The sequence below is a fragment of the Candidatus Bathyarchaeia archaeon genome (genome assembly GCA_038873195.1).
Lineage (GTDB): Archaea > Thermoproteota > Bathyarchaeia > Bathyarchaeales > Bathycorpusculaceae > DSLH01.
This window is the reverse complement of record JAVZEV010000001.1, coordinates 339,778-453,524: the sequence shown is the minus strand read 5'-3', so window position 1 is coordinate 453,524 and position 113,747 is coordinate 339,778. Positions and strand designations below refer to the sequence as shown.

At 40.6% G+C, this 113,747-nt stretch carries 138 protein-coding genes, 3 tRNA genes, 1 pseudogene and 2 riboswitches (2 of these 144 only partly in view); of the genes and pseudogenes, 74 read left to right on the top strand and 68 right to left on the bottom strand.

What is annotated here, in order from left to right; genetic code table 11:
* On the top strand, positions 1-99 hold the 3' end of the coding sequence (locus QXW63_02585; GenBank protein ID MEM3460786.1) for a metallophosphoesterase family protein. 831 nt of this gene lie to the left of the window's left edge; 99 of the gene's 930 nt are visible here — the last part of the coding sequence; its start codon lies off the left edge, out of view; its stop codon occupies positions 97-99.
* A 20-nt stretch (positions 100-119) separates the two neighbouring features.
* On the opposite strand, the gene QXW63_02580 is transcribed toward QXW63_02585, so the two are convergent.
* On the bottom strand, positions 120-926 hold the full coding sequence (locus QXW63_02580; protein ID MEM3460785.1) for a hypothetical protein: 807 nt from the start codon (positions 924-926) through the stop codon (positions 120-122).
* 173 nt (positions 927-1,099) lie between these two features.
* On the opposite strand from QXW63_02580, the gene QXW63_02575 reads away from it, so the two are divergent.
* Both QXW63_02575 and fdhD read left to right on the top strand, forming a co-directional pair.
* On the top strand, positions 1,100-1,978 hold the full coding sequence (locus tag QXW63_02575; protein MEM3460784.1) for a RimK family alpha-L-glutamate ligase: 879 nt from the start codon (positions 1,100-1,102) through the stop codon (positions 1,976-1,978).
* A 15-nt stretch (positions 1,979-1,993) separates the two neighbouring features.
* Positions 1,994-2,770: a formate dehydrogenase accessory sulfurtransferase FdhD gene (fdhD, locus tag QXW63_02570; GenBank protein ID MEM3460783.1), complete on the top strand. Its 777-nt coding sequence runs from the start codon at positions 1,994-1,996 to the stop codon at positions 2,768-2,770.
* On the opposite strand, the gene QXW63_02565 is transcribed toward fdhD, so the two are convergent.
* The 3 genes from QXW63_02565 to thiT form a co-directional block, all read right to left on the bottom strand.
* Entirely contained in the window at positions 2,740-3,741 is a 1,002-nt protein-coding gene (locus QXW63_02565; protein ID MEM3460782.1) for an AIR synthase-related protein, read from the bottom strand. The genes fdhD and QXW63_02565 overlap by 31 nt on opposite strands.
* 18 nt (positions 3,742-3,759) lie before the next feature.
* A complete protein-coding gene (locus QXW63_02560) occupies positions 3,760-4,470 on the bottom strand; it encodes an ATPase domain-containing protein (protein ID MEM3460781.1) in 711 nt (236 codons plus the stop codon).
* A 13-nt stretch (positions 4,471-4,483) separates the two neighbouring features.
* Positions 4,484-5,008, bottom strand: coding sequence for an energy-coupled thiamine transporter ThiT (thiT, locus tag QXW63_02555; GenBank protein ID MEM3460780.1), 525 nt, complete (start codon positions 5,006-5,008; stop codon positions 4,484-4,486).
* Positions 4,997-5,111: riboswitch (TPP riboswitch) on the bottom strand. (Overlaps the previous gene by 12 nt.)
* Before the next feature lie 66 nt (positions 5,112-5,177).
* On the opposite strand from thiT, the gene QXW63_02550 reads away from it, so the two are divergent.
* On the top strand, positions 5,178-7,634 hold the full coding sequence (locus QXW63_02550; GenBank protein MEM3460779.1) for a valine--tRNA ligase: 2,457 nt from the start codon (positions 5,178-5,180) through the stop codon (positions 7,632-7,634).
* Positions 7,635-7,677: 43 nt separating this feature from the next.
* Here QXW63_02550 and QXW63_02545 read toward each other — a convergent pair whose 3' ends face one another.
* Together QXW63_02545 and QXW63_02540 are read right to left on the bottom strand one after the other, a co-directional pair.
* Positions 7,678-8,370, bottom strand: a complete 693-nt coding sequence (locus tag QXW63_02545; GenBank protein MEM3460778.1) for an HAD family hydrolase — start codon at positions 8,368-8,370, stop codon at positions 7,678-7,680.
* A complete protein-coding gene (locus tag QXW63_02540) occupies positions 8,349-9,488 on the bottom strand; it encodes an aminotransferase class V-fold PLP-dependent enzyme (protein ID MEM3460777.1) in 1,140 nt (379 codons plus the stop codon). The genes QXW63_02545 and QXW63_02540 overlap by 22 nt, the downstream gene beginning before the upstream one ends.
* A gap of 75 nt (positions 9,489-9,563) precedes the next feature.
* Between QXW63_02540 and QXW63_02535 the strand changes: the two genes are divergently transcribed.
* Complete coding sequence (locus QXW63_02535) at positions 9,564-9,914, top strand: YbjQ family protein (protein MEM3460776.1); 351 nt, start codon at positions 9,564-9,566, stop codon at positions 9,912-9,914.
* A 41-nt stretch (positions 9,915-9,955) separates the two neighbouring features.
* On the opposite strand, the gene QXW63_02530 is transcribed toward QXW63_02535, so the two are convergent.
* The gene (locus QXW63_02530) at positions 9,956-10,441 is read right to left on the bottom strand and encodes a hypothetical protein (GenBank protein ID MEM3460775.1); all 486 of its coding nucleotides are present in this window, start codon (positions 10,439-10,441) and stop codon (positions 9,956-9,958) included.
* Positions 10,442-10,567: 126 nt separating this feature from the next.
* Between QXW63_02530 and QXW63_02525 the strand changes: the two genes are divergently transcribed.
* On the top strand, positions 10,568-10,969 hold the full coding sequence (locus QXW63_02525; protein MEM3460774.1) for a zinc ribbon domain-containing protein: 402 nt from the start codon (positions 10,568-10,570) through the stop codon (positions 10,967-10,969).
* On the opposite strand, the gene QXW63_02520 is transcribed toward QXW63_02525, so the two are convergent.
* On the bottom strand, positions 10,966-12,147 hold the full coding sequence (locus QXW63_02520; GenBank protein MEM3460773.1) for a GH3 auxin-responsive promoter family protein: 1,182 nt from the start codon (positions 12,145-12,147) through the stop codon (positions 10,966-10,968). The genes QXW63_02525 and QXW63_02520 overlap by 4 nt on opposite strands.
* Positions 12,148-12,250: 103 nt before the next feature.
* Here QXW63_02520 and rnhB point away from each other — a divergent pair, with 103 nt between their 5' ends.
* Positions 12,251-12,913 (top strand): ribonuclease HII, encoded by a 663-nt coding sequence (gene rnhB / locus QXW63_02515; protein MEM3460772.1) that lies wholly within the window; start codon positions 12,251-12,253, stop codon positions 12,911-12,913.
* Here the strand turns inward: rnhB and QXW63_02510 are convergent.
* The 8 genes from QXW63_02510 to QXW63_02475 form a co-directional block, all read right to left on the bottom strand.
* The gene (locus QXW63_02510) at positions 12,910-13,857 is read right to left on the bottom strand and encodes a helix-turn-helix domain-containing protein (GenBank protein MEM3460771.1); all 948 of its coding nucleotides are present in this window, start codon (positions 13,855-13,857) and stop codon (positions 12,910-12,912) included. The two genes, rnhB and QXW63_02510, sit on opposite strands and share 4 nt — an antisense overlap.
* A 63-nt stretch (positions 13,858-13,920) precedes the next feature.
* Positions 13,921-14,619 carry a fibrillarin-like rRNA/tRNA 2'-O-methyltransferase gene (locus QXW63_02505; GenBank protein ID MEM3460770.1) on the bottom strand — a complete coding sequence of 233 codons (699 nt, stop codon included), beginning with the start codon at positions 14,617-14,619 and terminating at the stop codon, positions 13,921-13,923.
* Positions 14,603-15,823, bottom strand: a complete 1,221-nt coding sequence (locus QXW63_02500) for a C/D box methylation guide ribonucleoprotein complex aNOP56 subunit (GenBank protein MEM3460769.1) — start codon at positions 15,821-15,823, stop codon at positions 14,603-14,605. The genes QXW63_02505 and QXW63_02500 overlap by 17 nt, the downstream gene beginning before the upstream one ends.
* A 113-nt stretch (positions 15,824-15,936) precedes the next feature.
* A complete protein-coding gene (locus tag QXW63_02495) occupies positions 15,937-16,344 on the bottom strand; it encodes a hypothetical protein (protein ID MEM3460768.1) in 408 nt (135 codons plus the stop codon).
* A 4-nt stretch (positions 16,345-16,348) separates the two neighbouring features.
* A complete protein-coding gene (locus QXW63_02490) occupies positions 16,349-16,636 on the bottom strand; it encodes a hypothetical protein (protein MEM3460767.1) in 288 nt (95 codons plus the stop codon).
* The gene (locus QXW63_02485) at positions 16,626-17,426 is read right to left on the bottom strand and encodes a DUF6062 family protein (protein MEM3460766.1); all 801 of its coding nucleotides are present in this window, start codon (positions 17,424-17,426) and stop codon (positions 16,626-16,628) included. Before QXW63_02485 ends, QXW63_02490 begins: the two co-directional genes overlap by 11 nt.
* Before the next feature lie 12 nt (positions 17,427-17,438).
* Entirely contained in the window at positions 17,439-18,311 is an 873-nt protein-coding gene (locus QXW63_02480) for a prenyltransferase/squalene oxidase repeat-containing protein (GenBank protein MEM3460765.1), read from the bottom strand.
* A gap of 35 nt (positions 18,312-18,346) precedes the next feature.
* Positions 18,347-18,423: riboswitch (Fluoride riboswitch) on the bottom strand.
* Positions 18,424-18,516: 93 nt separating this feature from the next.
* On the bottom strand, positions 18,517-18,777 hold the full coding sequence (locus QXW63_02475; GenBank protein ID MEM3460764.1) for a TIGR04076 family protein: 261 nt from the start codon (positions 18,775-18,777) through the stop codon (positions 18,517-18,519).
* A 153-nt stretch (positions 18,778-18,930) separates the two neighbouring features.
* Between QXW63_02475 and QXW63_02470 the strand changes: the two genes are divergently transcribed.
* On the top strand, positions 18,931-19,149 hold the full coding sequence (locus tag QXW63_02470; protein MEM3460763.1) for a hypothetical protein: 219 nt from the start codon (positions 18,931-18,933) through the stop codon (positions 19,147-19,149).
* 2 nt (positions 19,150-19,151) lie between these two features.
* On the opposite strand, the gene QXW63_02465 is transcribed toward QXW63_02470, so the two are convergent.
* On the bottom strand, positions 19,152-19,832 hold the full coding sequence (locus QXW63_02465) for an HAD family hydrolase (protein MEM3460762.1): 681 nt from the start codon (positions 19,830-19,832) through the stop codon (positions 19,152-19,154).
* Between the two features lie 77 nt (positions 19,833-19,909).
* Here QXW63_02465 and QXW63_02460 point away from each other — a divergent pair, with 77 nt between their 5' ends.
* Both QXW63_02460 and QXW63_02455 read left to right on the top strand, forming a co-directional pair.
* On the top strand, positions 19,910-20,830 hold the full coding sequence (locus tag QXW63_02460) for a dihydroorotate dehydrogenase (protein MEM3460761.1): 921 nt from the start codon (positions 19,910-19,912) through the stop codon (positions 20,828-20,830).
* Positions 20,808-21,626: a dihydroorotate dehydrogenase electron transfer subunit gene (locus QXW63_02455; protein ID MEM3460760.1), complete on the top strand. Its 819-nt coding sequence runs from the start codon at positions 20,808-20,810 to the stop codon at positions 21,624-21,626. Before QXW63_02460 ends, QXW63_02455 begins: the two co-directional genes overlap by 23 nt.
* A gap of 9 nt (positions 21,627-21,635) precedes the next feature.
* On the opposite strand, the gene QXW63_02450 is transcribed toward QXW63_02455, so the two are convergent.
* The 3 genes from QXW63_02450 to QXW63_02440 form a co-directional block, all read right to left on the bottom strand.
* Entirely contained in the window at positions 21,636-22,145 is a 510-nt protein-coding gene (locus QXW63_02450; GenBank protein MEM3460759.1) for a hypothetical protein, read from the bottom strand.
* Positions 22,146-22,429: 284 nt separating this feature from the next.
* The gene (locus QXW63_02445; GenBank protein MEM3460758.1) at positions 22,430-23,098 is read right to left on the bottom strand and encodes a hypothetical protein; all 669 of its coding nucleotides are present in this window, start codon (positions 23,096-23,098) and stop codon (positions 22,430-22,432) included.
* 14 nt (positions 23,099-23,112) lie between these two features.
* A complete protein-coding gene (locus tag QXW63_02440) occupies positions 23,113-24,933 on the bottom strand; it encodes a hypothetical protein (protein MEM3460757.1) in 1,821 nt (606 codons plus the stop codon).
* Positions 24,934-25,306: 373 nt separating this feature from the next.
* Between QXW63_02440 and ileS the strand changes: the two genes are divergently transcribed.
* The gene (gene ileS / locus QXW63_02435; protein ID MEM3460756.1) at positions 25,307-28,336 is read left to right on the top strand and encodes an isoleucine--tRNA ligase; all 3,030 of its coding nucleotides are present in this window, start codon (positions 25,307-25,309) and stop codon (positions 28,334-28,336) included.
* Positions 28,337-28,387: 51 nt separating this feature from the next.
* Here ileS and QXW63_02430 read toward each other — a convergent pair whose 3' ends face one another.
* From QXW63_02430 to QXW63_02410, 5 genes are all read right to left on the bottom strand, one after another.
* Complete coding sequence (locus QXW63_02430; protein MEM3460755.1) at positions 28,388-28,702, bottom strand: hypothetical protein; 315 nt, start codon at positions 28,700-28,702, stop codon at positions 28,388-28,390.
* A 148-nt stretch (positions 28,703-28,850) separates the two neighbouring features.
* Positions 28,851-29,390: a hypothetical protein gene (locus QXW63_02425; GenBank protein MEM3460754.1), complete on the bottom strand. Its 540-nt coding sequence runs from the start codon at positions 29,388-29,390 to the stop codon at positions 28,851-28,853.
* 419 nt (positions 29,391-29,809) lie between these two features.
* Positions 29,810-29,884 (bottom strand) — tRNA-Ala (locus QXW63_02420).
* A 194-nt stretch (positions 29,885-30,078) separates the two neighbouring features.
* Positions 30,079-30,486, bottom strand: coding sequence for a hypothetical protein (locus tag QXW63_02415; GenBank protein ID MEM3460753.1), 408 nt, complete (start codon positions 30,484-30,486; stop codon positions 30,079-30,081).
* Positions 30,487-30,583: 97 nt separating this feature from the next.
* Positions 30,584-31,198: a hypothetical protein gene (locus QXW63_02410; protein MEM3460752.1), complete on the bottom strand. Its 615-nt coding sequence runs from the start codon at positions 31,196-31,198 to the stop codon at positions 30,584-30,586.
* A gap of 215 nt (positions 31,199-31,413) precedes the next feature.
* Here QXW63_02410 and QXW63_02405 point away from each other — a divergent pair, with 215 nt between their 5' ends.
* The 5 genes from QXW63_02405 to QXW63_02385 all read left to right on the top strand — a co-directional run bounded on the left by QXW63_02405 (position 31,414) and on the right by QXW63_02385 (position 35,581).
* On the top strand, positions 31,414-33,564 hold the full coding sequence (locus QXW63_02405; protein MEM3460751.1) for an immune inhibitor A: 2,151 nt from the start codon (positions 31,414-31,416) through the stop codon (positions 33,562-33,564).
* 426 nt (positions 33,565-33,990) lie between these two features.
* Positions 33,991-34,260: a DUF4258 domain-containing protein gene (locus QXW63_02400; GenBank protein MEM3460750.1), complete on the top strand. Its 270-nt coding sequence runs from the start codon at positions 33,991-33,993 to the stop codon at positions 34,258-34,260.
* Complete coding sequence (locus QXW63_02395) at positions 34,257-34,478, top strand: DUF2283 domain-containing protein (protein MEM3460749.1); 222 nt, start codon at positions 34,257-34,259, stop codon at positions 34,476-34,478. Before QXW63_02400 ends, QXW63_02395 begins: the two co-directional genes overlap by 4 nt.
* A gap of 237 nt (positions 34,479-34,715) precedes the next feature.
* On the top strand, positions 34,716-35,018 hold the full coding sequence (locus QXW63_02390) for a UPF0175 family protein (GenBank protein ID MEM3460748.1): 303 nt from the start codon (positions 34,716-34,718) through the stop codon (positions 35,016-35,018).
* Between the two features lie 5 nt (positions 35,019-35,023).
* On the top strand, positions 35,024-35,581 hold the full coding sequence (locus QXW63_02385) for a hypothetical protein (GenBank protein ID MEM3460747.1): 558 nt from the start codon (positions 35,024-35,026) through the stop codon (positions 35,579-35,581).
* A 59-nt stretch (positions 35,582-35,640) separates the two neighbouring features.
* Here the strand turns inward: QXW63_02385 and QXW63_02380 are convergent, their stop codons facing one another.
* Complete coding sequence (locus tag QXW63_02380; protein MEM3460746.1) at positions 35,641-36,258, bottom strand: hypothetical protein; 618 nt, start codon at positions 36,256-36,258, stop codon at positions 35,641-35,643.
* 128 nt (positions 36,259-36,386) lie between these two features.
* Positions 36,387-37,055, bottom strand: a complete 669-nt coding sequence (locus QXW63_02375) for a hypothetical protein (protein MEM3460745.1) — start codon at positions 37,053-37,055, stop codon at positions 36,387-36,389.
* A 293-nt stretch (positions 37,056-37,348) separates the two neighbouring features.
* Between QXW63_02375 and QXW63_02370 the strand changes: the two genes are divergently transcribed.
* Positions 37,349-37,513 (top strand): hypothetical protein, encoded by a 165-nt coding sequence (locus tag QXW63_02370; protein ID MEM3460744.1) that lies wholly within the window; start codon positions 37,349-37,351, stop codon positions 37,511-37,513.
* A 220-nt stretch (positions 37,514-37,733) separates the two neighbouring features.
* Positions 37,734-38,246, top strand: a complete 513-nt coding sequence (locus QXW63_02365) for a hypothetical protein (GenBank protein MEM3460743.1) — start codon at positions 37,734-37,736, stop codon at positions 38,244-38,246.
* On the opposite strand, the gene QXW63_02360 is transcribed toward QXW63_02365, so the two are convergent.
* The 3 genes from QXW63_02360 to QXW63_02350 all read right to left on the bottom strand — a co-directional run bounded on the left by QXW63_02360 (position 38,206) and on the right by QXW63_02350 (position 41,506).
* Positions 38,206-40,230 carry a hypothetical protein gene (locus QXW63_02360; GenBank protein MEM3460742.1) on the bottom strand — a complete coding sequence of 675 codons (2,025 nt, stop codon included), beginning with the start codon at positions 40,228-40,230 and terminating at the stop codon, positions 38,206-38,208. The genes QXW63_02365 and QXW63_02360 overlap by 41 nt on opposite strands.
* A 140-nt stretch (positions 40,231-40,370) precedes the next feature.
* Entirely contained in the window at positions 40,371-41,027 is a 657-nt protein-coding gene (queC, locus tag QXW63_02355; protein ID MEM3460741.1) for a 7-cyano-7-deazaguanine synthase QueC, read from the bottom strand.
* 2 nt (positions 41,028-41,029) lie between these two features.
* Entirely contained in the window at positions 41,030-41,506 is a 477-nt protein-coding gene (locus QXW63_02350) for a QueT transporter family protein (GenBank protein MEM3460740.1), read from the bottom strand.
* Positions 41,507-41,732: 226 nt separating this feature from the next.
* Here QXW63_02350 and QXW63_02345 point away from each other — a divergent pair, with 226 nt between their 5' ends.
* The 14 genes and pseudogenes from QXW63_02345 to QXW63_02280 all read left to right on the top strand — a co-directional run bounded on the left by QXW63_02345 (position 41,733) and on the right by QXW63_02280 (position 54,885).
* Complete coding sequence (locus QXW63_02345) at positions 41,733-42,770, top strand: hypothetical protein (GenBank protein ID MEM3460739.1); 1,038 nt, start codon at positions 41,733-41,735, stop codon at positions 42,768-42,770.
* Between the two features lie 2 nt (positions 42,771-42,772).
* Entirely contained in the window at positions 42,773-44,017 is a 1,245-nt protein-coding gene (locus QXW63_02340; protein ID MEM3460738.1) for a hypothetical protein, read from the top strand.
* A gap of 66 nt (positions 44,018-44,083) precedes the next feature.
* Entirely contained in the window at positions 44,084-44,947 is an 864-nt protein-coding gene (locus QXW63_02335; GenBank protein ID MEM3460737.1) for a hypothetical protein, read from the top strand.
* Positions 44,947-48,537 carry a hypothetical protein gene (locus tag QXW63_02330; protein ID MEM3460736.1) on the top strand — a complete coding sequence of 1,197 codons (3,591 nt, stop codon included), beginning with the start codon at positions 44,947-44,949 and terminating at the stop codon, positions 48,535-48,537. The genes QXW63_02335 and QXW63_02330 overlap by 1 nt, the downstream gene beginning before the upstream one ends.
* A 1-nt stretch (position 48,538) precedes the next feature.
* Positions 48,539-49,732, top strand: coding sequence for a DNA double-strand break repair nuclease NurA (locus QXW63_02325; GenBank protein ID MEM3460735.1), 1,194 nt, complete (start codon positions 48,539-48,541; stop codon positions 49,730-49,732).
* Positions 49,732-51,408 (top strand): ATP-binding protein, encoded by a 1,677-nt coding sequence (locus QXW63_02320; protein MEM3460734.1) that lies wholly within the window; start codon positions 49,732-49,734, stop codon positions 51,406-51,408. Before QXW63_02325 ends, QXW63_02320 begins: the two co-directional genes overlap by 1 nt.
* Positions 51,409-51,444: 36 nt before the next feature.
* On the top strand, positions 51,445-51,684 hold the full coding sequence (locus QXW63_02315; GenBank protein MEM3460733.1) for a hypothetical protein: 240 nt from the start codon (positions 51,445-51,447) through the stop codon (positions 51,682-51,684).
* On the top strand, positions 51,618-52,013 hold the full coding sequence (locus tag QXW63_02310; GenBank protein ID MEM3460732.1) for a hypothetical protein: 396 nt from the start codon (positions 51,618-51,620) through the stop codon (positions 52,011-52,013). Before QXW63_02315 ends, QXW63_02310 begins: the two co-directional genes overlap by 67 nt.
* 186 nt (positions 52,014-52,199) lie before the next feature.
* On the top strand, positions 52,200-52,751 hold the full coding sequence (locus QXW63_02305) for a hypothetical protein (GenBank protein ID MEM3460731.1): 552 nt from the start codon (positions 52,200-52,202) through the stop codon (positions 52,749-52,751).
* 56 nt (positions 52,752-52,807) lie between these two features.
* Complete coding sequence (locus QXW63_02300) at positions 52,808-53,071, top strand: hypothetical protein (protein MEM3460730.1); 264 nt, start codon at positions 52,808-52,810, stop codon at positions 53,069-53,071.
* A 114-nt stretch (positions 53,072-53,185) separates the two neighbouring features.
* Positions 53,186-53,542 (top strand): hypothetical protein, encoded by a 357-nt coding sequence (locus QXW63_02295; GenBank protein MEM3460729.1) that lies wholly within the window; start codon positions 53,186-53,188, stop codon positions 53,540-53,542.
* Positions 53,543-53,778: 236 nt separating this feature from the next.
* A pseudogene (gene albA / locus QXW63_02290) lies at positions 53,779-53,982 on the top strand (DNA-binding protein Alba).
* A gap of 427 nt (positions 53,983-54,409) precedes the next feature.
* On the top strand, positions 54,410-54,655 hold the full coding sequence (locus QXW63_02285; protein ID MEM3460728.1) for a hypothetical protein: 246 nt from the start codon (positions 54,410-54,412) through the stop codon (positions 54,653-54,655).
* Positions 54,628-54,885 carry a hypothetical protein gene (locus QXW63_02280; protein ID MEM3460727.1) on the top strand — a complete coding sequence of 86 codons (258 nt, stop codon included), beginning with the start codon at positions 54,628-54,630 and terminating at the stop codon, positions 54,883-54,885. Before QXW63_02285 ends, QXW63_02280 begins: the two co-directional genes overlap by 28 nt.
* A gap of 223 nt (positions 54,886-55,108) precedes the next feature.
* On the opposite strand, the gene QXW63_02275 is transcribed toward QXW63_02280, so the two are convergent.
* The 3 genes from QXW63_02275 to QXW63_02265 form a co-directional block, all read right to left on the bottom strand.
* Positions 55,109-57,502 carry an AAA family ATPase gene (locus QXW63_02275; GenBank protein MEM3460726.1) on the bottom strand — a complete coding sequence of 798 codons (2,394 nt, stop codon included), beginning with the start codon at positions 57,500-57,502 and terminating at the stop codon, positions 55,109-55,111.
* The gene (locus QXW63_02270) at positions 57,480-57,659 is read right to left on the bottom strand and encodes a hypothetical protein (protein MEM3460725.1); all 180 of its coding nucleotides are present in this window, start codon (positions 57,657-57,659) and stop codon (positions 57,480-57,482) included. Before QXW63_02270 ends, QXW63_02275 begins: the two co-directional genes overlap by 23 nt.
* A gap of 92 nt (positions 57,660-57,751) precedes the next feature.
* Positions 57,752-57,922: an AbrB/MazE/SpoVT family DNA-binding domain-containing protein gene (locus QXW63_02265; GenBank protein ID MEM3460724.1), complete on the bottom strand. Its 171-nt coding sequence runs from the start codon at positions 57,920-57,922 to the stop codon at positions 57,752-57,754.
* A 124-nt stretch (positions 57,923-58,046) separates the two neighbouring features.
* On the opposite strand from QXW63_02265, the gene QXW63_02260 reads away from it, so the two are divergent.
* A complete protein-coding gene (locus tag QXW63_02260) occupies positions 58,047-58,937 on the top strand; it encodes a hypothetical protein (GenBank protein ID MEM3460723.1) in 891 nt (296 codons plus the stop codon).
* A complete protein-coding gene (locus QXW63_02255) occupies positions 58,930-60,045 on the top strand; it encodes an IS6 family transposase (protein ID MEM3460722.1) in 1,116 nt (371 codons plus the stop codon). Before QXW63_02260 ends, QXW63_02255 begins: the two co-directional genes overlap by 8 nt.
* A gap of 52 nt (positions 60,046-60,097) precedes the next feature.
* On the opposite strand, the gene QXW63_02250 is transcribed toward QXW63_02255, so the two are convergent.
* The 4 genes from QXW63_02250 to QXW63_02235 form a co-directional block, all read right to left on the bottom strand.
* Entirely contained in the window at positions 60,098-61,255 is a 1,158-nt protein-coding gene (locus QXW63_02250) for a hypothetical protein (GenBank protein ID MEM3460721.1), read from the bottom strand.
* Between the two features lie 315 nt (positions 61,256-61,570).
* Positions 61,571-62,059, bottom strand: a complete 489-nt coding sequence (locus QXW63_02245; GenBank protein MEM3460720.1) for a hypothetical protein — start codon at positions 62,057-62,059, stop codon at positions 61,571-61,573.
* Between the two features lie 2 nt (positions 62,060-62,061).
* Positions 62,062-62,262, bottom strand: coding sequence for a hypothetical protein (locus tag QXW63_02240; GenBank protein ID MEM3460719.1), 201 nt, complete (start codon positions 62,260-62,262; stop codon positions 62,062-62,064).
* 207 nt (positions 62,263-62,469) lie between these two features.
* Positions 62,470-62,775, bottom strand: a complete 306-nt coding sequence (locus QXW63_02235) for a winged helix-turn-helix transcriptional regulator (GenBank protein ID MEM3460718.1) — start codon at positions 62,773-62,775, stop codon at positions 62,470-62,472.
* A gap of 173 nt (positions 62,776-62,948) precedes the next feature.
* On the opposite strand from QXW63_02235, the gene QXW63_02230 reads away from it, so the two are divergent.
* The 3 genes from QXW63_02230 (at position 62,949) to QXW63_02220 (ending at position 64,500) form a co-directional block, all read left to right on the top strand.
* Positions 62,949-63,527, top strand: a complete 579-nt coding sequence (locus QXW63_02230; GenBank protein ID MEM3460717.1) for a hypothetical protein — start codon at positions 62,949-62,951, stop codon at positions 63,525-63,527.
* A gap of 252 nt (positions 63,528-63,779) precedes the next feature.
* The gene (locus QXW63_02225) at positions 63,780-64,022 is read left to right on the top strand and encodes a hypothetical protein (GenBank protein ID MEM3460716.1); all 243 of its coding nucleotides are present in this window, start codon (positions 63,780-63,782) and stop codon (positions 64,020-64,022) included.
* 178 nt (positions 64,023-64,200) lie between these two features.
* Positions 64,201-64,500, top strand: coding sequence for a hypothetical protein (locus QXW63_02220; GenBank protein MEM3460715.1), 300 nt, complete (start codon positions 64,201-64,203; stop codon positions 64,498-64,500).
* Between the two features lie 98 nt (positions 64,501-64,598).
* Here the strand turns inward: QXW63_02220 and QXW63_02215 are convergent, their stop codons facing one another.
* On the bottom strand, positions 64,599-65,138 hold the full coding sequence (locus QXW63_02215; GenBank protein ID MEM3460714.1) for a Mov34/MPN/PAD-1 family protein: 540 nt from the start codon (positions 65,136-65,138) through the stop codon (positions 64,599-64,601).
* Positions 65,139-65,217: 79 nt separating this feature from the next.
* Between QXW63_02215 and QXW63_02210 the strand changes: the two genes are divergently transcribed.
* On the top strand, positions 65,218-65,688 hold the full coding sequence (locus QXW63_02210) for a hypothetical protein (GenBank protein ID MEM3460713.1): 471 nt from the start codon (positions 65,218-65,220) through the stop codon (positions 65,686-65,688).
* Positions 65,689-65,701: 13 nt separating this feature from the next.
* On the opposite strand, the gene QXW63_02205 is transcribed toward QXW63_02210, so the two are convergent.
* Positions 65,702-66,010: a hypothetical protein gene (locus QXW63_02205; protein MEM3460712.1), complete on the bottom strand. Its 309-nt coding sequence runs from the start codon at positions 66,008-66,010 to the stop codon at positions 65,702-65,704.
* A 134-nt stretch (positions 66,011-66,144) separates the two neighbouring features.
* On the opposite strand from QXW63_02205, the gene QXW63_02200 reads away from it, so the two are divergent.
* From QXW63_02200 to QXW63_02190, 3 genes are all read left to right on the top strand, one after another.
* A complete protein-coding gene (locus QXW63_02200; GenBank protein ID MEM3460711.1) occupies positions 66,145-66,345 on the top strand; it encodes a hypothetical protein in 201 nt (66 codons plus the stop codon).
* Between the two features lie 100 nt (positions 66,346-66,445).
* The gene (locus QXW63_02195) at positions 66,446-66,670 is read left to right on the top strand and encodes a hypothetical protein (GenBank protein MEM3460710.1); all 225 of its coding nucleotides are present in this window, start codon (positions 66,446-66,448) and stop codon (positions 66,668-66,670) included.
* Between the two features lie 47 nt (positions 66,671-66,717).
* The gene (locus QXW63_02190; GenBank protein ID MEM3460709.1) at positions 66,718-67,101 is read left to right on the top strand and encodes a hypothetical protein; all 384 of its coding nucleotides are present in this window, start codon (positions 66,718-66,720) and stop codon (positions 67,099-67,101) included.
* Here QXW63_02190 and QXW63_02185 read toward each other — a convergent pair.
* Positions 67,098-67,889: a hypothetical protein gene (locus QXW63_02185; protein MEM3460708.1), complete on the bottom strand. Its 792-nt coding sequence runs from the start codon at positions 67,887-67,889 to the stop codon at positions 67,098-67,100. The genes QXW63_02190 and QXW63_02185 overlap by 4 nt on opposite strands.
* Positions 67,890-67,968: 79 nt before the next feature.
* On the opposite strand from QXW63_02185, the gene QXW63_02180 reads away from it, so the two are divergent.
* The 3 genes from QXW63_02180 to QXW63_02170 all read left to right on the top strand — a co-directional run bounded on the left by QXW63_02180 (position 67,969) and on the right by QXW63_02170 (position 69,465).
* Positions 67,969-68,268, top strand: coding sequence for a hypothetical protein (locus tag QXW63_02180; GenBank protein MEM3460707.1), 300 nt, complete (start codon positions 67,969-67,971; stop codon positions 68,266-68,268).
* A 295-nt stretch (positions 68,269-68,563) separates the two neighbouring features.
* Entirely contained in the window at positions 68,564-68,698 is a 135-nt protein-coding gene (locus QXW63_02175; GenBank protein ID MEM3460706.1) for a hypothetical protein, read from the top strand.
* Between the two features lie 113 nt (positions 68,699-68,811).
* Entirely contained in the window at positions 68,812-69,465 is a 654-nt protein-coding gene (locus QXW63_02170) for an AAA family ATPase (protein MEM3460705.1), read from the top strand.
* 45 nt (positions 69,466-69,510) lie between these two features.
* Here QXW63_02170 and QXW63_02165 read toward each other — a convergent pair whose 3' ends face one another.
* From QXW63_02165 to QXW63_02145, 5 genes are all read right to left on the bottom strand, one after another.
* A complete protein-coding gene (locus tag QXW63_02165; GenBank protein MEM3460704.1) occupies positions 69,511-71,091 on the bottom strand; it encodes a PEP-utilizing enzyme in 1,581 nt (526 codons plus the stop codon).
* 5 nt (positions 71,092-71,096) lie between these two features.
* Positions 71,097-71,708, bottom strand: a complete 612-nt coding sequence (locus QXW63_02160; protein MEM3460703.1) for a hypothetical protein — start codon at positions 71,706-71,708, stop codon at positions 71,097-71,099.
* 12 nt (positions 71,709-71,720) lie between these two features.
* Positions 71,721-72,386, bottom strand: a complete 666-nt coding sequence (locus QXW63_02155) for a hypothetical protein (protein MEM3460702.1) — start codon at positions 72,384-72,386, stop codon at positions 71,721-71,723.
* A gap of 313 nt (positions 72,387-72,699) precedes the next feature.
* Positions 72,700-74,001 carry a site-specific integrase gene (locus QXW63_02150; GenBank protein ID MEM3460701.1) on the bottom strand — a complete coding sequence of 434 codons (1,302 nt, stop codon included), beginning with the start codon at positions 73,999-74,001 and terminating at the stop codon, positions 72,700-72,702.
* 30 nt (positions 74,002-74,031) lie between these two features.
* A tRNA-Arg gene (locus QXW63_02145) sits at positions 74,032-74,110 on the bottom strand.
* Positions 74,111-74,201: 91 nt separating this feature from the next.
* Here QXW63_02145 and QXW63_02140 point away from each other — a divergent pair.
* Positions 74,202-74,287, top strand: a tRNA-Ile gene (locus tag QXW63_02140).
* A 49-nt stretch (positions 74,288-74,336) separates the two neighbouring features.
* A complete protein-coding gene (locus QXW63_02135) occupies positions 74,337-74,783 on the top strand; it encodes an MscL family protein (GenBank protein MEM3460700.1) in 447 nt (148 codons plus the stop codon).
* A gap of 4 nt (positions 74,784-74,787) precedes the next feature.
* Here QXW63_02135 and QXW63_02130 read toward each other — a convergent pair whose 3' ends face one another.
* Positions 74,788-74,976: a hypothetical protein gene (locus QXW63_02130; GenBank protein MEM3460699.1), complete on the bottom strand. Its 189-nt coding sequence runs from the start codon at positions 74,974-74,976 to the stop codon at positions 74,788-74,790.
* A 101-nt stretch (positions 74,977-75,077) separates the two neighbouring features.
* Between QXW63_02130 and QXW63_02125 the strand changes: the two genes are divergently transcribed.
* Both QXW63_02125 and QXW63_02120 read left to right on the top strand, forming a co-directional pair.
* Complete coding sequence (locus QXW63_02125; GenBank protein ID MEM3460698.1) at positions 75,078-75,521, top strand: ribbon-helix-helix domain-containing protein; 444 nt, start codon at positions 75,078-75,080, stop codon at positions 75,519-75,521.
* A gap of 64 nt (positions 75,522-75,585) precedes the next feature.
* Positions 75,586-75,876 carry a GYD domain-containing protein gene (locus QXW63_02120; protein ID MEM3460697.1) on the top strand — a complete coding sequence of 97 codons (291 nt, stop codon included), beginning with the start codon at positions 75,586-75,588 and terminating at the stop codon, positions 75,874-75,876.
* A 12-nt stretch (positions 75,877-75,888) separates the two neighbouring features.
* On the opposite strand, the gene QXW63_02115 is transcribed toward QXW63_02120, so the two are convergent.
* Entirely contained in the window at positions 75,889-76,167 is a 279-nt protein-coding gene (locus QXW63_02115; protein ID MEM3460696.1) for a hypothetical protein, read from the bottom strand.
* 159 nt (positions 76,168-76,326) lie between these two features.
* Here QXW63_02115 and QXW63_02110 point away from each other — a divergent pair, with 159 nt between their 5' ends.
* The gene (locus QXW63_02110; protein MEM3460695.1) at positions 76,327-77,166 is read left to right on the top strand and encodes a DUF4037 domain-containing protein; all 840 of its coding nucleotides are present in this window, start codon (positions 76,327-76,329) and stop codon (positions 77,164-77,166) included.
* Positions 77,167-77,255: 89 nt separating this feature from the next.
* On the opposite strand, the gene QXW63_02105 is transcribed toward QXW63_02110, so the two are convergent.
* The gene (locus tag QXW63_02105) at positions 77,256-77,489 is read right to left on the bottom strand and encodes a hypothetical protein (GenBank protein MEM3460694.1); all 234 of its coding nucleotides are present in this window, start codon (positions 77,487-77,489) and stop codon (positions 77,256-77,258) included.
* A gap of 140 nt (positions 77,490-77,629) precedes the next feature.
* Between QXW63_02105 and QXW63_02100 the strand changes: the two genes are divergently transcribed.
* The 5 genes from QXW63_02100 (at position 77,630) to QXW63_02080 (ending at position 81,056) form a co-directional block, all read left to right on the top strand.
* A complete protein-coding gene (locus QXW63_02100; protein ID MEM3460693.1) occupies positions 77,630-77,854 on the top strand; it encodes a hypothetical protein in 225 nt (74 codons plus the stop codon).
* Between the two features lie 27 nt (positions 77,855-77,881).
* Positions 77,882-78,199 (top strand): hypothetical protein, encoded by a 318-nt coding sequence (locus tag QXW63_02095; protein MEM3460692.1) that lies wholly within the window; start codon positions 77,882-77,884, stop codon positions 78,197-78,199.
* Positions 78,200-78,457: 258 nt separating this feature from the next.
* Complete coding sequence (locus QXW63_02090; GenBank protein MEM3460691.1) at positions 78,458-78,709, top strand: AN1-type zinc finger domain-containing protein; 252 nt, start codon at positions 78,458-78,460, stop codon at positions 78,707-78,709.
* Between the two features lie 98 nt (positions 78,710-78,807).
* Positions 78,808-79,236, top strand: coding sequence for a hypothetical protein (locus QXW63_02085; GenBank protein MEM3460690.1), 429 nt, complete (start codon positions 78,808-78,810; stop codon positions 79,234-79,236).
* 314 nt (positions 79,237-79,550) lie between these two features.
* The gene (locus QXW63_02080; GenBank protein MEM3460689.1) at positions 79,551-81,056 is read left to right on the top strand and encodes a hypothetical protein; all 1,506 of its coding nucleotides are present in this window, start codon (positions 79,551-79,553) and stop codon (positions 81,054-81,056) included.
* Positions 81,057-81,079: 23 nt separating this feature from the next.
* On the opposite strand, the gene QXW63_02075 is transcribed toward QXW63_02080, so the two are convergent.
* The 7 genes from QXW63_02075 to QXW63_02045 form a co-directional block, all read right to left on the bottom strand.
* On the bottom strand, positions 81,080-82,522 hold the full coding sequence (locus tag QXW63_02075; protein ID MEM3460688.1) for an ATP-binding cassette domain-containing protein: 1,443 nt from the start codon (positions 82,520-82,522) through the stop codon (positions 81,080-81,082).
* A complete protein-coding gene (locus QXW63_02070) occupies positions 82,519-83,892 on the bottom strand; it encodes a terminase family protein (GenBank protein ID MEM3460687.1) in 1,374 nt (457 codons plus the stop codon). Before QXW63_02070 ends, QXW63_02075 begins: the two co-directional genes overlap by 4 nt.
* Positions 83,889-84,191 (bottom strand): hypothetical protein, encoded by a 303-nt coding sequence (locus QXW63_02065; GenBank protein ID MEM3460686.1) that lies wholly within the window; start codon positions 84,189-84,191, stop codon positions 83,889-83,891. Before QXW63_02065 ends, QXW63_02070 begins: the two co-directional genes overlap by 4 nt.
* Positions 84,192-84,196: 5 nt before the next feature.
* A complete protein-coding gene (locus tag QXW63_02060; GenBank protein MEM3460685.1) occupies positions 84,197-84,427 on the bottom strand; it encodes a hypothetical protein in 231 nt (76 codons plus the stop codon).
* Complete coding sequence (locus tag QXW63_02055; protein MEM3460684.1) at positions 84,411-84,809, bottom strand: hypothetical protein; 399 nt, start codon at positions 84,807-84,809, stop codon at positions 84,411-84,413. The genes QXW63_02060 and QXW63_02055 overlap by 17 nt, the downstream gene beginning before the upstream one ends.
* Before the next feature lie 106 nt (positions 84,810-84,915).
* Positions 84,916-85,149 carry a hypothetical protein gene (locus tag QXW63_02050; protein MEM3460683.1) on the bottom strand — a complete coding sequence of 78 codons (234 nt, stop codon included), beginning with the start codon at positions 85,147-85,149 and terminating at the stop codon, positions 84,916-84,918.
* Positions 85,150-85,167: 18 nt separating this feature from the next.
* The gene (locus tag QXW63_02045; GenBank protein MEM3460682.1) at positions 85,168-86,091 is read right to left on the bottom strand and encodes a hypothetical protein; all 924 of its coding nucleotides are present in this window, start codon (positions 86,089-86,091) and stop codon (positions 85,168-85,170) included.
* Between the two features lie 430 nt (positions 86,092-86,521).
* Here QXW63_02045 and QXW63_02040 point away from each other — a divergent pair, with 430 nt between their 5' ends.
* The 7 genes from QXW63_02040 (at position 86,522) to QXW63_02010 (ending at position 91,798) form a co-directional block, all read left to right on the top strand.
* Positions 86,522-86,734, top strand: a complete 213-nt coding sequence (locus tag QXW63_02040) for a VapB-type antitoxin (protein MEM3460681.1) — start codon at positions 86,522-86,524, stop codon at positions 86,732-86,734.
* Positions 86,715-87,131, top strand: a complete 417-nt coding sequence (locus QXW63_02035) for a PIN domain-containing protein (protein MEM3460680.1) — start codon at positions 86,715-86,717, stop codon at positions 87,129-87,131. The genes QXW63_02040 and QXW63_02035 overlap by 20 nt, the downstream gene beginning before the upstream one ends.
* Positions 87,132-87,310: 179 nt before the next feature.
* Entirely contained in the window at positions 87,311-87,907 is a 597-nt protein-coding gene (locus QXW63_02030) for a hypothetical protein (GenBank protein ID MEM3460679.1), read from the top strand.
* A gap of 144 nt (positions 87,908-88,051) precedes the next feature.
* Positions 88,052-88,285: an AbrB/MazE/SpoVT family DNA-binding domain-containing protein gene (locus QXW63_02025; GenBank protein MEM3460678.1), complete on the top strand. Its 234-nt coding sequence runs from the start codon at positions 88,052-88,054 to the stop codon at positions 88,283-88,285.
* Positions 88,278-88,664: a PIN domain-containing protein gene (locus QXW63_02020; protein ID MEM3460677.1), complete on the top strand. Its 387-nt coding sequence runs from the start codon at positions 88,278-88,280 to the stop codon at positions 88,662-88,664. Before QXW63_02025 ends, QXW63_02020 begins: the two co-directional genes overlap by 8 nt.
* Before the next feature lie 109 nt (positions 88,665-88,773).
* The gene (locus QXW63_02015; GenBank protein MEM3460676.1) at positions 88,774-88,986 is read left to right on the top strand and encodes a hypothetical protein; all 213 of its coding nucleotides are present in this window, start codon (positions 88,774-88,776) and stop codon (positions 88,984-88,986) included.
* A 187-nt stretch (positions 88,987-89,173) separates the two neighbouring features.
* Entirely contained in the window at positions 89,174-91,798 is a 2,625-nt protein-coding gene (locus QXW63_02010) for a PKD domain-containing protein (GenBank protein MEM3460675.1), read from the top strand.
* Here the strand turns inward: QXW63_02010 and QXW63_02005 are convergent.
* The 4 genes from QXW63_02005 to QXW63_01990 form a co-directional block, all read right to left on the bottom strand.
* A complete protein-coding gene (locus QXW63_02005) occupies positions 91,795-92,568 on the bottom strand; it encodes an ATPase domain-containing protein (GenBank protein MEM3460674.1) in 774 nt (257 codons plus the stop codon). The genes QXW63_02010 and QXW63_02005 overlap by 4 nt on opposite strands.
* Positions 92,569-92,673: 105 nt before the next feature.
* Positions 92,674-92,853, bottom strand: a complete 180-nt coding sequence (locus tag QXW63_02000; GenBank protein MEM3460673.1) for a hypothetical protein — start codon at positions 92,851-92,853, stop codon at positions 92,674-92,676.
* Positions 92,854-92,855: 2 nt separating this feature from the next.
* Positions 92,856-93,896, bottom strand: a complete 1,041-nt coding sequence (locus tag QXW63_01995; GenBank protein MEM3460672.1) for a hypothetical protein — start codon at positions 93,894-93,896, stop codon at positions 92,856-92,858.
* Positions 93,896-94,249, bottom strand: coding sequence for a hypothetical protein (locus tag QXW63_01990; protein ID MEM3460671.1), 354 nt, complete (start codon positions 94,247-94,249; stop codon positions 93,896-93,898). The genes QXW63_01995 and QXW63_01990 overlap by 1 nt, the downstream gene beginning before the upstream one ends.
* 288 nt (positions 94,250-94,537) lie before the next feature.
* Here QXW63_01990 and QXW63_01985 point away from each other — a divergent pair, with 288 nt between their 5' ends.
* Complete coding sequence (locus QXW63_01985) at positions 94,538-94,807, top strand: winged helix-turn-helix domain-containing protein (GenBank protein MEM3460670.1); 270 nt, start codon at positions 94,538-94,540, stop codon at positions 94,805-94,807.
* Here the strand turns inward: QXW63_01985 and QXW63_01980 are convergent.
* The 3 genes from QXW63_01980 to QXW63_01970 all read right to left on the bottom strand — a co-directional run bounded on the left by QXW63_01980 (position 94,800) and on the right by QXW63_01970 (position 96,533).
* Positions 94,800-95,195 carry a hypothetical protein gene (locus tag QXW63_01980; protein ID MEM3460669.1) on the bottom strand — a complete coding sequence of 132 codons (396 nt, stop codon included), beginning with the start codon at positions 95,193-95,195 and terminating at the stop codon, positions 94,800-94,802. The two genes, QXW63_01985 and QXW63_01980, sit on opposite strands and share 8 nt — an antisense overlap.
* Positions 95,196-95,314: 119 nt before the next feature.
* Positions 95,315-96,073, bottom strand: a complete 759-nt coding sequence (locus tag QXW63_01975) for a hypothetical protein (protein ID MEM3460668.1) — start codon at positions 96,071-96,073, stop codon at positions 95,315-95,317.
* Between the two features lies 1 nt (position 96,074).
* Positions 96,075-96,533: a hypothetical protein gene (locus QXW63_01970; GenBank protein ID MEM3460667.1), complete on the bottom strand. Its 459-nt coding sequence runs from the start codon at positions 96,531-96,533 to the stop codon at positions 96,075-96,077.
* Positions 96,534-96,738: 205 nt separating this feature from the next.
* On the opposite strand from QXW63_01970, the gene QXW63_01965 reads away from it, so the two are divergent.
* The 10 genes from QXW63_01965 (at position 96,739) to QXW63_01920 (ending at position 107,492) form a co-directional block, all read left to right on the top strand.
* Entirely contained in the window at positions 96,739-98,376 is a 1,638-nt protein-coding gene (locus tag QXW63_01965) for a NosD domain-containing protein (protein MEM3460666.1), read from the top strand.
* Between the two features lie 300 nt (positions 98,377-98,676).
* Entirely contained in the window at positions 98,677-99,369 is a 693-nt protein-coding gene (locus QXW63_01960) for a hypothetical protein (GenBank protein MEM3460665.1), read from the top strand.
* Between the two features lie 113 nt (positions 99,370-99,482).
* Positions 99,483-100,112, top strand: coding sequence for a hypothetical protein (locus tag QXW63_01955; GenBank protein ID MEM3460664.1), 630 nt, complete (start codon positions 99,483-99,485; stop codon positions 100,110-100,112).
* A 2-nt stretch (positions 100,113-100,114) separates the two neighbouring features.
* On the top strand, positions 100,115-100,822 hold the full coding sequence (locus tag QXW63_01950; protein MEM3460663.1) for a hypothetical protein: 708 nt from the start codon (positions 100,115-100,117) through the stop codon (positions 100,820-100,822).
* A gap of 72 nt (positions 100,823-100,894) precedes the next feature.
* A complete protein-coding gene (locus QXW63_01945) occupies positions 100,895-101,572 on the top strand; it encodes a hypothetical protein (protein MEM3460662.1) in 678 nt (225 codons plus the stop codon).
* A 36-nt stretch (positions 101,573-101,608) separates the two neighbouring features.
* Positions 101,609-102,712, top strand: coding sequence for a DUF5305 family protein (locus tag QXW63_01940; protein MEM3460661.1), 1,104 nt, complete (start codon positions 101,609-101,611; stop codon positions 102,710-102,712).
* A complete protein-coding gene (locus QXW63_01935) occupies positions 102,712-103,587 on the top strand; it encodes a CPBP family glutamic-type intramembrane protease (protein MEM3460660.1) in 876 nt (291 codons plus the stop codon). Before QXW63_01940 ends, QXW63_01935 begins: the two co-directional genes overlap by 1 nt.
* A gap of 19 nt (positions 103,588-103,606) precedes the next feature.
* Positions 103,607-104,134, top strand: a complete 528-nt coding sequence (locus QXW63_01930) for a signal peptidase I (GenBank protein ID MEM3460659.1) — start codon at positions 103,607-103,609, stop codon at positions 104,132-104,134.
* 11 nt (positions 104,135-104,145) lie between these two features.
* On the top strand, positions 104,146-106,737 hold the full coding sequence (locus QXW63_01925; GenBank protein MEM3460658.1) for a hypothetical protein: 2,592 nt from the start codon (positions 104,146-104,148) through the stop codon (positions 106,735-106,737).
* Positions 106,738-106,808: 71 nt separating this feature from the next.
* On the top strand, positions 106,809-107,492 hold the full coding sequence (locus QXW63_01920) for a DUF4114 domain-containing protein (GenBank protein ID MEM3460657.1): 684 nt from the start codon (positions 106,809-106,811) through the stop codon (positions 107,490-107,492).
* Here QXW63_01920 and QXW63_01915 read toward each other — a convergent pair.
* Both QXW63_01915 and QXW63_01910 read right to left on the bottom strand, forming a co-directional pair.
* A complete protein-coding gene (locus tag QXW63_01915; protein ID MEM3460656.1) occupies positions 107,485-108,351 on the bottom strand; it encodes a hypothetical protein in 867 nt (288 codons plus the stop codon). The two genes, QXW63_01920 and QXW63_01915, sit on opposite strands and share 8 nt — an antisense overlap.
* A 92-nt stretch (positions 108,352-108,443) precedes the next feature.
* A complete protein-coding gene (locus tag QXW63_01910; GenBank protein ID MEM3460655.1) occupies positions 108,444-110,036 on the bottom strand; it encodes a hypothetical protein in 1,593 nt (530 codons plus the stop codon).
* A gap of 158 nt (positions 110,037-110,194) precedes the next feature.
* Here QXW63_01910 and QXW63_01905 point away from each other — a divergent pair, with 158 nt between their 5' ends.
* Positions 110,195-110,353, top strand: a complete 159-nt coding sequence (locus QXW63_01905) for a hypothetical protein (protein MEM3460654.1) — start codon at positions 110,195-110,197, stop codon at positions 110,351-110,353.
* Positions 110,354-110,367: 14 nt separating this feature from the next.
* Here the strand turns inward: QXW63_01905 and QXW63_01900 are convergent, their stop codons facing one another.
* Both QXW63_01900 and QXW63_01895 read right to left on the bottom strand, forming a co-directional pair.
* Positions 110,368-111,483 (bottom strand): AsnC family transcriptional regulator, encoded by a 1,116-nt coding sequence (locus tag QXW63_01900; GenBank protein ID MEM3460653.1) that lies wholly within the window; start codon positions 111,481-111,483, stop codon positions 110,368-110,370.
* Positions 111,484-111,545: 62 nt separating this feature from the next.
* Positions 111,546-111,746, bottom strand: coding sequence for a hypothetical protein (locus QXW63_01895; GenBank protein MEM3460652.1), 201 nt, complete (start codon positions 111,744-111,746; stop codon positions 111,546-111,548).
* Between the two features lie 116 nt (positions 111,747-111,862).
* Between QXW63_01895 and QXW63_01890 the strand changes: the two genes are divergently transcribed.
* Entirely contained in the window at positions 111,863-112,183 is a 321-nt protein-coding gene (locus tag QXW63_01890; protein MEM3460651.1) for a hypothetical protein, read from the top strand.
* 17 nt (positions 112,184-112,200) lie between these two features.
* Here the strand turns inward: QXW63_01890 and QXW63_01885 are convergent, their stop codons facing one another.
* Both QXW63_01885 and QXW63_01880 read right to left on the bottom strand, forming a co-directional pair.
* Positions 112,201-113,082 carry a zinc dependent phospholipase C family protein gene (locus QXW63_01885; GenBank protein MEM3460650.1) on the bottom strand — a complete coding sequence of 294 codons (882 nt, stop codon included), beginning with the start codon at positions 113,080-113,082 and terminating at the stop codon, positions 112,201-112,203.
* Between the two features lie 59 nt (positions 113,083-113,141).
* On the bottom strand, positions 113,142-113,747 hold the 3' portion of the coding sequence (locus QXW63_01880) for a hypothetical protein (protein MEM3460649.1). Its footprint extends 462 nt past the window's final position; the window shows 606 of its 1,068 coding nt (coding positions 463-1,068); its start codon lies off the right edge, out of view; its stop codon occupies positions 113,142-113,144.

Sequence of the window (113,747 nt, the reverse complement as noted above, 5' to 3'; positions counted from 1 at the left end):
CAACCATACTTCAATGTCTCCGGTGCCTATTTGAATGTGGAGCTTTCTCGAAAATTCCAAAATGCAAAACAACTAATCCCTTACATTCACAAATTCTAAACGGCCATTCGGCTCAGCAATTATTTGGCAACAAGGAAAACCAATTCTGATTTAAATTCTAGTCGCTGAATGTTCCAGTCTTTCTTTTCTGTTAACTTTTTAAATGTAGCCTCGTAGTGTTTTCTCATGTCTTTCTCTCGTCCTCCCAAAGTTTTAACGGGAAAAGAAATGACAAGAAATTTCGAGTTAAGCGCTTCTAAAGTTTTTAATCCAGCCGACTTCTGGATTTGTTCGAGGCACGGTAAAGTGTTGAGCACGAAAGCCAAATCCGTTTTAATTATTGGTGGATGTTGCACTACATCTCTGGCTTCTGCAAATCCTTGAACATTGTTTATTTGCATGAACTTGTTTAGAAAGTTAATCATGTCCTTGTAAATGTCATATGCATAGTATTTTGTCTTTTCAGATAGAGGCATCCAAGGAATCGACAGCGGATGAAACCCGCATGCCACATCCATTACTGAATTAATAGGCGGGAGAAGTGAAAAAATTCTTGAATAAAACTCGTCTAACAGCCCTAAACGTTCTCTTGTTGAATAATGGCAGCTCATTATTTCAGCACATGCTCGGCGGAACAAATTTTCCTTACCTGATTTTTTTGTTTTCTGTAGCTTTTCCTGCCACATCTCATATTGCGGTTTCTTTAGGAAGTATGCTCCGCCTATTTGGTGTAGCTTGTTCTTTGTGGTTTTTACTGCTGCTTTTAGGCTTTGCTGTTTCAGAAGCTCGTGCATTCCAATGCTTCGGATTAAGTCTTCGCAAACGTTTCGATATTTTGAGCTTTTTAAAACCGTTTCAACTAATCGGTCAATTTGTTCATTTTTCATTGGAAGTTTCTCTCTATGTCTCTCACGCCGCCAAATGTGACAGGTTTAACTATGCGCGAGTGCAAATTTAAGCAGATAGCCCTAATAATGTGCGCCAACATTTTTTACACGGAAACTTTAAGAATACAGTCCCGTAGCATCTTTTAAGAATTTAAACTTGAGAAGGTTCGTTTTTGAAGATTGGAGTTGTAACGCGAAATAGAAACTCGTGGAGTTCAACGCAGCTTAGAGAAGCACTAGCCAGACACAACATTCCTCACTTATGCTTTAGTTTTCCACGGTTAGCCGCTCGCGTCGGATACAAACCATACATAAACCTCGCTAACGTCAACCTTCTAGAAGAACTAAACGCACTAATAGTTCGTCCAATTGGAAGAGGCTCACTAGAAGAACTAGTTTTCAGAATGGACATGCTTTATAGGCTTCAACGCTTAGGCATGTACGTGGTAAATCCGCCCGAAGCAATCGAACACTGCGTCGACAAATACGACATTCTCGCAATTTTGGAAGAAAACGACATACCCGTTCCACGCACAACCGTTACCGAAAGCGTTGACGAAGCTTTGAAGGCTTTTAATGAGCTTGGCGGAGACGTGGTTGTCAAGCCACTTTTCGGTTCAAGAGGCATAGGCTCCACTCGAGTTACAGACGCGGAAATTGCGCACACAGTTTTCCGAAACATAACGTTTTATCACGGCGTGATATATCTTCAAGAGTTTGTGCACCATGGCTTTTCGGACATTCGCGTTTTTGTTGTTGGCAACCGCGTGGTTGCCGCTATGCGTCGTGTTGCGAACAGTTGGAAAACAAATTACAGTCAAGGCGCTCAGCCATTATCTGTCGAGCTTGAGAAGACGCTTGAGGATATGGCAGTTAAATCCGCACAACTCATTGAATGTAAGATTGCGGGCGTGGACATTCTAGAAAGTCCAAGAGGACCTTTAGTTGTGGAAGTTAACAGTCAACCAGGATGGAGAGGACTGCAATCAATTACAAAAGTTAACATTGCAGACGAAATTGTCAAGTTCGTCGTGTCAGAATTGAAAAAATAGGAGAGACTGGTTAAAGTGCGCGAGGTTGAAATCGTTAAAGTTGACGTTTCAACAAAAAAAGCTCAAAAACTGAAGGATTATGTTGCAGAAGAAAAACCTTTGCCCATATTCATAAACAAAACCCATTATGCGACTATTTACTGTTCTCCAACAAACCTCAAAGAATTAGCAGTTGGTCATCTATTAACCGAAGGCATCATAAAATCAATTGATGAAATCCAGAGCATAGATATCAAGGAAAAAAATGTCTGCCATGTTAAACTAAAACCAAACATAGACTTAGAAAAGAGACTGAAGCTTTCTCAACATTTTTCACGCATAATTCTCTCTGCATGTGTTGGTCCATACCAACCTTCCAAGAAACTTCCAAAAATAAAGTCAAATTTGAAGGTTAAAGCTGAAACAATCCTTGAGTGCGTAAGAAACCTAAACTTTACGGCTGAGACTTTTAGAAAAACTGGCGGAACACACGCTGCAGCGATTTACAAAAAAGACGGAGTTCTCGTGGCATTTGCTGAGGACGTTGGACGCCACAACGCAGTCGACAAAGTAATAGGCTCTGTCGCTCTAAACAAGATTGATTCTAGCGATTGTTTTCTCGCCCTGAGCGGACGATTAACAGGTGATATGGTTTTTAAAGCGGCAAAAGCGGGTTTACCAATAGTGGCTTCATTGGCTGCTGCTTTAGACTCTGGAATCGCTGTTGCCAAGAATGCAGACTTGACTTTGATAGGGTTTGTTCGCGGAAAACGCATGAATATCTACACTTTTCCAGAAAGAATTCTCTCATAAGGGTCGTCAGCCTTTCTCGGAAACGGCATTTCTTTTCCATCTTTAACAAGGATGCTGCGTGGTTTTTTAGTGAATATTCCCAGAAAATTTGCTTCAATACCCTTTGCAAGCAGTTCCTTCTGAACTTTGTCTTTTGCCTCGGGACTAACAGCCACTAGTATCGTGCCTGTTGAAGACATTGAAAGCATTTGTTCATCTGATAGCTTAAACCATTCGCATAACGTTTTGACTTCATTTTTTATTGGAATTTTTTCGAAATTTATTTTGAAACCGACTTTTGACGCTTCCGCCATCTCATTTAACGCTGCAGTTAACCCGCCTTCAGTAGCATCATGCATGGCGTGTACGCCGCCAATTTCGGAAAGTATTAACGCCTCTTTAACGCAACTCTGCGTTGTGACAAGTTCTGAGAGTTCTCTTGTTCTTGTCTCTCCAAAAAGTCTTTCAGCCAGCGCTTTGTGTGTCAATGCAAAGTTTACTGCTATTTCTAAACCGATTGGTTTGACGCATAAAATATGGTCTTCTGGTTTAGCGCCGCCGGGAGTGATTAGCTTTTCTTTTTCTATTGTTCCATATGCTGTGCAAACGCCAACAAGCGTTGACAGTCCTTGGTAGGTTCCTGTATGTCCTGTTACAACAGCTATTTTTAGCTCGTCAGCCGCTTTGCAGGCTTGGCTCATAATGTTGTAGAAAGTTTCGGGTTTTGTTGATGATGCACCTAGAAGGTTTATTGTGCAGAATTCTGGTTTCGCTCCGAAGAGCGCCACGTCAGAAGCCGCGTAATGCACCAGCAACCATCCGAACCATTTCTCTGGAACGCCAATGCACGGGTCAGTTGAGACAACTAAATACTTATCGTCTAGTAAGTGTACGCCTGAATCAAATCCTGGTAAAGGCGGAACAATAACTCGCAAGTCTTTTTTAATACAGCTTAGAAGTCTCTTCAACTCTTCGGTTGCTAGCTTGCCCATTTTTTCCAACAAATCCAGTTATTTTCTTAACAGTTCAATTCCTTTGCTTGTTATTTTGAAGGGAATCCATTCAAGAGGATGATGGCATCCTTCCATTTTGACTATGCGAAGTTCTCGCTGGCATTTTTCCTCGTTAAATCTGAAGTAGAAAATGTTGTGGGCTTTGTTCAAGTCTAAGTCTGTGGCGCGTTGAGTTGCAATGTCCTTTTGGGTGGCTGCTGTCATTATGTCGATGTTAACAATGTTGTCGTAGTGACACCAGTTAATCGTCCAATCTTCAACAGGCTCCATATATTTCAAGTCGTACAAGGCGAAGAGTTGTTCGCTGAAGTCTCCGGCAGCAAATCGTGCCACCCTTTTTTCGGAAATCAGCTTGTCTATGCGTTTCATCTCTTCGAAGTCGTCCAAGCTAAAATATATTACTCGAGGGTCTTTCGGGTAAGGCTCAAAATGTGGGAAGGCTTGTATTGCGATGAATTTGCCTTTGTCAATGTAGGGTTCAATGTTCCATCCGAAAGATTTGAAGTAAGCTATCAAACGTGGAAACGGTTTATCCATGACATCATAAGCAACAGTTTCGCCTTCCTTTAATCCTTGCCAAAGAAACTGCATTGCAAAAACAGTTTTTCCTGTTCCTGGTGGACCATAAAGAATGTTGCGCGAGCCAGACTCGATGCCGCCACCTATCAAATCATCAAAGCCCTTAATCCCAGTCTTCAGCTTCACCATTTGGAGCTCGCTCTCATAGAAATATTTTCAGCAACTTGCTTTCTTGCAAGAGATAAACTATGTAGATGCTTATTGCAAGCTCTGGTAATATGTACCCTCCATTGTAGACTGCTGAGTATACTATTGGAGACATTCCTTCTGGTGCGTAACTGCCGAAGAAAATCACGCCTGAAATGAAATGCGCTAGGAAACGTCCCCATATGCCCACGTTGACACCGACAAACGGGCGATTTTGGAAGAAACCAGCCAATCCAAGCATGCCAAAAGCTATGGGGTAATCCAGTAGCACTTGAGCTGGGTGGTATATGAATGGCTCAACCGCTAACTGCACAAGACCATAAACCACCGCTGCAAACAAGCCTACCTTCGCTCCTCTTCTCAATGCTAACCAAAGAATTGGCACCATTGAACCAGCAGTCACAGAGCCGCCTTGTGGAAGACTGAACACTTTAATGTAGCTCAACGCAGTTGCCAAAGCAACAAAACTTACAACTTCCGCAATTATTTTAGTTGAAGACGTAGCTTTACTTTCTTTCATGTTTTTTCCCTCCGCCAGTATTACCTGGATCAGGTTCTAAGGGTCGACAGCTTTCAGCCGTCCTCTCAGCCAGGTCATGTTCCCAGCTCCCCTAAACCTTGCGGGGGATAATGTTATTTAGTTGTATATTTATTTTTCCTAAAGTTAGCGCGTGTTGGGATGTTGCAACATGAAGCCTTTGCCTAAAGAATTTGACATCATCAAGATTGAGCGGAAGTGGCAAGAGAAATGGGAAGAAATGGGTGTTTATCGTTTTGACTGGAAAGACACGAAACGTCCAATTTTCAGCATTGACACTCCGCCGCCGTATCCTTCGGGCGAGTTTCACATGGGAAACGTGTTAAACTGGACATATTTCGACATAGTTGCCAGATACAAACGCATGAGAGGCTACAACGTTTATTTTCCGCAAGGATGGGACTGCCATGGCTTGGGCATAGAGGTTCAAGTGGAGAGAGAGCATAAAGTCAGAAAGAGGGACGTGCCTCCGGACAAGTTTCGGAAATGGTGTGAAGAGCTTGTTGAAAAATACATTGCGATGATGAAGGAAGGTGTGATACGCTTAGGATGCAGCGTGGATTGGACGACGGAATACCGCACGATGAACCCGGACTACTGGAGACGCACCCAATTGAGTTTCATAATTCTCCATAAAAAAGGCTTCATGTACCAAGGAACGCACCCGGTGAACTGGTGTCCTCGCTGCGAGACAGCAATAGCAGATGCAGAAGTGGATTATGAAGAACGAGAAGGCACACTTCACTACATTAAATTTCCATTAGAAAACAGCGGTGAACATCTGCTTATAGCCACGACACGCCCAGAATTCATACCCGCATGCGTAGCAGTAGCAATCAACCCGTCAGACGACAGATTCAACAAACACATAGGCAAAAAAATAACAGTGCCAATCGTGAACCGCACAGTCGAGATAATCCCAGACGAAAACGTTGACCCATCCTTTGGCACGGGCGTTGTGATGATTTGTACATACGGCGACAAAGAAGACGTGAAAACCGTAATCAAACACAAACTTCCAGTCATAGGACTCTTGAACGAGAATGGAACCATAAACGAGAACGGCGGCAAATACGCAGGCTTAACAATAAACAAAGCCAAAGAAGCCATAGTAAAAGACCTTCAAGCCGCTGGATTGCTGGAGAAAACTGAACGGATAAAGCAGGAAATAGGCGTATGCGACAGATGTGACGCTCCAGTGGAGATTCTTGAACGCAAACAATGGTTCATGAAAACACGCATCCTAACCGATAAAGTTGAAGAAAAAGCAAAACAAATCACGTGGTACCCGGACTACATGAAAATTCGCTTAATAGATTGGGCACGTTCGCTTGACTGGGACTGGGTAATAAGCCGCCAACGCGTTTTCGGAACACCAATACCCGTTTGGTACTGCAAAAACTGCAACGAGGTAATCTTAGCAGATGAAAAGTGGGTTCCGATAGACCCGAAACTCGAAAAACCACGAATAGACAAGTGCCCAAAATGCGGCGGCAAAGAATTCATTCCAGAACGCGATGTTTTCGACACATGGATGGACTCTTCAATTTCCTGCGCCGTGCATGCTGGTTGGCCAGACCGCGAAGACTGGAGAAGACTGTTTCCGGCGGACTTGCACCCGTCAGGAATAGACATTATTCGAACTTGGGCTTACTATTTGATGGTTAGACACTTGGCTTTGTTTGACGAGGAACCCTACAAAAGCTGTTTAATTAATGGTATGGTTTTGGGTTCTGACGGCAGAAAAATGAGCAAATCATTGAAAAACTATGTTGCAGCTCCAGACGTGCTGGACAAGTACGGTACAGACGCCGCTAGACAATGGGCTGCCGGCGGCGGAGCCACAGGCTCAGACATTCCATTCCGTTGGCCTGATGTTGAATATGGAAAACGCTTCTTGACTAAGCTCTGGAACGCCGCAAAATTTGTTAGCAGCCAACTTGAAGATTACAAAGAAAACGAAGAGTACGAGTTGCAACTTCTGGACAAATGGATTCTAAGCAAGGCTCAAAAACTCACGCAACGAGTAACAGAAGCGTTAGAAAAATGCCAATTCAACATAGCCCTTGAAGAAATTCGTAACTTCACATGGCACTTGTTCTGCGACCAATACATTGAAGCTGTGAAGGATAGGCTTTACAAGCCAGAAGTTTACGGAGAAAAAAAGAGGAAAGCAGTTCAATTAACGCTTTATAATGTTCTTTACCGCGTAATTCAGCTTCTTGCTCCAATTTCGCCTCACATTACTGAGGAAATCTATGACGCAATCTACAAGGACGAAGTAGGCGAAAAAAGCTTGCAATTAACAGCATGGCCAACACCAGATGTGAAACTTATAGATGAAGATTCTGAGAAGAAAGGAGACCTGGTGATGGCTGTTATAACTGAGATTAGACGTGAAAAGGCAGAGAAAAGAAAACCCTTAAACGCGCAAATAAAAAGGCTAAAACTTTATGCTGGAAAAAGCGAATTCGCGAGAATACTCAGCGAGAGTAAGGAAGACATTGCGGGAACATGCAAAATCGTTTACATGGAGATTTTGTCGGAAAAGGGTAAAGGCAGACAGATTCCAGAGAGACCAGAAATAAGCTTCATTAGTGAATATTAAGCCATTGAGACTTTAATTCAGCGCGTCTCTTCAAGTTTTTCATTTATTCTCTTGCAGCTAATTTTTCTTGAATGATCGCTGGAATTTCCCTTAAAGAATGAACAATGTAATCTGCTGGCGCTTCATCTTTTTCTTGAAAGTCTCTTTTAACAAATATCGCTGTTCCATTAGCGTTTTTGGCGGCTAACACATCAAAAAGCAAGTCGCCAACCATAAAGAATTCCTTCACTCCTAACGTTTTGACAGCCAGTAATATCCCTTCTGGATTAGGTTTCAGCTGCTTCACTTTCTCTCTTGTTACAATAACATCAAAGTACTCTCCTAAACCATGAAGCTCAAAGACGATGTTGACGGCTTTTACTGAAGTATTGGTTACAAGACCAATTTTCAATTCAAGCTTTTCCAATTCCTGTAATGTAGGAATGGCGTCTGGAAAAAGTTTCGAGTTCTTTGCTGATTCTAACTCGTATTTGCTCAGAAACTCTTCCAATTCACGGTGAAACCTTTCTTTCTTGATTCTTGAAAAGTTTTTCTCAGCATACTCGTAGCTTTTATTACGCATAAGAGTTGCGCGTTCTATTCCTTCAAGTAGACTTGATGGAATGCCAAGCACTATCAGTTTCTCTCTTGTTTTGCGTCTAAACTCTTTGACATGTTGAAAATTGGACCATGGGGTCTGAATTAGTGTATCTTCTAAATCGAATAGCACTGCGGTCATGTGTTTGTCTTTAGCCATTTTTTGACTTCTTCCATTAACTTGTCAATTTCCTCTTCAGTATTGTAGAAATGCGGTGAAACTCTTAATCCGCGAGCTCTTGCAGAGGTAACTATTCCCTTCTGCCTTAACGTTTCAGTCAGTTTCTTTGGCTTGTCTATTTTGAAATTAACTATGCCTGAGCGGTATTGGGGGTCTTCTGGCGTCTGAAGTTTAAGCTCCAAATCTTTAACAGCCTCAATTATGCGGTCTGTGAGCTTCAATATTCTCTCTTGAACGTTTTCCACACCAAACTCCAATAGCAGCTTCAAGGCTTCCATTGTGCCAGTGAAGCTTATGAATCCCGGTGAACCAACTTCAAAACGGCTTGCAGTTTCCGAAAGTTTCAAACTCCAAATGTCCCAGAAATCTACGGTTTCGAAAATCTCTTGCTTTACACTTGCCCAACCGACAAACGTTGGCTCAAATTTTTCGATAAGCTCCTCTTTAACGTAAAGATAACCAGTTCCTGGAGGGCTTAGAAGCCACTTGTAACATGCTGTAGCCAAAAAGTCCACGTCGTCCTTCTTCACATCTATTGGCATGGTGCCAACTGACTGTATTGCGTCAACAATTAGGTAGGCTCCGTGTTCATGAGCTATTTCGCTTAAAGCTCGCAAGTCATGGCGAAAACCGTTTACGTATTCAACGTGGCTTACTGCAACTGCCATCGTTTTATCGTCAACAGCTTTCTCCACATCTTCGAGCAAGATTTTGCCATTCACATTTTTCACGTAATCAACTTTCACGTCTAAACCCTTACGCAGCCAAGGATAAACCACCGATGGATATTCCAAGTCTGTCGTGACAATTTTTGAGCCACGCGGATAGCTGAGCACGTTTGCAGCTATATTCAATCCTATGGAAGTGTTTTCGACAAGCGCAATTTCTTCTGGTTTAGCACCGATTAGTTTCGCAAAGAAAGGCTTTCCGCCGTCGTTCCATTTAATCGAAGTGTCTCCGAAATTCGAGAATTCGTCAACGCATTTGCGAAGAGCATCAGCAACTGGTTTTGGAAGAGGCGACTGTGCAGCATGGTTCAAAAACACTTTGTTCTTTGTTATTGGAAATTGTTTGCGAATCTCTTCTATGTCTTCCATATAGAAAGCTCCTTACCGCGTTAGTTAGTAACCCAAATTAATAGCGTTGACTATTAACTTCTTTGGGTTATACACATGACTGAAAACACGATCATCGTGGTTACGACACCAGAATTGCCCGGACATGAAATTGTTAAGGTTTTAGGCGTTGTGCACGGATTAACCGTGAGAACCAGAGGCGTCGGTGGAAAATTCGTTGCTAGTGTTGAAGGAATTTTCGGTGGAGAAGTGACTTCTTACACTTCTGAATGCGAAAAAGCAAGAAGAGAATCGTTAGATAGACTCATTGAAAATGCCAGAGAAAAAGGCGCAAACGCCGTCATAGGTGTGGATTTCGAAACAAGTGACATACTTCAAGGAACAGCTACAGTCTTCGCAGCTTATGGAACAGCAGTAATCGCGAAACCGTTAGGAAAAAGTCTCTGAGTTCCTTCAACGATGAATAAGCCAGCTTATGGCGTTAGGCGTTACCTGAACAAAGCCAAAATTACTGCTCTAATAATCAAAGAGACGCCAATCAACATTATTATTGCCGCCCAAAACGAAAACCACATAGCATGAGTTGTCGTTGCATTAAGGAAGTTATTTACAAGAAAGCCTCCAACTAGCCAAAAAACAATGTCTCCTGCATTATCAGCTTTTTTGTTCAATGGTGAACGCGCAAAAAGGCGCAGTGCAAGCAAGACTGCAAGGAAGATGCCCCACGAAAAACAGAATAAAGCCGCAGCAGAGTAAACAGCCGAGTGATTTGCTGGGTTCGCAGGTGCTGGAAGAGAAATATTAAGTGAAACGTTGGGCACTCGGACAATGTTAAAATCTTGGAAAAAGGCTATGGTGTTGTCGATTAATCCTGGCGTTCCAATAAAGAGCACACCTAAAAGAATAAAGAAGGCGCCTGCCGAAAAGATGCTGAGAAATTGTTCCTTTGTTTTCTGCGAAAAATTAACACTCATTTTTGTTTTTCTCCAACACTAGTTTAGTCTTGCATACATATAACATTTCGCGAAGAAAATTAGCTCAACATACCTTAAATACTTAATGCGACAATAAGAAAGTGAAATGTGTAAAAGGTGAAGCGAATGCCTGAATGCAAAAAGTGCGGTGCCAAAGTTGAGGAAGACATGAGTTTCTGTCCCAAATGTGGTGCACCATTGAAAGTCGAGGCAGTTTCTGCTGGGCAGCCTCCAACGACTCAGCGTTCCAAAGGCGAAAAAGAAGAGAAGCACGAGAAACAGGAGAAACATGAAAAAGAGAAGACGGAAAAGCATGAGAAGAAGGAATACGCCTTCATAGGGCCGCTCATCGGCGGCATAATCTTGATTATTATAGGCTTAACTTCTTATCTTGAAGTGACCGGCGTTTTTGATATGCGAACGAGAGGGATGATGTGGGCTCTGTTCATAATCATAGTTGGTGTGCTCATAATATTCGGCGCGTTCTACTATACAATGATGGCGAGAAAGAAGTATCCTAAGCCCTAGATTACCCAGCCAAAAAACAGCCTAAACAAGTAATGTTCCAAACGTGTTAGAGTGTTGTTTCGTCCGATTACGCGGAAATAATTTTTTCCAGCTGCTTCTATCAAGTCTCCTATGTCATACCTTGGAAACATGCATGAAGATATTATTAGGTTACCCCATTCTCCACGTTTAAGCTCATGCAGCATTTTCACTTTATGATTTGTTTGAACTTCGAAGAAGTATTTGTCATAGTTTGGAGAAATGTATGGCAAATCGTCAAGTTGTTGTCCAAAAACGCCTTCTGTGGCGCTGTAGATTTCGATAACTGGGACTTGTCCGAAATACTCTCTTAACTTTGGAGCATATTTGAACTGGATTTTTCGCACGCTTGTGCAGAAAAGAGCGTGGAACTTCCACAAGTCCTTCGGTTTTTTCCCGTGTCTCTGTTTGACGTATCGGGCAAAGGCTAAAATGATAGGTGTTACTCCCATAGTGGCGACTACATTCTCATTCAATGCCTGCTGATAAGCCAGTTCAAACCGTTTTTCCCAGTCTTGCCTAGTAATACCCGAACCCAAAGCGTCTATATCTTCTTGTCTGGGCACAAGGCTAACTCTATCAAGCATGGGGTTAAGCCTCGCGTAAGTGCCTGAACTGTAACCATAAGTGACTTCATGACCATCCATAACCATAGTGTGAACACTGGATGGGAAGTTCAAGTTGAGAATTTTTCCTGTAAAAATTTCAAAATCCTCTTTTCTTAATGCGTAATTTACGAGAGCCCTTGCTCCGCAAGTGAAAATCTGCTCTATGTGCGTTTTCGTTGCGGGAAGCACTTTTGCGGTACCTGTTGAGCCGCGGGTCATGACCCAGCACAAGACGGGTTCAGAAAGAATCGCGTTGTAGTTGCCTTTCACAACTTCACTGAAGTAGGGGTTAAGCCCTTTATAGTTTATTACTGGAAAGTTTTTCCTAAAATCTGCCGCATCTTTAATTTGTGAGGCGTTGTGATTTTGTCCATACCTTGTTTTAGCGTAAGCGCTAACCAAATCGTTGAGAACTTGCTCTTGATGTTTTTCTGGGTTCTTTAACGATTCATACCATGAGCCGATTATTGGCTGGAGTATTCCAAGATTATCGTTTTCGTGGAACATTGCGATACAAAGTAAGAATTGTGCAAAATCAACTAATATGCACATCGCTACTCAAAATGCAATTATTGATTTTTCACGATAAAACAAAATAAAGTGTTATAGCCTCGAAATTGAAATACTCCTTAACTGAAGATTAGAAGGTTATGTAATGCTGGTTGCAGGCGTTGACGATGCAGGGCGCGGTTCCGTAATTGGTCCATTAGTAATTGCCGGAGTGCTAATGCATGAAGAGGACATAACCAGACTTGTGCAATTAGGCGTTAAAGACTCAAAACTGTTGTCTCCGCACCGAAGAGAAATTCTCGCTGCAGAAATCAAACGCATCGCCAAAAACTATGCAGTAATGAAGTTGACACCGAGAGAAATCGACCGCGTTGTTGAAACTGGCAGAAAACTTCACAAGCTCAACCGTCTGGAAGCGCAAACTATGGCGAAAGTGATAGAAACGCTAAAGCCGGACATCGCGTATGTGGACGCCTCGGATGTTCTGGAAGAACGATTTAAAGAGCACATTCTAGAGGAGTTATCATTCAAAATACCTATAATATCTGAACATAAAGCTGACAGAAAATACCCCATAGTCTCAGCAGCGTCAATAATAGCCAAAGTAGAACGCGACAAAGAAATCGCAGAGCTAGCTAGCAAATATGGCGATTTAGGATGCGGCTACCCCACAGACCAGAAGACGCTTGAGTTTCTCCAAGAATGTCTAAAAAAATTTGGCGAATACCCAGAGTTTGTGAGAAAATCTTGGAAGCCTGCCAAAAAAGTCAAGAAGGAAAATGATTCACGTCAAGCTAAGCTGGTTTAAGCCATGCAGATTATATCTTCGGGTTTTCTGATTTTGGAAAGGTCATCACGGTAAATGCAGGGTATGTCCTTGTTTGGTGGTTTTTGCTTTTCTGTTATCAGCACTGGATGCGCTTTGATTACTCGACTGACGCTTAAGATTTCCTCCACCCTACGGTCTAATGTGCGTTCTCGGTCGTTTGCCACTCCACCGATAATTTTCATTTCTTCTTCTGGAACTGTTATGACAAAATCGAAAGGTGCCCTTTTCACCATTGTGACATGGGAACGCGAAAATTTACTGCATATTCTGGCGAGGAGTCTATTTTTTGCTATAACGTTTCCCGCCGTTCTTAGCAAGGCACATTTACGTTGATTTTTGGGTTTTTCGAAAATGTTTACTGGTTTAGCAACAGGCGCTCCGAGAGCATAAATCAAATTATAAGCAGTTGCCACTGAAGCTTTAGCCATTCCACGTTCATAACCGTAAAGAGTTCGCCGTGATATACCAACCATCTCAGCCGCTTCGCCTGCAGATAGGCTTAGCTCTTGTCTTCTACGCTTAATTGTTTCGCCGTCGATCTCAACGTAATAGCCGCCAGGACCTGCTTGAATTAGCGGGTAGATTTTGTGAAGCACGATGTTCTCGAAAGTTTTGGACGTGACTGCAAAAACATCATACCTTTTGTAAACCGTGTCGTCTTCTAATGGTTTTTCGCGTGTTCTTTCGCTTACAAGAAAATATGCTGCTGAGACGCATTTGGACACGAGTTTCAGTTCTTGCGAATCATCGAAGGAGAAACCGTCAATGTCCAGTTGAAATTTTATGAAAACAACATTTTCGCCCTTTCGTGCTGCATAATCAAAGCAACTGTGCCTGGCGCAACATTTTTCGGAAACGCTGAACCCAGCCTCTTTCAGCACAGTCTCAGGAGCTTTTTTCTCCTCCCTCCCCCTATAAACCATCGAGCGTCACAGAAAATATCATCACGCTGTCCGATATAAACTATACTTGTCTAGAAGATAGATTCAGTAGAACCGAGCTACTATCATGGCGTGTGCTTTATCGTATGGTTCTAAATGGACGATTTCTTCGATGTCGAAGCCGCGGTTTTTCAAGACTTTGGTTTCTTGTTTGTAGACTTCTGAGGGTTCTTTTGTTACATCTATGCTTTGAGATTTTACGGCAAGCATTATCCACCCGTGCTTTTTAAGGAATAAATCTGCATTGTCTGCAAGAACTTTTGCTTGTTCCGGCTGGGCGATGTCGCAGTAAATGTCATCAACTTTTCCGCTGACGAACACGGCGTATTTCTCTGGAAATCGAGCGTCTTCAAGAATTGGCAACATGTTAACTCTATAAGCGCAAACGTTGTTCACCAGTTCTCTTATGGCTCTGGAAGCAAATTCCACACAGTAGACGCGTCCTTTTTCGCCGACAATGTCTGAAACGTGACTGGCGGTGGTTCCTGAAGCGGCGCCAAGATAAAGCACTGTATGGTTTGGCTTTATTGGGACAGTTTTCAAGTTTTTGTTTATAGCTGCTGCGAGCTTACTGCGGAAAGCGTCCCAGACGCGGTATTCAACGCCCTCAAAGCGTATTAGCCTCTCACCATAAACGTTTCTTCCAGGCGTAAGATTCCGCGTTGCCAGCCTTTGGGCTCCGTCTTCTAATGTTACTTGGTAGATTGCTGGAAACTGCGGATGAGGCTTAACGCTTATGTGCACGTTTGTTCTTTCTCCACTTTTTCTCTTGTTGAGGCTTCTTTTCTGGAACTTGTGGCGGTTCCGTGTATTTTTCGCGGATTTCCTCAAGTCTCTTTTCTAAGTCAGCCTTCAAATCGTCGCCTATGTATCTGCCTCCGAAAGCGTCTGACCTTGCGGCTATTGCTAGTTTTCCAGCTAAAGCCCGTGCAATTTTTCCTCTTTGCCATTTTTTGGCTTCATGCAGATAGGTGTGTTGAAAGATTATCCCGTGTTTTGGCGGTCTTGCTCCAGACTTTAACGCGCGGAATAGGGCTTTTTCTGCTCCTAAAACTTGGATTGTGCTTGCTGGGCGTCTTGCCAGGTTTGTTAAGCCGCCTGAAATTGCAATTAGGCGTGCGCCAAGTAATGCACCGACTATGGCTTTCACGTTCGGCGCGACTTCTTCCATGGCGGTTTCTAAGTATTTTTCCATGTTTTCTCTGAGTTGGTATAGGTTAAGCACGTCCTTGCATAGGCTTTGAATTTGTTTGAGGTCTGCTTCGGCAAGGTCTGCGCCCATGGAAGCTTCGGCTGTTTTGGCTATTTGTTCAGATTTTGATTTTGGCACATCCTGTTTCTCAAGCGCTTCGACTGTGAAATTTTCTCGGTTACCAAGCTCCAAAATTAAGCGTGCGTAGGCTTCATGCTTATCAACTAGGCGGTCAAGTTCTGGAAAGTGAATTCCATACCATTCTCTTACGCGGCTCATGAACAAGTTTATTGTCTTGTCTAAATCATCAAGTGTCTGAATGGCTTGGGCAATGATTAAGTCTCTTTTTTCAACTGCGCCTTTGACGCGTAGCTTAGCAATTTCCATTGTGACGTTATGTGTCCACACATTAAATTCTTCTACGTTCTTTACAAATCCTGTTTCAACCGCAAACCTTTCCATGTTAGAACGAACTAGTTCACCAGCGCGTGAAGGCTTAGCAACTTCGGTTGCAATTCCCAATTTTTCCGCTTCTTTGGCGAGATTTGCGTTTTCAAAAACAAACTTGTCGTAACCTTTTTTCTTTACCAACTTAATCAAACGGGCAACTTCGTCCACGATTTTTCCAGATTCAATTTTCGTAATGGTTTTAGCGGCGTTCTGCGGATTCTTTGGAAACAAAACTTTTTCAACAAGCGCGTTTTCTTCGCTAAAAGCAAATATTCCAAACGAGCACTTGACTATTGTTGCTTTCATTCATTACGCCTCTTGCTGCCAAACACTATTCCTAATGTTTGCTCCTAATAAATAGTTGCTGCAAAAGTCTTCTTAAGGTAAAAGTTTAGCGTTGTAAACGTATTCGAAATATTTTATATACGTTTAGAATCGATGATGTATTTCTGAATTAATTTTTCTCTAAGCTGGCTTTCATGCTCATTTCTTAGAGTTTTTGCACATAAATGCATGGCGAACGCTTGGTTATCGCGGTAGGTTCTAACAATCTGACTTCTTAGTCCAACATATTGAGCTTCAAGCATGATTCTTTTAGACGCGATTTCCTTAAATTCGCGTTCAAGTTTCTTTTTCTTTTCTTCCAACTCTTTTATAGTCTCTTTAAGTTGCGCTTCCGAATTGATGCGTTCTAACCCTAGAGTAGTTATGTTTTTTATGGCTTCTGAATCCAGAAAAATATTCAGTTCCTTAGCCAATTCATGAATCTCACTGTCTTTTTCTGTGAAAATTCTTTTCACACTTGTTTTCCGATGGTGGATGTTCATGTTTTCACTCCTTTTTATCGAGAAGGGTTTCAAGCACTTTTCTATCCTTGACGGCTTCTCTTAGAAGTTCTTGCAAACTTTCGATTTCACTCGGTAATTCTGCTATGAGTTTCTTCGATTCTCTAATTTTTTCAGTAAGGTCTACAATTTCTTTCTCTAGAAGAGCAACTTTCAGCGAAAGCAACCCCGTTTTGAGTAGTTCCACTGTTTTTTCTTGGCTTCCTAGCTTATCATACGTATCCTTGGGAATGTCAAATTTGATTCTTACTTTTCTATTACGGTTAAGTCTCATGGACAATGCCTCTTGTTTGCAACATATTCGTTAATACGCGTTCTGTTCCTTGTCTTCCAACAATTTTTGTTAAACTCTCACAAATTGTCCTCTCAGTTTTTGCGCGTTCTTCGCTTGAAAAATGATAGTCTTGTTTTTCAATGTATGTAGACAGCTCCGTTAACATCTTTTCCAGCGTTTTAATTTGCTTCTCAACTAGCCTCTGCATTAAAAGCGCGAGTTTTTCGTCAAATGACTCGCTGGCTATTTGCAAAATCATAATATAATGAGGGATGCACATTCCGCTGGATTCTTCGTAAAGTTTCCATAAACTCTCGTCTTGAGAAATTTCCTGCAAAAAAGCTCTCATATAAATTTGCATCATTTCTGAAATGTGGTGACATGCTGGGCAATTAAATTCGTTGAGAATAGTTTTTGACAATTTGAGAGTAGAAAATGGTTTTTTCTTATTTTTTAAGCGTAAAATTCGTGGTTTTAATCGTGCAGATTCGAAGCTTTCGTGGCTTTTAACATCCACAAGTAGCTGCTCAGCAACACTTTTCAGTGTTAATGCCATTCCTAAGCCATCATTACTAGACGGCTTGTTTGCTGACATGAACATTTTGTATGAGTGATAATTACAAAAGCCTCGGCTTTCAATAACTTTTTGTCTTGTTTTTGGGTCCATCACGTGCTCGCTGAGGTAACTATCAATAAACCTACGCTCAAACCTGCCTTCTAAACTGCAAAAGAGACACTTTTCAGCGTCATGTAAGGCTTCGCGAATATAATTTAAAGCTACATCTTTCATGTTTCTATTTCCTCACAAAAAGCCAAGTTTTCGCAGCATGCTTACTGCTTGAAACGTATTTTCAAGGGTTGATATGCCAGAATCCGAACGAGCAAAACCTCCATTAGCATTTTGGCATCGCAAAATAAAATCCACGGTTTGTGCAGGGAATCTACAACTTTCTCCCACCAAGTTTAAAGCCGTTACTCCATAATATGTGTGCTCCATGTAAGGTGTTACAGAAGTAGGAATCACGGTGAATCCGCCATATGGTTTCTCGCATTCTCTTAGGAAGATTTTTGTGTCTTGCAACTTCTTCACGTTGTATTTCAGTAAATCAAGCGAAGCCAATGCATAGTAGGTTGAGTTAATGTTGGAATGCTTGCGCGCGCCAAAACCGCCGTCCACATTTTTAAATTTAAATATCCACTTTTCTGTTTCGATACCATCACACTTTACATTCAATAAATCAGCCAGTTCTAGAACCATGAAAGTTAACTCAAATTCAGAAGAAATTTCAGCATAAACATCTTCTTTGCCTACATATTTTCTAGAATTAATTACTGAGAAAACGTGTTCTTTGAAACGATAATCTAAAGGCTCACCGCACAAAGTCAAAGCCTTGGCAACGTAATAGTAAGAATAAGTGCTATCTAAGTCAAGTTCAAGCAGCCATCTAATTGTCTTTTCAACATTTGGAAAAGGAACATTCAACATTCTTAAAACGGCTAATCCATAGTAAGTGTCTTGCGCGTTTGACTCAGCTTCTTGACAAAAAGTGTATCCTCCATCTTCGTTTTGACGATTTACAATGTATTCTATGGCGCGCTTGATGCTGCCAGAATTAACAAATTGCACCCTATTCGAATCTAACACGTTTTTGTTTGCTAGAGCGAACCGCCCCACTTCACGCAACCTAACATCCACTCTTTTTGCATTGGGTGCCGGTAGAAGCTATCAGCCCCTGCAAGCGCCAAAGCAAGGGCGGTTAAAGGCGAGCTTCATCGCCTTATGCTTTTTGAAAATACAAAACCAAACTGATAAATATTTTCCTATACTTTCTTTGATTTAACGAGCAGTTGACAACTTTTTCTTCAGACTCTGCCATGGTTTATTTTTTGATGCGGCGGATTTCGAAGACCACAGGGTTTTCTGCGTCTGGACACGCATTGCATATCACATTTTTGTCTTCAGCCCACGGAAACTCTGCGCCATAACGCATAGCGTAGACCTTTGGAAGAATCACCATTAACGCGCTATAGCAAATGTTGCCTTTCACGGATTTGCCGTCAAAAACTATTTTGTCGCCAACCTTATGCCCGAAAGCGCATTTGCCTTTTTGGCTTTTCACGGTAACTTCAACGAGAGACATGCGAATTCCTCAACAAACGCTTGTAAAGCGAAAACATAGAATAAAGCTTTACCTCTAGCTTGTCACGGTTCGATTGCTTAACAGAACTTTTCTACATAAATCTTAAGTGCTCAAAAACCGAAGTATAAAGCAATAATGAATGAGCTGACGCTTATGAGCAATTTCAAAAACGTAATTGAAAAGATTAAATCCTTAGAAGCTGAACGCAACAACCTCATGTTAGAAATTGAAGAACTTAAGAAAATGGCAGATTCTAAAGCTAAAGCCTTAGAAAGCGAAATAAGCATGCTACGGGAAGAAGTGAAATCGTTGCGGGTGCTGCTGGGCGCTGAAGAGCCGGAACCCCAGTTTGGACAGAAAAAGAAGAAATAAGCTTAAACATACTTTAGCAGCTCAGTTAAATGCCTTATCGAATCCAAATTTGCATTTCCTTTTCCATCCCTGTCAATCAATACAGGCTTTAATCCAGCTTTCCGCGCGCCTTCATAATCATGCTCAACAGAGTCTCCCACAAAAATTGTTTCGTCAGGCTTCACGCGGAGTTTTGCAAGTGCGTGGAGAAAAATTTCCTTGTGTGGTTTCGCCTTTTTGCAAGCGTCAACTCCAACAACGATGTTAAAATAGCCTGCTAGGTTAAGTCTTTGAAGGACTTGTTTGAAGTCTTTTTCTGTTCCGTTCGTCACTATACCCATTTTAATTCCTTTACTTGATAGTTCTGCGAGAGTTTCTTGCACGTCCGGATAAGCGGTCAATTCAGCGTATTCCCACCATAACTCGTCGATTTTCCGTGCCAAAAATTCCCTGTTTTCTTTTATTCCAAGTCTTTCCAACATCCTCAAATTCCATTTAATCCAGTACTTCTGTCCCAGTCTAGCCATCTCTTCAACATCAAGCTCTCTCTGATTTATACCGTGAGCCTCTGCAATTCTGTCCAGTGGAACAATGATTCCTTGCGCTTCCAATATTCTTCGGTGAATTTCATAAGCATGCGCAGTCTTAACCAGCGTCCCTCCAAGGTCGAACAGCACTGCTTTAATCTTCCTAGTTTTGGACATAGTCCGCACCTAAAGAACTAAGTTTTATCTTGCCAAAGGGTAATAATCTAACTTAAAAGTTTGCGGAGAAGGCGCATTTGAAAGATAATCGTTTGACAGTTAATCTGGCTGGTTTGAAGCTTGCCAATCCAACAATGTTGGCTTCTGGAATCTTGGGGTACTCTGCGGAAACATTGGAAAGTATTGTTGCCGGTGGGGCTGGCGCTGTTGTCACGAAATCCGTTGGTTTAAAGCCAAGAGTTGGCTACGCAAACCCAACGGTTGTTCAGGTTGATTGTGGTTTGATTAATGCTATGGGTCTTCCAAACCCTGGAATTGACGCGTTTGTTAAAGAGATTTGTCAAGCAAAGAAGGTTTTGAATGTTCCTTTAATCGTGAGCGTTTACGGCTTTTCGGAGGAAGAGTACGCGGTTGTGTCAAAGAAAGCGGCAGACGCCGGCGCAGATGCTTTAGAGCTTAACGTTTCATGTCCCCACGTGAAAGAGACGGGCTCAGAAATTGGACAAAAACCAGAAATTTTGTCGAAAGTCATTAAGAAAGTTAAGGCTACTGTGGATAAGCCAGTTTTTGTTAAGTTGTCTCCAAACGTGACCAGCATAGCCGACATTGCAGAAGCAGCAGCAAAAGCGGGCGCAAACGCTTTAACAGCCATAAACACCATCAAAGCCATGGCAATCGACCCAGAAACAGCCATGCCTATCTTAGGCAATAAACTCGGCGGACTTTCCGGCTCAGCCATAAAGCCCATAGCGGTGCGGTGCGTCTACGATATTTATGAGCGGGTTAAAGTGCCGATAATTGGGTGCGGAGGAATCGCAAGCTGGCGTGACGCTGTGGAATTTTTCCTTGCTGGTGCGTCAGCGGTTCAGATTGGAACTGCAATAGCGATTGAAAGCTCAAGTGTTTTTAGAAGGGTCACGCGTGGGTTAGATGCATATTTGAGACGTAAAGGATTCCGAAACGTTGGTGAGATTGTTGGATTATCACATCGTTGCTAACAAACTGAGAACTACACAAATTCAAAGCATAAAAGCTGAAACGCAGACGGTGAAAACTTTCACTTTCAAAGATAAGCTATGCGCCAAGGCTAAGCCTGGACAGTTTCTCATGCTTTGGGTTCCGGGTGTTGATGAAATTCCATTGAGCATATTAGATGCACGAGAAGATGGAAGCGTTGCCGTTGCAGTGAAAAAGGTTGGAGAAGCAACAAGCGCATTACACAACAAAAAAGCTGGCGAAATCATTGGCGTACGTGGTCCATTTGGTAATGACTTTACGGCGAAAAAAGGGAAAGTGCTCATGGTCGCCGGCGGGACTGGCGTTTTTCCACTTCTGTTTCTCTCCAGAAAGATTAAGCCAAAAGCGACGAAACTTGTCTTTATAGCAGGAGCGAAAACTAAAGAAGAACTCTTTTTTATAGACGAAATTGAGCGGCTATGCGGTAAAGAGAATGTTGTTGCGTCAACCGAAGACGGCAGTTATGGCATAAAATGCTTAGCTTCAGAATCGCTAGAGCTACTTCTCTGCAAAGAAAAGTTTGACATGATTTACACTTGTGGACCAGAGTTGATGATGCGGAAGGTTTTGAATTTAGCTGAAAAGTATGAAATAGCTTTGGAAGCAAGTTTGGAACGTTTAATGCGTTGTGCCATAGGCTTGTGTGGAAGCTGCGTCATAGGCAAATACCGTGTCTGCAGGGATGGGCCCGTATTTAATTCGCAACAATTACTTGAAGTTAAAGCAGAGTTTGGTAAGTTTAAGCGTGATTTTGACGGAAGAAAAATATCCTTTTAACGCTGATTGTTAATGTGGGAACAGTGTCCGCAGAACATGTTCGATACTACTATCTTGTAAATTTCTGTGGCGAGTGAAAATGCTTATGTATTTTCTTGTCAATTGTCTAACTCTGTCCTCGTCATGAGAGTATTTTGCGTGCAGTAATTCGTGTATTAATGTTGCCCTTGCTCGAGTTTTGATGTAGCAGTACACGTTTTCTTTTTCAGTCTTCTGCATTAGTTTCTTACAAAATTCCAATCGTTTCGGGTAGATTACAATTTCGCCTTTTTTGTTGTATTTTCCAGCTAGTCCGTTCCCGTTGTATTTTCTAAACGGCAACGCTCTTATTTGAATGGTAGTAATCATGTGTTCATTTATGCTTTCTTTTAATATCATCCAGTTTATGAAGCGTTGAAATAAAGGGTTGGTTAAAGTTTTGAAGGCAACAATGGCGTACTTCCTATAAAACTTGACGTGCTTTTCAGAGCAACCTTCAAACTTCTGAGAAACCGCAGTTACTTTTATTTTTTTTAACATTTCTTGCCTTTGCATCATACTCAGCCTAACGCCTAATTATTTCCGAAGAGAAACAGACAGAAAAAACTGCTTACACCTTCAGATACGCACAATCATATATTCTGGGCAACGTATATTAACCTTGCCAGAAGCGTTAACAACATTCAAGATAACTACGAGCTTTAAAACAAGGGTTAACCTTTAATAGGATTTTATGGCTTCTGTCACCCTTCTAATTATGAGAGTGATAAAAATTGGGAAAATGAAACGCAGTAGCCTGAAATTTTTTAAGTATGTGGCGCTTTTTAGCGTCTTTTGTGCCTTGTTAAGATTACTGCAGCTGCCACTATTGCTATTGCCAGCGCCACTGAAATGCTGATGGAAAGCAGTTCTATTGGCAGATTTGGCAATGTTAGCGGGTTAGATGACGCTTGCCAAATGTTTGTGCTCGTAGCCTTAAAAGTCGCAGATGTTGAGCCTTGGGTTAAGGTTACTTCCACGATGATTCCTGTCTCCTTGTCCCAGCAGCAACTGAACTGCATGTCTCCTTGCGTTAGGCTTGCGTAAACAACGTTTCTGTTTGCCCCAGCATAGTTCCCAGTTTTTTCGCCAGCAATGGTTACTCTGCTTCCTCCTGCTACTTGAATGGTATCTCCGGTCTTTGAGTTTGCTGGTATAAGTGCCTGGAAAGTTAAGTTTCCAGTACCGCTGGCAACATCCCAAATCATAATTTCAGTTTGTTCTTCTCCATTGTTTAAGTGCGTTGTCATGCGTAATGTTGCAGTTGTCCCTTCGGTTGATAGGCATTCTACTTTAACCCATTGAATGAAGTCGCTTGGCAGAGCACTACCTGAAACGTAATCGCATCTTATCCAGTCGCCTGTTTTGACGCCAATTTGTATTTCGGCGTAAGCCGAAGCTGCATAAAACAAAAATAGTGTTATGATTGTTTCAAGGACAATGGATTTCTTCATTTTGCTCCCTCTTGTTATCTGCGTTTCACGATAATTACTGCTATTATGGCTGCTACTGCTACGATAGCGACGGATAATATTAGCCACCAGTAACTCATTAAGCCCGTTAAGTCTACACCGCCAATGCCGCCACCACCGCCTTGCAAGTGCGCCGTCAATTCGTGGTAGCTGTGGTGGTACTCCACGTAGATTTGGGCGTTGCTGCCTACTTGGCTTATTTGGAAGTCTACGGGTTGATTGTCCAGCGTGACTCTGATGTCTGAGAGTGAGTTCACCATTTCTATCGGAACTGTTATGTTGGCTATGCCTGTTGTGCCATCTGGACCGCCTACGGAGACGCTTAAAGCCATGCTTGTTGAGTTAAAGACTACCCCTAAAACAGAAGAGTTTGTCGAAACATACATGGTTTTGTTTGACCATTCAAGCGTCATGCGAATCCATCCTTCTGGTAGAACCGTGATAAAAGCGTTCAAGCCTGTTGCTGCAGCCTCAAGGCCATCACTTATGCCGTCACCATCTGTATCTGCTTTTGTTGGATCAGTTGTAAAGATTTTGATTTCAACGCCGTCGCTGAGTCCATCTCCGTCACTGTCTCGATTTAGCAGATTCAACGGGTAGGCTCCAGACCCAGTCCGATTTAGGTTAAACTCATATTCTTCCAAGTTGGACAAACCGTCATCGTCGTAGTCTTTGTAGATGTCAGTAGGGTCCAGCGGGTTGAAGTATCCAGAGAATATTTCCTCACGGTCAAGTATGCCGTCTCCGTCGCTGTCCGGGTCTGATGTTATTGGAAGGCTTAAGTCTATAAGGTATGGAACACCCTTGTTCAGCGGTTTAATAAAGGCGGCCATAGAACTATTGAGAGGCGACCATGTCCAACATTTGGCTCCATAAAAAATTGTGTTCTTGTTGCTGCCATCCACGTTTACGACTGTGATGTTACTGTTAGCCCAGCATTGGTCGTTGATATATGGATTATAATCATACCTTTCTATGTAATTAACTTCCGTGTATGTTAGCATTGTTCCATTTGGCACCCAATTTAAATACATTGCAACACTATTCTCTGAAATATCAGCAACCTTGGTTAGGCCAGTTCCATCAGGGTTAATTGTCCAAATGCCATTGTATGTTGTGAAGGCTATTTTGTCGTTTGATGGAGAAAACCTAACGCTGAAAATTTGGCTGTCTGATCCCTCAAGCTCCAGAGTTAACGATCTCTCGCTTGTTTCCATGTTGACTTTCCAAATGCGACTAAAACGGGTGTAGGGATACGAAGAATAGTTCTCTGCGAATTCCGTGCAAATCAACGTTGTGCCATCGCTTGATAAGTCCAAGAATGTGGGAACACATGAGGAACTGCTATTTACGTAGGTTATGAAGGTTGGATTGGAACCATCTACGTTCATCGAATATATTAAGGAAGATGGAGCAACTGCACCGCTGGTGTTAACATAGAATATTTTTGAGTCGTCTGGTGAAATGGCAAAATTATCAAAAACGCCTTGACCACTATAGTCATGTGAGTGCCAAAACTCGTAAATCGGCGACAAAGTGCTTGTGTTAATCACTGCAAAACGGTCAGAAGCAGCTATCAACATCAGTTTTCCGGAAGGAGACCATGCGATGCTTGTTGTGTCGATACCTCCGGAATTAAAAATAAGTTGTCCATCAGCTGTTTCCCATATCTGAAGTGCAGGCCAATAAATGATTCTTGGGTTGGCGTTTGTTTCTGGTGTGGATGTGCTGGAGAAAGAAATTCTGTAGAGTCCAAGCGTTATTGAAACAAAGATAATGGATATTGCGACAATAGACGAAAACCTAATTTTCGTCACTCGAGTTTCCTCCATGAATTTTAGCGTTTATTACGAAAGCATACTCTAAAAGATTTATGCAAGACAAATTCATATTAAAATTCCTTTAAATCCATACTGATTCTAGCTAAATCTTAAACTACATCCTAAAATCAAACCAATCTACACCTTCAATTCCTGTTTCTACACTATACAATCAAAACAGGCAACGAAGCAAAATAGCTCATAGAGCCCGACTTTGAATACATCTGTACAACATCCGAGAACATAATGCTATTCAGAAAAAGAAAATAAGCCATGTCGCCATTTATGCCATATATCCCAAGATTTATGGGTAAAGGTTATATGTGGCTGTGGCTATTTTGGTGTATTTGCGGGTGCAATGTGATGAAAGGTGACCGCCAAATTCAAAGCTGATTCTAACAAATGGCTCAGCATGGACTATCGCCCGCTTGAACTTGAAAAAGAAACACGCGAATTCTGGAATCAAAACCGCATAAAAAAGAAGCTAATGGATTTTCGCGAGAAAAACAATAAGGGCGTAACAGGCTGGGTTGAAGGACCCCCAACATTGAATGGCATACCACACGTTGGGCACGCCAGAGGACGCGTAATGAAAGATTTACGCTATCGCTGGAAGACAATGCAAGGCTATTTCATTCCTTTCTGGGCAGGGTGGGACACGCAAGGCTTGCCAGTGGAGCTTGAAGTTGAGAAACTTTTGGGCGTCAAGAACAAGCGGGAACTTCTCGAACGTGTAGGTGAAGAACGCTTCATAGAAGAATGTAAAAAGGCTATTGTGAAATACCATCGTGAATGGGTTAAAGCTGACGAGTTGCTCGGAGTGTTCATAGACCAGGAAAAGGCGTACTGGACATACCTGGATGATTACATAGAACGCGAATGGCAATATCTTAAGCGAGCATGGGAACAAGGCTTGCTCGAAGAAGGCCACTATGTCGTAGCGTATTGTCCGGGTTGTCAAACAAGTCTAAGCAGCGCAGAAGTTGGCTACGAAGACTCTTACAGAGAAGTTGAAGACCCATCATTATACTTCAAATTCAAAGTTGCAAACAGCCAAAACGAGTACTTCCTAGTGTGGACGACCATGCCTTTCACGCTTATAACGGACATGCTGTTGGCTGTGCATCCCGAGGCGGAATATGCGAAAGTCAAAGTTGGCGACGAAACATGGATACTCGTCAAACAACGCGTCGAACCAGTCATGCAAGAATTAGGCATAAACAAATACACGCTAACAGAAACAATGCTTGGCAAAGAGCTTGAAGGAACAAAATATGATTACCCATTCAAAGACTTAATACCCAAACAAGCCGAACTTGACAAGCATCCACTAGTGCATAGAGTTGTCTGCGAAGACTTCGTGGACATAGACACTGCCACGGGTGTAGTGCATCAGTCGCCGGGAAACGGTGAAGAAGACTTTTTTGCAGCACAAAAGCGTGGCGTTCCAATATTTGCGCCTTTCGATGACGAAGTCAAATTCACAGAAGAAGCAGGAGTCTTCAGCGGCATATTTGCGCGTGACACGGACAAGATGGTTGTTGAAGAACTGCGCAAAAGAGGCTTGCTCGTTGAAGTCAAAACCATAAAGCATGAGTATCCAACATGCTGGCGTTCACATCACAAGCTCGTGTGGCTAGCCAGAAAAGAATACTTCCTTCGAACAGACAAAATAAACGACAAAATCGTCGAAGCCGCCGAAAAAGTTGAATACTTCTTTGAAAGCCCCAAAAACCGCTTTCTCTCCTTCCTAAAAGAAGGCAAACCATGGTGCATATCCAGAGAACGCGTCTGGGGTACTCCACTGCCAGTTTGGAAATGCGAAAAATGCGACGCGAAAACGCTCATAGCAAGCAAGAAGGAATTGCTCGAAAAAGCCTTAGAAAAACCAAAAGGACATTTTGAACTGCATAAGCCATGGGTTGACCGCATAAAACTAAAATGCGAAAAATGCGGCGGCACAATGTATAGAGAAGACTTTGTTTTGGACACGTGGCACAACAGTGGAGCTTCACCATACGCAAGATTCACCGACAAAGAATTCGCCAAGTACGTGCCAACTGATTTCCTAACAGAAGGAATAGACCAAACCAGGGGATGGGCAAACTCGCTTCTGCTGGAGCATGTCATATTAACCGGAAAGGCAGAAGCTCCATACAAGGCTTTCCTATTTCAAGGCTTAACGCAAGACGCTAAAGGCAGAAAAATGAGTAAAAGCCTAGGAAATGTTGTGGAAGCCAACAAGCTCCTAGAAAAATATTCTGCAGACCTATGCAGGTTCTACATGCTGCGGAAATGCGCGCCAGTAGACTTCATGAACTTTGACTTTCAAGAATTAACAAAACGTCCATACCAAGTGCTCTCAACACTATATCACTTAAACAGATTCTTTTTGCAGAACGCAGAATACGACAATTTCAACCCGCAAGAGCACACGCTGGAATGGGCGAAAAAAGAAAAACAACTCAAAAATCCAGACCTATGGCTGCTTTCAAAACTTCAACAACTCATAGAGGCTTATACTGCCAAGCTCGAAACGTGCGAATTCAACTTCGCCCTCGCCACTTTAGAAGATTATGTAATAGAAACATTGAGCAGACTTTACGTGCCAATGGTTCGAAAAGAACTTTGGACAGACGACCCTGAAACACTCAACCGAAGACTAGCCATATATGCAACCTTGTGGCATGTTCTCAAAACCGTTACGCTACTGTTCAATCCAGTTACGCCATACTTAAGCGAGGCATTATACCAGAATGTTTACAGAAAACTCAGTCCAGCATTACCTGAATCGGTGAACTTTGAAAGCTGGCCTGAACCTTCCGAGAAACTGCGAAATAAGACTTTAGAAGAAGAATTTGAAGTGCTCTTCAAGTGCGTGTCGCTTGTATACTCCGCTAGGCAGTCGGCGAAGCTGAAGAGACGATGGCCGCTTAACCGAATGATTGTAGTAGCTCCAGAAAAAGTTTGCAAAGCGCTGAAAAACGTTGAAGAACTATTCTTGGAACTTGCAAACGTTAAAACAGCGGAATACGCTCAAGAGACTCCAGAGGATGCGGCTCGTGAAGAATGGGCTTCAGCCACTGAAGAGGGCATACAAGTCTTCTTGGATGTTCACCGAGACGAAAAACTACTTGGCGAAGGTTTAATGCGTGATTTAGCTCGCAGAATCCAATCTTTAAGGAAGGAGTTGGGCTATGTGCCAACTGACATCTTAGAAGCTGCACATGTTGCTGAGCTTGACGGCGAAAGCAAAAGGTTGCTTAAGCCGCATTTGAAAGAAATGGAGGAGCTTGTCCGCGTCAAAAACGTGCGCTTATATAATAAACGCGAGGAATTAGAAACGGAATGGCATGAGTACGCGCTTGACGATAAAAAAGTCTACATAGCCATTTCTTAACCATTTTAAGAAGTTCTAGAGATGCTAAAGAAGTTTTATGGCAAACTGCGGCTATCTTTCGTCTTGTTGGAAGAAGTACTCGGTTTTTTCTTCCTCTTCTTCTATGTCCTGCGTTATCATGGAGCTTTCAAATTTCTTTCCTTGTTCTTTCAGTTTTCTTTCTAGCTCTGTAATCCTTGATTCAAGGTTTCCTACAGCTTCATGCTTAGCCTTCAAATGCTCTTCAAGCTCTTGAATTGTTATTTTTTCTTCAATTATTTTCACTTTTTCCTGCAATGCTTTCTCTTTTTCTTCTAGTGAGAGTAATTGGAATTCTAGTTCTGCCTTTTTCTTGTGTAAATCTTCAAGTTCATGCCAACTGCTCAAGCATGTTCACCTAGGATTCTTCGATGGCGATAAAGAGATAATAATGTTATGAAGACAAAATCAATATTGGAAATCAAATTTAGAAATGAACAAATACAGACACTAGTACTGCAGGACTACTACTATGTCATAATAGTCTTTGTAAATTTTAGTTATCTTGCGAGCTGAAACTTGTATGAAATGCAAAGCTCTCAGTGGCGCTATTTTCGATTGCTGTCAGATAAAACTTCAGGTGGACTACTTCACCGGGAGATAAGTGTATCTTGTCTGGAACTGTTGCATTTTCGGGTTTAAGTCTTGTTTCGCCCGTTTCTACTTTTACCAAGTACAATATCCACGAAGAAGTTTCAAATTGAATTGCTGCTTCATTGTAAGATGTGAAGGCTGAGGCTCTCCATGTCACGTTTATCGCCACGTTACCCTCGTTTCTGAGGTAAAAATCCAAGATTTCAGTATCGTCTCCAGAAGACACGTTAAACTCTCCCCAGTCGTGACTGTTCAAAATCTGTGTACATTCAAGGTCATAATATGTTTGTATTTTACCATCACTTATTATGGTTGCTTGGTGGTTGATTGTTTTGGTGAAGTATACTGTGGCTAGGGCTGAGGAAAGCAGCACTATTACGCATAGCATGGCAAGAAGACCCAAATGTACTTCTCTATTGAATACGGTTACATATTTTCTCATGTTTATTCCTTCAATTGTGACAAGAGTGCTTATCTAACCTAAGCGAGTCTGTAAGGGTGGAGATGTAGTTTTTTAGGTGTAGTTCTCTGAGACATACACTAAGCGAATTATTTTCGAGGAAAAAGAGCAAAAGATGAAAGCAGTGGTATGCCATTATTTAGACGTGAAAATGCTAAACTCAGCCTGTGTTTTGCTGTTTTCTAACGTGAATCTTCTTTTATATTCATTCCTAAGCCCCTAATCTTTTGTAATAGAAAGATAGAAACGTTAACACAACCGTGTCAAATAAAATTTTATTCTAACAACTCTAATAATAAAAACGGGGGAGAAAGGAGAAAAATAACAACAACAAATATTCCTTTTTCCTCGTAACAAATAAACTGACCTTGAAGATTGTTCAACACGATATTTTTGCTAAGTGGACCGGGGGGGATTTGAACCCCCGACTTCCGCATTGCGAATGCGGCGTTCATACCAGACTGAACTACCGGCCCAGAAGGGTTCCTTTAAAAAGAGAGGGGTGTAGGGCATTTAGGAATTGCGGTTCGTTTTTAATGGCTTATAGCTGAAAATTATCTTTTTGTAGCGTTTATCTTTTAGGTTTGTTCATTAATGAGGTGGGTTGGTAGAGAAAAAATATTTTCTTTAGCAGTTATAGCGTATTCACGTAACCCGTTTTTTCTTGGTATTACTCTGGTTCAAGGGGTATGAGTGGTATCTTTGGTTCTTTTGGCATGCATGTAGGAGTATATGCATAGGGAGGTTCAGAATCTAAGAAAATTCGCCCGTCTGGCATCGGAAGAGGCAGTTGTGTCTGGAAATTTTTGTTGTTGTCTGCTTCGAATGAGTTATCAGCATATTTAGGAATGTCTTCTTGAGGGTTGTAGATTGTCGATTGGTTGCTTGTTCCTTGTTTCTGTCCGTCATAAGTGTCCATTTGTTCATCATTGTCTGCGACTTTATTCACATTCAGATAATTCTCTTCAGTGTTTCTGAGTGTTTCTCTGGTTTGTTGATCATAGAAGGCTAAGCTTGTAGAAACTACAGCAATTAAGATGCCCGTGAGTAATATTGCCGCTATAGATTTTTCCTTCATTCTCTTTTCTCTCCGAAATTTTCTTTGGCACCTTTGCCATAAATATTTGTTGTTTTAACAAAACATAAAGTGACACGATAAGGATATGCAAGCACAGTTATCTAATGGCACTTTGCTTTTTGCGTCTTCTATCAGCAAGTTTACGTTTAGAATGTAAGTTGACTCTAAGATAAACTATTCCGATAATGAGAATTGCTGCGCCTACATATGCGAAGTTTGAGTTGATTAGTGGTATGCGGTCTGGCATTAAAACGGGTACAAGTTTAATTTCTGTCCAATTTTTAGTTACGTTAGCGTACACTTGTACGGGCGAGTTTGAGGAAGCGTTTTGGGTTTCGAACACGAGATAATATGTTCTGGGTTGCGTTCTTATCTGGTGCGTCCATGTCATGTTGACTGTGGTTGTGTTGTTTAGGAAGTAATATGTTATATTTGGTTGTTGTGTTTGATTAACTATGGAGAAGTTAAAAATTGCGTTGCTTGTTGCTAAAATGTTGAGTGTTTGTTCAATGCTTAACTCAGCAGTGACTACTTTGTTTTGAGATTGGTATACTTCAAAGTAATCATCTATTAGAGTTTCAGACTTTGGAACTAGTTGGGGTTCATCTCGTGTGTAGGTGAAGAGAGGCATTGCGCAGATAATAAGAACAGAACCAAGTAGAATCAATATAAGCGATATTACAATTGTTTGCGAGATTTTTTTGTTTATCATGCAACGCCACTTTAGGTTTATTCGTTGCTAGGTTGATTAGATAGAAGTTGAAAATAAGCATGTTTGTTTTGAATTTTCAATGTTTTCTGCAGATTATGGCAAGACAATATGATGAAATGTTTGGGACATAGCCAATAGAACTAAATTCCACAAAATTCAAAAACAACTACGCGTTAATTAATTATGTTCTAAATTAACCGAAAGGAGATAGGAAAATGAACAAATCGATTAAATTGTTAACTATTGCCCTATCAATGCTATTGATTGCAAGCACTTTTGTAGTCGCAATCACAAACCGAGCATATTCCTCACCAACCACTGTCGAACCTAAAGGAATAGATGAAGACGTAAAAACTGCTGCGCTTGACTTAAGCGAACAAATCGAACCTCAAGGAGAAACACATCACTCCTACTGGAATCTTGGCGACACTGCCATCTGGACAGGTTATAATGGATATACCGGGAGCCTCTTCTTGACATATTATACGTTAAGCTATATTGGAACCAAAGTAGAAATCTGGGTTCAAAACAATATCAACTTCCCATCAGGGCAGACCCCTAACAGAAACCCACCGACTAAACCTACCTATGCTATGTTGCAGTATCTTGCTGACCAATTCGAACAAAATATATTGCCCAAAGAGTCGGATTTCTTCGGCGCACCCTTGTTCCTTGACGGATCAAACGCCCAGTTGCAGTACCTAAGTCCTGCTATTCCTGACGATCCAGAATACTATTATGAACCAACTGGACGAGCCGTCATCTTAGTCTGCAACATTAGAGATGAAAACTACTACAACCCAAGCTATCCTTACTATATAATCGGAGTACACATAGGCGCTTATGAAAGTTACTATTATGACAGAAACATCATAACACTAGACGCAGTAAGCTGGTATCATGGTCTCGGCCCTGCAACCATGAATTGGGGAGATCACTTAAGTATTGTTGGTGGCGTCCCAACCATCCATAATCACAATGTTACTGCACCTTACGCATATGATAGCACCGTAGCCCATGAATGGCAACATCTGCTACACTACGAACTTTGTCCGGGAGACGACACTTTCATGAACGAAGGCTGCAGTATGTATGCCGAATTACTATGTGGATATGGAATTGACCCAGATTATCCGAATAGCTATTTCGCCACGCCAGATAACTCGCTCACAATCTGGGGTGACCAAGGAGACATAAACATTTTGGCGGATTACGGTGCAGCAGCTTTATGGACAACCTATTTGAGCGATCAGTTCGGTGCTGAGTTTCTCCAGTACTACTTCTCAAGTGGAGGCGGAGGAATTGCCGGCATAAACGCAGCACTCGCGCACTTCCACTACAAGGCCACATTTTATGATGTCTATCGTGACTGGAAACTTGCAAACCTAATCCGCGCGGACTTCCCGGGTTGTCATAGATACAATTACAAGAGCATCAACCTAAACGACCCCGCCTACATACCAGTCAGAATTTACGAAGTTGACGGATTGCCTGTTCCATGGACAAGAGGCACAGACTTTGGAAACACAATTACCATATTGGGCTACGACACTGGAATATCAATGGTAGCAACCTATGGAACAGACTACATTGCCTTCGAAAACTGGACAAGAACAGGGATAGGATTCATTTACTTTGATGGAGACGACACCGCAACGCTTCCACCGCCACACTTATGGACGCTGACACCAGACGGCTGGTACTCCGGCACAGGTGAAGACCTTGCAAACGAGGCAATTGGAGGCACCGCTTACGTAGACCCGGCAGATCCAACCTTAACCATTGTCACTGCTTATGGTCTTGAAACCTTGTGGGACTATGGATTCGTGCAAGTTTCTACAGACGGTGGCCAAACATGGGTATCGCTTGAAAATGAATACACGACATATGACCACGATCCAGCTGCTCACCCAGATATTGTTGCCAACCTTCCAGGCTTAACAGACTACAACCCCGACTGGCCAGATTGGACCACCATGAGTTTTGACCTTTCAGCTTATGCTGGAATGACCGTGATGATTGGCTTCCGTTACATGACAGACTGGGCGACTACTTATGAAGGCTGGTGGATAAACAGCGCAACCGTGAGCGGAACAGAACTAACCTTAGCTCCACTGGCACCCATACCGCCAGAAGCAGATTTCCAAGTGACGGTTGTCGACGCACTTGTAATAGACGGCATGACATTATACATACCTCATGACATGTGGCTGAAAGATTCCACCGAAACTGGTTTCGCTGTTGGGTACGCGAAAAAACCAAGCTACGTTGTACTAGTTATAACACCAATTATATCAAAGGGCTTAGCCGACTACCGTTTCCAAGTGACAAAAGTCCCATTGCCTTGGAAGTGTCTTATTCCATAAATACCGCATAGCTATCACCCCTCCTTTTTTTTAATTTCGTTTCTAATTGAAACAGAATTCATGAGGGAAGGGAAAGGAGAGAAAGGAGATTCGTGGAAAAACAGTTCCTTGTTTCCCTCACTCATCTACTTATATTTCAAGCAAAACGTAACATTTAACTTTGTCTTTCAGTTTTCAGCGCAACCGATAGTAAACGATACTATTCGAAAAGCTTTCAATTGTGTCCTTACGTTTTTTACTCTCTAGATGTTTGCTTGAATCTTCTTCTGGAAATGAGGTTCAGCGGGCCCGGTGGGATTTAAACCCAAAAGGGTTCAAGTCCCAAAATCGATAGCTTCCGGGACTCCCTCGCGGTCTTGGATGATCCACCACAACAATAATAAACTAACCAGCAGAATTTCAAACCAATAGAAAGGTTGTAGTTGCATGAAATTTACAAAACATGCAAAGTCGAGGGCTGCTGAAAGGGGTATAACAGAAAAGATGATTTTGGAGGCGATATCCCAGCCTTCCCAAACCTATTATGATCTAAGTATTGGAACAACAATTGTTTTCAAGAAACTGAATAAGAAGCATCTTTTGGTGGCGTACTCTAAAGAAGACAGTGAGATCAAAGTTGTAACAACATTTATAACATCAGATGCTCAAAGGATAATTGGTAGAAAACTGGGCAAAACATGGGTGAAAGTTAGGTGAAAGTTGAATACGACAGAGAGTCGGATATACTTTACATAAAATTCAAAGAAGCCGAAATAGTAGATACGAGAATGTTAAGCGAAGATGCTTACATAGACCTTGACAAGGACGGAAACCTTGTTGGCATAGAAATATGGAAGGCATCCCAAAACGCCATACTCCCAATATCAAAGGACATAGCTGAAAAACTAAAGCTAATTTTAGAAAGCCCAGCCTAAAGTCAATATTTCTTCATTCACTCTTTAATAGAATTTTATTTGATTGAAGTGCTTATATATTATTTCAATTTTATGAAACATCTGAAAACTAAAATTATGTTACTGATTAGGCCGTAGATAGGTTCTTTTGGGCAAACCATCAAATGTTAGGGTTTCATTGCGTCTTTCTCAATTCGGGACTGGTTTACGCATAAGCCTTATGTATTACATTGTATTCTCTATATTCTGGGATAACGTGTGACGGAGAAAAGCGCTGTGGTTACTGTTCGCTTGTCAAAGCGTGATTTGGAAAGGGTTGAAGCCTTAAGGGTTATTGAGGATGTTGACCGGTCAACGCTTATCAAGGAGTTTATTGAGGATGGATTGCGCAGAAGAGTTGTTGACATTTATCGGAAGGGCAAGGTGACGGCTGGGCGGGCAGCTGAAATCTTGGGAGTTTCTTTGCGGGAGTTTCTTGAAATTTTGGAGCGGGAAGGTGTTCCAGTAAACTGGGATTCTGAGGGTATACGTGAATATTTGAAGGCGAAGTATGGAGATTAGCCCCTTTGTCAGCCGTTGTTTCTGATGCTGGTCCGCTCATTCATTTAGCCCAAATAAACAAGTTATACCTTGTCAAGAAGCTTTTCAACCAAGTAATAATAACTCCAAATGTGAAGCGGGAAGCCGTTGACGAAGGCATCAAACTCGGTCACTCCGATGCCAAGATAATTGGAAAAGCCATAGAAGAAGGATGGATTAAGGTTGAAGAATTCCCAAAACGTTTAGCCTCAGCCGTTAAAAGGCTGGCTATGGATGAAAACATATCGCTGACGGATGCGGAGACGCTATTGTTTGCAAGGGAGAGAAAAGCCCAAGTCTTGGTTGATGAGAAGGCTCTTTCAAATCTTGCAAGGATGTTTGGGCTTAAAACCTGGAACACTTGGACTATCTTGTTGGAAAGCCTAAGCAGGGGCTATATTGAAGTTTCCGACATAGAATCAGCCATAAAAGAGTTAGGCGAAAAAAGACATAAACTAAAGAAAGAACAAACTTTGGAAATCCTTGAAGCTGCAAGAAAAATAGTTCGCAAACGAGAAAATATGACAGGTCTTATGAATTTCTAATGCGAATTGAAAACGTGAAAAAGCCTTTAATCACCTACACCCACCACCCAACCACACCATCATACGCTACGCTTCTGCCTCTTATGAATTAAAGAGGCCCACAAATCGGGTATAGTTGTTTGCGATAGGTGTTCTTTGGCTACAGCAAGCATAAAGTCTTCATCCTCAATGGTCGGGTCATGCATGTTGTAGCCTTCCCAATACTGCACAATATGGATTAATTCATGTATAAAGGTAATCAACGTAAGCTCTTTAGTGCGCAACCGCTTAAAGCTAAGTTTTATTTCACCTGTTTCGTATGAGGAGCCCCACTTTTTTAACTCCTTGATCTTACCCAGCTGTATCTCGATTTCTAAGCCATATCCATATGGAGTTTGTTTAAACTCAGAAAGCACGGGGTCCATCCAGCGAATAGCGTTAATACACCGTTGAAGACATCTACTCCAACTCCTAGTGTTATATTTTTCAATTAAGTCTTTTATGAACACACCTAAAGTAGATTCAAATTCATCGTTGTTAACTTCTAGAATCTCAAGGCAAAAATACTTATCTGTTCTAAACATTTGACTTTCATAATTAAATTCGTAGGGCTTAAGAATCAAATTTCCATTTACGTCTCCAACACGCTCAAAAAACTTAACATACTTCGACTCTTTGGGAAACAAGACTCTAATCAATTACTCATCACTAACCTTCTTTGACAGCAAACTATTAATTCTAAATTATGGTAGCCGGGGAATCGCGTTACGTTCACCCCCTAAGTATTTAGCAAGCAATAGAGCCTCTTCACATATTAACGTGTCTATCAAAGTTGATTTATATCTAAAAACACCTTCGCAACATACTTTTTCAGTCTGTGCCTTTCAATTCCTAAACATGAATAGAGCAGTTTAATTGCACCTTTCCACTCGGAGATCGTTTTAGGACCTTTGACTTGCGAATCGTTTATGAAATAGACAAAGATAAGGTATGCGTTTAGTCCGTTCTTTCTTAATAAGTAAAGATGAGCTAATCTGTTTGTGTATTGATAAAAACCTTTAGACCAGTCAAAATCCGTCTTTGCCCCTAAATACTCCTTAACTTCCTTAAGGCTCTTGAGTATTCTTCTTTTCGAACCCTTATCTTTCGCGTGCAGCGTTGAAATCAATTCTCGAATGTGTGACTTTGCCTCTACAAGAAACAACTTTCCAGAAGTACTTCTTCCTAGAGCGTCCCATTGAGGCCCTCCTTTAGGCCAGAAATCACGCAACGGCAACTTCTCCAATTTGACATTAAGCCGCTTTAAGAAAGCTTGATCCCGATACTCTGCATAATCATCATCCCTTAGCGGAGAAAGCCATTGAATATCTTCATTCCATGAAAAATTAAATGCGTTCCAAATATGCTTATTCAAAATCTGTGGCTTGTCATTAATAAGTATTTGAATCCATTTTTGACTGCCTTTCTGTGCTTGAGTTTGAGGAAAACGCCCCATTCTAACCAATTTTTAATGTATTGTTGCGACATTATCTATTTTTCTCTCCGGATTATTCAGACACTATAAAGTGTCAATTTTGTACAGTTCTACTCTTTTATTGCCACTAGCCAATGTAAGGTCTTTGAGCACATATTCTGGCTTCAACTCGTGTATCTCTACAATTAAAATAGCATAGTACATCCTGCATTCACGATAATGCTACATAAAAGGTCTTCCGGCTCTATTTTTGAAGTTGCGTCTTAATTTTTCGGTAGTCACTTTTATTAATTTCGCATGCGGAGAAATTGTTGATGAAAATCGACAAAAGAAAGAAACAATTAACTGACGATGAAAAGCATCACTGTTTGCGGTGTGGTAAGGAAATTTCTGAGGAAGAGTATGTGGAATATGATGGTTTTTGCGAAGAGTGTTATTGGCTTGAAGAAGACGAATTGGATGAAGATTTTCTTTTTTAACCCATTTGCTACTTCAAAACAAATGTGCCTACTTTTCGAATTTTAAATTCACATTTTTCCTAACCAACATTTAAAACTGGTATTCTTGGTTAAAACAAAAATAGTGATTGAGCTTTCATAAGAAACTTAAATTAGAAAATAAAAAGTAATTGCAACTCTTTGCAAGGATGCGGATGGAATGGAGCTGAAACTAGAATGGAAGGGACCTTATGGAGTTAACGTGGAAACTCCTGAAGGCATGAGCGGGCTAAGTGGATTATATGCCATCGCATACAATTCAAAAATAATCTACATAGGAAAATCCTCAGGTGAAAGGCAACACCTCTTTCAAGAATCAAAGCAGCGTTATATTGCGCTTGAAAGAGCATTAATTGAGTTAAAACAACCGCTTGAATATGGAGATGCTCAAGAAAGAAGAGAGAAACTGGATAAAATAGCTGATGAACACTGCAAAAAGTATGTAGCGATATTATGGGATAGTAGCAAAAGAGCGTATTTAGATTCCGCTGAGAATCTGCTTATCTTTATTAAAAAACCGGAAGGGAACGATAAGCTTAAAAAAGAATACAAGGGTGTAAAACCGTTTAAACTGATTAACAAAGGTGAAGCGTCGGTTCTTGCAGCCTTAGGATTAGGGGATTATTACGTGGATAGCGAAGGATACATCCACAGAAGCAATTCAGTACTTAGTACTATGCAAAATAATCTTCATGGAAATGTAAATGTGAAATAGGCTTTCCGACATCACCTTCCAGATGTTTCTCGATGATTTCCAAAAAACTTTTATTTACTCTTTCTTGGGTTAGTTTCTTCTTCAAGGTCCACCAAGTCCAAAACTCGACGTCTGGTGAAAACTCGACGGTGGCTTCATAAAGTTCAGTCGTAGCTAGTACTCCTTTTAATCTTACATTTCCTTTGTGATTTGGATCAATTTCTTTCACGAACTCTGGTAATCTCTCTTGCAACGGTTTAATATAATTTTTCTCAAAATCTTGAAGCATACGCATAATTGCATCATATTGCGAAACTCCAACTGGTTCAGTTGTTTTAGCTCTCATTTCATCGAGAATAACGCGTGCATAGCGATCAAATTCATCTGCAGAGGCACTGATTGAACGTTCTTTACATTCAACAACGTATATTAAATTAAAATTTTTCTCCCGCTTTTTAGCTACAACATCAATTTCACGGCCCAACACTTTTGATTTATGCCTAACAAACACTTGAAATCCTTGGTTAACGAAATATAGAGCAACTATAAGTTCAAGAAGAGCACCCCGCATAAGCACATTAATACTAGTCGCCTTTTCGCATTCCGTCTCAAGGAACCTTACATAGTCTGACTTTAAAAATTTAAAAAAGCTTGTCTCATCAATAGCAACCCTCCTATAATGAATGAACCTTTTAAAGCTCTTTAGAAAATTGTGGATGTACTGGTAGTTAAAACCACCAGCACCAGAATAGTCTGTTGCACAATTATAAAAAACCCACCAACGAGAATAATCAGCGATATTGCTTGAGCACGGTAAGAACAAGGCATAACTATAATTGTTTGCGTGTTTACCCTTAATGTTTTGTCTATGAACAAATTCCAAAACTCTTACTTTTTCTTTCATCAAACCAAGTTCTCTTTGACTTATTAATCCTAGCAGAACTGTACAGAAGTTTAAAGCTCCATTCGATCCTTCATAACTCACAACCCTTGCGGGCCTATGATTGAAAACATCCGCCAATAGAGGGTAGTGTTTTTTTGGTTTCTCTAATGGAACTATCAATCTACTGTTAAGAGTTTTAGGTATGGCTTTCGTCTTGAAAAGTATTATTGCGTTTGCTTGAGTTTTTTCCTCGAAAGGACCAACTATATTATCGTTCAATAATTCAAAAAGGCTGTCGAAATCGCGCCATGTTTGGGCATCTTTTATTCGAGTGAAGAGGTCAATCTTATCCATGAAATCTTCTTTAAGAACCGCATACCATAGAACAATGACTGCAAATTTAAAACCAGCAAAAAAGTTCTTATTTTTCATAATGGTTTCTAAAGGGCTCTCGGGAAAATCAAGGTATGATTCCAAGGGACGTCTAAAATGCTCAAGTTTTAGTTTCCCCGAATGGAATCGATACATGTCAAAAAATGAATGGCGCAGGTTTCGTTCATCATTGATAAATATAAGAAGAGTCCCTGGCAGTTTCATCCTCAAAGCATTTTCCGGATCTATTATTTCTTCAGTATTCTCATTAAGACCAGCGTAACAGTTCAGAAAAATTACCTTAAACAATCTCATGAAATCCATTAGGGAATACAATTCGCGTTTCAAAGTTTGCCAATCTCGACTTTTAAGAATTCGTTTTCTGAAAGCTAACAAGTTGCTAATTAGAATCCCTTGAGGTGATTCGTCAACAAGTTTGTGGACCTTGCTCCGATCACCTTTCCCAAAGTAAAAAGCCCAATTAATCTTTTCATTTCTACGAATCCCAAGCAATTCTGGACTTTGAATTACCTGAATTATGATTGAATGAAGGAGCGCAATCAGTGCGAATTTGTATCCGTCAATAAGTTCCGGCGGCGGTTCTTTTGGGTATAATTCATTAAGTTTCTTATAAATTTGCCAATTTCTGTCTGGCGCACTTAAAAACTCAAGCAAATAAACTGATCCGAAGAGAAATTTAGATCCAAGATCTTCAGCCATGATATTTGCTTTTTTGCGATTTTTTCTCATTTCACTCACTCTAACAAAATTAATCATTGTTCCTAATCATAAAAATATCGAATTGCTGCTTGGCATGAGAAAGTTAAATCAATTCATTCTAGATAGTGTTTAAGCTTCTTGTTCACTCATCTTCCCTAAACTTATTGTTGTCAATTATTGTATTCTGTGGGATCTGGGAGACCCGCTTCGTTAAATGCCTTTTTACGATTTATGCAGGATTCGCATGTTCCGCAATGCTTTTGTCCGTTAAGATAACAAGACCATGTAAGATTAAAAGGGACACCAAGCTCTGTTCCTAGTTTTATAATATCAGACTTTGAAATGTCATTAAAAGGCGCTTCTACAAATATTTCCTTATTTGTTCCAAGCCTCGCTGTTCTCTCGAAGGCTTTATAGAACTTTTTCCGACAATCTGGATAGAACTGCTCGTCAGAACCTTGGGCACCGTAGAATATCCTATTTGCGCCAATTGATATGGCATAGGCAACTGACACGGAAAGGAAAATGGCGTTTCTGAAAGGAACGATAATGGGTTGGCTAAAGTTTGAAGTCATCGGTATAGTTTCGTCACAAAGCGATGTCACTCCTGTAAAAATTTCTTTAAGTGCTGAAAGATCAATTACTTTAATGGGGATTTCCAATTTTTCTGCTATCTTCTGAGCACACTCGATTTCTTTGGTTGCTATTTGACCGTAATTAAAAGTTATTGCAAAAATGTCGTATCCTTGCTTTTTAGCCCAATATGCTACAGTAGAGGAGTCTGGTCCACCACTTAGAACGACTATACATTTGTTTTTTCCTTTCATGCTCACCACCATTTGAACTTGGTTTCAATGAGCTTGAACAAGAACGATCCAATTAGGCAAACTATTTGCTCGCTGATGAACAAATACGGTAAGGTTGTCAGTATTGGTAAACCAAATAGCTGGCTTAGCATCCAGCTGACGCTCATGGATATTATGGTAGCGATAATGCCACCGGCGATGAAATAGTTATGATTAAATGGCTTAGCCACCATGTATCCAATTGTTCCGGCAAGAAAACTCATAATGGGCATAAAAATAAGTTCATAAGCCCCAGTAAATGGGCTGAAAACGTTACCGATAATTACTCCAATAGCGTAGCCTAATGCCAGTATGCATTTTCTTGCAATGCTTGGTCTTAATATTCCTGCAACTCTAAACTGCAATGCGTAAAAGGATATTGGAGCGAACAAATAAACCATAGCTGCATATAGTGAGGCGAAGACCGCAACCAATGAAAGATCTCTGCTTTTTATTTTCAAATTTTTACCTCCCTACTCCGGGGTTTTTATGGCGGAACGGGTGGGAGGACCCACTCACCCGCCTTAGGACATTACTTTATGTTTATTCCAATTAAAAGCTTTACTTAATCAATCGATTTGTTTGGGCATGAATAGAATAAGATACTCATCTCGCATGTACTCTGAAATCAAATTTAACTTAAAAGTTATTTATGGTATTACGAACTATTATTAAGGCGGTGTCAAGGTGTCTGAGAAACTGCTATGGCTCGGTGAATCTAAGGTTCCTGTAAAAGCTGATCGGAAAACAGATCTAGTTATGGATTCGGTAATAAACTACTATGATTCACCTTCGCCCAGTATTCTTTACAAAGCAGGGAAATTATTTTTAGACTGCGGAGCTTTTACTGCCAGACAACAAGGAATAGTATTAGAAAGAAACAAAGTAATTGAAATTCAAGAATTATTCATGCCAGACAAAGCTGTCCCTTTAGACTTTCCATTTGGCCCTGGAATGCCCGTGTCTCTTATGGCAAGACTATGGGAAAATACAAAAGAGAACATAATTTATTGGCAAAATTCTACGAAACTTCAAGGCAAAATTGTCCCGGTTCTCCATGCATGGAGCAAAAAATCATTAGTATCTAATTTAATGTGGCTTCAAAGAGAGGCAGATGCTGACATGATAATGCTTGGAAGTCTTGTCAATCCCGACTTTGCAGATTTTTCCGGTTTTTTTGGCGACCGCCAGCCAAGGAGAGAATTAGTTGACATGCTTTCTTTAGGAATAGAAGCAGTAAGATGCCACACTAATTTCAAGATTCACGTAACAGGGCTTGGATCTTCCCCACTTACTTTGCACCTTGCATACTACCTAGGTGCAGATAGCACGGATAGCGCGGGCTACCGTAGAAAAGCTGCTTACGGAAAAATAATCCTCCCCGGAACAGGCGAACGCTATGTTAGCAACAGATCTGCGAGTTTTGGAACTGCCAAAATTGAGGATTCTCTGGAGTTAATGTGGCTTGAAAGGTGTAACTGCCCGATCTGCAGCAGTAATCCAAATCTTTTAGTGAACGATTGGAAAGCACGGGCTATACATAACGAGCATGTAATTAAACAGGAGTGCCAGTTGGCGCGTGACCTTCTCGAAATAGGTGAAGATGCCTATGAAGCTTATTTAGATAGAATTTTTTCTAGATCTGGGTTAAATCATCTTTGGGAGTATGCAAAACTTCGGAAAAAGTACATGAGAATTTCGCAAGTTCTGTTTGGTGGAAAGTAGTATTGAAAGCAGAAATAACCGATGTCAGTATTTTTCGAGCGCTCTTCCAATATTTAGCACGTTTTATTGAAGTGGCTCATTTTGATGTAAAGAAGGACATGATGAGAGTAAGAAGCATTGACCCTCACGACTTCTGTTACGTTGATATAATATTATACCCAAATTTCTTTGAAAAATACGAAATTAAAAATGAGCAAAATTTTTCAATAGATTGTTCTAAACTTTCTACGGTCCTTTCAACTCTCACCGCATCAAAAATCTTCATTAAAACTAGCGAAGATCAAATTCAATTTTCCACACAAGAAAACTGGTTGTCCTCTTTTAACATAAAATGGCTTAGACCAGATCCCTACAATTTACCAGAACCAAATATATTTGACTATGAAGCAACTTTAGAAATTCCGGCGGGAGAAATCGCGGATCTCATATACAAAGCTTCCGCTATCTCTCATGAAATCACTTTTTCAGTTTCCAACCCTAACGAGTTAACAATATTTGCCGCAAAAGAAAACTATGCTTTTGTTGCAAAGCCTAATGATCCCTATTTTAAAATGAACGTTAAAAATTCCGCACATGTCTCTACAATAGTAGATTATCTTAAAACTCTGCGCTATTTCATGAAGAAATGTGAGTCAGCAAAAATCTTTATTGGAAATGAAAAACCGTTTCGCGTAGATCTAAAGTACAAAGATAAAGGAATTTTTTCATTTTCTTTCTCTCATAAGAGAGAAGAGGAAACTCAAAAAGCTGAAAGTTTTAGCCGAGATGGCACTTCGCTTCCTAGGATTTCAATGAAAACTTTTGAGAAATACGTGGTCCAACTTTCCAAATTTCCAGAAGGAGCAGATCCAAAAATATTTGAAATCGCAGGTCTAGAAACTAAAGGCGGAGATTGTTTGAGACTTAGCAGTCTTTTAACTTTAGCGTATAGAGACAAAAAAAGAATCAAATTAACACCTATAGGAGAGGCTTTTGTCTCTCTTCATGAGAAAGATGAGAACAAAGCGAAACAATTTCTTCACATTTTGACTAGGAATACTATAATGCCTTATAAAATTATGGTGGAGAAGCTCAAAACTCCCACAACGCTCGACAATTTAAAGGAACAGATAAACGCGGCGTTGAGGTTAGAAAACCGCCACTCAATTAATGGTCAAGATCTAAGTACGCTTATTGAAATCGCTAAATGGTGTGGTATACTTAAAATTAAAGAAGGGCTTTTAAGCTTTAAGAGCCAAACAGCATAGTCATTAACTCAGAATTCGTAAAATATACATGTCAGTAATTAAAGAGTTATTTTGGTGGGGCTCCAAGTGAAAAAACGTAGTGGTGATAGCTGGAGCTATAGCTTCTCAAGTGAAGAACTGATAGAAGGCACATTCAATCTTCTGAGGAATATAGAATACGAAGGTGGATCAATCCCTAAAAAAAAGCTATCAAATAGAATAAGGGAACTGACAATTGATAAAACTGAACCACCTCGAAGGTTTCTTGAAGATTTAGAATTAATCACGCCTGTTGCTTTTAATTATAACATCACAGAAAAAGGAAGAATAATTGTTGAGATGTATGAAAAGGGACGTGATGTCGATTTTGCTAGAGCGATTTTCAACATGGTTAAAGATAGGTATCAAGTTGCTAGGTATTTAGATAAATTTATAACGACCCCTGGAAGACACTCATTCAAACCAGAAGAGTTTGATAATTTTGTTATTAAAGAATGGCTTTTTGATTTTGGATATGAAAAAGATGATAGGATTGATCGCGAAAATGCCATAGCAGTAGCAAGATGGTTAGGATTGATTACGTGGGATGACGATTGCAAGAAATATATTATCAATCGAGAATTTAAACCAGAATTTTCCGATGTTGAATTTCTAGCAATTATTAGAGAGCTTGCAAACTTTCGAAATGAATGGTCAACTGTAGATTTTTGCGAAAAATTACAAGCAAGGTATAGAGAATACATGAAAGACCAACCAGATATGGATTTTCTTCTGCATCGGTTAATTGAGCTCCAGAAGGAAAATTCGGGCACCGTAGAATTCAGTCCAGGATGGCCTACGCCACCCATCCCCCCAGCTTATGCGTTTGTGCGGTTCGTTCCACAATACATTGCTACTCTTAGAGCGCCAGCAAATTGGAGAGAGCTTAAACAATTGAAGGAGACTCAATAATGAGGTCACCATCCGATCTTGGATTTAAGGCAAACCCTTTTCCACAACATGGAGTACCACCAAAAGTAAACGTACCATTTGCAGCATACCCATTCTCTGAACTTCATGAAAATGCCTTGGAAAAATGGTTAAAGAGCCTTTATGATGAAAAACGTCCAAGCTGTTATTTATTTGTTGGAGAATTTGGCTCTGGAAAATCTCATTTAAGTAATATTATTCGTAGTCTAGCTGTGAAAAATGGATACGATGTGAAAGAAGAATTCTTTCGTGTAGAGACATCCCTTTATGATACGATTTTTGCCACAGAGTTCAAGAAAAAGAGGACAATTATATTATTTGACGAAGTTCAAGGTCTATATGATACCGTACGAAGAAATCCAGACGCTATTTCCAATTTCAAAATACAATTAAGAAACTTTTTAGAAGGGAAAAAAGAAGCCGTTACTGAAGAAGGATTTGCCAACGTAACAATACTGCTTTTCTGCACTCCCCAGGTCAAGGATACTATACTTCACGAAGAGGATATGAGTCAAAGGTTTATGCTTACTGTAAAACCTCTCCCGGTTCTAGATCCTTATATAGGATTAAGAGTTGCTAAAAATTTCTTGCAAGCATATGCAGACAAGTCAATTGTAAATACAAAACTGAAAATGAACCCCTACTATCCGTTTGACCGCTATACGGTGCTTAGCTTAATTAATCTTTGCCCATACGTCGTCGAAAAAAAGGGAGCTTCCTATCGACCTACAACTCGATTCCTAGTCGAACTTTTGCGTCATTGTTTTGATTACATATTATCATGTGATCTAGATACATTCACATTTAAGGAGCTCCCCTCGGCATTGAAGGAGACAAAAATTTTAGAGATGACTGTAGATCTCTCACCAAATGTACATAAAGTAGAAGAAATAGCGCAATCGCCGCCAGGAAAGGCCGTGGCTCAGTTTCTGGGATCAGCGTTAGGATGGTGGACTATTCCTGAGATTTCAAAAGCATGCAATCTTACAGCATCTGAAGTGAAAAGAGTGTTACATGAAGAACTAGCACCAATAGTTAATGCTGAACAATGTTGGATCCTAAGTTATGAAACTGCGGAAAAAAACATAAAGGGCGAAATTAAGAAGCTGGGCAAAAGATATGAAGAAAGAATCGAGTCCATTTTCTCTATTCCTTGGGTGACGGCTAACGATGAGCCATGCTATCTTATAGTTCCTTCCCTCCATTTGATTGATGATGCCGTAGAACGTATTTTTAAAAAGTTCAATGCCAGACAAGAAAACATTTATTGGCTTAAAAATACGTTGGAAATCTTTCATGTTGCATTAGAAGGAAGATTTAGGAAATTTTCAGTTGAACAACTTGAAGTTCTTAGAGAATTTTTAGACGGCGACAGTATCAGCCGAGAACAAAAGATTTTGGGTCAATTAAAAATTGTGGTGACTCATGCGCATTTAAAGGAAGCAAGTTTAATAGAACCTGCATATGAAGAATATGGAAACGATGCGTTAAAAGTACTTGGGTTAAAAGTCACGCCACATGCGGCAACTCCAGAAATCTACTATAGAGTTGGGCTTAAATTTATATGTGTTCCACCAAGTGGAATTATTGATGATGATTTTCGAAAGTTGGTTGAAGGATTAAAGACTTCAGCGTCTGACTTTGTTATAGTATTTACCTACCCGGAATTTTTGGAATATAAACGGCTAGAGCCTTATATGCAAGAAAACATCAAATGGGCTCCAGCATATAAGCGGATCTTCATAAAAAATTTGACTGAGGCTGATTTAGTAACCATTTTAACCGATCCAGCTACTTTCGCTATAAATCTTGAAGGATTAACCCTTGATGCAATAAGAGATTTCAATGAAGGCATGTTAAGTGAGTATCTTCTAATGCCTCTCTATGGTTTGAAGTGGGCTCTAAAAAGATTGAATCCTAACGATGAAACTTGTATCTATCCAAAACTTGTAGAAAAGTGGTTCACACAAATGTTAAACGATATAAAAGACAATACTGTGCGTGAATTTATTGAAACTTATAAGAAACCATACGGACCAGTTGAGTTTGAAGATGGAGAGGTAATACAAGAATTATTAGATCGTGATAAAAATATTGTAATTTCTGAATATGAAAGAAAGGTCTACCAGTTACTTGAAAATCAATATCGCATAGAAAAATCTATTTTAGAAGAAGAAATAAATCGTGCATTTGTTTCTGGAGCTTTGTACAAACTAAAACAAGCTGGAATCACTCCATACCAATTCATAGTAGAGATTTTATTGGCATCTAAAAATCTTGTTAAGATCTCTCCGGAGTTTGAGGCCGGACGACAGAAAATCATAGTTACAACACGTAAGATCTCGGAAGAAAAACAATCTGTTTTGAACTTAATCACAAGCATAAAAAAGGATCTACAACGCCAAATAGAAATCAATTTTGATGGAGAAACTTTTGTTTTTAATAACAATAAGTACATTTCAAAGATCACAGATAAGCTTGAACTCCTTGAAAATTATGTAAAAGAAATCCAAGATAACCAGGATTTATTGAAAAAAGCTATTGTCCTTACACAGTTATATTACATCACAAGGTCCATAGAAAACCTTCGTGCAGAGCCTCAAGATAGTTTTTCAAGCATCATTAGAAAAATTCAAGAAGTCATCGGAATTGTTGAGAGCGCAAAGATTAAGATCAACGACCATTTGGCAAGAGCTTCTTTACATTTTACACCGAAATCAGTTTTATCAGTCAATAAGAATGTCAAGAAATCTCTCTCAAAAATTTCTAAACTAATTGAAGATGGACGACTTATAGAATTAATTGAGAAGGAAATAAGTGTTTTAGAAGGCTTGGCAAAGGACTTCGATGGCGAGTGCGATCAAGTTGCTTTAATGCTAATTAATGGAGAAGTTGAAATTCAGGAAAACAATGAAAAAGCGAGAATTATTGGTGAAAAGAAAGACAACGTACATAAAATGCTTGATAAAATAAAAAACTATAAACTTGGAAACTATTTTGCATCCGCGCCTACGCAAGCAGAAAAAGATTTCTTCAAATCATTGTATACTTTCTTGACAAAAATCGAATTACTCGAAAAACCAATGGAAATAAGTCAAGAGGAGTTGAAATCCCTCATTGAAGCACTGGAGAAAACAGAGTTTAAAATAATCATCAAAAGGTATCAAGATAACGTGCGGTCTATACGAGACAAAACTGTTCAAATATATGAGCAATACTCGATCTCTTCAAACGAGTTCTTGGGCAAATCTGATACTTTGGTATCAGCCTTAGAAAGGTTTTGGCCTCAGAGGATGAAGGAACTGGAAGAAGACATGCAAATGCTCAAAGCTGCCACAGACGGTGTATCCAGAGCCCATAATTTAGTAGAATTTTACCACAAAATGATAGATAATGTAGAAAACTCTGGGTTAAAAATTGCTCACGCCATTGCTTTTGAATTTCTTGAACCATTTTTGTTTATTGAAAAGATGCAATCTTATGCCGAGAGACTGGAAATGACTTTAAAGGAATTTTCAGAGGGATTAGAGGTTCTTAAGAAAAAGGGAATTTTAAAAGAAGGTGTGGGCTAAATTGTTTGATGAAAAAGTTAACCAAGTAACCATAAAAGATGATAATAGATCTTTGATTTCCGGCATCTCTTCAAAACTTTCTGAAGTAGACAAGTCGGGTGTAGGAACTGTTTCTAACTGGATCGAAAAAATAAGCAAATTGGCTGGCACTCTTCACGATGAGATTGTCGCAGATCTTCCAAGAGAGAATTTAGAAAGCCATAGAAAGGTCCATGTTTTTGCTTGCGATGGAACAATTTACACTCAAAAATACAGTTCTATTTACTTGACACTTGCCAGTGCGTGTTCTTATGATCCGAGTGAGAAAGGCGTGAAACCAATTTTTCTCCCAGACATACTTTTTTGTCATCCCTATCGTGGAGATCTCGTTTGCAGTTTACGGATGAAAACCTTAGAGTATCAAGTAGCTTATGAAACACTTAAAAAAATGGTGGAAGAAGGAAAGAAACCAGATTTAGTATTATTAGATGGGACTCTGACTTTTCCAGATGATTTTCGGACTGCTGATTCCCCCGATTGGGTTAAGGAAGAATTTGAAAAGAAATTTTTAAAACACGCAAATCAGTTTTTTGGTTTACTTGAAAAAGAAAAGATAATTGTGGCTGGTGTTTCAAAAGACCCTACAGCAAATAAGTATCTTCTAGGCATCCGAAAATTCCTAACTAATGAATGGAAAAAAAGATATCAATCGATGACCAAATTGAAATGTCCAGTTGAGATACCTTCCAACTCTACCACTATTTCATTATTTGGAGATAAAAAATCCTGGATGCAAAACTTTTCCACATCTAATGAATTAGCGTTAATTAGGCGTATGTTGTGGAACCAGAGTTTTAAAAGAACAAAAATTGCAGAAGTAAGTTGTGCAACTCGTTTTCCTGTTGCAGTAAATATTATTCGAGGTCGTGTTGCAGGGTTCTATTTTAAGGTTTTTCCAGATGTTCGCCCTTTTTACACCGAAGCAATTTTTTGGGAAAGAGAAGATCTCGACCACTTTTTCCAAATTATAAGTAACCTTAGCTATTATTCGCCTATACCTGGTTATCCTGCGCCTCTCTTTTTTGCTCATCATGTAGGTAAATTAAGCAGAGAATACGCTGATAGCATTTTAAGGCTTGTTCACGGGATTCTGGCAAAGAGATTTCATCAAGATTATAAGGTTTTATTAGAAGATAGATTTAGGGAGAGTCTATAATGGTGCTAGAAGAAAATAAACCGTTAGGATTGATAATAGGATCTACAACCCCCTATACGTTCCAGTTTGTAGGGCTCAAAACAGAAACTGGGCATCCAGTTACAATACGCAGAGGGCAGTTTGTAAAGATTCCAGCGTCTGAAGAGAAAGATACCTTCTTGCTTGGCAGAGTCATATCTGTGATCCGGCAGAATGAATTGCTCAGCGCAAGTCTTCCCGCCCAAGTTGCACTGATGGCAGGGACCGGAAAAGCAACATTGGATGATCTTGGTTTCCGCAGGGACATTACTGAATCGCTTATTGGAGTTGTGGAAGTTTTAGGTTTCAGAAGTAAGGATGGGAAAGCGTTCCTGCGTCCAAGGATACCTGTCTACCCTGGCGAAAGAGTTTATGAGGCAGATACGGAGTTCCTTTTAAAGCAACTTTCTAAAGAAGGAGAAGATAATTTGTGTTTAGGCTCCCTTAGAGACGACCCAAAAGTGCCCGTTTTCCTCGATTTGACTGAACTTGTTTCAAAGCATTTTGCAATTCTTGCAATGACTGGGGCAGGCAAAAGTTATGCTGGCGGAGTTTTGATTGAGGAGGTTCTCTCAATTTCAGATTTGCCTATTGTCATCTTTGACCCACATGGGGAATATTACAGTTTGGCTCGGTCAATTGGTTTTGAGAAAAATTTTGACAACATGAGAAAGCTTGGAATGCCAGAGGAATTAATTATTCGAGCTAAAGTGGGCGTGGAAAAAGTACAGAAAAATGTAGCTTTTTATTCAACTGATCCCGTAAAGTCTGATATAATTTTACAGAAAGTTAGAAAGAAGTATCCTGATATCATCGTTAAGGTTAATCCTCTTAAGATTCAGCTTGCAGACCTTGACCCTTCTCAGCTGAATCTTCTTCTATCTTCTTTTTACAGCATTACTGAGGCGCAGATGAGAATAATAGATGCTATTTGGAGCGATATACATGCAAGAGCGGAACGTGGGGAATTTATACAATTTAGCACAATCGAGAGTGAGATAAGAAGAGTTGGCCCAGATTTTGTGCGAGGTACCGCGCCGATTGATCTTTTAATAGCTAAACTTAGTTTGTTGAATAATCGTTCATTTTTTGCTAAAACAATTGGTGAGAAACGTATCTCAGCGAAGGATTTGGTTAAGAAGGGGCAAGTTACCGTTATCGATTTGAGCTTGACTCCTCTGCTGGAACAGCAAGCGGTTGCTGCAATTATAGGCAAAAAAATATTAGCTGGCAGAATCGCTGATGAGATTCCACCTGTTTTGCTTCTTTTTGAAGAAGCGCATCGTTTTGCTCCTGGCGGTGCAGAAACTAGCGTTTCTCTATCTACAATGAAGCAGATTGCCCAAGAAGGACGGAAATTCTTTGTTGGGTTGGGCTTGATTAGTCAGAGGCCAAGTAGAGTTGATGCTGATGTGTTATCGCAATGTAATAATCAGATTATAATGCGGATGACAAATCCTAACGATCAGAATTACGTTAGAAGAATCAGCGAGTGGGTCACTGATGAGGATTTGGAAGAGATTAGAGCTTTAGCGCCTGGAGAGGCATATGTGTTTGGTCCAGCTACAATTATGTCTTTGCCCATAATCGTGAGACCCCGTGGAACCTTCCACGGAGGAGTAACACCTGACCTAAAAGACGAATTACAGAAATTTTAGATCGGAACGAAAAGTAAAAGCATAAAGAGGAGTAACATGCGAAACGTTTCTAATTTTGATAACATCAAGAAAGGAAGAAATGAAAGTGGAGATGCATATAGACTTAAAGTTCTTCTCTGCAAACTTGGTAAGCACCTTGGTTTTGAAGTTGATGTAGAGGAGGAGCAAGAATCAGAGCTTGGAAAACTTGCTATACGCCACGATGTCTTATGGTATACGAGAACCCAAAATGGTTTAAAGACTTACTCAAAGAGACGTTATCAAGAAACGATTTAGATGAGGATTACAAACAATTATTAGAAACCAAAATCGGTTTAGAAAGATGTCTTTATGCCGCCTTTGAGATCGAAGCCACGGATACAACAACGAAAGCAATGAAAGGAGACATTTCAAACCTTTCCAAACTGCCTTATGGGATCATCGTAGTTAAAAGAGGGGCAGCAGAAGTGCACAGCGGGGATGAGAAGGGCAGAAAACTTGAACCTATACGAAATCGTTTTGAAAAGGCTTTACTAGAATTCAGAAAGCTTCATGGACCAAATAATGTTATAGTAGTGTCATTTAGTGACATTGAGAGATTGTGTAAACTCTATAATCTAGAATAACATCCTTAAACACACATACTTGGCAAATCGTTAACCACCACGTGAGAGAATAGCGGCGACCTATGAAAAGATCATTTGACATAATAATCTGTCTGTTATTTATGTTAGTAATGAAGATTGATCTTTCACAAAAGTTAAATTTCCTGTAGAACTCATTTCTAAAAATGAAGCGTAGGTAGATTACTGATGGCTGAACAAGTAGAAGACTTTCGCTTCTTAAAACCTATTGAACATCTACCGCCCACAAAAAGGAGGAAACCTAGTTTCTACGATGAAATAATTAGCGAGTTTATAGAATCTGGTTTAAAATACGCAGAGGTTAAAGAAACTGGAAGAGCCCCTGAAACAGTTCAGATAATGTTAAGCCAAAGGTTAAAAGAGAAACAATTAACGTTCATCAAAGCCCGAATAAGAAATAAAAAAGTTTACCTAGAAAGAGTGGACGCACGGGAAAAAACGCTTTGCGACTTTGTTGACAAGAACTACTCGCTCGAAGAAGCACCATTCGAGGAAACTTCACCTAAAGACGTCAAACCCATAATTGATGTAGTGCATTTGTTAAACTCTGTAATAATAAAAGTTCGCTGCCCAAAATGTAAGGCCTTAAACACAAAAGATGCATATCGCTGCCGAGAATGCAATTATAACTTTTACAAGAACGAAGAGGAATATCAAGAATCACTCAGATCAATTGAAAAATTAGAAAAAGAGCTAAACTCTAAAGAGAAAAGTACTTAGAGCTTTAAAATTATTAAGCTAAATCTTTGATAGAATGAGTAAGGTGGCATTACTAAATGTCTGGTGAGAAAAAAGAAAACTTGCGCTTTTTAGTACCAGTAGAAAGAATACCTGGAAAAAGGAAAGGAAGAGAACCAATATACGATGAGATAATAAAGGAGTTTGTAGAATCTAACTTAAAATATGCAGAAGTCAAACTTATGGGCAAAGCACCAAGCACAATAAACCAAGTTCTGCGAAAGCGACTGAAAGAAAAGAAAATCGATAATATCAAGGTAAGATACAGAAACAAAAAAGTCTACTTAGAAAGGCTAGAGTAATCACGGAAGCGCTCGATTCTATTTCAAAGAAACTGTAGTAAGCCTAAGATATGATGTGCGTAAAACTTTTTTACGATTATTCTTATGATTCGTTATGAATGGAGCGCTTATCGATTGGAGTTTATCGAAAAGATGATAGAACTTGACGCCTATGGCAAACAAGTATTGAAAAAGTATGGCGTTGATAGTTTTCATTCTATTAATGGACAACGGTATCTTGAGATATGTTCTGAATTAAAAAAAGTTTGTTCTAAAGCTGGTATAAACTTACCAACAAACCCTCCCCCTATACTAAAATCAAAATTGATAGATATTGTGGAAATTTTCGTAAAAAGAGATGAATCTTTTTTAAGCTTTATTGAATCAAAAGTTATTAACCCCTCTGGGGGTCAAAGGCACCTATCTTTTGATGATTATAAAATGATATGTCGCTTCTATGCAATACAAATAGTAGAGAAGGCGTGGAAATGAACAAAAGGGATATCAATATCAATACTATGATTAGAAAATTGGAAAGAAAAGCTCTTCAATTAAAAATACTACGTAAGCCTCTGGATTCTTCAGATTGGGCTAAAGTTAAGTCCACTTTCAAAGAAATATTAATTATAAAAAACATGTCTGTCGAAGAAAAACGTTTCCAAGAAGTATCGAAAACTCTAGTTAACGTAACTGATGTCTCATCTGGAAGAAAAAGTAGTAATCAAGCTATACCCACACAAGGTGTTTTAGTGGGATCAAAACCGTTGATGAACTATGTATTGGCTTGCATAACCCTCTTTAACAGCGGAGCAAAAGAAGTTAACGTTAAGGCAAAAGGGAGATCAATAAGCAGAGCCGTAGACGTCGTTGAAATTGTTAGACGTCGATTCTTGCCAGACGTGAAAATAAAGAAAATCGATATTGGAACAGACAATACTTCATCTTCATTTTTCGAGATATCGCTTTCTAGAGGTGGTGATGATTCATAGAGCAACTCAGCGAGTTCGTTCTTAATGCGAATTTATCCTTCACTGCGATTCTGTTGGCTTTAATTGGAATAATAATGCCTCTTTATTTAAACACGGTAGATGAGAATTGAAGGAAAACGTATAAGCACTTGTTATATATTTTTGCTTTGGATTTTGTGTTAGGCGCGATTGTTAACATTGCTTGTTTATTTACTTTTACAAGCATAACATTCTTACAATTTACAACGCCTTTTAATGTCCAAGATTTAATTCTATACTTGTTTACAACAGAGATGATGATACTAGCAACTGGTGGAATATGGTTTATTATTAAAATATTACATCCACGCGAAGAGTAGTAGACTGGATAAAAGAAGTACCCAGAGATGACGTGTCTCAAAAACTGCAGAATTCATTGGGTGCACACTTAACTGTTTTTAGGCTTTCAGGTCATGATGAGAAACTAACAGCGTTAATTGAAGGGAAGAAAGTTTCCGTAAAATTAGAGAGAAAGTATGCGGAAAAAGCTGGCGAAGAATCAGTTGTAGGTGAAGTAATCAATTTCAGAGGACTGGTCTATGCACCAATAAATGAACAAGGTGTCATTTTTTGTTTAGCAAAGTCAGCAAAGACTTAAACATAGAAATAGAGGAAATAAAAACTGGTTTTCCAGACGCTATAGGGCGGGTTAAAACAAGTCGAGGTTATGCGAGGCGCACTATAGAGTTTGAATACAAAAGTTCCAATTATGATCACCTTCCAAAAAAATGCGACATATTGGTTTGCTGGGAACATGATTGGCTCGAATGTCCAGAAGACATCGAAGTGATAGCATTAAAAGATGTAATAAAGGAACTACGCCAGTAATCATTATAGTGTTTTCGCTCCAATACCTTATGGCACTATTTCTTAATAGCAACATACATTTTCGCTCGCAACTCTCCCTTGGAATCCCTATGCACATCTTTTTTACTCCCATATCCATTTCGAAACGACCTTTTGGTGCACCCGCTTTTGCAGCATTTTCTTCAATCGACAAAGCTTTAATATATTCAAATTTTCTGCTTAATAAATAGTAAAAAGAAGCGTGTTAACAGACTATTTCTGTCGGCTGTGTGCACCGACTATTTGGGCACCTAATTCGCCTTATATCTTGATAATATTTGAGAAGTGTTCCGCAAGTGTTGCATTTAAGAGCATTATGCAGTTCATGAACAGCTTGGCAGAACCGTTTAACTTCGTTCATTGAAACATTTTCTGCCTCCAAATTATCATGAGAGAGAAGATTTCCCATTAGCGTTGTCGCTTCCAGCTCTTGAAAACATTTGACAATCTGTTGCTTAAATTGTGAATCTTTCGCGAGCTCCATGATCCGTGTCTTTGCAGGCATAAAAAGATCCGCTACTGTATATCCGGTTGTTTTAAAGACGGGTCTAGCTTGCATCGTTTCGCAAATGTTCTTGAGAAGCCACTCTAAGTATCGTCTGCCTTCGTTTGCTGCTCCTGATTTATCGCCAGAGCTGATTTTACTCTCAACACGTTCCCAGCGAGGCTTATAGGGGTCTATTACTGGACCAGTCTCGAGCGTCCACTTTACTATTTCAAGGTTTTTGCAGTTGCCACTAACTCCGTAGGCACGTTGTGCCGCGCAAAGTTGTTCATACCATATTGCATCATGCGTCGTTATAAAAAGTTGATAATCTTTGAAATGTTCAAATAAAAGCTTACATATCAACCCTCTATGTTGTGAATCTATTGTGGTAACTACATCATCCAAAATAATGAAGTTGCAATCTTCATTGAACTTTTTTACAAAGGCTAGAAATATGCATAAGCCAAGCGAATCAAGATGCCCTTCGCTTGTGAAAGCACGCGGATCTTCAATTAAGCCGAAAGATTCTATCTTTAGTTCCGTACTTGCTCGACGAGCTGGTACAACACTTATTTCAATGTTTTTATGTGGGTCATTCGGATGAAGCGTTGAATAAAAAATGTTCACATTTCCTTTTATTGATTCATAGATTTCGCCAATCTTTGCCTTTTTGGTTTCAGAAAACATTTCATAAATTATTTTCGCCATGCCAAGTTGTTTTTCATCCGCAACAAGAGCTTTTTCAACTTCATTTAATTCTGTAACTAAAGCACTTATTCGATTAGCAAGAGTGATCACATCCATTTTCTTTTTCCAATCACTCGGGACACCTATTTTTTTGAATATATTCTTACACTTCATGTGAGATGATTTGATCAGCTTCTGAATTTCCATTAGGTTTTGCCTAAATTCATTAATTGGCATTTCTTCCTCTATTTTAAGCTCTTTTGCCAGCCTTAGTTTATCTTTAAATTTCTCTAACATCCTCTGCATTTTTTCAAGTTTAACTCGAGCCTTGCTGAGTTGCTCAAGTTGCTCCAGATGTTTGCGAATTTCGTCTATATCCTCTTCAAGAGAACCTAGCTTATCTTCGATGTCCGAAGCTATCCGTCTCACCTCCGTTGCTTCTGCCGAAAGTGCACTCAAAGTTTGAAGACGACTCTTGATTTGTTCAAGTAATGTTTGCCTATCAATTTCTTGTCCGCAAAGTGGACAGATGTTTCTTTCGTCTTTTTCTACGGCTTGTTGTCCCTTTGTAAGGAAATCCCGAAGGAAAAGTTCCCTCTTAATCTTATCCTCAAAAAATGGCTTTAGTTCCAAATTAAGGTCAGTAAGATAACTAATTATTTCCTCGTCGATAGAGAATCGCCCGAGTTGTTCAATTATTTCGTTGAGTTTCATAATTTGCTCAAGGTTGGTGGATTCCTTGAAACTTTTAAGGAATTGTTCACTTAACGTGCTGATTTCAGCGAAGGATGTCAGTGGAGCTAGGTTTACCTCTTTTATTTTTTCATTTACTAACTCTAAAGCTTGCTTAATACTTGTGATATTCTCACCTAGATACTCCGATATCCTTGAAAAAATGCTATCCAGTCTGTTTCGCTTATTAGTGACATTTTCTTCCAGCTCTTCGTAGGCACGTTTCATTGCAAGTTCGACATTATCTAATCGTTCGATTCCAATTATACTGGCAATTGCTCGAAAGCGTTCTGCAGGGATGCTTGCAATAAACTTCAGAACTTGTGATCTTCGCAATATGAAGGTTCCTCTTTGAGCAGCTTCAAAATATCGTTTTAATGATGCTGGGGGGTCGGGGTTTACTTCGAATGTGCGTTCCAAGGTAATGTTACCAGGGTCAAACGTTACCTTGATAGAGACATCTTCTTTTTTAAAGTTCTTATGAGGAGCATGTTTAGATAATGATAGACTTTGAGTACCTTCACCTTCAAACATCGAAAGTTTGCCTGTGAAAAAGAATTCAAACGCTTCAACTATGGAGCTTTTTCCGGTAGCATTTTCTCCTCGCAATATCAAATTTTTGCCATCAAAATTCAACTCTAGATCAGGAATACCTCTGAAGGCGTGAATATCAATTGCCTTTATTTTGGGCATTTTCACACGCCTCTTTCAAAATAATCCTTATTTCGTCTTTAGAATCTAATTTACCGTTTTCCCAAAGCTCTTTTAATTTGTCAATAAGTTTAGTAGGCAATTGAGCTACTTCTAATTTTTTAATAAACTCATTAAAAATATCTTCCTTTAGTGACATCTAATCACTGTTCCTGGAGTTTCAATTAATAATTCTAGAATGCACGATAAAAAAATTGCGTTAAATGTGTATATATCAAGGTATGCATTTGTTTATTTTAAAGGTTTCACAATGATTACAAGTTTTCCATTTTCCGCCTTGATTTCCCATTCAAGTTTATCTCCTTTCTTTAGGTTAAATTGGTTAACAATTCCAGAAGGGACCGTTGTCCTTAAAGACTTGCTCGTTGTTGTTGCTTTTGAAAGAACAGTTACTTCTCCCATTTTCCTCAACCAGTTAATAGGTAACTATGTTTATAAAATTTCTTAGCAATTTGTTACCAAAAGACTTATATTACCTATTGTGTTACCTATGTGTTACCTAAAAGTAGGTAACTAGGTGTTGCGTTTGCAAGACGATGAAGAGATAATTCATCAAAATTTGAAAACAAATGGTCTTCTTTTAGACTTTAACCATAAAGCTCTCGGGAAGAAATCTGCTGATTTAAGCGAAATCAAAAAGCAGCTTGAAGAGATCTGTTCAGAGATAGCATTACGCTATAATTTATCTCATAGGAGTGGAAAGCCACGCAAGAGTACCATCATTGAAGTTATTGCAAAATCCCCATGTCTTGCGTGCGTAACCAGGAAACTTTCCGATCAATCAGCAGCCAGCGATGTCGAAGCCTTATACAAGGAATGCCACAAGTTAGCTGTTAATGTTCTAGTTGAAGAGCTTTATTATCTCTTTAATCAGATGAATTATAAAGTTCTGATTTCAACAGAGGCAGAATTACAATATGGAAAAGTTGACATCTTAATTACTGTGACAAACTATGGATTAAGTTTGAAAAACTCTGCCAAAGAACTTCTGGTAGAGGTTAAAACTGGGAATTCGTTATCGCTCACTCAGATTTTCAGATATCTATTTGATTCGAAAAGCGAGAATATAATCGTTTGGAGAATTAGAAAACGTCAAGTATTAGTCTTCAATGTTAACGAGATTAAGCCACTTCTTATCGAATTTATTAAAATGCTTTGTTTAAGAGGTGTAAGATTGCTTTCATCTCAGCAAATTCAGCCTTGCCAGCATGAGCGGGAGCGTTGTCATCAACCTAAACAAGAGAAGTTGGAGGAAATGTTTAGGGATTTTTCAAAAGCTTTGATAGAGACGTTACCGTCGATTTTGCAGATTATAATTGAGAAATTAGGGATTTCTACCTTGCAGTCTCATGGGAATACTTATACGCGTATGAATGAAGGCACGACTTCAACTTCTCAAGGTGATGAAGATGTATGAGAAACGTGAGAATAAAGGTCTAGAACTGGCAATAAAGGGATACGTTATACAAGTTAGCTCAACAGAATTTGAAGTGTTATCTGAAAATGCTAATGGCGCTTATAGAGTTAGTTGGGAAAAAAAGCGTTGGGTTTGTACATGTCCCGACTTCATACATAAACGCAAAAAATGCAAGCACATCTATGCTGTGTGCTATTTCCTTACGCTTCGAGACATACAAGCAGGAGTGCAAAAACTTAACGACCGAGAAAAATGTCCAAACTGTGGATTAGATGACCTAGTGGTCAAAGATGGTTTTAGCGAAAGTAAAAGTGGTTTAAAACAACGCTATTATTGTAATAGATGCAAAACAGGTTTCATATGTAATACAGGATTTGAAGGTATGCACGGGCAAGCAGTGGCGATACTTATTTCGTTAGACCTTTACTATAGAGGTTTAAGCCTAAGACAGATAGCGGAACACTTACAATCCGTCTACAGAATCTCGGTAAGCCATGGAACAATTTTCGGTTGGATAAAGCGCTATGTCTCTATAGTGAACGAATACCTAAGCCATCTAAACATAAAAGCATCTGGAAGATTGCATGCTGACGACACCGTTGTCAGAGTAAAGGGCAGACATTTGACGGTCTGGGGTATGCTTGACGGAGAGACAAGACTTTTGATAGCGAAACATATAAGCAGCACCAAAGACACAAAAGAAGCGTCAAAATTTTTGGAACAAGGCTTAACCAAAAATGCAGAAAAACCTTTAGAAGTTATGACAGATAGCGCACCCCAATATGCAAGCGCCATTAATGAGATGTCAGCCAAAGTTGATCCACTAATACACATACAAGCAGGCATATCAACACCATTAACCAATAACAAAATGGAACGCTTTTTCAGAACTCTGAAACAGCGATACAAGACAATAAATAACTTCCAAAGCCAAAATACTGCTAAAATTTTTCTGAATGGCTTTGAAGTATTTTATAACTTCTTAAAGCAGCACAGGGCATTAAATGGAAAATCGCCTGCAGAAGCAGCGGGTCTGGTGGCTAATAAGGTAAATTGGCTTGATATGGTCAAAAAAGCCAAAAATGAACATTGGCTAATAGATTTTTAACATCCTTAATATTCTTAACTACACGTGCGACAAAATTCCATTTAAATGATGTCTAATGTACAGATATTATGGGTCTAAGCACTGTACCCGGTATCCTCTTAAGCCCCGTCTTTAGGATCTTTGGAAGTAGCACATCTATTATTCTGATCCATTCAAGGAATGTATTCCAATCTCCTTTCTCATAAAATGGGTAAGGTATGCCAACAGTTTGCGCAGGAGTCTTGCCCCCCAATACCTTCATTGGAGTTAAGTAGTTCGTTCCGATAACAGCAATAGTCAGATAATTGCGTAGAACTTTAAGGGAGCCATATCTCCTTCTCTTGCCTATAGTATTCCTGAGTCTTCGAATGCAACGTTCTATTTTGCAGAGTTCTTTCTTTTCAAATGGTTTTAGCCTTTGAAATTCATGCTTAACTAGGCTTTTTGGAAGGTACTTTTCCGCCGCCTGAACCATCGCTTTTAGCTTATCTCCTTTGGCGATGTCTGGAAGACTCTTGAGTTTTTCTATAGCTAACCCAAACAATATTTCAAAGGCTTTTCTATCTCGCTTTTCTGATGCATAATGTGCTATTATAAATCTTCCATCTGAATCTAAAGCTACAATGGCATAATAGTATGACCTTTTGCGACGTCTAATCTTTGTGTTTAATAAATCCCTATTGATAGTCGTCTGCTTTCCTTTTCTTTTGTGTCTCCATTTTCGTGAAAAGGCATCATCACACATTAAACACGAACAATTTAGTCCGCCAAGTAAGAGTATCATAAAATCGTTAACATCTAGGAACTTCGACGCTGCTCTATCTTTAATATCATATAGAGTTTTTTCGTCAGGTATTTTTGACTTTAAGATTTGAGAATTAGCTTTACCCATCTCCTTTCTTTGATTAAAAATATCTACATAGATCTGGCTAACAAACTTACCAGCGAAAACGCCTCTAATCGTGACGGATATAACCCAATCCTCAAAGTGTGTTCCTATAAATGTTTTATGCTTGAATTTTTTGCCACATTCTTTACAATGGAAGTACGGCTTAACTCCCTCATAGGTAGGTATGTTCATCACGTTAGCGCTACCACATCGAGGGCAAAATTCACGTCCATAGTATCTCCCAAAATTTTGGGCAATATGTTGCAAATACCCAAGTATTTTACTGCGGTCAAAATAGTTGTCAAAACTCCCATCCCTAAGCATTTGAATAACGTCTTTCAATGTAACCTTCTCCAAGTCAAGTAGCGCTTCCTCGGAACTACAGAATTTGTCTAGAGTTACTTGCATCATCATTAACCCTCAGAAAATTAACAAAATCCGAAGAGAAGAAACTTAGAATCTAACATTTCCCCTAACACCAGAATTTTTAACAAACACGCATTAAACTCTAAAATCCTCCGAAATTCGACCCCTAAGGACCGCCGTAGGGGTCGGTTTTCTGGGGATGTTTTAGTGTTAATTTTCTGAAGATATGTTAGACATCTAACACTTGTGTTACGCTTGTTATACGGATGTAAAAGAGTCTGTGGATAATGGCTAGTTTTCATTCAATAATCCCAACTGTTGAGCTGCTTTTCGAAAAACTTTCTCGATGGTTATTTTCAGCTCTTCATTTTCGTGCTCACGCAGACGCTTCAACACCTCTTCGTTGATTTCAGTTTTGCGGATGTACGTGACTCTTCTATTTTTCCTATATTTAATGGGTGTGGTTCCACTTTTGCGGCCTATCCTTTTCACACTATGCTCAACCGAGTTCAGCCTTTCAGACATAAGCTCTATTAGGCTTAACAATTTCCTTAACGTGTTATTGTCAAATTCTTCCGTAGTTCTTTCTGACACTTCGGTATCATGTCTGCTTTGTAAAGTTTGTGGGATTTTTTCGTTCCTTTGCGCTAATTTCGTGTCTAACGTTTTGTCTCCATTTTCAAATAGCCATTTTGAGAGAGTTGCATCAAGATTCGTTGTATCAAATGCCTTTCCCTTTCTTATTATTGTGGCTCGGTTATCTTTAGAAGTGGTGACCACACTTACCCCCCTTTTAACAAGATGAGCCATGTCTCCAGCTTCGCCAAGAATTCATCAGCTTCCAAAACATCTCTTTCAGCCAGCAATGCCATCCGTAAAGGACTGCTTTTTGGAAATTTTTCCAAAACGAGGGCTTTTAGTGGTCTAATATCGACTTTAACTGTGCGTCTCGTTGATAGACCTTCACTATTCTTTCTATGCAAGCTAGCTCCGACCTTTTCATTACGTTATCTACTTGAAAAATCGCCTTTTTTGATTTTTAAGCTTTGTCAAAAAATTTTTTATGTAAAAAAAGTTTTTACATCGTCATATAAGTAAATAAGCTCCAATTCGGGTTCTGAATGTCAATTGATAGCCTCTTTAAAAAGATTTTTTATAAAACTTAAAAGGTAAAATAGCAAATATGGCCTTCAAAGTTTTTCTATTTCTTGCAAGTGTGTCAACAACTTTAGACCTTTTGAAGAGGGTTTGTAAATAGTTCTTACTGGTCGGGAGTCTATTACTGTACGCTGGATTAGACCCATCTTTGACAAGTTTCGAACGATGAGGGTAACAGTTGCGCGGCTTTGGACGATGTTATTTTCGAGGTTGTATTTCAGAATTTCAGCGTAATGGACTGCCCCTTTCTCACATACGAACTTTAGTGTCTCATAGAAGCCTTTCTTTGACATTTTTCTTAAAACAGTCAAAAAATTGTTTTTCTTATCTTTTTGCATTGGCTCATGCCCATAACTGAGTATCGAGGCAGTTGTGATAAGGTGTAAGCATATGTTATGTAATCTAGGATTTCATTATGAAATCTATACTTTCAATTCATAATCCTTAAGATAGTTTGTCACTTAGATAAAATGTATTGTAAAAATAAGCTTGATTAAGGAGGTAAAGACATTTGGAAAAAAGAACCTACTTGGCAATAGGTCTTGGTGTCGCCTCTTTAGCTATGTTGCTAATTGGTCTTTACTGGATGCTCTTTCCATCTGTAACTTTCCTATCGCAACAGAAAGAAACGACCAGTGCTATATCTCTTCCTAATCCTGTACCTGCCCAAAGCACGAGACAGGTGACTTTTGCCGCCCAAGCCGGAGATTATATAACATTTAGATTGATTCCTGAAACTGGATTTCCGCCGATGCCGCTGTCAATAATGGGTGGCACTATTACTGTCAGTGTTTATTTTGGTTCGCAAGTTCTCTATAGCAACACTGCGCAGGAGATTGAGGGAACTGTGAGTCTTCCTCAGACTGGAATATACGCCTTTCAAATAGTGAACAACAATGATTTTGAAATAGTGTTTCTATCTGCTCCTAATGTGGATGCTTCGGGGCTTCTCTTGCATCATCCATACATGGAGTATTCTCAAGTGCCAAACACTGCTATGCATTCATATGGGTTAATGCTGTTGATGGTCGGAATCATTGTAGGCGTAGCAGCTGTGCTGACTCTAACGTTGCAACAAAGAAAAGTCTAGCTCCTTTAAGCAATTATTGTTAGCTTCCATGAAATATGGCTGATGAAACAGAAGTAGCAGACGCTACCAAAATCCAATTTGATTCTAACCCAACATAAGAGCTTTTAAGTGAAGAACATGGCATAGCAAATGATGTCATCGTCAGCGTTGAAGATGTTATGTTGGTTCGATTAGAACAAATCTTTTAAAGTTTTCAATTATCTACTTTTACATAAGAAACAAAAGGAAAATTACTTATGAGGAGGAGAAGCGTTGAAGGAAATATGTCTTCAGCCTTGGGAAGAAATTGTTGGAACCCTTAAGAAAATAAAAGTGGAAAATAATCAAACAATAGCCGTTATGAGATGTAATAAACAATTAAACCTTGTAATCTCGTATTTAAATGGGACAAGGGAAGCTGAAATCCTGCAAACTCTTGATAAGTTACTGGGCAAAAAAGTTGCGATTCTCCGAACAGAAATTCAAGAGAAACCGATCGTAGTAAGGACTGTTTAACTAGTAAGCCTCGTTTCTCTGGCTTATGGTTAAAAAACGAATAAAAATTTTTTGATAAATCTTAAAAACTAATTTCTAAGATTTTGGTTTGAGGCTTGAGTGTTGGATAGGAGAAATTTTGCAGCTTTAGAGAATGCCAATGTTATTTTAAGCTCTGCTATTCCCGAAGGATTGATGGATGGAGCTTGATTTTGAGACTTGGAAGAGGCTTGTTGAAGACGCTAAAATAATTAAGGTTGAGCTTAGGGGTTCCTGTTCCTTATTCTTTGAGTTTGATACTGGGATGGTGAGCTATGTTTGCTCTGAGAAACCTTTACGGTTTGACTTTAACTGGGTACAGGGATATGAGTTTCTAAGCAATAAAGCCCTTGACATATACCTCAAAAGGATGATGGAGCGCTTCGAGGCAGAACAAAGAGAGAAGACGGTTAAAGAAAAACATTGGATCAAGAGGTGCTCAAGAAAAGAAGAGGTCTAACGACATATAGTGTAGCGGTCGCTACCTAAGTCGCCTTGCACTGGTGATGTAATCATTTTATTCTGGTGGTTTGACTTGTGTGTCGAAGTATTTTGAACCTATTCCAAGGCAAAGGGGCAGAGCAAATCTAGCTTTTTAACTGTTGGGCTTTTGCTTTTTGTCCGAGTATATGCGGCTAATTCAAACCGAAATTCTCCAAGGACGCCTGCCAGCAGCTTTTTTGATGCGTCGTATCTCCATGGTACGTTTCTGTCTTTCTTTTCAATGGTAACTATTAGCTCGATGTCGTTGATTTTCATGCTTTGAACATCATCTTTTGTTGGTGTTGGATCGCATTCAGGATGTGAGTGAAAATAGCCCAATGGCTCAAACATGGATAGTTTATAAATCATGTCTTTGCATCGAGATTCTTCTCTTGGAACGGTCACAGAATAACGTGAACGCTCTGAAGTCTGAAACTGGTACGCTTGCTCAACAAGGGCTCTGCGGGTCTTATCCCAATGGCTCCATGAACGGTATCCAAGTAAAAGCCCGCAGCACTCTTTCCTATATGTTTCAACACTTGCAGCAATTATCGTGATGAATGGAATTTCGCCAAGCCAAACTACACTTACAGGCGGTGGGGCACTCTGATACATAGCTGTTAATTGATAATCCAGTTAGATTTAAAATTTACAAGGGAGAATATTAAAAAGCTAGCTAGAAAGGTAACCATGTATGAAATCTTTGGAGGAGATAATTTGCGAGCTTGGAGAGAAACTGGAGTTTGAAGTGGAACGTGAAGTTCCAGCGTCTAGTTCGGCTTGGGTTGACATTGTGTGGTATGACAAAAGGTTTCGCTTTCCAAAGCCTAAATCTACTGAGACATTGCTTAGAGTTCCAAAACTTCCAGTCGTAGCTTTTGAAATTGAAGCTAAAACCGCAATAAATCCGAAACACATCAAAGGAAGTATTGCAAACTTAGACGATGTTGGAGCCTCCATGGGCATCTTGGTGCTTGGAAAAGAAAATTTAGATACTCTAAGGAAAGGTGCCCAAATTCACCAAAAGAAAGAGAATGAAGATTTATGGAAAACTTTGCTGGAAAAAGTTAGACTGTGGACAAATGAAGCGCATCCTAAAACTCGTATAGTTATCATGACGGAAGATGAAATACGAGAATGGGCGAAGAGAGAAGGAATAGAATAGCGCATTCCATTTTCTATTTTCTTATAAGCTTTATTGTGATGACTATCGCTGTTGAGAGAAACAGCGCGGCTAGTGATGTCATTGTTCCTAATCCGATGTTGGCGTATGGCGGGGTTAAAATCAGCCCAATTATGAAGCCTCCAACTGTTGCACAGGTTATTGCGGCAAATTCTAGGTGAGCCTTATACTTCCATGCAATCACCCCAGCAATGATTATGGCGATGGCTATGAGAATTATTGGGCTTGGCAGGATGTCTGGGGTGTCATTCGGTGTTGGAGTTGGTGGTTCCTGACTTAAAACAGTTAAGAGTGAAGCCAACATTTTGCAAAACCCTCTTTTAATATATCTCAAAAGTGGTGATTTAAAATTTATTGAATTCGTTATTTTTATGGAATGAATGAGAAAAGTATTTGTTTAATATCAACCTTTTTTGATGTTGATGTTAGATGGATACTTTGGGAAAAGCGGAAAATGTAGTTGCAAGGTTGACGAGGGAAGATAGAATTAAGCTTAGGCAACTCATTGATGAGTGTTTGTCTGCAGCCATAAATTTTGATGAAACCGGAAAGCCAGAATATTTTGTTAAGATGAAGGATTCCGTGGAAGGGTTCATGAAAACATTAAAGCAATTGGAAAAGGAACCAAGAACTTCATAAAAATCGCTTTTTGTTCAGAAAACATTTTGTTGAGAAAATCAGTTTTTATCGCAAACCACATAATTATATTTTCGTAGATTTAGGCAATAGCGTAATTGGTTTGTTTAGGTCGCATGTGGGAAGGGAGGCATCGGTTTCTGAAAAAGCGCAGATTATTGGGGTTCTTGAGCGTGTTGGAGGGGTTCTTCAGCCTTCGAAGCTTGCTCAGATAATTAATAACTTGCCGAAGGATGTTGTTTCAGATAAGGAAAAGTTGACGAAGTTTTTGTTGTTGACTGCTTTTCTTGATCAGCAAGCTGAGTCGCCTTCTGCACGGAAAAACTAGCTTTCCTACAAAGATTTTAAGTAGAATCATCAGCATAATTCATAGCTATGCAAAAAAAGAAAAAAGCCACAGTTGAATTGCCAAAACCAGAGGAGAGTTTACTTCAGATTTTAAAATTCGCAAAACTACTTGCTGGTTTTGTGGTGGCGGAACAAGCCAAGAAAATCGCATCCACCGATGAAAGAAGAATAATATGGGTGTTCTGTGAAGGAAAAATGACTAGAGAACAGATTGCTGTGAAGACCAAAATTCCGAAAAGAACAGTTTCTTACTTTATTGATGAATGCAAGAGCCTTGGTCTTATTGAAGAAGAAAAGGAGAAAGGTGGTTGTCCCAAGAGAGTAATAGATTTTGTCCCCGAAGAATGGAAACGATTAGCACGAGAAAAATTGAAAACACTGCAACAACCAGCAGCATCGCAGCCGACTTAACCCCATTTCCCTTCCATAATCTCTCTGACGATGTTCTCTCGCTTTTCGCCAGACTTGACTCTTCTTATCTTATCATATAACTGGGCAGTTGTTGCAAGTGTTATTTTGTATCGTTGTGCTGCTTTTCTGATTTCTGGAGCAAATGGCTCTTTTCTATCTTTCAAATCTTGGTCGTTAAAATGGTTAAATAAGAGAAGGAGATGTGGGATTTCTCTCTTTTCTTCAATAAGCGTTTTGTTGTAATAATCTGTTAATTGTCGAACCTCCGAAATTGGACAACCAGCATTTCCCCCAGATACTTCAACAGCAGCAATAAATCCGTCTTTTTCTAATTCAAAATCCGCAAAAGAGCCTTTTGGAAGTTTCTTCACTTTAAAGCCTAACCATTCAAAAGTGAAGATAACTGGTTCTTCGAGTCGTTCGTTTTTCAAGTACAGAAGCTCTTCAAACCGTTCGTATTCAAACAATGATTCATCAAGTTTTTTCTTTTCCTTCATATACTGTTCTTTGCCTGGAAGCACATAATTTTCGACCCATTTCGGTTTCTTAACGGTTCGTACCATCTGCTCAATTATTTCTTTCGGCGCGTAGATTTTGATATGCTTGCTTTCGTAAACTAAAGCAAGTTTTCCTTCACTCACCAACGAGTTTAACATTTTTCTACTTTTGACTTTGTCTATTCCAAATTTTTGAACGACTTCGTTAACAGATACAAATTTATGTTCCTCAAGTGCCTTATCATTAACAAATGCGAAAACATCATCTAAGGTGACTTTTGACTTTTGCATTTATTCTCACTCTAAAATGTTATATATGATTCTATTCATAAACATTATTTTTAGTACAACTAAAGAAGGAGAGCATATAATGGGTCTACGTAAAAAGAAACATCCCAAAACTACTATTATGATTAATGAAAAGCAATTTGACGAGTTATCAAACAAACTTGATATATTAATCAAAGTAACCGCGGCTAGCGTCTTTAAAGACAAACCTATTTCGGATGGAATCCTCTTTCTGTCAGACTTAGGGATGCAATCTTCTGAAATTGCGAAGGTTCTCGGAACGACACCAGCATATGTCAACAAGGTTAGATACGAAGCCAAGAAATACAAAAAGAAGAAAGAAAAGACATCAGAGGAGGAAACGCCAAACCCGACTAATTAGAAAACTGAAACTCAGTTTTAGACTTAGATCTAACCGTCTGAGAAGTGATTTTAACTTTCTTGTGAATTTTTGCATATCAAGAATTGGAACAAAATGTAAAATCAAGTATATTTTATGCAATAGACTATTTTGATGGCAGTCAAAGTATCCGATTGTAGAAATAAGAACGGTTCTTCCCGTATCCCATGTCTTTTGAAATCTCTAGATGCAAAATCGATGTTAAACTACTGTATCTCAGTAAATGGAGATTTAGCTATCAAATTTCCAATAATATCATAAGATTGCGGTGAACCGTGTGAAATCTGATGAGTATAGGGAGTTGAAGGCTGAAATTGAAACTATTAAAAAGCAAATAGCCAAACTGGAAAAAGAATTGTTAAGTGTTAAACGATTAGCCCAAGAAGCTTTGGATGCAGCTGTAATGCTTTAAGAGCCTAGTCCTTCCTGCAATTAAAAGATCAAGGCATTATTTAAATAGCATAAAGTAGGCTATATGTGGTTGTAGGCAAGATTTTTCTATACGGTCTTATGCATTTAATTCTCATGAAGAAGAAAACCTTGTTATATCTTGACAACGATTTGGTTGAGAAGGCAAAGAAAGAGAACCTTGACATTTCAAAGCTTACCGAAGAAGCAATCAAAGAAGCCTTAAAAGTAACTATTCCCAAGACAGCCCGTGACTATCTTCAAATAATCGTTGCAGAGGCTGGACGTGAAGAAGCACGTTACTGCGAAGCTCATCTTTTACCATTCCAGATTGAATCGTTAAAGCTTGAGAATGTTGGACCGTTCAAAGAGTTTGAGGCAATATTCAAAAAAGACGCAATAAACGTCATTTATGGACCGTGCGGTTCCGGAAAATCAACCATTGTAAGAGCTATTCTGCTGGCGTTTGGAATCCGCCACAAATACTCCCTTTCCAAAACAGTAAACGGAAAAATAACACTCAAACTATTTCCAGACCAACATTCAATCAACATTATGGTAAATAAGGAAAACCCATTAGATGCCGCAAAAGGTTATAGATGCCTTATTGGAGACGACTTTTTTGACAGAATACCCAAACGCATGGTCCCAGAAATTTGCAAAGAAATGAAAAGCCTTCAAATGCAGACCATAATAACAGCATCGATGATGGTAGGTCCTTCCATGTTTCCTAAAAATATAAATCTACTAGCATTAAACCAAGAGACATAAGGGACAACATGCCTATGCACGAAAAATAGTTATTTAGGCCTTGTGCTACCACAATCTCCTTTTCAAAATCGATATTTTTCCTGTATAAGCATCCAATATGATTTCATCATAATCCTTAATAGTATGTAATAAATTTCGCACCCCGATTAATGCAGGTTTACCAAGCTCCCTACATATAATTGTTGCATGACATGTGACACCACCTTGTTCGGTTGCGACTCCTCCAGCTTTTGTTACTAATGGTATCAAGTCTGGATCAATTGACTCGCTGATAATTATCTCACCATCTTGGAAGCCTTTAATTACCGCATCTTCAGGTCTAGTCAGAATCTTGCAAATTCCTCTGACGTGACCTAATGATGCTGGTGTGCCGTGAAGTTCACTTGATCTTGAAAAAGAGCTTACTTTAGCCTCGAGTTTTTCTTTTATCCACAAATGTTTAGTTCCACTGATTACTTTTTCGTCGTTGCCATGAATTAGATAGACCATAAATTCTGTTCTGCTTTTAATGTCTTCGCCTACATTTAGCTTTCCTGCCAGTAGACGCTCTATTTCTTCAGGAAGTAGAGAGCGTATTATACTTTCTTCATAACCTTTTCTAAAAGCAATTTCATTCATCAATTTATCAAGAAAAAAGAAATTTCTAAGCTGAATAAATCTTCTGAAAAGCTTTACAAGGCCAATTTCACCATAAACTGTGAACATTTTTTGGTGTATTGTGTCTATGTTATATTTCGAGTATAATGCTTTCTGTTCTTCTTTAATACTATTTATGACATTTGCAAATTGCTCCTTGGTTTTCCATAGAAAATCGTGTCTTAAATATTCTTTAATTCTATTAACAAAGTAATCTAAGTCAGGGAGTTTTCGATAAGTATAACCATGATACTCTAAAAACCCCCATTTCTTTCTGTGATCCTCTACCCTTCTTAATACGGTTGGATCCGCCCGCAAAAGCAACAACCTATCTGGGTTTTTGAAAACCTCTTTTTGAGCAGGAATTTTTTCTATAGCTTTTACTATCTCTAAAAATTCAAAGAATTCTTCTTGAAAGATGCTGGGTTTTGTAGGTGTCGTTAATTTGCAAAATAATTTATTAATCTCTATAGGATCTTGCAATTTACTTTTATTTTGCAAATAAGTTTTCAAATAGCCTGTTAACAGCCCAATTCCTCTATCCAACGCTTCCGGAATTCGAGCTAGTTGGTAGAGTCTCCAATGCGCGATGAAATGTTTTTTATAAAGTTTCATTATTTGCCGATGTGATAATACCGAAAAATCAGAGAGTATATCATAATTATCAAATACCTTTCGAAGTTCAATACATCGTCGATATATGTTTGTAACAATATGGTTCATCCAGTCTGGTTGTTTTTTCATTTTTTCTAATAAATATGCTGCCACTAACTCGCATTCTTGTTTAGGTATATAGTAGGTTTCGTTGAAATTCTGATAAATCGCTATAATTGTATGGTAACCCGTTCTTGCTCTTCTACCAAGATATTTCATGCTCGAAGCCCGTATGTAAAAAGACGAGAAATGAGGGTCTTCGTCAAAGTTAACCCCTCCTACTACCCAATCATTTCGTTTTATTATATCCTCTATATAATTTGTCAAGCTAATCATAATGACTATTCCTCAAAACAGTGCCTCAGTTTTCTGTCTTTAAGTTCAGCATAAAGCTCTCCGTAAGTGCTTCTTTGTAAAGGAAAGTTAAAATACACACCACTCATTTTTGTCTCATTATTATGTAAAGTGAGAATCATTGTTCCGTAATGCATTTGGAGCTCTTTTTTAAATGCAATAATAGGTTCATTATGATATATACAAAACAACTTGGGTGGACTGCCTTCTTCTATTGCAAATACGGTTATTAAACCATGTGAGATGGCTCTTTTATCGTAGTATAGGAGTTTAGTAGATTTATACCTTTGATGAATCTCTATTACGATAGGTATTTTGGTTTTAAAATCATCGTAAGAGGACTTAATATAACCTTTCCATCGTCCATGAATATAGGGGGTTTTTATTCTCAGAATCACTTTGATTACCTTGATTTTCCAAAGCCATCGATCAAAAGTGAATTCTAAGAGAGCATAAACGACAATGTCAATAAACGCCGATTTCATGAGGTTGTCTATATCTAACCTTAAAGAAAATCCATTAAGTAGAAAATAAATAACGGATCCGATTAAAAAATAACCAACAAGCTTAACGGCAACATTTTCGTTACTTTCAGTCATAACTCTCCCCGATTAATTTACCCGAATGGCATATTCTATTACCTCCTTCATTTTATCTGCAACCATGTTCTTCGTAATACTAGAAGACCTCAAAGAAGTGAACTTCAAGACTTGTTTTTCTATTTTATATGCAGACTCTATGAGATACTTAATTCTAGGATGATTTATACTTGCATTCGGTCTGTTTCGGTATCTTATCTTTAACTCCTTAAATCTATCTCGAAGGGGCACAATGCCTTGAGGCCCGGTTCGTTGATCGGAATATGCGCAAATTTTTAATTCATAATCACTGGAAGCGGCGATTAATTCATTATGAACAAAAATTTTGTTTATTACAAGCCACAAAATGCGCGGTTTCAGTCCTAATTCCGACGCAACATTAAAGGTAGCAATATGATCATCCGCTCCATACTTTCTTATGAATTCTTGCTGTACATTCTGCCAAAAATTAATGTTCTTGTTTTCTTCAGGTAAGGTATTCTGAGCACTGAAATCCATTTTTGCAATGTTACCTATATCATGTATTAGCATAGTAGTAATAATATCATCCATGTTTACAGAAGGCCCTATCCAATTTTCGCACAATATTTTGGCCATAGCAGTTGCCGTCAACATGTGATTCTGCAAATTCGATGGAATATTATATTTTTTATAAATTTCTAATATGGCGATTTCCATTTTTCATCTACATTAAGAAATTTAGCTAAGAAGTAATTAATTTTTTTCTATAAGTCCGCTTTCAGCCTCAATCCGCGTAGGCCAATTAGTAACCTTCACATCAACAGTTTCAGGCGGAACACAACCATACACTAACCACAAGCGGAATTTACTACGTACACCTCTAAGTCACAGATGATAAAGGCAACACAGCACGCATAACAGTCACAACCGTACCAGTCGGACTATCCCGGTGCAACAGCGATTTTAGCAGTCGATAAATCCGTTTTTCAAAAACTCTTAAAATAACCAACATTGCAGCATGCCACTATTGCTAGCTTTTAAGTTTGACTATTACTTTGCCGTTTGGCAAAGCTGCTACATACTCCCATCCTTGTTCCAAGTAGTTTTCAACTTCGTCGGTTGACACCACTTTTTGTATGCAATCGTTTGTCTTTTCTCCCAGAAGCCTCTTTCGTATTATTGTTTGCAGTTCTTCGTCGCTGATTGCTGATATGTCCATTTTATCAATTTCGCTTTGTGTAAACCCAGCAACTAAGAGAAGTTGCTTTCTGAAGGCTTGTCGCAGTTCTTCCTCGTTTGTTTTTCCAATCTTAGTCGTATGAAGGTATTCTTGGCTTCTTTTGTAGGCTTCTCGCATGTCTTCTATGACGTTTTCTGGAAGCTTGCACTTGTTTGTTGTGTAACGGTTTTCTATATCGCCTTTATGTCCCATCCAAAACTGCCTATAATCGCGTAATACTAATCCCTTAGACTCTGCCAGCATTAATTGCGTGTCAAAATAAGCCCTCAAAACATATGGTCTCCACTTGAAACCAGCCTTTCTTATTGTAGCTCTTATCATGTCGCCGATGTTTGTTGATCTTATGAAGGGTTTAGGCGCAACTTTAGGCGTCAGCACTGGCGAATCTGGCGTTAGCTTCTCGCCTTCTTTCAATCGGCTTTCCAAATAATCTTTCAAATATTCGCATCCCTCTTCGCCTAGAAAACTGAAGTACTGGTGTCCAGCCTTGCTCAGCTCCTTACGCACAACAACCATGGTAGGCACTTTTTCAAAAGTTACCTCGCTATTTTCTACCCTCATTTCTGGCAAGTCCCTAATCCTTAACCCGTCTGTCCCGTCATAGTTGCCTAAGGTTTCAATTCTCAGCCCGCTATGAGCAAGCAAAACGCATGCGCTCCTAGCCCTCAAGTCTCCGGAGAGGAAAATTTTTCTAAGCTCCTGCTGTGTTGGGACACGTTCTTCACGAAGCGTCGGCGTGTCATCCGCATCCTTAATCTTAATTTTAACCTTAACCTCAACCATGTTGAAGGAAAGCCAAGACTTAACAGCCTTCAAACACGACTTAATGTAGCTCCCAGCCTTTCCCTCGCGTTCTAGATAGGAAACAAGATCTGCGAGAAGCATCCCAAGCTCTTTTTCACGCTTCTCAACGAGTTCCTTAGGCTTTAGATTTAAGTGTTTGCACACCCATCCAAGTCTGCGCAAATAAACATCGGCCGTAACCCTTGAACCTCTCGCCACATTCTCATACCAGCGCTTAACGTCCGCGTCTTTAAGCAGATAGGCGTAGGTGCCTTTCGCCATAAACCATCGATAAATGCTAATCGACATGTCCCATATAAAGGTTCCGAACCCAAAATGTGGCGGGCCCGGTGGGATTTGAACCCACGTTCTCCGGCTCCGAAGGCCGACGCCTTTATCCGTGCTGGGCTACGGGCCCTTGTAAGAGAGTTAGGCGGTGAATAATTAAAAGACTTCTGAAAATCCTTAAAAATGGCTGGTGATAATTAGTTTTGTGCTGTTGGTGTGGTGGGCCGGTAGCTCAGCTTGGCTGGAGCGTTCGGCTGATAAACGTGCAGAAACCGAAAGGTCGAGAGTTCAAATCTCTCCCGGCCCATTTTTAGTGAAAAGTCTTATATCTGTATTGGGCGGATAGGGGTTGTTTGGTGGTTGTTTTGGTTAAGGATGATGAGATTTTGGAAGAGTTGCGGCAGATCAGGAAATTGTTGGAGCCTAAGCCTGCGCCGGCTGCGCCGCCGCCAAAGAAGGGTATGTGGAATGAGTTTATAGATTTTATTTCGAAGTATAAGGTGTTGGGTCTTGCTGTGGCTTTTATTATGGGTGTCTATGTCGGTCAGGTTATTCAATCACTTGTTAAGGACTTGCTGATGCCGCTTATAGGCTTGGCGATACCTGGTCTTGGGAATCTGTCCACTTTTAAAATTGCGGTTCCGCCGACAGCTTTGAATGCTGAAGGAAATCCGATTGATCCAACTTGGACGGGGCAGCTGTTTGGAATTGGGAACTTCATTGTGGCGATAATAACTTTCGTTATTGTGGCTTTCGTTATCTTTTTGATTGTGAAGGTTACTAAGAAGTGGGGTATAGAGTAAAGGGCTAAAAGTTTTGGGTTTCGTTTTTTATTTTTGTTGTTGTGTAGGTGTGTTTCTGCGGGTCTGTGGTGTAGTGTTTTAGTCCTAGGCGTATGAGGTGTTCTATGAATGTGCTGCGTTTTTCTCTTCCGCGTAGGGTTTCGATTTGTTTGAGGAGTTGTGAGTCTAATGTTAGTCCGACGTGGTGTTTCATTTTTGTGTTCTCCTTGTATTCTGTATATTTAGTATACTGGAAAGCTTTATTAGTTTTATTGTACAAATCATACTTGACTTGTGTTGTGGAGGCGTTTGTGCGTGAAGACTTTGCGTGTTTCGGATGATGCGCATCAGAAGCTTACGGCTTTGTTGGGTGAGTTGACTGCGCAGACTATGCGTATGCAGACTTATACGGATGCGATTGAGAGTTTGTTGTCGCAGTCTGTGATTTTGCCGGCTGAGTTGCTTGGTGAGGTTGAGGGGTTTATTGATGAGAATAGGGGTTTGGGTTTTACTACGCGTGAGGAGTTTATTCGTGATGCTGTGCGTTGGCGGTTGCGGTTTTTGAAGGGTGAGTGTGAGTATTTTGAGGTTTCGAGGGGTGAGTTTGAGCGGTTGCAGCAGGCGATTAGGGATTTGGATTTGCCTTTTTTGAGTGTGAATGATTTTTTGGAGCAGCAGATTAGGGGTTTGTTGGAGAGGCATGGGGAGTGGTTGAGGCAGAAGGAGGCTTTTGAGAAGAGGGGTCGGCGGAGAGGGTAAATGTTGCGTGTAGCGAAAGGCTGAAATGTGGATTGAGTGTATAATTGTGTTTTGGTGAGTGTGTATGCCGTATTATATTTTGTTGTCGAATTTGACGGATGAGGGTTGGAAGACTGTTAGGGCGAAGCCGGAGAGGATTAAGGAGGTTAATAGGGAGCTTGAGGCGTTTGGTGTTCGTGTGGTTAGTCAGTATGCGGTTTTGGGTCCGTATGATTTTGTGAATGTTGTGGAGGCGCCTGATAATGAGACGGTTGCTAGGGTTTCGCTTGAGTTGGGTTCGCGTGGGACTGTTAAGATTGTGAGTATGGCTGCTGTTCCTATTGATGGGTTTATTGCTTCTTTGAAAAAGCGTTAAGGGCGAAAAGGCTTAGTTTTCCCTTTCTTTTTCTTGTTGTTCTTCGTGGTATTGGGCTGTTTCTTGGCTGATTATTAGTTGGTCTTCTATGCGTGTGAAGGCTTTTTTTATTATTATGTAGATTGCTATTGATGCGAGTAGTACCATGCCGGCGATTAGGCTGAAGGTGGCTAGGAGTGTGAATTGTTTTTTGATTGGGTCTTCTGTGGTTTGGAATGAGAGGTATGAGAAGTAGAAGGTTAGGAATAGGCATATGGTTACTGATGCGAGGATGAGGGATTCTACTTTCATGTGTGGGACGCTCAAGTTGTTGGACGCGCCTGGCATGTTGGGGTTGGGTTTATGTTATTTTTGGTGGGGTGTGAGAAAGAGTTTATGAATTCTGAATCGGTAGCTGAGTTAAACTTTTAGGGTGTGTGGTGGGATTGTTAGTGTGTTGTGGTGAGTGTTATGGTTGGGTTGAAGGGGGAGAATCGTATTGAAGTTTTTAGGAAAGCCGCTGAACAACTTGTTTCTAGGATATCTTCTTTTGATGGTGTGGTGGGTATAGTCTTTCTGGGTGGTTTGGTTAGGGGGTTTGCTGACCGGTTTTCTGATTTGGATGTTACTGTGTTTTTGGGTGATGCGGATGAGGGTTTAGTTCGGCGGGTTCGTGGGGTTGTTTCTGAAGTGGAGAAGCGTTTTGGTGTTGAAACTGACGTTATGGTTCATGTGCTTAGCGAGTTTAGGCGTTGGCGGTGGGATGAAGCGGACAGGTGGGAGCTTTCTAGGGCGGAGATTGTTTATGACCCGAAAGGTGAGGTTAAGCGGATTTTTGAAGATAAATTGCGTTTGCCTAAGGATTTGTGGACTAAGCGCATTGCGGTTTGTGCGGAGTACCTCCGATGGTGTGCTTGTCCGCCTAGGGAAGGTGTTGGCACGGTTGCTGAGTCATGGATTGAAAGGGGCGATTTGGCGAGTGCGCATTACTGTTTAGATTATGCTTTGGAACTGCTGATTAGGCTGGTTTACGCATTGAACAAGGAGTTTTTGGCACCACCAAAATGGAGAATCCACTACGCATACCGCTTAAAATGGCTACCTAAAGACTACGAGAAGCTTGTTAAAGAAGCGATGACGGTTAAAAGTCTATCAGTTAAGGAATTTAATAGAAGACTAGAAGCTATAAGGAAACTATGGAGCAATATAACGCCTAAAATAAAAGAAGTTACAGGACTGGAAAAAGAACAACTCTCAAAATACTACGTCGAAAAAGTGCTCAAGCAAACAAGCGTTCTTTCTAATCATTAAACGCAACATGAATAAAGAAATATCGCTGTTCGCCAAATACTTTAGAAAGAAAAACATAGGGTTTCAAGAATCGCATTCTTAACAGTTTTTCAAGGCATCCGTTGAAATATGTAATATGTATTCGCACCAATGTCTTTGCCTTTTATGTAAGCTTTTTCCTTTAAATATCCTAGGATTTGCCTTGTTACTTCCAAATCAAAACCAACTTCTTTTGCGATTTCACCCGATGTAAATGCATTGTCTTTATTGTCCGAGAGAAACTTCAGAATGTTGTTTACAGCTATATCTACGCCACGTTCAAAATCATTCCTGCTTATTGGCATGTTTAATACCTCTCATTCTTTCTTATAAGTGACCTCATTTAATATTTTAGGTTTAGAAGTTTAATCACAAATTATTTTTTATGAAGGATTGGGAAAAATTTTAAGTTTTAAACAAAGCAGATTCTTTAGAGTGTAACGAAATGGTCGAGAGAGACGAAAGAGGTAATAGTTTAATCGTTGTAGTTGTTGGAATTCTCTTAATAATCTTTGGTGCAATTGTAGAAATCTTGACGATAAGTGGAGTATTTGAGAAAGCATTGAATTTGGAGATTCTGTCAGCATTCAATGTGTATGTCGTTGGAACAGTAATCGCCATTGTCTTAGTAGTTTTTGGAGTTCTAATTCTGATTTTCGGGTTGAGGTAGTCAATGAAAATGGGGGAGGTGAAGTAGTTGGTTAAAAGAAAAAGGTCAAATAAGAATGACCCTTTTGGTTTGAAGAGTTTTTCTAAATCTCTAACGTTGTCAAGCAATCGTTTTAAGGGAAGAATGGCTGAGGACAGTTTCGAATTAAGCCAAAGACTGCAAGGACACGAAGTTAAAAAGATACATAAAGGCGGAGATTTTGTTGTTCAAAGAACAGATTTGTTTGGAAGAAAAATAGGTAAACCGAAGACTTATGAAGTGAAAACGGGAGATTCACAACTAACAAAAGCTCAACAGAAGAAGAAAAGGCAATTAAAGAGAAACTATAAAGTTGTCAGATATTAGGAAGGTCTCTCATACCTACTTAATTTGTTATTTCTGAAAGACTATTCTAAAAAGTACAATACGGAATCGATTTGAAGTGAATAGACTTTTCATCAGAGAGCGTTCAGCAAACTGCCCATTAAGATTTTTATTTCGATGTATGAACCGCTCAAAGCCGAAATATGCAAGAAATGCAAAACTATTATAGCAGAATCAAAAGCATTAATTGGAATCGCAAAATTTACCTAGAGGCATAACCATAATTAACCTTGATGTCACATGTCGAAATGTGAACAATGCGGAATTGAGGTTGAGCTTCCTTTTCAGTGCAACTTTTGTGGAAAATACTTCTGCATGGAGCATAGGCTTCCAGAAAACCATCAATGCCCAAATGCTCCACATAGAACTCCATTAGGTCCATGGTACGCCAAAAAGACCCCACAACCAAAACCAGAAGAAATAAAAGTTCTAATCCCCGAGCAGGCTAAATCTAATGAAAAAGGCGCATCAGAAGAGAATTCCATTTTATAAAAGGGCCACAAGAGAAAAAAGTAGAGGAACCTAAACCAAAAAGAAAATTGAGGTATATTATTCCTCTTTTCTGCGCAATCTTAGTTCTTGTGAGTTTTGTGAGTTATAGTTTTGGTTACGATTTAGGACGCAACGGCGGCTATGAAGTAGGCTACACTAAGGGAGTTACAGATGGAGCTGGAAGAGGCTACAATATCAGAGACCCAACCTATAACGAAGCATTAAAATTTCTAGCACAAGACCAAACAGATAAGAATCAGTACAATGAAGATACCTACTATTGTTTCCATTTTGCAGCAGATGTAAAGAAAAATGCGTTCAAAGTGGGCTATAGATGTGGATTAGTATACATAGAATTCACCTCGGGAGCGCATGCAATAGTTTGCTTCAATACTACGGACAAAGGAATAATATTTATTGAACCACAGACCGACGAAATCGTTCAAGTAGTCGTAGGAAAATATTACGAGCCCAGCGAATTCTGGATTACTGGAGGGACCATTAAAAGCTACGCAATAGTCTGGTGACAATTTACGTAAAAAACGAATCATTAATAGTTATACACGTATGAAATCTGGCTAATTTCATTTTCTCTAGGAAAAATTGAACTATTTCAGTAAATTACATAAGTAGGAAATTTATTGTTACTGAGAATCTCTTTAGCCAATATTGAAGAGATAAGTATCCATAGAATTTTGGGTTCTATCTATTTATAAGGGAGGGGTATAGTTTTTGCGAGTGCACTTTAGTTTGCTTTGATTCGTATTGTGGGTTCAGAATTTTTTAATAGTCGTTTGCTTTCTCACCATAGCCAAAAACCAAACATAAAGAAGGAAACATTATGAAAATCAAAATCCTATTAGGCTTATTGTTAATCTGCATAACCCTAACCAGCATCCTAACACCAGCATTCCCAGCAGACCAACTACTCGCCACAGACTTCACGCAAGAAAGCTTCCAAAAAACAATCGACTTCTTCGAATACGCAAGAGCATTCGCAACCGCACACGGCATCCCAGAAAACATACCCTCCTACTGGCACGCCAACCTATACATGACCTACATAAACACAAGCGGACTACACATGCTCTACGCAGGACTAGTCAACATAACCTTCGGCTTAAACGCATACTTCACAATCCCCATGCAAAGCTTCATAATGCACTACAAAACAGAAAACAAAACCCGCGACGTAATAATGGCATCCACCTTCCTCATGCTCCTCGCATTCAACGAAACCGCAGACTCAATCCACCCCAACTCACCAGACATGAACGACACACTATGGGCATCATTCAGCATGGGCTTCGACCTAAGCACACTAGGCGCAACACTCCCAATCCTCAACAGCAAAACAGAAACCATCCCACTAACAAGCACAACAGACAAACTACAATGGACATGGGGAATGCGATACACAAACCTCACAGCCTACTGGTGGCAAACATGGATAAACCCAAACGACCCACACTACCAACAAAACTGGCCAACAGCCATAACAGTATACGACGAACTAACATTCACATACAACCTAACCATAAACCCAACAACCAAAACAGCAACCCTAACAGAAAACCACATCATAGGCAAAATGAACCACCTACTACTCTTCACAGCACCCTTCTGGCTATACCTCAACAACACAGGCACATACCTCCTCGGCAACCTAGTCCCAAACAGCCCAACAATCTACCAATTCCTACAAGAAAACCAAATTAAAATGAGCATCGTAAACTTCCAAACCTCAGTCCTACTTGACCGCACAACATACAGCCAAACCACAACAGGCGAAAACGTAACCGACAACGAAAAAGACGTCAGCGACTCATCCATTTCCACATACGCAGACGACGGCGAAAAAATCTTCGACGTAGCATTCGGCACAAAACAAACATATAAACTATACAACTACACCCAAGACCAAACAGAAACCCAATACGACACATACGACTCAACAACCCGAACCGCCAAAATCAACAGCTTCGCAAACAACACAGGCCTATTCACATACCACATAGGCTTAATGAAATTCCTACCCTTTGTCACATACAACATGAACCCACAACTATTCAACAAAGCCAAAGACACAATCACAAACATGACAAAAGCCAACTACTTCTACATAACCGCATATCCAACATACAGCGGATACAAAATAGAACACGACCCAACATTCACCATCTACCTAACACCATCCGCAACAACCACAACACCACCAAACTGGACAACCATCATAATCCTAACCACAATAATCATCGCAACCACAGCAACCGCAATCATAATCATACGCAGAAAAAAACACACACAAACCACACAACTAACACAACCACCAACAAAACCAACCTAAAACCTTCCCAAACCCCTTTTCTCTTATAATTCTCCAAACTTATCCCAAAACAAATAAACCTTCACCTGCAACAAAACACCACAAACCCTAATCAACTTCACAAGCTTCTCAACACCCGCACGTCTCACCCCCTCAACATAAGCCTTCTTATCCCCAAACACAGAACCCCCACCAAAACACCGCACAAACCGCGGATGCACATTCCCAACAAACGCATCCTTAATCTCCCCAATCTCCTTCTCACTCAAACACGCCAACCTACCACGCAAATAATTCTCACAACCCAACAAATCCCTACAAAACCCCACCCTCTCCAAAACCTCCACAACCCTCAACGCCTGCTTACAAGGCAACTGCACAGCAACCCTACGCATCCCAGCCCTCTCCGCAAAAGGATTATACCTAGCCATAACCGCAACCAACTCAACAAAACGCGTCCCAGCCAAAGCCAAAGTCTCCCGCACAAGCCTAACACCCAAACCAATCGAGCGATACTTCGGATGCACAACCACACGACTAACAACACTAAAATCCCTCTGCAAATCACCAAAACTGCCCTTCCACACTTTACTTCTGCCAAAAGCCAAAGGCGACGCATAACTGTAAACAATAACCCCACATAACTCACCACCACGCCTCAAAACAAAAACCTTCCTCGGAGGCGGACAACGACCAGAACGATAATGAAAACCACTCAAACACTTATAATCCGCAAAAGTGCCTTCTTCAACACGCATCTCCCTCATCAAACTACACTCCCCTGCCGCCTCATTCACATAATACTTCACACTGATTTCCTTACCAAACCGCTTATGAACATGCACACTAGGCCTCAAATCCTCAAACAAATCCCCATGAGTCGTCGCCACAACCACAGCCTTACCCATCTGCCTCGCAGCCTTCTGCAAATTAAAAGCCACAATCTTCGCCGTGTCACGATCTAAAACGCTGCAGAACTCGTCAGCAATCCACCATTGTTTGCGGCTTTCCATTAATTTCGCGATTCGGTAGCGATATTTTTGTCCATCGCTTAGTTCTCGAAAACGCCTAACGAATAGGAAAGCGTCGTTTAATCCAGCCTTGCTTAACAGTTCGAGTGCTTCGGTGAAGTTTTTGCCGATTGTGTCGATTATTGGTTTGTTTGGGTTTGGCTTTATTTTTTGCATGTCTGCTGCTTCTTTGCCTAAATCGTGTTTTATGGCTTTTAATAGGACGCTTTTTCCTGAGCCGCTGTCGCCTGTGATGTAGACAATGTCTTTTGGGCTGATTTTTAATTCCACATTGTCGTAGATTGGGAATTTTTGGGTTTGGTCTATGCCTAAGCCGAAGGTTTCTGCGACGTTAAGTGTGCGGGGTGTTAGTTGTGTGGCTGTTTCGTAGGTGATGTTGAAGGTGAACTTGCCTGTTCGTTTGTCGTAGCGTCTTGCGAGTTTTGTTATTTTAAAATATTCTTGTTTTCTTGTCATCTTGTTGTGCCTGTGGTTTGGTGTTTGAGAAGTTTTTTTCTTAATTGTTTTAGTTTGTGTTTGCCTTTGCTCATTTTTGCGATGACCCAGAATTTGGGTGTTGGTTCTGTTTTTGTGGCGTAGCATGCGAGTGCTAGTGCCCAGAGGAGGTCGTCGTTTGTGTTAGGTGGATGTGTGAATTGGAGTTTTCCGGTTTTTGTGTATGTGTATTGTTGGTTGTTTATTTGTTGGAGGAGTTTTTTGTTGTATGGGATTGCGAGTTTTTGTTGTTCCATTAGGAGTTTTAGGTGTGTTAGGAGTTGGGTTTTGGTTTCGTTTGTGAATTTTATGCCTTGTGTGTTTGGTATGTTTTGGTTTTGGATTTCTTCGAGGATTGGTTCGCCGATGCCTGTTTGGTCTATGAGGGTTTTTTGGATGTTGAGTTTTTGTTGTGCGTTTTTTAGGTGTTGGATTATTTGTGTGCATGGTGTTTCGAGTGGGAATTCGTGTGTGTAGACGAGTTTGATTGTGTCGTTTTCTTGTTTTTGGGTTATTGCTATTGCGGTGTGGGTTTTGAGTTTGCCGAGGTCTATTCCTGCGTAGTAGTTGCCTTGTTGTGTTGGTTGTTCGAGGTTTGTGTAGGGTTCTAGGTTGATTTTTTGTGCGTGTTCTACGCATTTGCGGATTAGTTCTTGTGGGAAGTAGGTGTTTTGGGTTTCTGTGAATTCGGCTTCGTATTCGCGTTTGTAGGCTTCTTTTGTCATGTTTTGTTGCATTTCTTGGAGGAATTGTTTTGGGATTAGTGGGTTTTGTTCTGATTTGATTTTGTATGTGGTGTAGTTTGGGTTTAGGAAGGCTTGGTGGAAGAAGTGGTTTTTGTCCCATGGTGTGCTTAGGAGGATTGCGGTTCCGTTTGTTGTGCTGAGCATTGGGAGGATTATTTCTGTTATTATGTGTTCGGGTGTGAATGCGGCTTCGTCGCAGATTGTTAGGTGTGCGGTGTATCCGCGGAGTTGGTGTTCGCTGCATGGTAGTGCGATTATTTGAGATTTGTTTGTTAGTTGGATTAGGGTTCGTGTTTTGCGGGTTACGCTTTGGTTGAGTAGTGGGTTGTTGGTGATGAAGTTTAGGATTTTGTCGAACATTATTATGCTTTGGCGGAGTGATGGCGATATTATTAGTGTTGTTGTGTTTGGGTTTGTGTATGCGTAGTGTATTGCTTTTGTTGCGATGGTTGTGGTTTTGCCTGTTTGTCTTGCCATGCAGGCGATGATGCGTTTGGTTTGGTCGTTTAGGAGTTGTTGTTGGTATGGGAAGGGGTTGAAGTTTAGGAGTGTTTGTGCGAAGAGTGTTGGGTTTTCTTTTAGTTGTTTTAGGGCTTCGATGGTCATTTTCTTTTGAGCCTTTTTGCGAGGGTTTTTGCTTGGGTTTGGATTTGGCTTAGGAGTTTGGCTAAGTCTGCGGTTTGGTCTGGTTGTCCGTGAAGTTTGAGTAGGGCTGAGAGTGTGCGGATGTGTCCTGCTAGTGTTTGGTAGTAAAATGCTCTTTTGTTTTCTGAGTGGGTGTTTTCTGCCATTTTTAGGAGTTTGTTGATGATGGTCCATTCGATTTCGATTAGGTCTTTTGCGTTTTTCTTCTCTGTTTGGCTACCCCCTCCCTTATTTATAGGTTGAAGTGGTGGTTCTGTCATGTGGTTCACGCTTTTTGTGTGATGAATATGCCGGTTAGTGTGCCTGTTAAGCCGGTGATTGCGGAGAAGATTTCGCTGTTCCATTTGCTTAGTGCGATTAGATGTGTGATTTCTATGGCGGTTAGGCTTAGTGTCATGGCGACTGCGAATTTTACGCCGAGGACCAAGCGTGGGTCTGGCTGGATTTCTCGTTGCCGATTTCGTCTTGTTAAGGCTTTTTTAATTGGGTCTTTCATGGTTTACCATCTTTTGTTGTTTTATGCGTTTTGCGCCACTGGTGCGTTTTCCGCCGACGAGGAAGCTGTTTAATAATTGTTTGGCATCAGCGGGTGGAACATGGTTTTTGATTATGGCGGTGACGTTAGAAGCCCAAGCGACTGGAACAGCCGTATAATCAATATCATAAACGCCGTCAGCATAGCGAAAACTGTTCTGAGCAAGAATAATATGCCGGTTCTTCTCGCCCAAAACGCCTAAGAAAATGCCCCAACTTTGGACTGGGACATCTATGCCGCTTAAACCACCGCTAAGGCTTTTGCCTATGCTAGCATCAAACCAGTCAACCTTCACAAGGTCGCCAAGGCTTAAACCTTTAACTTGCTTAACAACCTCCTTCATACTACATCATCAAAAGAAAACGAGACCAAACAGCAAATATAAAGAAGAACGAAATTTACCAATTCACAAATTTACAAGAAGATTCTTCTTTTCATTCGTTTTTGGGTCAGCAGTCCTTTGCTTTGAATAAAACTCCGTTAGTTTTTAGGTCATCGTAATTTGCGCAAGCGATTAATCCTTGTTTGGAAACAACATCTATTTGGTCCGAAGTTTCCTTTGCCAGTTGTTTTGCATACTTGAGTGCTTCTGTTTTTGTTGAGAATACTTTTATTTCAGTGGTCTTCCCCATGTTTGGATGTCTTGCTTCTACTATGAAGAACTTTTTGAGTTCCATAACCAAAAATGAGCGTTAAACACTTTAATATTTTTCTAGTTTTAAGCAGTTCACTAATTGTTGGAAGTTCCTAGGAGTAGATAAGTCGCAAGAAAACGTATATTTTAAAGGGACAATTTTGCTTTTTAACGTTGAAATGGTTTTCCTACTGAAATCTTTCGCTATTAATACTGCCTTCAAACACTCCGGACCAAATTCGCCTAAATAATCTTCAAGCTGTTCAAAATCCCTTGTTATCGCTTTTCCCACTTTTATTTCTACCATAATATTCTTGGACTCTCCAATCGGCACAGCTTCTTTAATGAAAATATCAATATGCCCCTCTGGAAGCGCTTTTTCCCCTAATACTTCAAGATTTTCCGCCTTAACTTCATTCACAGAAATATCTTCTAAAAATCTCTGTAACTTTTCTTTGTCGCTTAAATAATGGCGAATTGCAGACTGAAGAATTATTTCTCTAAATGGAAATATATAGGGAATGCTTACCAACGATTTGTCTGTGGAAAACTCTGGGATAAACGTCGAGGAAGAATATTCTAAATTCTCAACATTTTCGAAAAATTTTTCACCCATCTGAGAAACGTTTTGTAATGTAGTCTGGTCAGCTTGAAAATGTGTTTTTCTATAACCACCTCTCAAAAGCAAATTCTCGGCAACATATGCAAATTCTGCTCTAATTAGTGGCTCTTCATATTTTCTAACAGGTCTAAGGTATAACCGAAATGGAAAATAATACGTTTTTCTTGAGATTTTGAAAGTGACAGGCTTCCAAGGCGGTAAATTCTCAGCGTCTCTAAGAGCAACCTTCTTCTCAACTCGATAAAGATTATGAGCTTTGGCTGCATATAAAAAGGAAACGAAATCGTTTTCTTTTATTTCACAAAAAGTCCAAAGACCATTAATACTATTAGAAAAACCTGCTAACGCGTATTTTTTACATAGTTCCAAGTTTTCTTTGCTAGATACTGATATTAAAAAGTAATTTACCGTTTCCTGTCACCTTTTGAACGAGTATGCTAAAAATAATATAAAGTTTTTCAAATACCTCGAATACATTCTTTTTGCTCTCAACTGGATTCTCGAACAAGAAGATATCAACTTTTGGGGAAGACCTCCAAATAAGCAACAAGAAATAAACGAAATTCTTCAAAATTGCAATGTAACTCCACTAGGAGATAGGCTTGGTAGCCAGTTGGCAATATCATTATTCTGTAATGTAGCTCTTGGAGTCCATCCAGTGCAAGCTTTCATAAGAGCCAACCTCGATGTTTTACCAGTAAAAAGAGCAAGAGGAGCAAAATAAAGGTAGAAACCTTTTCCAATGGTCTGCAGTATATTTATATGCATGTATACTGCATACTTGTATATGGTGAACTGCGTGAGCGAAGCAACAACAATTAGGGTTTCAAAAAGCACGTTAAAAATGCTGGAGAAGCTACGCAGAAAATTGGGAGCCCAAACTTTAGACGAAACAATAAAACTTTTCATAGCACAACAACGCAAAAAAAGGCTCAATGAAACATTCGGCATAGACAAAGGCAAAATAAAACCCTTCACAGAGGAGGACCGCGGTGAAAACAGTAGTGATTGACTCTTACGCTTGGATAGAAATCTTTATAGGAAGCACCCGAGGCGAAAAAGCCAAAGAAACCATCCAAAACGCCGAAGAAACCTACACACCAGACATTGTCTTAGCAGAAATAGCCCGCAAATACCTACGCGAAGGCGCAAAACAACAAACAATCAGCGAACGCCTAAAAACAATAGAAGAAACTACGGAAATAACCTCAATAGACAAAGAAACAGCCATAGAATCCGCAAAATGCTACATGCAACTAACAGAAAAAACCAAAAAAGAAAAACTCAAACCCCCAAGCCTCTTCGACGCCATAATACTCGCAACAGCAAAAACCCTAAACGCAAAAATAATAACAGGCGACGAACACTTCAGAAACCTAAAAGAAACAATATGGATAGGCGAAACTTAAGACTTTTACTCTCCCATTAAAGCCTCAAAAATTGAAAGCGAATTCTCCTTTCCTGCCAAACTTTTCAACACTATAATATCCACTTTCGTGAATTTAAAAACCAATCCAGAATAGGCTAAGCCCGAAACACCTAAATCCGCTTTTCACACAATCACAATAAAAGGAGCCGCAAAACAAAATTGAAAATAATCCTCCCAATCACACTACTAATCATCCTCTTAATAGCCATACCCACCGCCGCACTATTCGCTGTTTACCTCCCAGCAATCGCACAATACAACCGCCTCTTCGGAGCCCACGTCACCATGGCAATGGACCAAGCCACATTCGAAGGAATAGAAGACCAAATCAACACAATCTGGACACAAATGAACACAACATTCAACGCCTACGATTACAACACAACCTACAGCAGCCCATGGTACTGGGAACAAAACTACGAAAACAGCCTCGCCGCCCAACAAGACTACTTCCGCCAACTAACCAACAGAATAAACAGCTACAAAACAGCCTACCAACAAATGGCACAAAACAACACCAACCCAATCCTAGTAGAAGACTGGTACGACAAAAGCATCAACAACCTACGCACAGAAATGCAACGCGAAGGAGGCTTAGACTGGGCAATCCGAGGCGCATGGTACCTAAACTTCGCCCCAGCAGCCTACTGGCTACTATGGTGGCTAACACCCACAGAAATAGCCCTATTCATCGCACTAATCGCCATAATAGTCTGGACAGCAATCAAACGCGGATGGACAAAACACAAATACTAAAACGCCAAATTGCACTCCAAACACTTAACATCCACAATTGGTATGCTAACCCTTCTATCGTGTAATCTTCCCAAATAACATGGTCATTACCAGTAGGAACCCTTATATGTACTACCAACAAAAAGTACTACAGAGAGACCAAAAATGAAAACCGAAGAAGTAATAGTAACCAGAAAAGGCCAAACCACAATCCCAGCAGAACTCCGCAAAAAACACAAAATCCAAGAAGGAACACGCCTCGAAGTCATCGAAACCCCAGAAGGCATACTCTTCAAACCCAAAAAATCAACCACCGACCTCGCCGGCTCAGGAGCAAAACACGCAACCCCAGAAGAAATGAAACACTTCCTAGACAAGCTAAGGGAAGAAGATGCCTAAAACAGTATTCGACACAAGATTCTTCATAGAACACTACTACTCCAAAGACAAAGCGACTCTACAAAAAACAACACAAACAATACGAAACACCAAACAAAAACACATCTCAACCATAACAATCCACGAAATCTACCAACTCACACTACAAAAAGAAGGACGCGAAACCGCGAAACTAAGAACAGAACTCCTAGAAAAAGACTTCAAAACAATAGACGTAAACACACAAATCGCAAAAACCTCGGCAGAAATAAGACACAAACACAAAATTCCAATGGCAGACAGCATAATAGCCGCCACAACCCAACACCTAAAAGCCACATGCATAACAGACGACCCCCACTTGAAAACCATCAAAGAAATCAAAACAAAATGGCTCTAAAACACCAAACACAAACATTCCCCAAACAAATTATACGTCAAAACCGCCTACGCACGCACCCTTAAATATTCGCTGTCAGCCCAGTCCAATCTGGGGCGAAAAACAGGAAATGACAGAAATCCTAGACAATGGCTTAAGAAGAATAGGCGTAAGCATAAGCAAACCAGTCCTCGCAGTTCTCTGCATAGTCTTCGGCGTCCTCGCAATCGCATGGGAACCACTACTACGCTTTATAGTAGGCACACTCTTCATAATCTTCGGCATACTCCTTCTCATCGAACACGTAAACGCCAAAACGCCACCGCCGCCGCCATCACAATAAGCACAATTGTTCCACTTATGCGTTCAGATTCAAAATCAAGACTGCAGATTCATAACATTTTATTGAACAAGCAACAATGAAATCGCTGAACTCATGAGTTTCGAATCTGAAGCCAAAAACAGCACTATTCCAGAGACTAGTCGCTAAACTATGCTTAATCACCTGCATAAAAGAGGAAAAACAAAACATGAAAAACAGCAAACTTACAAAAAACAAAAAGTTACAGAAAATAACACTATGCTTACTTCTGTTTTTGGCTTTTCTGCAAATTCTCAACCTCAAAACGCCCACCATCGTAAATGCTGACACTACTACGCTACAGGTGTATGCTGAAGCCGCCAGCTTCGCAAGACTAGACGACATCGACCCGTCAGGATGGTTCTACCAAGCCGTGCTATATAACCCAACAAACGCGCCTATAACCGTGACGGGCTTAAGATGGCTGTATAACGCCACTGCAAAAATAATTGACGTAGCCAGAAACGTACGGTGCTATGACACGCGCTACTTTACCGCGTCACCAACAACCTATAACCCAGACGACAAAACAATCTACTGGGAATACTCGCCTGGAAGCATCACAGTAAACGTGCCAGCTAAATCTCTTATCGTAACATGGATTGAAGTACCCGTGTACTCCGTAAACAATGATGGAATAGTAACAACCTACTGCCTGCAAGCCTACGATGGCACACAATGGCTAACCTCGCCACTTTACACATCGCATAGCGGACACGACAACGCCGCCACAACACTGTTTCGCGCAGACTTTAACTTGACAACAAATCCAACAGACGAGAACCATGCACACCCAAATCCAGAATGGCTTTTCAACGAAGACAGAACAATAATTGCTGGCTTGCCAACACGCATTAGGTTGATACCCATAACAATGTCAAGAAATTCGCAAGGAATAAACTACGCTACTGTAAACATAACACTGCCACAAGGATGGACATACACCCCTGGCTCTGCTTACCTTCCTTACGGTGATGTGGTAACTTATTATAACGAGAATGGTGTGGACAAGCTCAAATGGGACTTTACAAAAGATGTCCTGAAATATGCATTAAACACTTCTATGGCACAGAACTATATAGAATTTAATGTTACAGCACCATATGTTTCTGGCATTCACAACTTCACTGTAACAGCGACTATAACGAGTTTGGCTGGACGAACAACAACAGAAAACCAGTATATCTACGCACTTGTTAAGACTCCGCCAACTGCAAACTTCACGTTCACACCAGCCACACCATTAACGCAGGAGAGCGTAACATTCAACGCCACAAACAGTTATGACCTAGACGGAACAGTAACAGATTACTTTTGGGATTTTGGAGACGGCGCAAACGCCACGGGCATAACTGCAAATCACGTCTACGCTGACAATGGAACATACACTGTAACGCTTACAGTAACAGACAACGAAGGATTAAAAAGCACATTGCAAAGCGCAATCACAATCCAAAACAGACCGCCAATTGCGCAGTTCACAAAATCTGCCCAAATCGTCTACACTGGCGAAACCATACTCTTCAACGCAAGCACTAGTTTTGACCCAGACGGCACAATAGTTAGTTATTATTGGGATTTTGATGACGAAACAAATGCTGTCGGCGCAACCGTGAACCACTCTTATGCGCACACTGGAATTTACTCTGTAAAACTTAATGTCATAGACAATGATGGCGCCTCAAACATTACCACTCAGTTCGTGACTGTGCTTAACCGTCTACCTTTAGCCTCCATAACAATAATACCTGCACAACCAAAAAAGGATGAAGTGGTGGTTTTTGACGCGTCTGGCTGTTATGACCAAGATGGTGTAATAGTGAGTTATGTTTGGAATTTTGGCGATGGCAACGTAACAGAAACCAGCAATCCAATGATAACACATGTTTACACCAGCTCCGGGACTTTTAACGTGACTTTAACATTAATCGACAACAACGGCGGATACAAAGAAGCAGTTCAAACAATAACAATAAGCGAAGACAGCGACACTTCGGCTCCACCAAGCATAAATTGGATTTGGTTTCTACTGGTTATTCCGCCTTTAATACTGTTTTTTGGAGGAGTTTTGTGGAAAAGGCGAAACTCTGGCAAAAATGCAAGAGGATTTGACTATTTCAAGGAGATAACTGACGGAGGCATACCTGATTCCTTCTCTGTTTTGGTCACTGGCATGCCTGGTTCGGGAAAGAGCACTTTATGCCAAGAATTGGCGTATTCTTTTTTGAAGGAAGGAAATACTTGCATTTATGTTAATTATGACTGTTTTCCGAATGAAGTTAGAGAAGACATGAAAAAATTTCATCTTGACATGTCTGACTATGAAGAGAAAAAGAAGTTTCTATTCATCGACTGCTTCTCTTCTATAGCAAAAGTCAGCAGTAAAGAAAAGTACTCGTTGGCTCAACCGTTTTCGTTAGCTGATCTGGGAATAATAATGTCGCAAGTGACAGGTGAGGCTGGAGGTTCGCCGAAAGTTTTCTTTGATTCGGTTGTTCCACTTTTAACGCATGTTGACCCTTCGAAAGTTGTTGAGTTTTTGCAAGACCGTAGTGCACGCATTAAAGGAGTGAATGGCACTTTTGTTTTTACTGTAGGCAAGGAAACGATTGAGCCGAGTTTGGTGAATCGTCTTGAGGAGTTTGTTGACTGTGTGATTGAGTTGGATGTGAATACTATTAAGGGAAAGAGGGTTCGTAGGTTGCATGTTAAGAAGATGCGTGGAAGAAAGCCTTCTGACAAATGGATTGATTTTGAAATAGACGAAAAACGTGGAATAGTGTTTCTTGTTTAGGGAGAACGTTGTGGAACAAAAGCTGTCTTGTCCACATCAACTAGAGGCTCTTCTTCTGCGAAGACTTCGATGCCTTTGCTGGTTATCTTGTATGGGCGAATTTGGTTGTCATGGGCGATTCCGCGCATTTTCTCTATTTGTATGCCGCCATGAGCGAGAAATTGGCTTCTCCACGAATGAAGCACTATGACTCCATGCGACAAAAACTCTTCTACAAGCACTTCCCTCTGCAAAGTTAACGCCTTAAGCTCTGTGGTAATTATGTTGGTTGTTCCCAGTTTTGCAAGAGCCTCAAGCAAGTCCAACGTTGCATTTCGTCTTTCTGCGGTATTTTCATATTGAAGGATTAAACTGGCAAGAGGGTCGATGACTATGCGTTTGGCGTTTATTTTTTCAGCGTGGCTTCTGATAATTTCTAATAGGCTGAAAAGACTGAAATCTCTTTTGCCGATTCGGTAATCGCCAATTTTGACTTCTCCAGGAATATGCCTTACAGGAGAAGCATCAATAAGCGCTAACTTGCGAGTTTCTTCCAGTTTATTAATGTTCCAATCGAAACCAGCTAACTCTTCTTTTAGAAGTTTTATGTCTTCATCAAGCGAAACGTACAAGCCGGGCTCGTTATGGATTGCACCGTAACATAAGAACTGAAAGCTTAGGATGGTTTTCCCAGAGCCTGGATTACCAATGAGAAGAATTGAGCGTCCTGCAGGTAAGCCGCCATTTAACATTTTGTCTAAGCCATCAATGCCCGTAGGTATTTGTCGCATGCAATCGCCCATGAATTGCTACTCTTTAACTCTTTAAAATCAATTATGAATTTACACTCAAGATTGAAAATCGGTTGTAAAGACAAAACAGAACTCGGTTTGTGTTTAGCGAATTTTTAGTTTCTTGATTATGGCTTTGATTTTTTCTTGGTCTTTTAATGTTTCTTCGATTATGGCGTTTGTTAACTCGTAAATTCGCAAATCATTCAACAATGCCAACTTTCTAATTTCACGATGCAAATCTTCACGGACCTCCACAACCGTTCGCCTAAACGCCTTATCCACGGCTAAATCAGCCTCGCAATTTTGTAGCGACTTAAATGGTCAGTTTTACTGCGTAAGGCAAATAGGTAATCTGCTAGTAAAGGCGTTTCGCGTCCAAGTTCCATTGTTATCTCAAGCGTCTGCGTTTTTGCGTCAACATGGTATTCAACGCTTAAAATTCGAAAGTCAGCGTCAACATTCTCGTTCGGCAATGTAACGTGGATTTTGTCTCCAGGCAAGAGCGGCGTGTTGCCGTAGTCTATGACTGTACTTCGAATTGTCAAATATTCTGCTGGGTCTTTCAGATAAGCCAGCAACGCCTTAGCCCGCAGGGCACATTCGTTGTCACTGTAAAGCTCCTCGTCAACCTCTACAAGCTCTCTTAAACCATACGCGTTCTGGCTTGCAGCGTCTTCTTGAACGCTACTGTATCTGCGACCGCCAAAATTTAAGCCATCAACCCAGAAGCTGCCAGTGCCAGACCCCGTAAACCAGCAGTCAAAGCGAACAGCCGTCACGTGAGTCCAGTCGAAGCCGCTTTGAACCTGCCAATAATCAGTGTTTTTGGCTCCAACTCCTAACTCTTTTCTGAACCATTCGCTGGCTCCAATCGTAACCATCTGAGTTGCCATTTTGCTTGCTGTGTCATAGAGGATTACGTTTAAGTTTCCGTTAAAACTATTGTCACGTCGGACATAGAAGTTTAGAGTCGGATAAAGCTCGGCGTTAACTTCTTTTCCGCTGTCCAACTCAAAAAGGCAAGCATCAATGGCGTAGTAGTATGTGCTGTTTTCGTTGCTTTTGAATCCGCCGTATGCGAGTTCATCTGTGTCTGTGCATTGTTGGGTTAGAATCCAGTTGGCTAGATTTGTTATTTTGTTGTGGATTTCTGTTGTTCGGTTTTCGAACTGTGGTTTTGTGTAGGCTTCGGTGAGGAAGTCGATTGCGAAGGCGGCTGCGAAGGCTGCGCGTCCCCATTGTGGGTCTGGAGTGTCTGGTGGTGTAACGTAAATGTATGGTGCATGGTCTATTATGAATTGGTAGTAGTTTTCTGGGACTTGCATTATGCTTGCCTCACGTGTGTTGGTTTTAGGTGGGTTAGTATGCGGTTGAGTTCTGTTTGTAGAACGTCTAGTGGTGGGGTGTTGTTTGCTAGGCTGGTGTTTTGGTCGCCTATTGTGAAGTTTAGGCCTACTGCTGAGCCGCCTGTTAGGTAGCAGATTGCGTATGTTGCGGCTAGGAGTGTGATGAATTCTTTTTCTGCGTCTGTGCAGTTGTTGGGGTCGATTTTTTTGTTTAGTTCGAGTTCAAGTGTGACTTCTGCGCGTTTTATCATTTTTTGGATTTTTTCGTCTGGGATTTCTGCGGGTGTGATGTTTATTACGTCGCGGACATCTTCGGTTGACACGTTTGCCATGTGCGGCTCATTCCTCAAGCAGAAACGGGAATTAGGTTGGATTTAAGCTATTTTTGCGTTGAAATGGTGGTTTTGGAATTGGTTTTTTGGAATAGGCTTTTTAGGGCTGCTGTTTTTGGGTGGTTTTAATTGAAAAGTTTGTGGGCTTTTTTGTTGATTTTTGAAATGGGCGTGTGTTATAATTTGTTTTATAGAAGACTGGTGCAGTTAATTTTATTAGCGATTGTGTGCATAAATTATTTATCTGGTTGTTTGCTGTTCTGATGCGGATTCAGAGTGGAGAAGGGTATGGAGGAGAGAAGGCGGAGGAGGAGTCGTTCGGAAGTGATTTGTGATATTTTAAGTGAGGCTTTGAGTGGTGTTAATAAGACGCGGTTGATGTATCGTTGTAATTTGAATTTTGCGCGGTTTAATCGTTATTTGCAGGAGTTGGTTGAGTCGGGTTTGGTTGAGTGTGTGGATGGTAATCCGGATGGTTTGGTTTTGTATAGGACTACGGTTAAGGGGCGTGAGTTGCTTCAAGTTTTGCGTAAGGCTGATGATTTGTTGTCTATTTGATTTTGTTTATGGCTATTTCGTTGATTTTTTTGTTTATGCGGATTTCTAGTTCTAGGCTGGTGTCTGTTAGGTTTGTTATGCGTGTGCATTGGATTAGGAGGGTTTGTTGCGGTGGGATAATTATTGTGCCGACTGCAGTGGTTTGTTGTTGTGCTTGAGCGTTTTCTGGGTTTTGTTCTTGTTGGTTTATTATTAGGGTTTTCCAGTTTTGGTTTAGTTTTATTTGGTTTGTTGCAGGATTATGCTGTATTAAGTCTGTTTCGGTTAGGAAGGCGATTATTTTTTGGGCTTTGTCTTTTGGGATTTCTAGTTTTTGGGTGATTTCGTCTATGTTGTGCCATACGTTGTCTTTGAGTGTGTCTATTATTTTTTCTAGTTTTGTGGACAAGGAGTTTAGCCCTTTTTTGTTTTTGAGGGAAGGATATTATAGTTTGTTGTCTTTGCATATAAAGGGTATAGAACGTTTGGTCTAGTCTTTTGGTCTAGTTTTTAGACCTATTTTGTGTGTTATTCTGGTCCTATGTAGGTGTTTGCGACTTTTATGCAGTCTGTGTAGAATGTGACTTGGTTTGGTGGGTGGTAGGCGCAGCCGTGGTAGTTTGCTATGTAGATTCTGTTGGCTGTGTGGCTTGAGGTGTCTACGTTGGTTAGGCGGAATTCTGTGAGTTCTGTTCCGTCGAGCCATGCGTGGTATTCGCCGTTTGTTGGGTGTTGTGTGCGTTGTATTTCTATGCAGTGCCATGTGTTGGTTGTGAGGTTCTGGTTGCTGTAGATTATGACTGTGTAGCCTGAGTGGTATGCTATGAATACGAGTTCGGCGTTGGTTTCTGTTAGGCCTATTTGGCAGAGTATGTTTTCGTTTGAGGCTATTGTGCCGAGGTAGGTTTCGTGTGGTTGCCATGGTGCGTAGTATGTGGAGAGGTAGACGTAGAAGCGGAGGCTTATTGTTGCTGGCGTTGTGGGTAGGTCTTTGTATGCGTATGCGGATGTGGATAGGAGTGAGCCGTTTATGATTGCTTTGGCTTGGTAGTTGCCGTGGTGTGGTGGTGTGGTTTGGTTTGTTGCTGTGACGCATGTGAAGGATTGTCCTTGGTACACTTGGACGTAAGTCCATGCGGAGAAGTTTCCTTCTTCGAAGCCGTTTTCGAAGATTATGGTTGTGGTGTCGCCTATGATTGTTCCTGTGTTTGTTATTTGGGTTTGGAAGCTGGATTGTGCTAGGGCAAAAATTAGGAAGATTGTGGTGAGAGCGGCTGTTTTGTGCATTTTAAGCCAGCTCGATGAATATGTTGAATGTGAATGCGCCTTGGTGGTTGATTGCGTCTGGTTGGGTTGTGAGTTCGAATTTTACGTGTAGCCATTGTGCTTGGTTGATGGTTGTTTGTTGTCCTTGTTGGAGTTCTTGCCATGTTTGGTTTGGTAGTTGCTGGTACATTTTTAGTGTGAGGTATGCTGGTGCGTTGTGGTGCCATGTGAGGTTTGCGGGTGTTGTTATGGTGCTGTTGTTGTATATCCATCTGTAGTTTGTGAGGGTTTGGTTTACGCGGATTTCGCCCCATGTTATTGTGTAGCTTTCTGTTGTTTTGTCGTCTAGGTATACTTTGACTCCGTGGGCGACTATTGTTCCTGTGTTGCTTAGTGGGACGGATAGGTAGATTGCGGCTAGGGATGTGGCTAGGAGTGCGAGTAATGTTGTGGTGAGTGTTATGGGGATGGTTTTTTGCATTTGGTTTTTTTCTCCCCTTTTTCGTGTGTATTTTTGTTGGTGTTGTATACAGTTGGTGTGGAGAGTAATAAATATTACGTCTTGCGATACGCTTCTCCTTTCTCAGTCGTCCAAAACACATTAATTGAATTAAGTTCGATAACTATTTTCTGAAACTTTCTTCTATAACTTGCTTCTATTGGTTTATTCCGCAAGTGATAAGAATTTGCGTTTGGTTAGGAATGTTGATGATGCCGTGAAAACGAGAAAGCGCGTTGTGCTTTTGCTGTTGTTGCTTCTTTCGCTTGTTTTGGTTAGCCTCTGCTTTGAGTGGAAAGCGTTTGTTTCTGGACAAAGCCCTAAAATAATCACTGTTGGTGTCGGCGGCGATTTTGGTTCTATTCAAGAGGCGATTAATGCGGCTGAGAATGGTGACACTGTTCTTGTGTATGCTGGGGTTTATTTTGAGAATGTTGTTGTGAACAAGAGTGTTTCGCTTGTTGGTGAGGGCTGGGAAAGCACGGTTGTTGATGGTGGTGGAAATGGGCATGTGGTTTTGGTTGAGGCTGATAATGTGACGGTTTGTGGTTTTACTTTGCGGAATAGTGGTGTTGGTCCTGTTACTCCGTTTTGTGGGGTTAAGTTGGATTTTGCTGATTTTTGTTTGATTTGTAATAATAGTGTTGTTGGGAATGAGTATGGTGTTTGGTTTTCGAATTCAGCTAATAACACGTTTTTTGGTAATGTGGTTGCGCATAACAGTGGCACTTATGGCGTTAGGCTTTACGGGTCGAGTGGTAATAATTTGAGTTGTAATCGTGTTTTTGATAATGGTTATGGTGTTTATCTTTATGCGGGTTCTGATGGTAATGTGGTTAAGGGTAATGTTGTGGAGGATAATTCGTTTGGGGTTTATGTGGCACATTCTAGTGGGAACGTTGTTGAGGAGAATGTTGTGGCTAATAGTAGCATGTACGGTGTGACTTTGAGGCTTGCTGGTGGTAATTTCCTTTTTCATAATGATTTTGTTGGTAATCATTGGCAGTTTGATGTTTCTGATGCGGAGGTTAACGTGTGGGATGATGGTTTTCCTTCTGGCGGTAATTTTTGGAGTGATTTTTTGGAGCGGTATCCGAATGCTACGGAGATTGATGATTCTGGAGTTTGGGACACGGCATATTTTATGGGTTCTGATAATGTGGACCGTTATCCTTTGGTTAGGCGTTTTAATGTTGCGGTTTATGGGTTGACTGTTATGGCTGGTGCTGGGGGGTCGACTATGCCTGCGCCGGGGGTTTATAATTTTACTGAGGGTTCGGTTGTTTTTGTGCATGCGGTTGCGGATGTTGGGTTTTCTTTTGATTATTGGTTGTTGGATGGTGTGGTTAGGCGTGAGAATCCGGTTAGTGTGGTTATGGATGGTGTGCATGTTTTGTGGGCGTTTTTTGTTGATGATGTTGCGCCTTTGGTTGGGGTTCCGGTGCGGGTGCCTTCGGGTGATGTTGGGGCTTTTGTGAATGTTACTGTTAGCGTTAGTGTTGTGGATTTTGGGAGTGGCGTTTGTAATGTGAGTTTGTGGTTTAGGGTTGAGGGTGCGGGGGATTGGGTTGTTGTTGGTATGAGTCATGTTTACTTGAATGATTATGAGGGGGTTATTCCGGGTTTTGCGGATGGTACGCGTGTGGAGTTTAAGGTTGTGGCTTTTGATAATGTGGGGAATGTTGCGGTGAATGATGATGGCGGAGTTTTTTTCAAGTATAGCGTAGTTTTGGAGTTTCCTTCTTTGGCTGGCGTGGTGTTTTTTGTGGTTTTGTGTGGGTTTTTGCTTGTTTTTTTGAAGAGGCGGGTTTTAGGGCTGTGTTGAATGTTTGGTTTTTACAGTTAGTTAATGCTTTGGGAGAAGTGTGGCTTTTTGGTCTATTCTTTTGTTCTAGTCCATTGTTCCATAGGGTCTTATATACTGATAGGCGGTAAAAATAGTATGCGGGTAAACTACCGCATCGGATGAAACCTACGTGCCTGACTCGGCGGCACGTTAAAGTAATGCCGTGTCCGGGGGACTAACAGGGAGCCCCCGTTAAAGGGTGAAGTGCCTTTGTCCGCGCGCGGGGCTGCTTTGCCTGATGATAGCCCAAATATGGAGAAAGGAGGAGGTTGACAGATCATGAACAAGAAGTTTATTGCTTTGTTAGTGCCGCTTATGCTGCTTCCTATGGTTGGATTTGCAGCTGCTCACTGGTACGACTACATTTACAAGCAGTACAAGCTGAAGGCTGGATGCGTGTGCGTTGAAGTTGAAAAATGGCACGTTTTGGGAACAACAAGCTATGATGTAAACTGCAACAATGTAACGTTTGGAGATGAACTACAAATTAACAACATAATGGGTGTGAACCCATGCGACAATGTAAGCAAAGTAGTTGGCGTACAGATACTCGCTAACCCAATATTCCCATGCTGGGAGCTAACATTAGAAATGTTCGTTCACAATAAGGGAACGCTCGCAGTCAAAATGGACATTCCAGAATTCAGATTCGGCGGACCATACGCGAGTGACCCATGCTGGGACCCAATACCAATGAACACCACAAACTATCCGTACTTCCAATATTGGAGTAAAGCATACATATTCAAGGAAGACATCGGTGAGTGGGTTCAGGTACAGCCAACAACGTTCGTTCTGAAACCATCTGAGACTGTGAAGATTGTTCAGTACATACACTTCATCGGACAAGAGTATCCAGAACTTCAGTGTCACTGGTTCAGAATTGACTGCAAGTATCCGTTCTTCCAGTACGTACCAGAAGGACCATTAAGCAGCTACACGTGGGAAAAGCCAGCACCACCACCACAATGACCATCATAAATGGGTGAGAGTCGCTAGCAAGCAAGTAATATCCTATCTTTATTTTCCCCTTTTTTGGGAGCTAAACAATAAATAAATAATAAAAAGTCGGGAAAAGTGGAAAATTGAAAAGAACCAACCACAACAGCAACCGAAACATCCAAGTAATAATTTTATTAGTCATCCCCCTAATGCTCATAATCCTAGGCAGCCTAGGCTACGCAGCATGGACAGACCAAATCACAACAACCGCAGAACTAGAAGCAGCCGAATACAACATCGAAATCATCAACGTCTGGATACAACACTACAACGGACTCGGCTGTCAACTCCTATGGGAAGAAGGCGGAAAAGACATCTCATTCACAGACGAAGCCCTATTCCCAGGATGGAACCTCACACTAATCAGCCAAATCCACAACAAAGCCATAACAGAATCATGGGTAGCCACAGTCAACTACACACTCTACTACGAAGACCCACAAACAGGCAACTGGATAGAATGCACAGAACAAGACCTCTACGCATTATTCCGCATAAAATACACAGGCGCATTCTACCTAGACCCAGGACCAGACCAAACATGGGATACACCAGACGACACCCCAATGCCCCCAGACTACCAATGGATACCATGCACACAAATCTACAACAAACAAAACCTCTACTTCGACGCCCAAGACCGCCCAGACCTAGCAGGCACAAGCTTCAGCATCAGAGTCGCAATAATCGCAACCTACCCACAGGAGGAATAAAAATGCAAACACCAAAAACCAAAATGCTCACACTCCTCGTAATCCCCTTACTACTCATTCCAATCGTCAGCGTAGGCGCCGCACACTGGTACGACACAATCACCAAACAATACAAACTCAAAGTCGGACGCCTCGACACAAAAATAATAAGCTACAAAATCCTCACCCCCTGCGATGTCTATATCAGCAAATGGCCACCAGACTGCCAAATGCCAACAAAAACAATCTCAATCAGCACCAAAGTCTTCCCAGGCTGGTACTGCTGGATAGGACTAAAAATCCAAAACTTCGCACCCGTTCCAGTATGCATTGACGGACCCACATTCAACGTCTACGACCCCAACGGCGTATGGCAATACTTCATCCACCAAGAATACTACTACGGACAAGTAATAGACGGAACCTCATACGGATGGTCACCAACCGACGTCCCACAAAACGTCTACGCATGGGTCAAACTCAACCCCAACCAACCATGGCAAGTCGCTCCACCACCACCAGGCAACATCACAGGACCAGTAACCCTCGAAGCCTACGGACCACACACCAAAAACACAATGATAATGTGGATATTCCTAAAACTACCAAAAAACATCGACCTCAACACCTGCAAAGGCTTCAAACTCAAAATATGCCTAACCATTACATCAACAATGTGCTGCGACAACCCACCAACAATATCCAGCTACACATGGGAAAGCCCCCCATAAAACTAACAAAACCTTTTACCACGAGAATATCACTTATAAGAAAAACCAAACCAAACAATTAGTGATAAAAAAATGAAAACAAGAAAAAACCAACAAAAACGCACACTCATAGTCTTAACAATGCCTCTTTTTATAATGATTATGGCAACCGTAGGTTACGGCGCATTCCACGACCAAATAACCACCCAACTAACACTAGCCACAACACCAAAACCAACAATCACCACCGACATTCAGCTCATAAACGCCGCGAACAACGACATCACAATAATCGTAAACAGTGAAAACAAAACAATCCTCGACACAGACCCAGCAACGCTGCAAATTCTCACAACCATAACAAACACCGCACAAACCCCAATCAACGCACTAACAATAAACACAACCATACCCAACAACTGGCAATGGACACAACAACTCACAGCAACACTAATAACAACAGAAACAACAATCCCAATCGACGAAACCCAATACACAATAAACCACGACCCAACAACCCAAACCCTACTTATCACAATCCCAAACATCACCACCGCAACCGGACAAAAACTAAACCAAAACAACCAACTAACAATAACCTACCACATCGAATACACACTAAAAGGAGAACAAGTCCCCGAAGAATACCGCTTCAACCCACCCACATACGAAACCACCACAACAACAACTGCCATGACAGAAATGGAAGGCTGGAAAAGTGACCCCACACAAGCAACATTACACTTCACAACGCATATATATTTGGCTTAATACGTGGTTAACAAACCACCAACGAAGGGAAAAAAATTGTCACGCACAAAAACCAAGATATTATTAATCTTTTTCACCCTACTCACAATCGCATCACTCATCTTCCTCACATACGCATTCCAAATCCCAACACAAGAAACCCAAACCGAAACCCTATGCAACTACACACAAGACCTAACATACGACTACATAGCCAAACTCAAACAACCCAACTACATATACGACAACAAATCAACCATCGGACCCAACGACGGACCAATCTACATATTTATAACCGAACACCTCAACATCACATTCACATACACCTTCGAAAGCACCCTAACCGCAAACACCACCATAAAATACGCAACAACCGGCTACATAGTCACCGCAAGATGGATAAAACAAAACTTCACCACGCCACAAAAAACAGTAACCAACAACTCAGACACAACAACCATCACCGCCGAAATAACCACAATAGACGTAAAATCCATCCAAGCATTCGTCGCCAAAATCAACAGCGAAGAAATAGGCGTATCCACAGGCAACTTCAACATGACAATAATGACAAGCATAATCCTAACCGCAGAAACTCCAGCAGGCATAATCAACGAACCATTCACAGCAACCCTAACCCTCGCATTCCTAAGCGGAGCACCAGAAGGAAACATAATACAAGCTCAAGATCTTCAAACCACAAAAAACGGAGAAATCACCGAAACCCAAACAATCACCAACGACAACGCAAAAATCCAACAACTCGCCTCCTACGGCATAACCGCAATCGCCATCGGCGGACTAATAATCTCAGCATACTTCCACCTCAAAACCAAACAACCAACTCCGCCATCAGTCGCTGAAGAACTAATCAAAGAACTCAGAGAACCCTACGAAGACATAATAATCGAAGCAGCCGAAGAACCACCACCACACGAACAAACAACAGTCACACTCAAAACACTCGAAGACCTAGTAAAAATCGCCGATATGCTAACAAAACCAATAATCCACTACCAAAAACCACCAACAACCCCAACCACAGAACCAACCCACACATTCTACCTACTCGACGCCAACACACGATACGAATACAACGTCACCCCGTCCCAACTCAAAACAGCCAAAGAACAAAAAACAATCGAAACAGAGGAAGACTAATGACAACAGAACCAAAACCCTCCCGAACCGCAGATACACTAACAGCAATCCTGCTCTTCATAGCAGTATTCGCCATGTGGCAAGTTTACTGGCTGGCACTGGAAACAATAAGACCAACATACCCATTCGACATAATACTCTTCCTAATTATCCCCTGCACATTCATGGCCATATACGCAGCAACCGTAATACTAAGAAAATCCACATTCAAAAGAGAAGGCTTCAGAAAACCCACAACCATCAACATAAAGAAAACCATCACAATAAGCATAGCATGCATCCTAATCTACATATTCATGCTCCTAGCCCCCGGCATAACCGCAGTCATGTCAACAGGCAACATCACCGACGGCTACTCACTAACAGAATACTTCCAAACACCCCTACGAATCGCATACAGAATAGTCTACGGCATCGCCTACGCAGCAATCTTCAGCCTAGCATACGAAGCCATCTTCAGAGGAAACATCTTCAGAAACCTAACCCGACACTACGGATTCTTCACATCCCTATACGCATCATCAATAATGTTCTGCATCGCACGAATAGGCGACCAAATATCAATCAAAAATCTCCTAGCCATGTCCACACAAAGCCTAGTAACCTTCATCTTCCTAAACATCCTAACAGTCTTCGCCGCAGGCCTATTCCTAGGCTACTACTTCTACAAAACAGGCTGGAGCCTCCTCGGCCCAATAACATTCCAAATAGGCACGCTCTTCTTCCTATGGCCAGACCCACTAGTCGCCTCAACCTCAGTATGGTGGATAGCCCTCACCTTCCAAATAATCGGCTATGTTGTACTCATCCTAGCAGTCGACTCCCTAATCAAAGAACCAGCTTTCATAAGGAAAAAATACGGGCTAGAAAGCTAAACCGGAAGCGCAACACGCAATGGAAACGAGGCACAGGAAAAAGAGCTACCTCAAAGACGCTCTTTTCCTAGCAGCAGTAATCCTTTCAGTCGTCCTCATATACGTTGGACTACGCCTATCCCTCGCCACAGACACACCACTCGTAGCAATAGACAGCGGAAGCATGACTCCAGCACTCGAAGTAGGCGATTTACTAGTAATAAAAGGAGTAAAACCAGAAGAAATCAACATCGGCGACATAATCGTCTTCGACCCCCCAACACAAGGCATGGGCAGAACAGTCCACCGCGTAATCAGAATCCAACCCCTACCAAACGGAACACTAACCTTCAAAACCAAAGGAGACGCAAACGAAATAGAAGACACATACACAGTATACCCACAAAACATCCACGGACGACTCCTATACCGAATACCCTACCTAGGATACATGGTCATAAACCCCGCAATCCCCATAACAATCATAACCATAACCATCATAGCAATGATAATCTGGCCAGAAAAGAAAAAAAGAAAACTCCGACACAAACCAAAAACACACATCTAAGGTTAAACAAAATGAAAAACCCAAAAACAAAACTCGCGATTTTCCTTCTAACAGCAATAATTCTTTTACTAATCCAACTCCCACAAAACCCACACCAAACCAAGCACGCCTCCGCACAATCCACACCCGTAACAATATCATGGTACACACAAAACGTAACCACCCTAGAAGCTTACCAACGCAAAACCTTCTTCGCCAACGGCAGATACTGGGCCTTCTACGCACACGCCGAAATAAAATACAAAACAAGCACAGACGGCATAACATGGACTGCCGAAGCCGCAATATGCCCCGGAGGACCAGACGGAGGCGTCTTCTCCACATGGTTCGACGGAATCCACATCCACTACGTAAGAAGCACAGGCATCCCCACAGAATCCCTAAGATACAGAAGAGGAACACCAAACCCAGACGGAACAATAACATGGAGCACACCAGACGAACAAATAGCCCTAGAAGTAGCCGACCCCCTACAACTACACGAACCCTTCGTAACAGTAGACTCAGAAGGCTACCCATGGATAGGCTACAGATGGGGGACAAACGGCGACCGCTGGCCAAACTGCACAAAATCCGCGTTTAACAATGGAACATGGCAAACCGCCTCCGGATTCCCATATCAACTCTCCACGTTATCCGCACCAAACTGGGCAGTCTCCATAGTCCCACTAACACAACAAAAAGTATACGCAGTTTACTTAAGCATTGGAGCAATCAGAGGAAGACTCTGGAACGCAACAGCCTTCGAAAACGAAGAATTAATAGCTCCCGCCTCTGTGTCACCAGCCAGAACGAGATTCGCCCACTCAGTAGTAGCACGAGAAAACAACGTCTACTTCACATTCCTAAATGTAAGCACCACAATCAAAATTCTGTTCTTCAACCGAACTTACGAAACTGGCTGGGGTTCGCCAGAAACAATAGAAACAGGTATAGGCGAAACAGCCTTTCCAGTGCTTTCAATTGACCAAACAAAAGGCGACTTTTACTGCTTCTGGGCTGACAACGACATCATATACTACAAGAAATGCATAGAAGGCGCATGGGACCAAAACGCTACCGCATGGCTAACAGAGCCTAACATGCGAGAAGACTCATTAACATGCTTCTATCAAACTGGTGGCTCCAGAATTGGAATCATGTGGATTCGCGGGCAACCATACGTCTTCGACATACGATACTGCAGCCTAAAAGCAGGAATCCTACGAAAACTCAACCTAAGGGTTTTCATGAACGACATGCTCTCGCCATTAAGCTCAGCTACAATAATCATGAACGATGGGCTCGACAACACAATGACAACGAATTCGGAAGGTTGGGCAAACTTCACAGAAATAACTGCGCCCAGCGTCACTGTGAAAGTGAAATGGCAAGATAACTGGGTGAATGGCACATTTGCAGTAACAATGGACAGCGACAAAACAGTGAACGTCCAATGTAAAGTCTACCGCATCTCTTTCACGAACACGTTCAAAGACGGCGACGGAAACCCACTATATGCACCCCCGCAAACTTTCAGTCTAAACTGCCCCAACGGAACAACTCTGCAAGGGCTACTTGTTGGCGCATATTACCTTCAAAACGGTACTTTCAACATTGAAGATGTAATGTGGCAAGGAACTAACGTTACGCCCCCAAACACCAGTTTCAATCCAGAACACGGTGACCCATCAGTGAACCTTAGCATATACTCGCCAACTCTGCAGGTTCTGCAACCAAATGATGAACCCTTCACAAATTATTATATTGACATGGAATTTCCGAATGGCACGATAATCAAGAATCAGCACCATTCCTCTTCGCTAATAGAATTTAATCAAATACAAGCTGGGACTTACCACTTTAACATTACAACTTTTGATGGAGAAAAAGCACAAGTCAACTACACACTTTTAATCGCTTCTTCTCAAGAGCTTTATAACATTTCAACCACGGCATTAAAGCTATCAGAATATGGCATCGACCTTCCCAACGCCAAAATTTACCTCCGACTCACATTCTATAATGGCACTCCTGTTCACAACGGCATAATAAATTATGCTTCTCAAAACGCAACCACAGACAATGACGGATGGGCAACTTTCAACCTGAAAGATTTCTCAAACATAAGTTATCTTTCAATAGCGTATGGCATTAGAAGCGCTTCCGGAATCACTTACAAAATGCAAAATCAAAGCATTCCCATCGCCAAAGTATCGCATATCATATTGGAAAGCGACTTGGCAAACATAACAACGTTAGAATACAACGCCACAAGCTACACGTTGACAATAGTAGCAACTGACAACGGAACAAAAACCATAAGAATCCTCGGAGAAAAACCATTAAACGTTACAATTGACGATGTCTCCTACGCAGAAGGAACAAAGTGGCATTATGATGCAAACAACCAAATCATAACCATAACAGATGCTTGGTCAACCAAAACAATAAAAATAACATGGGCCCCTCCACCAGAAATCAATCCATTTTTAATGCTGATTTACTATATTGCCGCAATCGTTGGCGCTTTTTCACTAGCAATCATCCTTGTGGCTTTTTATTTGAAGAAAAAGAGCAAGAATGCGCGTTCTTCGGCAAATAAGACTAACATAAATCTATAAAAAACGTCTAGAAGATATCTCCAGAATCAATAAATCAGTGCGTACTGAATTCTTCAATGAAGGGAGAAAGGATGCTAAAGTTTTCCACTTCAAAAAGACTCTCAATCATATGTGTTGTAACCCTTATTACCTCCTTAACTTTTGCTGCTTGCACTAAACCTGCAAAAGCTTCTGAAGCCACGCTCATAGAAATCTTTACTCATCTAGGCTTCACAAACATAGCGGCAACCACAATCGAAACCTTTCCATCTGGAACATACCGCATAACCTTATATGCTGAATTTGCAGCGTACCGCGACGAAAACGAACTCAGCCGCTATTACGTAGAGACAGGCGAACTAACCCTAATTTTTGCTGGGCTGGAAGGCGGGTCCGGCTATATTAACCCCCCAATTACCCGGGCTTTTACTGCAAATGCACAATTTGGTCTTTCAATGCTTTCGCCGGGACCGCACAGATATTTCACTGAAACGGGAAAGAACCCCGATGGAGAGCAGCATGCAAAAATCTACATAAACCTCGATGACCCTAGCATGTTTTTGATTGGTTTTGAAAACTTGTATGGTGCTGGAGACAGAGACTACAATGATTTAGTGTTGTCTCTTCAGAAAGTGAACGATCCGGCTGTTGGTGGAACAGAAGTGTTGGTTCCATTTTTAGTTTCTGTGAGTCATTTAGCGTTGTATATTATGATGATAGCAATTCTAGGCATGTCAATGAGTTTGGCTAGAAATAAGAAAAGACGGTTTATTTAATCCGTTTTTTCGCGTATCCTGTAACAATGTATGCACGGTAGGGTTTTTCAGCAGTGCTTGGGCTGTTGAGAAGCGTATAATTGCTTGATTGTGTGGGGTAAAAAGCCAGTTGGCTGTGATAGTTTGGGTCGGAACCCACCACGTTCATTGTATTGTTAACCGCATCTGCTATTGTCTGGTTTTTTAAGACCAAGTTTCGTATAAGCTCACCCGTGGCTGTGTCTGTGTGTCCGGGAGATACTGGACCGTTCCAGCTTATGTAGGCTCTTGCTCCTTTTTCAACGTAAGCAGTCGCCATGTCAGTTGCTGTTAATCCGTCACATCCCATCATTATTATTATAGAGTTTTTGCAAGCGTCTGAGTTTTTCACGAATTTGGATGTGATTGCAAAGTATATTGGACCGCCTGAGACGTATTCCACTGCGACTACTTCGTCGTTCATTTGTTCCCAGTAGTGTGGCCATTGACTGTGAGGTTCTGATGTGTAGAGGCTGGTTAATCCAGAATATTGACCTACGCCAGAATGCACTCGTAAGATGATTAGACTGTATCGTTTTGAGGGCAACTGCTTGTAAAAATCAACAGTCACTTCCGAATAATTGTAATAGTCAACACTAAAGCCTGCTGACGTTAATGTGTCGCTGACACTTGTGATGAATGCAATGTTTGGGTGAGTCATGGCTAGTTGGTCAACTATAGCGGCTGTTTTTGGTATTGCTTCGTAAACAGCTGGTGCTTTCGGAAGGAAGAAATAGTAAATTAGCAATCCTGTAAGTATTGAAACGACCGTTAATGCCATCCATTTGCTTTTGAACGCTCTTTTCCATGCAAGTTTCTTTTTTCTGGCACTTCTTTTCATGTGTTTTCATCTGTGTTTGGTTAATCAGTGACAGTAAAATGCGAGTGCTTTCCTAAAAATGTTAACATAAACAAAAAAGAAAAAGAGGGAAGTTAGTATTTCGTTTTGCGTCTAGCTACCGCGATTGTTCCGACTGAAATTGCGAATCCTAAGAATATCCACGGCGCAATCAATGTCAGTATGTTTGGTGGTGCTTCATAGCCTCCCACTGGTTGAGGCGGGCCTTCGGGCATAAGCCTAATCGTTATTTCTGTATCTTCAGAAACTTCAACCATCACCGACGCTGGTACATAGCCTGTTTTTGAAGCACCTACTGAATAACCACCTGCCAAAATGTCTTCGAACTTCACTTTTCCGTCAAGACCTGTGAAACCTTCTTGGTATTCGGGGCCGCTTGCTGTTACCATCGCTCCAGAAATTGGGTCTAACGTGTTCGCGTCAACTACTTTGACTGTCAAGTCGTATTTTGCTACTGGTGGGGCAGCCTTTTCTAGTATGAGGAGCGCCCAACAAGTAGGCATAATATAGTCGCCAGCCCACACGTCTGTGTTCCAGTGGCCCTCAGGAAAGAGTGCTTGCTCTGCCAATAACGCGTCTGCAAACTCGTTGAACCAGTCGTCATCGCGGGCTCCATCGGCGTCAGTGTCTATGAGTTTTATGTTGAACGCTGTGAAGCCTTTCATGGTCGTGTACATGGCTTGCTTATGCACCGTCGGCAAACTCCATTTCCAACCAGGGTCACCATTTAGGTCGTTCCAGTGCCTTTCAATGTACTTTATTGCCTCGTCCACTCTTGGCGTAGCTAAAGTATCGCCGACAAACGCCATCTCCTGCAACAGAGTGCCAGTCTTGAGAATATTAACCCACCCGTCAGGGCCGCTGTAACCTGATCCTCCGTCCAAATCGTCTCCGTTGATGTCGTTTTGAATGTAATCTATCCAAATGTTTAGTTCGTCTTTGACGAATTGTGGAACTGTCAATCCGAATCCGTGTGGCAAAGGCGATTCAGCGTAGACTAAACCCAGCAATGCATATCCGGAGTTGGAGTTGTCGGACCACCCTATAGAGTTCGGATCGTACCCCCAACCACCGCGCCACCAGTCACCAGGGTTCGACTCTTCGTTCTGTCCCCAAGCAAGCCAGTCCATAACGTCTTGCTCCACATCTTTGTACGTCCAACCGTCCACGGGGCTTCCTACAACAGACACTACCATTTCTGGGTGAGTGCTCGCCGCTATGGCCATGGACGCAATTCCAGTGCCGTATGTTTCACCTTCACGTCCCTCCGTGTTGAATGTTACTCCCTTGCCGTTACCGTTCGAGTCTGGGTTGCCATGAGTTTGAACGGAAATATCTACCAATTGAGCCATTGAGAAGATAAAGTCCAATCCGTTCCTAACCTGCGCATAGTATTCGTAGCTTTGATCAAGCGGATCTTTCTTCAACTCAACTGCGCGTGTCTCAAACTTCAGCACGGCCATACCGGTGTAACCGACGCGAACATAATAATCAGTAGGCCATGAACCATCAGCCTGCTGTTGTGCGGCTAACCATTCAAGCCCCTTAACTATTGACGCTTCTATCTGTTCCGGGGTTGCCGCTTTAGAATATGGTACACACGCAAGTACTGATAAGCAAACAGACATCATAAGCAATGCTAAAGCTACTTTTAGAATTTTCTTCATATTCTCCCTTCTCCATATTTACATTTACCTTTATCCTTTTTTAACTATTTAAGCTGGTAAGAACCTTAGGGCTAGAACAAAAGACCATAAACCCTTTACTAGAGTAAAATTCAAATTCTCAAAAAGCATAAAATATTGACTCTTCAGAGGCAGAGTACATGACTAAAAAAGCAATAATTGTTATCGCTCTTGTAAAAGAAAGCGCCTTAACTGGAAACAAGCAGATAGAACAGGACATTCTAAATGAGCTTTCAAACGAACCAGCAAAGATTCCATGGCTTAAAACGGTGGAAAAAGTCACGGTAACCGAAGAGTAGAAGAGCGCATGCGTTTAAAACTTTCCTAACTTTGTGCTTCTTGTAATTTCGCGAAGCTTCTCTATATGCTTTTCGTGGTCATAAACCCATGAGCCATCCTTAAAATACTCGTAAGAAATCGTCTGCGCAGACCGCACATCAAAATCCTCAATCAAATACTCATACTCACGCAAAAATCCTCTCTTAATAAGCTCAGACAAGCAACGCACAAACCTTCTAAACTCATTTCTCGGAAGATACACATGCGCAATCAACGCGTTCTCACCATAAACCTTCCCTAACGAATGCAAAAACGGCTTATCCAACAAAGAAGACGCAAACCGCGCCATACCAGCACTATCGTCAAACTTGAAGATAAAAACAAAAAAGTCAGACGCCGACTTATCAAAAGGCAACACGAAAACCTGAGACTTCTCAAGCAAACCACGCTTCAAAATATGATTCTTAAAATGATACGCCACTGCCTCCGGCGTCAAATTAACAATTTTTGCAAGTTCACGAAAACTAACGCTTGAATCCACTTCCAACTTCGCCAAAATACGAACATCAACATAGTCAGCCTTGAGTGGAAAATCTTTAGACTCAACTAAAGTGTAGGGCAAACTGGTTTTCTCGTTCGGTATCTCCTCCATCCACTTGTCCCAACGAAAAACCCACTGCCCAGACTCAAAATCAAACCAGTTCCCCGTTAAATTCGCAGAATACAAACACGTGGACCACACCAGCCGCACGTTTCTCGCAATCTCCGTCGCTTCCAGTTGACTCACAAACTGTTCAAATTCTGGCGTGTGCTCTTTTGGAATGGCGTAGATTCCATAGCAACCCTCAAACCTACCGTAACAACGACCAACATAAAGCCAAAAATCATTGGCTTTCAAACTCTTAAAAAGCACATCTTCATAACCAGGCACAGCATCAGCAAAAACAAACGCTTTCCTAAGCCCAATATTCGTGTGATAAACATTCGCGTGAAAAGATATAGAAAATCGAGAGATTAAGCGTTTCACTCTTTTCCGCGCTGTTTCTATTGGTACGCCAAGTTTTCGAGCTATTTGTGAGATGTTTCTTGGTCCATATTCGCCGAGGCACTCTAATATTTCAACATCCAAGAGGTCAAACGTTTTGTTCATCTTTTGTTCTCCCTACTAGATAATGTTGTAGTTTTTTAAATACTTTAAAGTTAATCTTCAATTTAAGGCCATCCTCCACCTCTCTCGTCGCCTAACAGTTCTACTGCACCGTTAAAGCCTGTAGCACGTGACGTTTCCTTGTTTGCATATGTTGTCGTATTTCTGGATAAAGCGATTCCTTTGAAGGCCAGCGTAGCTGCACTGACTATGGCTGTTGCGGCTAAGACAACCAAGAGGATCGCGATGGCATTCTTCAACTTCATCTATTGCCTCACCTCCTTTTTTAGTTTTTGCACTGCAAATAAAATATAGTGCGGTGAAAAGTGAAAAAGGTTTATATGAAAAATACTTATAGAAGTAACTTCTGTAGGTGCGCAACTTGGAATCAGAGATTCTAACGCAATTTCATAAACGAGTCGTCATGGATTTCCTTGATGCTTTAATCTTACTAAAGCTCAGAAACGGAATGTTGAGTGACTATGAGATTCTCTCTTATATCCAGAGAAGATTTAACGTGCCGATAACTCTTGGAACGGTTTATTCTTGCTTGAATCAGCTGCAAGAAAATAAGCTAGTTAGAGAGGTGCAGTCAGAGAAAGAAAGAGGTTACGTGCTAACTCCAACGGGGAAAAAGAAAACAAAAGCTTTGTTGAATATGCGAGACAAAATTTTAGGGCTTGTGGCGAACCTCTTTATTTGATTGCCCTGCATGTTGTGCTAACATATTTTCTTTCTCTTAATGCACAACGCAATAACCGCGGTAGTGGTAAATACAAAGATGACTGTGATTGTGTGGGGAGAGAATTCAGAGACAATCTCACTTGCGTAGAACGTGTGTAAAACGTCAGCGATCAAGTTTACTGCCAAGTTAAGTGATTCTCCACAGCGGTTCCGAAATGTGAGGTTGTTCCAGTTGTAGTTTTGATCCATCCAAACGCATGTCAAATTGCCATTTGCATCGAATGTTGTGTCGTGGGCAAGCGTTAAAGTAGCGTTATAGGCGGAAATGCTCTCTAAAGCTCCGTCAAAGCTGAGAAACGCGTTAAATTCGTCGTTGTAAGCGTTTGTTCTCTCGTTTACGTAAGTTTCGTAATCGCTGTGGTGAGTTTCCGAGCCCCAATCTGTTCCGCTGCCCATCACATGACCGAACACGCCGACATCAACAATGTAATGGCTCATAATTCCCAGCGTCTTTACCGCCATTGCTATGTTACCAGTTCGCATGTAATTGACTGCGTTGTTGTATTCAGTCTGTGCTCGAACGGCTGCGGCATCGTCTTGCATGCTTCTGTTTGCCCAGTAATAAACGTGGTGTGTTGTTGTGTCGCCGATACCGTCTGGGGCGTTACCATTGTCTGGTAATTCGGTGCCATACAAATAAGTGGCTAAATTGTCTAAGATGTACTGTTTTTCTTCGTTTGGTAGCCAATCTAAAACGTGTTGCGCAATCCAATCGTGAGTTCCATAGTCAGGATGTTCTGGAGTCGCAGAGTATCCTCCGTTACTCCAGCAATGAGCAGTCGTATTCTTCAAGTGCACATTTACTAGAACACTTAAGAAAGAGGTAATCAACAAGAGCTTCAAATATCTTTTCTGCAAAACGTCTCCTCTATGCTATTATTATGTTTTAGATTTAAAAATTGTTAAAAGCTGTCCTTTTAGTTTCCGGTTTTTGTCAAGCTCATTTTTGTGCTGTAACCAGTCATTGATGTTGCTTCAGTGTAAGTTACTCTCACGGGTAACCAGTCAACATACCACGTTTTTATCGCCAAACCAATCAAGGCGAATTCGACATTTTTGAAAAAATTCCAATTTTTGCCTAGAAGTTTCTCTAATACTTTTACGTGTTCCTTTTCTAGGCTTATTATGAAGTAGAAGAAATCCTCGTAGTGTAGTTCTAACTTCACATTGTAAACTGTGCCTTTATACTTTGATTTTTCGATTTTTATGATGGGCACGTTTATCATTCGTCCCAAATGTAAGTCAACCAGTAAGTCTCCTTCTCTTAATTCTCCACATTTTGTTCTGCCATCATGCGTAGGACTGCAGACTTCATGGTTGGGAGTAACGTAAATGTATTCTTTCCATGGTTTGAAGTCCTTCAGTTTACTTACGTCTGCGCCTTTGACAATTGGAGACTTGTCCACGGTTATTTTTAAAAGTTCAAATTCGCCCTCATGTTTTTCCACGTTTACGACGCGACAGCAATGGTATCCTTGGTCTTTTCTGTAGCCTAAAACCATGTCTCCAGACTGGATTTCGTT

Bases quoted from the DNA above. Each gene is read 5' to 3' on its own strand.
- QXW63_02180 (MEM3460707.1), top strand. From the start codon at position 67,969: ATGGGTCTACGTAAAAAGAAACATCCCAAAACTACTATTATGATTAAT.
- QXW63_02130 (MEM3460699.1), bottom strand. From the start codon at position 74,976: ATGAAACACCACGTCGGACTAACATTAGACTCACAACTCCTCAAACAA.
- QXW63_01930 (MEM3460659.1), top strand. From the start codon at position 103,607: ATGGAAACGAGGCACAGGAAAAAGAGCTACCTCAAAGACGCTCTTTTC.
- QXW63_02185 (MEM3460708.1), bottom strand. From the start codon at position 67,889: ATGCAAAAGTCAAAAGTCACCTTAGATGATGTTTTCGCATTTGTTAAT.
- QXW63_02270 (MEM3460725.1), bottom strand. From the start codon at position 57,659: ATGTCACTAAAGGAAGATATTTTTAATGAGTTTATTAAAAAATTAGAA.
- QXW63_02375 (MEM3460745.1), bottom strand. From the start codon at position 37,055: ATGGGGCGTTTTCCTCAAACTCAAGCACAGAAAGGCAGTCAAAAATGG.
- QXW63_02510 (MEM3460771.1), bottom strand. From the start codon at position 13,857: ATGGTTTATAGGGGGAGGGAGGAGAAAAAAGCTCCTGAGACTGTGCTG.
- QXW63_02110 (MEM3460695.1), top strand. From the start codon at position 76,327: ATGGTTGGGTTGAAGGGGGAGAATCGTATTGAAGTTTTTAGGAAAGCC.
- QXW63_02010 (MEM3460675.1), top strand. From the start codon at position 89,174: ATGAAAAACAGCAAACTTACAAAAAACAAAAAGTTACAGAAAATAACA.
- QXW63_02265 (MEM3460724.1), bottom strand. From the start codon at position 57,922: ATGGGAGAAGTAACTGTTCTTTCAAAAGCAACAACAACGAGCAAGTCT.
- thiT (MEM3460780.1), bottom strand. From the start codon at position 5,008: ATGAAAGAAAGTAAAGCTACGTCTTCAACTAAAATAATTGCGGAAGTT.
- QXW63_01960 (MEM3460665.1), top strand. From the start codon at position 98,677: ATGAACAAGAAGTTTATTGCTTTGTTAGTGCCGCTTATGCTGCTTCCT.
- QXW63_02560 (MEM3460781.1), bottom strand. From the start codon at position 4,470: ATGGTGAAGCTGAAGACTGGGATTAAGGGCTTTGATGATTTGATAGGT.
- QXW63_02220 (MEM3460715.1), top strand. From the start codon at position 64,201: ATGGAGCTTGATTTTGAGACTTGGAAGAGGCTTGTTGAAGACGCTAAA.
- QXW63_02320 (MEM3460734.1), top strand. From the start codon at position 49,732: ATGGTGCTAGAAGAAAATAAACCGTTAGGATTGATAATAGGATCTACA.
- QXW63_02400 (MEM3460750.1), top strand. From the start codon at position 33,991: ATGAAATTTACAAAACATGCAAAGTCGAGGGCTGCTGAAAGGGGTATA.
- QXW63_02170 (MEM3460705.1), top strand. From the start codon at position 68,812: ATGAAGAAGAAAACCTTGTTATATCTTGACAACGATTTGGTTGAGAAG.
- QXW63_01910 (MEM3460655.1), bottom strand. From the start codon at position 110,036: ATGAAGAAAATTCTAAAAGTAGCTTTAGCATTGCTTATGATGTCTGTT.
- QXW63_02315 (MEM3460733.1), top strand. From the start codon at position 51,445: ATGCGAAACGTTTCTAATTTTGATAACATCAAGAAAGGAAGAAATGAA.
- QXW63_02205 (MEM3460712.1), bottom strand. From the start codon at position 66,010: ATGTTGGCTTCACTCTTAACTGTTTTAAGTCAGGAACCACCAACTCCA.
- QXW63_02415 (MEM3460753.1), bottom strand. From the start codon at position 30,486: ATGAAGGAAAAATCTATAGCGGCAATATTACTCACGGGCATCTTAATT.
- QXW63_02545 (MEM3460778.1), bottom strand. From the start codon at position 8,370: ATGGCTAAAGACAAACACATGACCGCAGTGCTATTCGATTTAGAAGAT.
- QXW63_02490 (MEM3460767.1), bottom strand. From the start codon at position 16,636: ATGAGACTTAACCGTAATAGAAAAGTAAGAATCAAATTTGACATTCCC.
- QXW63_02150 (MEM3460701.1), bottom strand. From the start codon at position 74,001: ATGTCGATTAGCATTTATCGATGGTTTATGGCGAAAGGCACCTACGCC.
- QXW63_02330 (MEM3460736.1), top strand. From the start codon at position 44,947: ATGAGGTCACCATCCGATCTTGGATTTAAGGCAAACCCTTTTCCACAA.
- QXW63_02445 (MEM3460758.1), bottom strand. From the start codon at position 23,098: ATGAAGAAATCCATTGTCCTTGAAACAATCATAACACTATTTTTGTTT.
- QXW63_02305 (MEM3460731.1), top strand. From the start codon at position 52,200: ATGGCTGAACAAGTAGAAGACTTTCGCTTCTTAAAACCTATTGAACAT.
- QXW63_02565 (MEM3460782.1), bottom strand. From the start codon at position 3,741: ATGGGCAAGCTAGCAACCGAAGAGTTGAAGAGACTTCTAAGCTGTATT.
- QXW63_02310 (MEM3460732.1), top strand. From the start codon at position 51,618: ATGGTATACGAGAACCCAAAATGGTTTAAAGACTTACTCAAAGAGACG.
- QXW63_01985 (MEM3460670.1), top strand. From the start codon at position 94,538: ATGGAGGAGAGAAGGCGGAGGAGGAGTCGTTCGGAAGTGATTTGTGAT.
- QXW63_02300 (MEM3460730.1), top strand. From the start codon at position 52,808: ATGTCTGGTGAGAAAAAAGAAAACTTGCGCTTTTTAGTACCAGTAGAA.
- QXW63_02190 (MEM3460709.1), top strand. From the start codon at position 66,718: ATGCAAAAAAAGAAAAAAGCCACAGTTGAATTGCCAAAACCAGAGGAG.
- QXW63_02020 (MEM3460677.1), top strand. From the start codon at position 88,278: ATGCCTAAAACAGTATTCGACACAAGATTCTTCATAGAACACTACTAC.
- QXW63_02055 (MEM3460684.1), bottom strand. From the start codon at position 84,809: ATGAAGGAGGTTGTTAAGCAAGTTAAAGGTTTAAGCCTTGGCGACCTT.
- QXW63_02005 (MEM3460674.1), bottom strand. From the start codon at position 92,568: ATGCGACAAATACCTACGGGCATTGATGGCTTAGACAAAATGTTAAAT.
- QXW63_02410 (MEM3460752.1), bottom strand. From the start codon at position 31,198: ATGATAAACAAAAAAATCTCGCAAACAATTGTAATATCGCTTATATTG.
- QXW63_02550 (MEM3460779.1), top strand. From the start codon at position 5,178: ATGAAGCCTTTGCCTAAAGAATTTGACATCATCAAGATTGAGCGGAAG.
- QXW63_01990 (MEM3460671.1), bottom strand. From the start codon at position 94,249: ATGGCAAACGTGTCAACCGAAGATGTCCGCGACGTAATAAACATCACA.
- QXW63_02475 (MEM3460764.1), bottom strand. From the start codon at position 18,777: ATGTCTCTCGTTGAAGTTACCGTGAAAAGCCAAAAAGGCAAATGCGCT.
- QXW63_01920 (MEM3460657.1), top strand. From the start codon at position 106,809: ATGCTAAAGTTTTCCACTTCAAAAAGACTCTCAATCATATGTGTTGTA.
- QXW63_02215 (MEM3460714.1), bottom strand. From the start codon at position 65,138: ATGTATCAGAGTGCCCCACCGCCTGTAAGTGTAGTTTGGCTTGGCGAA.
- QXW63_01950 (MEM3460663.1), top strand. From the start codon at position 100,115: ATGCAAACACCAAAAACCAAAATGCTCACACTCCTCGTAATCCCCTTA.
- QXW63_02580 (MEM3460785.1), bottom strand. From the start codon at position 926: ATGAAAAATGAACAAATTGACCGATTAGTTGAAACGGTTTTAAAAAGC.
- QXW63_01905 (MEM3460654.1), top strand. From the start codon at position 110,195: ATGACTAAAAAAGCAATAATTGTTATCGCTCTTGTAAAAGAAAGCGCC.
- QXW63_01915 (MEM3460656.1), bottom strand. From the start codon at position 108,351: ATGAAAAGAAGTGCCAGAAAAAAGAAACTTGCATGGAAAAGAGCGTTC.
- QXW63_01935 (MEM3460660.1), top strand. From the start codon at position 102,712: ATGACAACAGAACCAAAACCCTCCCGAACCGCAGATACACTAACAGCA.
- QXW63_02500 (MEM3460769.1), bottom strand. From the start codon at position 15,823: ATGAAAGCAACAATAGTCAAGTGCTCGTTTGGAATATTTGCTTTTAGC.
- QXW63_02105 (MEM3460694.1), bottom strand. From the start codon at position 77,489: ATGCCAATAAGCAGGAATGATTTTGAACGTGGCGTAGATATAGCTGTA.
- QXW63_02210 (MEM3460713.1), top strand. From the start codon at position 65,218: ATGAAATCTTTGGAGGAGATAATTTGCGAGCTTGGAGAGAAACTGGAG.
- QXW63_02520 (MEM3460773.1), bottom strand. From the start codon at position 12,147: ATGTGCATATTAGTTGATTTTGCACAATTCTTACTTTGTATCGCAATG.
- QXW63_02070 (MEM3460687.1), bottom strand. From the start codon at position 83,892: ATGACCATCGAAGCCCTAAAACAACTAAAAGAAAACCCAACACTCTTC.
- QXW63_02540 (MEM3460777.1), bottom strand. From the start codon at position 9,488: ATGGAAGACATAGAAGAGATTCGCAAACAATTTCCAATAACAAAGAAC.
- QXW63_02495 (MEM3460768.1), bottom strand. From the start codon at position 16,344: ATGAACATCCACCATCGGAAAACAAGTGTGAAAAGAATTTTCACAGAA.
- QXW63_02075 (MEM3460688.1), bottom strand. From the start codon at position 82,522: ATGACAAGAAAACAAGAATATTTTAAAATAACAAAACTCGCAAGACGC.
- QXW63_01945 (MEM3460662.1), top strand. From the start codon at position 100,895: ATGAAAACAAGAAAAAACCAACAAAAACGCACACTCATAGTCTTAACA.
- QXW63_01895 (MEM3460652.1), bottom strand. From the start codon at position 111,746: ATGAAGTTGAAGAATGCCATCGCGATCCTCTTGGTTGTCTTAGCCGCA.
- QXW63_01975 (MEM3460668.1), bottom strand. From the start codon at position 96,073: ATGCACAAAACAGCCGCTCTCACCACAATCTTCCTAATTTTTGCCCTA.
- QXW63_02235 (MEM3460718.1), bottom strand. From the start codon at position 62,775: ATGCAAAAAGATAAGAAAAACAATTTTTTGACTGTTTTAAGAAAAATG.
- QXW63_01900 (MEM3460653.1), bottom strand. From the start codon at position 111,483: ATGAACAAAACGTTTGACCTCTTGGATGTTGAAATATTAGAGTGCCTC.
- QXW63_02465 (MEM3460762.1), bottom strand. From the start codon at position 19,832: ATGTCCAAAACTAGGAAGATTAAAGCAGTGCTGTTCGACCTTGGAGGG.
- QXW63_02405 (MEM3460751.1), top strand. From the start codon at position 31,414: ATGAACAAATCGATTAAATTGTTAACTATTGCCCTATCAATGCTATTG.
- QXW63_02090 (MEM3460691.1), top strand. From the start codon at position 78,458: ATGTCGAAATGTGAACAATGCGGAATTGAGGTTGAGCTTCCTTTTCAG.
- QXW63_02470 (MEM3460763.1), top strand. From the start codon at position 18,931: ATGAGCAATTTCAAAAACGTAATTGAAAAGATTAAATCCTTAGAAGCT.
- QXW63_02025 (MEM3460678.1), top strand. From the start codon at position 88,052: ATGAAAACCGAAGAAGTAATAGTAACCAGAAAAGGCCAAACCACAATC.
- QXW63_02485 (MEM3460766.1), bottom strand. From the start codon at position 17,426: ATGAAAGATGTAGCTTTAAATTATATTCGCGAAGCCTTACATGACGCT.
- QXW63_02155 (MEM3460702.1), bottom strand. From the start codon at position 72,386: ATGGAAATCGCCATATTAGAAATTTATAAAAAATATAATATTCCATCG.
- QXW63_02015 (MEM3460676.1), top strand. From the start codon at position 88,774: ATGACAGAAATCCTAGACAATGGCTTAAGAAGAATAGGCGTAAGCATA.
- QXW63_02120 (MEM3460697.1), top strand. From the start codon at position 75,586: ATGCCGTATTATATTTTGTTGTCGAATTTGACGGATGAGGGTTGGAAG.
- QXW63_02535 (MEM3460776.1), top strand. From the start codon at position 9,564: ATGACTGAAAACACGATCATCGTGGTTACGACACCAGAATTGCCCGGA.
- QXW63_02065 (MEM3460686.1), bottom strand. From the start codon at position 84,191: ATGACAGAACCACCACTTCAACCTATAAATAAGGGAGGGGGTAGCCAA.
- QXW63_02525 (MEM3460774.1), top strand. From the start codon at position 10,568: ATGCCTGAATGCAAAAAGTGCGGTGCCAAAGTTGAGGAAGACATGAGT.
- QXW63_01970 (MEM3460667.1), bottom strand. From the start codon at position 96,533: ATGCAAAAAACCATCCCCATAACACTCACCACAACATTACTCGCACTC.
- rnhB (MEM3460772.1), top strand. From the start codon at position 12,251: ATGCTGGTTGCAGGCGTTGACGATGCAGGGCGCGGTTCCGTAATTGGT.
- QXW63_02370 (MEM3460744.1), top strand. From the start codon at position 37,349: ATGAAAATCGACAAAAGAAAGAAACAATTAACTGACGATGAAAAGCAT.
- QXW63_01925 (MEM3460658.1), top strand. From the start codon at position 104,146: ATGAAAAACCCAAAAACAAAACTCGCGATTTTCCTTCTAACAGCAATA.
- QXW63_02360 (MEM3460742.1), bottom strand. From the start codon at position 40,230: ATGAGAAAAAATCGCAAAAAAGCAAATATCATGGCTGAAGATCTTGGA.
- QXW63_02160 (MEM3460703.1), bottom strand. From the start codon at position 71,708: ATGACTGAAAGTAACGAAAATGTTGCCGTTAAGCTTGTTGGTTATTTT.
- QXW63_02530 (MEM3460775.1), bottom strand. From the start codon at position 10,441: ATGAGTGTTAATTTTTCGCAGAAAACAAAGGAACAATTTCTCAGCATC.
- QXW63_02115 (MEM3460696.1), bottom strand. From the start codon at position 76,167: ATGAAAGTAGAATCCCTCATCCTCGCATCAGTAACCATATGCCTATTC.
- QXW63_02080 (MEM3460689.1), top strand. From the start codon at position 79,551: ATGAAAATCAAAATCCTATTAGGCTTATTGTTAATCTGCATAACCCTA.
- QXW63_02165 (MEM3460704.1), bottom strand. From the start codon at position 71,091: ATGATTAGCTTGACAAATTATATAGAGGATATAATAAAACGAAATGAT.
- QXW63_02275 (MEM3460726.1), bottom strand. From the start codon at position 57,502: ATGCCCAAAATAAAGGCAATTGATATTCACGCCTTCAGAGGTATTCCT.
- queC (MEM3460741.1), bottom strand. From the start codon at position 41,027: ATGAAAGGAAAAAACAAATGTATAGTCGTTCTAAGTGGTGGACCAGAC.
- QXW63_01995 (MEM3460672.1), bottom strand. From the start codon at position 93,896: ATGCAAGTCCCAGAAAACTACTACCAATTCATAATAGACCATGCACCA.
- QXW63_02100 (MEM3460693.1), top strand. From the start codon at position 77,630: ATGGTCGAGAGAGACGAAAGAGGTAATAGTTTAATCGTTGTAGTTGTT.
- QXW63_02255 (MEM3460722.1), top strand. From the start codon at position 58,930: ATGTATGAGAAACGTGAGAATAAAGGTCTAGAACTGGCAATAAAGGGA.
- QXW63_02450 (MEM3460759.1), bottom strand. From the start codon at position 22,145: ATGTTAAAAAAAATAAAAGTAACTGCGGTTTCTCAGAAGTTTGAAGGT.
- QXW63_02060 (MEM3460685.1), bottom strand. From the start codon at position 84,427: ATGAAAGACCCAATTAAAAAAGCCTTAACAAGACGAAATCGGCAACGA.
- QXW63_02425 (MEM3460754.1), bottom strand. From the start codon at position 29,390: ATGAGAAAATATGTAACCGTATTCAATAGAGAAGTACATTTGGGTCTT.